Origin of the sequence: Streptomyces sp. NPDC050704 (assembly GCF_040654355.1) — a bacterium.
GTDB lineage: Bacteria > Actinomycetota > Actinomycetes > Streptomycetales > Streptomycetaceae > Streptomyces.
Genome location: NZ_JBFAHW010000002.1, coordinates 56,526 through 171,619 on the forward strand (window position 1 = coordinate 56,526; position 115,094 = coordinate 171,619).

Annotated in this window: 93 protein-coding genes, 1 other RNA gene, 2 pseudogenes and 1 riboswitch (1 of these 97 only partly in view); of the genes and pseudogenes, 41 read left to right on the forward strand and 55 right to left on the reverse strand. The window is 70.0% G+C overall.

Going from position 1 to position 115,094, the window contains the following annotated elements; translation table 11 throughout:
- Window positions 1–288: 288 nt before the first annotated feature.
- Entirely contained in the window at window positions 289–2,244 is a 1,956-nt protein-coding gene (locus tag AB0I18_RS01285; protein ID WP_363103374.1) for an MFS transporter, read from the forward strand.
- A gap of 45 nt (window positions 2,245–2,289) precedes the next feature.
- On the opposite strand, the gene AB0I18_RS01290 is transcribed toward AB0I18_RS01285, so the two are convergent.
- Window positions 2,290–2,835, reverse strand: coding sequence for a GNAT family N-acetyltransferase (locus tag AB0I18_RS01290; RefSeq protein ID WP_363103254.1), 546 nt, complete (start codon window positions 2,833–2,835; stop codon window positions 2,290–2,292).
- 177 nt (window positions 2,836–3,012) lie between these two features.
- On the opposite strand from AB0I18_RS01290, the gene AB0I18_RS01295 reads away from it, so the two are divergent.
- Both AB0I18_RS01295 and AB0I18_RS01300 read left to right on the forward strand, forming a co-directional pair.
- Entirely contained in the window at window positions 3,013–3,702 is a 690-nt protein-coding gene (locus AB0I18_RS01295; protein WP_363103255.1) for a hypothetical protein, read from the forward strand.
- 5 nt (window positions 3,703–3,707) lie between these two features.
- Window positions 3,708–4,340: a hypothetical protein gene (locus tag AB0I18_RS01300; protein WP_363103256.1), complete on the forward strand. Its 633-nt coding sequence runs from the start codon at window positions 3,708–3,710 to the stop codon at window positions 4,338–4,340.
- 134 nt (window positions 4,341–4,474) lie between these two features.
- Here the strand turns inward: AB0I18_RS01300 and AB0I18_RS01305 are convergent, their stop codons facing one another.
- Complete coding sequence (locus AB0I18_RS01305) at window positions 4,475–4,879, reverse strand: DUF1992 domain-containing protein (RefSeq protein ID WP_363103257.1); 405 nt, start codon at window positions 4,877–4,879, stop codon at window positions 4,475–4,477.
- A 171-nt stretch (window positions 4,880–5,050) separates the two neighbouring features.
- Here AB0I18_RS01305 and AB0I18_RS01310 point away from each other — a divergent pair, with 171 nt between their 5' ends.
- The gene (locus AB0I18_RS01310) at window positions 5,051–5,449 is read left to right on the forward strand and encodes a hypothetical protein (RefSeq protein ID WP_363103258.1); all 399 of its coding nucleotides are present in this window, start codon (window positions 5,051–5,053) and stop codon (window positions 5,447–5,449) included.
- Between the two features lie 19 nt (window positions 5,450–5,468).
- On the opposite strand, the gene AB0I18_RS01315 is transcribed toward AB0I18_RS01310, so the two are convergent.
- Window positions 5,469–6,140, reverse strand: a complete 672-nt coding sequence (locus AB0I18_RS01315) for an O-methyltransferase (protein WP_363103259.1) — start codon at window positions 6,138–6,140, stop codon at window positions 5,469–5,471.
- Window positions 6,141–6,421: 281 nt separating this feature from the next.
- Here AB0I18_RS01315 and AB0I18_RS01320 point away from each other — a divergent pair, with 281 nt between their 5' ends.
- Window positions 6,422–8,587, forward strand: coding sequence for a bifunctional glycosyltransferase 87/phosphatase PAP2 family protein (locus AB0I18_RS01320; RefSeq protein ID WP_363103260.1), 2,166 nt, complete (start codon window positions 6,422–6,424; stop codon window positions 8,585–8,587).
- On the opposite strand, the gene AB0I18_RS01325 is transcribed toward AB0I18_RS01320, so the two are convergent.
- Both AB0I18_RS01325 and AB0I18_RS01330 read right to left on the reverse strand, forming a co-directional pair.
- On the reverse strand, window positions 8,541–10,217 hold the full coding sequence (locus AB0I18_RS01325; protein WP_363103261.1) for a hypothetical protein: 1,677 nt from the start codon (window positions 10,215–10,217) through the stop codon (window positions 8,541–8,543). The two genes, AB0I18_RS01320 and AB0I18_RS01325, sit on opposite strands and share 47 nt — an antisense overlap.
- Window positions 10,218–10,382: 165 nt before the next feature.
- A complete protein-coding gene (locus AB0I18_RS01330) occupies window positions 10,383–11,627 on the reverse strand; it encodes a cytochrome P450 (protein WP_363103262.1) in 1,245 nt (414 codons plus the stop codon).
- A gap of 287 nt (window positions 11,628–11,914) precedes the next feature.
- On the opposite strand from AB0I18_RS01330, the gene AB0I18_RS01335 reads away from it, so the two are divergent.
- Complete coding sequence (locus tag AB0I18_RS01335; protein WP_363103263.1) at window positions 11,915–13,084, forward strand: steroid 3-ketoacyl-CoA thiolase; 1,170 nt, start codon at window positions 11,915–11,917, stop codon at window positions 13,082–13,084.
- Here AB0I18_RS01335 and AB0I18_RS01340 read toward each other — a convergent pair.
- Together AB0I18_RS01340 and AB0I18_RS01345 are read right to left on the reverse strand one after the other, a co-directional pair.
- The gene (locus tag AB0I18_RS01340) at window positions 13,068–13,343 is read right to left on the reverse strand and encodes a DUF397 domain-containing protein (RefSeq protein ID WP_363103264.1); all 276 of its coding nucleotides are present in this window, start codon (window positions 13,341–13,343) and stop codon (window positions 13,068–13,070) included. The genes AB0I18_RS01335 and AB0I18_RS01340 overlap by 17 nt on opposite strands.
- Entirely contained in the window at window positions 13,303–14,151 is an 849-nt protein-coding gene (locus AB0I18_RS01345; RefSeq protein WP_363103265.1) for a helix-turn-helix transcriptional regulator, read from the reverse strand. Before AB0I18_RS01345 ends, AB0I18_RS01340 begins: the two co-directional genes overlap by 41 nt.
- Window positions 14,152–14,304: 153 nt before the next feature.
- Here AB0I18_RS01345 and AB0I18_RS01350 point away from each other — a divergent pair, with 153 nt between their 5' ends.
- Window positions 14,305–14,664 carry an ATP-binding protein gene (locus AB0I18_RS01350; RefSeq protein ID WP_363103375.1) on the forward strand — a complete coding sequence of 120 codons (360 nt, stop codon included), beginning with the start codon at window positions 14,305–14,307 and terminating at the stop codon, window positions 14,662–14,664.
- A gap of 7 nt (window positions 14,665–14,671) precedes the next feature.
- Here the strand turns inward: AB0I18_RS01350 and AB0I18_RS01355 are convergent, their stop codons facing one another.
- Both AB0I18_RS01355 and AB0I18_RS01360 read right to left on the reverse strand, forming a co-directional pair.
- Window positions 14,672–15,088, reverse strand: coding sequence for a hypothetical protein (locus AB0I18_RS01355; RefSeq protein ID WP_363103266.1), 417 nt, complete (start codon window positions 15,086–15,088; stop codon window positions 14,672–14,674).
- A 46-nt stretch (window positions 15,089–15,134) separates the two neighbouring features.
- Complete coding sequence (locus tag AB0I18_RS01360) at window positions 15,135–16,097, reverse strand: winged helix-turn-helix domain-containing protein (RefSeq protein ID WP_363103267.1); 963 nt, start codon at window positions 16,095–16,097, stop codon at window positions 15,135–15,137.
- Between the two features lie 178 nt (window positions 16,098–16,275).
- Here AB0I18_RS01360 and AB0I18_RS01365 point away from each other — a divergent pair, with 178 nt between their 5' ends.
- Entirely contained in the window at window positions 16,276–18,024 is a 1,749-nt protein-coding gene (locus tag AB0I18_RS01365; protein ID WP_363103268.1) for a helix-turn-helix domain-containing protein, read from the forward strand.
- 66 nt (window positions 18,025–18,090) lie between these two features.
- Here AB0I18_RS01365 and AB0I18_RS01370 read toward each other — a convergent pair whose 3' ends face one another.
- From AB0I18_RS01370 to AB0I18_RS01400, 7 genes are all read right to left on the reverse strand, one after another.
- On the reverse strand, window positions 18,091–18,561 hold the full coding sequence (locus AB0I18_RS01370) for a hypothetical protein (protein WP_363103269.1): 471 nt from the start codon (window positions 18,559–18,561) through the stop codon (window positions 18,091–18,093).
- Between the two features lie 392 nt (window positions 18,562–18,953).
- Complete coding sequence (locus tag AB0I18_RS01375) at window positions 18,954–19,394, reverse strand: transglycosylase SLT domain-containing protein (protein WP_363103270.1); 441 nt, start codon at window positions 19,392–19,394, stop codon at window positions 18,954–18,956.
- 343 nt (window positions 19,395–19,737) lie between these two features.
- Window positions 19,738–20,592, reverse strand: coding sequence for an ECF transporter S component (locus AB0I18_RS01380; RefSeq protein ID WP_363103271.1), 855 nt, complete (start codon window positions 20,590–20,592; stop codon window positions 19,738–19,740).
- A complete protein-coding gene (locus AB0I18_RS01385; RefSeq protein ID WP_363103272.1) occupies window positions 20,589–22,466 on the reverse strand; it encodes an ATP-binding cassette domain-containing protein in 1,878 nt (625 codons plus the stop codon). The genes AB0I18_RS01380 and AB0I18_RS01385 overlap by 4 nt, the downstream gene beginning before the upstream one ends.
- Window positions 22,463–23,623, reverse strand: a complete 1,161-nt coding sequence (locus AB0I18_RS01390) for a CbiQ family ECF transporter T component (protein WP_363103376.1) — start codon at window positions 23,621–23,623, stop codon at window positions 22,463–22,465. Before AB0I18_RS01390 ends, AB0I18_RS01385 begins: the two co-directional genes overlap by 4 nt.
- Before the next feature lie 115 nt (window positions 23,624–23,738).
- On the reverse strand, window positions 23,739–24,491 hold the full coding sequence (locus tag AB0I18_RS01395) for an SCO2322 family protein (RefSeq protein ID WP_363103273.1): 753 nt from the start codon (window positions 24,489–24,491) through the stop codon (window positions 23,739–23,741).
- Window positions 24,488–25,741 (reverse strand): prenyltransferase/squalene oxidase repeat-containing protein, encoded by a 1,254-nt coding sequence (locus AB0I18_RS01400; RefSeq protein ID WP_363103377.1) that lies wholly within the window; start codon window positions 25,739–25,741, stop codon window positions 24,488–24,490. Before AB0I18_RS01400 ends, AB0I18_RS01395 begins: the two co-directional genes overlap by 4 nt.
- A 141-nt stretch (window positions 25,742–25,882) precedes the next feature.
- A riboswitch (cobalamin riboswitch) is annotated at window positions 25,883–25,964 on the reverse strand.
- Between the two features lie 88 nt (window positions 25,965–26,052).
- On the opposite strand from AB0I18_RS01400, the gene AB0I18_RS01405 reads away from it, so the two are divergent.
- Window positions 26,053–26,769 carry an aminoglycoside phosphotransferase family protein gene (locus tag AB0I18_RS01405; protein ID WP_363103274.1) on the forward strand — a complete coding sequence of 239 codons (717 nt, stop codon included), beginning with the start codon at window positions 26,053–26,055 and terminating at the stop codon, window positions 26,767–26,769.
- A gap of 7 nt (window positions 26,770–26,776) precedes the next feature.
- Here AB0I18_RS01405 and AB0I18_RS01410 read toward each other — a convergent pair whose 3' ends face one another.
- From AB0I18_RS01410 to AB0I18_RS01420, 3 genes are all read right to left on the reverse strand, one after another.
- A complete protein-coding gene (locus AB0I18_RS01410; RefSeq protein ID WP_363103275.1) occupies window positions 26,777–27,562 on the reverse strand; it encodes a hypothetical protein in 786 nt (261 codons plus the stop codon).
- A gap of 54 nt (window positions 27,563–27,616) precedes the next feature.
- The gene (locus AB0I18_RS01415; RefSeq protein ID WP_363103276.1) at window positions 27,617–28,798 is read right to left on the reverse strand and encodes a PP2C family protein-serine/threonine phosphatase; all 1,182 of its coding nucleotides are present in this window, start codon (window positions 28,796–28,798) and stop codon (window positions 27,617–27,619) included.
- A gap of 169 nt (window positions 28,799–28,967) precedes the next feature.
- Window positions 28,968–29,996, reverse strand: coding sequence for an MBL fold metallo-hydrolase (locus AB0I18_RS01420; protein ID WP_363103277.1), 1,029 nt, complete (start codon window positions 29,994–29,996; stop codon window positions 28,968–28,970).
- 184 nt (window positions 29,997–30,180) lie between these two features.
- On the opposite strand from AB0I18_RS01420, the gene AB0I18_RS01425 reads away from it, so the two are divergent.
- Together AB0I18_RS01425 and AB0I18_RS01430 are read left to right on the forward strand one after the other, a co-directional pair.
- Window positions 30,181–31,638: an aldehyde dehydrogenase gene (locus AB0I18_RS01425; RefSeq protein WP_363103278.1), complete on the forward strand. Its 1,458-nt coding sequence runs from the start codon at window positions 30,181–30,183 to the stop codon at window positions 31,636–31,638.
- Window positions 31,639–31,641: 3 nt separating this feature from the next.
- A complete protein-coding gene (locus tag AB0I18_RS01430; protein WP_363103279.1) occupies window positions 31,642–31,875 on the forward strand; it encodes a ferredoxin in 234 nt (77 codons plus the stop codon).
- Window positions 31,876–32,017: 142 nt separating this feature from the next.
- On the opposite strand, the gene AB0I18_RS01435 is transcribed toward AB0I18_RS01430, so the two are convergent.
- Together AB0I18_RS01435 and AB0I18_RS01440 are read right to left on the reverse strand one after the other, a co-directional pair.
- Window positions 32,018–32,179, reverse strand: a complete 162-nt coding sequence (locus AB0I18_RS01435) for a hypothetical protein (RefSeq protein ID WP_363103280.1) — start codon at window positions 32,177–32,179, stop codon at window positions 32,018–32,020.
- 91 nt (window positions 32,180–32,270) lie between these two features.
- Window positions 32,271–32,924 (reverse strand): TetR family transcriptional regulator, encoded by a 654-nt coding sequence (locus AB0I18_RS01440; protein WP_363103281.1) that lies wholly within the window; start codon window positions 32,922–32,924, stop codon window positions 32,271–32,273.
- A gap of 238 nt (window positions 32,925–33,162) precedes the next feature.
- Here AB0I18_RS01440 and AB0I18_RS01445 point away from each other — a divergent pair, with 238 nt between their 5' ends.
- The 3 genes from AB0I18_RS01445 to AB0I18_RS01455 are packed head-to-tail and all read left to right on the forward strand — an operon-like array spanning window position 33,163 to window position 36,694.
- Window positions 33,163–34,830 carry a glycosyltransferase gene (locus AB0I18_RS01445; RefSeq protein WP_363103378.1) on the forward strand — a complete coding sequence of 556 codons (1,668 nt, stop codon included), beginning with the start codon at window positions 33,163–33,165 and terminating at the stop codon, window positions 34,828–34,830.
- Window positions 34,824–35,624 (forward strand): class I SAM-dependent methyltransferase, encoded by an 801-nt coding sequence (locus tag AB0I18_RS01450; RefSeq protein WP_363103282.1) that lies wholly within the window; start codon window positions 34,824–34,826, stop codon window positions 35,622–35,624. Before AB0I18_RS01445 ends, AB0I18_RS01450 begins: the two co-directional genes overlap by 7 nt.
- Complete coding sequence (locus tag AB0I18_RS01455) at window positions 35,621–36,694, forward strand: prenyltransferase (RefSeq protein WP_363103283.1); 1,074 nt, start codon at window positions 35,621–35,623, stop codon at window positions 36,692–36,694. Before AB0I18_RS01450 ends, AB0I18_RS01455 begins: the two co-directional genes overlap by 4 nt.
- Window positions 36,695–36,733: 39 nt before the next feature.
- Here the strand turns inward: AB0I18_RS01455 and AB0I18_RS01460 are convergent, their stop codons facing one another.
- On the reverse strand, window positions 36,734–37,027 hold the full coding sequence (locus tag AB0I18_RS01460; protein ID WP_363103284.1) for a hypothetical protein: 294 nt from the start codon (window positions 37,025–37,027) through the stop codon (window positions 36,734–36,736).
- Window positions 37,028–37,258: 231 nt separating this feature from the next.
- Here AB0I18_RS01460 and AB0I18_RS01465 point away from each other — a divergent pair, with 231 nt between their 5' ends.
- From AB0I18_RS01465 to AB0I18_RS01475, 3 genes are read left to right on the forward strand one after another with little or no spacing between them, the layout of a single operon-like run.
- Entirely contained in the window at window positions 37,259–38,428 is a 1,170-nt protein-coding gene (locus AB0I18_RS01465) for a hypothetical protein (RefSeq protein ID WP_363103285.1), read from the forward strand.
- Window positions 38,425–39,996, forward strand: coding sequence for a VWA domain-containing protein (locus AB0I18_RS01470; RefSeq protein ID WP_363103286.1), 1,572 nt, complete (start codon window positions 38,425–38,427; stop codon window positions 39,994–39,996). The genes AB0I18_RS01465 and AB0I18_RS01470 overlap by 4 nt, the downstream gene beginning before the upstream one ends.
- A complete protein-coding gene (locus AB0I18_RS01475) occupies window positions 39,983–40,738 on the forward strand; it encodes a hypothetical protein (protein WP_363103287.1) in 756 nt (251 codons plus the stop codon). The genes AB0I18_RS01470 and AB0I18_RS01475 overlap by 14 nt, the downstream gene beginning before the upstream one ends.
- A 13-nt stretch (window positions 40,739–40,751) precedes the next feature.
- Here AB0I18_RS01475 and AB0I18_RS01480 read toward each other — a convergent pair whose 3' ends face one another.
- From AB0I18_RS01480 to AB0I18_RS01515, 8 genes are all read right to left on the reverse strand, one after another.
- Window positions 40,752–41,762 carry an LLM class F420-dependent oxidoreductase gene (locus AB0I18_RS01480; RefSeq protein ID WP_363103288.1) on the reverse strand — a complete coding sequence of 337 codons (1,011 nt, stop codon included), beginning with the start codon at window positions 41,760–41,762 and terminating at the stop codon, window positions 40,752–40,754.
- Window positions 41,763–41,888: 126 nt separating this feature from the next.
- A complete protein-coding gene (locus AB0I18_RS01485) occupies window positions 41,889–42,755 on the reverse strand; it encodes a hypothetical protein (RefSeq protein WP_363103289.1) in 867 nt (288 codons plus the stop codon).
- Window positions 42,756–42,914: 159 nt separating this feature from the next.
- The gene (locus AB0I18_RS01490) at window positions 42,915–43,913 is read right to left on the reverse strand and encodes an N-acetylmuramoyl-L-alanine amidase (RefSeq protein ID WP_363103290.1); all 999 of its coding nucleotides are present in this window, start codon (window positions 43,911–43,913) and stop codon (window positions 42,915–42,917) included.
- Window positions 43,914–44,067: 154 nt separating this feature from the next.
- Window positions 44,068–45,270, reverse strand: coding sequence for a sialidase family protein (locus tag AB0I18_RS01495; RefSeq protein WP_363103291.1), 1,203 nt, complete (start codon window positions 45,268–45,270; stop codon window positions 44,068–44,070).
- Complete coding sequence (locus AB0I18_RS01500) at window positions 45,258–45,749, reverse strand: RICIN domain-containing protein (RefSeq protein ID WP_363103292.1); 492 nt, start codon at window positions 45,747–45,749, stop codon at window positions 45,258–45,260. The genes AB0I18_RS01495 and AB0I18_RS01500 overlap by 13 nt, the downstream gene beginning before the upstream one ends.
- 216 nt (window positions 45,750–45,965) lie before the next feature.
- Window positions 45,966–46,955, reverse strand: coding sequence for an AraC family transcriptional regulator (locus AB0I18_RS01505; protein ID WP_363103379.1), 990 nt, complete (start codon window positions 46,953–46,955; stop codon window positions 45,966–45,968).
- A gap of 172 nt (window positions 46,956–47,127) precedes the next feature.
- Window positions 47,128–47,778 carry a class I SAM-dependent methyltransferase gene (locus AB0I18_RS01510; protein ID WP_363103293.1) on the reverse strand — a complete coding sequence of 217 codons (651 nt, stop codon included), beginning with the start codon at window positions 47,776–47,778 and terminating at the stop codon, window positions 47,128–47,130.
- Window positions 47,779–47,924: 146 nt separating this feature from the next.
- Window positions 47,925–49,673 (reverse strand): MFS transporter, encoded by a 1,749-nt coding sequence (locus tag AB0I18_RS01515; RefSeq protein WP_363103294.1) that lies wholly within the window; start codon window positions 49,671–49,673, stop codon window positions 47,925–47,927.
- 179 nt (window positions 49,674–49,852) lie between these two features.
- On the opposite strand from AB0I18_RS01515, the gene AB0I18_RS01520 reads away from it, so the two are divergent.
- The 3 genes from AB0I18_RS01520 (at window position 49,853) to AB0I18_RS01530 (ending at window position 55,011) form a co-directional block, all read left to right on the forward strand.
- Window positions 49,853–52,126 (forward strand): acyl-CoA dehydrogenase, encoded by a 2,274-nt coding sequence (locus tag AB0I18_RS01520; RefSeq protein WP_363103295.1) that lies wholly within the window; start codon window positions 49,853–49,855, stop codon window positions 52,124–52,126.
- A 34-nt stretch (window positions 52,127–52,160) separates the two neighbouring features.
- Entirely contained in the window at window positions 52,161–53,351 is a 1,191-nt protein-coding gene (locus AB0I18_RS01525; protein WP_363103296.1) for a lipid-transfer protein, read from the forward strand.
- A 208-nt stretch (window positions 53,352–53,559) separates the two neighbouring features.
- A complete protein-coding gene (locus AB0I18_RS01530; RefSeq protein WP_363103297.1) occupies window positions 53,560–55,011 on the forward strand; it encodes an MFS transporter in 1,452 nt (483 codons plus the stop codon).
- A gap of 31 nt (window positions 55,012–55,042) precedes the next feature.
- On the opposite strand, the gene AB0I18_RS01535 is transcribed toward AB0I18_RS01530, so the two are convergent.
- The 4 genes from AB0I18_RS01535 to AB0I18_RS01550 form a co-directional block, all read right to left on the reverse strand.
- A complete protein-coding gene (locus AB0I18_RS01535) occupies window positions 55,043–55,675 on the reverse strand; it encodes a response regulator transcription factor (protein WP_363103380.1) in 633 nt (210 codons plus the stop codon).
- A gap of 507 nt (window positions 55,676–56,182) precedes the next feature.
- The gene (locus AB0I18_RS01540) at window positions 56,183–57,538 is read right to left on the reverse strand and encodes a sensor histidine kinase (protein WP_363103298.1); all 1,356 of its coding nucleotides are present in this window, start codon (window positions 57,536–57,538) and stop codon (window positions 56,183–56,185) included.
- Between the two features lie 62 nt (window positions 57,539–57,600).
- Complete coding sequence (locus AB0I18_RS01545; RefSeq protein WP_363103299.1) at window positions 57,601–58,335, reverse strand: ABC transporter permease; 735 nt, start codon at window positions 58,333–58,335, stop codon at window positions 57,601–57,603.
- Window positions 58,335–59,234 carry an ABC transporter ATP-binding protein gene (locus tag AB0I18_RS01550; RefSeq protein WP_363103381.1) on the reverse strand — a complete coding sequence of 300 codons (900 nt, stop codon included), beginning with the start codon at window positions 59,232–59,234 and terminating at the stop codon, window positions 58,335–58,337. Before AB0I18_RS01550 ends, AB0I18_RS01545 begins: the two co-directional genes overlap by 1 nt.
- Before the next feature lie 390 nt (window positions 59,235–59,624).
- Between AB0I18_RS01550 and AB0I18_RS01555 the strand changes: the two genes are divergently transcribed.
- The 3 genes from AB0I18_RS01555 to AB0I18_RS01565 all read left to right on the forward strand — a co-directional run bounded on the left by AB0I18_RS01555 (window position 59,625) and on the right by AB0I18_RS01565 (window position 62,736).
- Window positions 59,625–60,563 carry a MaoC/PaaZ C-terminal domain-containing protein gene (locus AB0I18_RS01555; protein WP_363103300.1) on the forward strand — a complete coding sequence of 313 codons (939 nt, stop codon included), beginning with the start codon at window positions 59,625–59,627 and terminating at the stop codon, window positions 60,561–60,563.
- A gap of 36 nt (window positions 60,564–60,599) precedes the next feature.
- Complete coding sequence (locus AB0I18_RS01560) at window positions 60,600–61,685, forward strand: Zn-dependent alcohol dehydrogenase (protein ID WP_363103301.1); 1,086 nt, start codon at window positions 60,600–60,602, stop codon at window positions 61,683–61,685.
- A 97-nt stretch (window positions 61,686–61,782) separates the two neighbouring features.
- Window positions 61,783–62,736, forward strand: coding sequence for a 3-oxoacyl-ACP reductase (locus AB0I18_RS01565; protein ID WP_363103302.1), 954 nt, complete (start codon window positions 61,783–61,785; stop codon window positions 62,734–62,736).
- An 87-nt stretch (window positions 62,737–62,823) separates the two neighbouring features.
- Here AB0I18_RS01565 and AB0I18_RS01570 read toward each other — a convergent pair whose 3' ends face one another.
- Both AB0I18_RS01570 and AB0I18_RS01575 read right to left on the reverse strand, forming a co-directional pair.
- Window positions 62,824–63,000, reverse strand: a complete 177-nt coding sequence (locus tag AB0I18_RS01570) for a hypothetical protein (protein WP_363103303.1) — start codon at window positions 62,998–63,000, stop codon at window positions 62,824–62,826.
- Between the two features lie 846 nt (window positions 63,001–63,846).
- Window positions 63,847–65,022 (reverse strand): annotated as a pseudogene (locus AB0I18_RS01575) (hypothetical protein); the annotation flags it as partial.
- A gap of 268 nt (window positions 65,023–65,290) precedes the next feature.
- On the opposite strand from AB0I18_RS01575, the gene AB0I18_RS01580 reads away from it, so the two are divergent.
- The 4 genes from AB0I18_RS01580 to AB0I18_RS01595 all read left to right on the forward strand — a co-directional run bounded on the left by AB0I18_RS01580 (window position 65,291) and on the right by AB0I18_RS01595 (window position 69,427).
- A complete protein-coding gene (locus AB0I18_RS01580; RefSeq protein ID WP_363103304.1) occupies window positions 65,291–66,337 on the forward strand; it encodes an iron-siderophore ABC transporter substrate-binding protein in 1,047 nt (348 codons plus the stop codon).
- A 139-nt stretch (window positions 66,338–66,476) separates the two neighbouring features.
- Window positions 66,477–67,361: a Nif3-like dinuclear metal center hexameric protein gene (locus AB0I18_RS01585; protein WP_363103305.1), complete on the forward strand. Its 885-nt coding sequence runs from the start codon at window positions 66,477–66,479 to the stop codon at window positions 67,359–67,361.
- Window positions 67,358–68,101, forward strand: coding sequence for a C4-type zinc ribbon domain-containing protein (locus AB0I18_RS01590; protein ID WP_363103382.1), 744 nt, complete (start codon window positions 67,358–67,360; stop codon window positions 68,099–68,101). Before AB0I18_RS01585 ends, AB0I18_RS01590 begins: the two co-directional genes overlap by 4 nt.
- Window positions 68,102–68,113: 12 nt before the next feature.
- A complete protein-coding gene (locus tag AB0I18_RS01595) occupies window positions 68,114–69,427 on the forward strand; it encodes a bifunctional RNase H/acid phosphatase (protein WP_363103306.1) in 1,314 nt (437 codons plus the stop codon).
- Between the two features lie 86 nt (window positions 69,428–69,513).
- On the opposite strand, the gene eda is transcribed toward AB0I18_RS01595, so the two are convergent.
- The 4 genes from eda to AB0I18_RS01615 form a co-directional block, all read right to left on the reverse strand.
- Entirely contained in the window at window positions 69,514–70,170 is a 657-nt protein-coding gene (gene eda / locus AB0I18_RS01600) for a bifunctional 4-hydroxy-2-oxoglutarate aldolase/2-dehydro-3-deoxy-phosphogluconate aldolase (protein WP_363103307.1), read from the reverse strand.
- An 85-nt stretch (window positions 70,171–70,255) separates the two neighbouring features.
- Window positions 70,256–71,038 (reverse strand): peroxide stress protein YaaA, encoded by a 783-nt coding sequence (yaaA, locus tag AB0I18_RS01605; RefSeq protein ID WP_363103308.1) that lies wholly within the window; start codon window positions 71,036–71,038, stop codon window positions 70,256–70,258.
- A 12-nt stretch (window positions 71,039–71,050) separates the two neighbouring features.
- A complete protein-coding gene (locus tag AB0I18_RS01610; RefSeq protein ID WP_363103383.1) occupies window positions 71,051–71,701 on the reverse strand; it encodes a hypothetical protein in 651 nt (216 codons plus the stop codon).
- A 5-nt stretch (window positions 71,702–71,706) separates the two neighbouring features.
- Window positions 71,707–72,522 (reverse strand): MerR family transcriptional regulator, encoded by an 816-nt coding sequence (locus AB0I18_RS01615; protein ID WP_363103309.1) that lies wholly within the window; start codon window positions 72,520–72,522, stop codon window positions 71,707–71,709.
- A 185-nt stretch (window positions 72,523–72,707) separates the two neighbouring features.
- Between AB0I18_RS01615 and AB0I18_RS01620 the strand changes: the two genes are divergently transcribed.
- The 6 genes and pseudogenes from AB0I18_RS01620 to AB0I18_RS01645 all read left to right on the forward strand — a co-directional run bounded on the left by AB0I18_RS01620 (window position 72,708) and on the right by AB0I18_RS01645 (window position 80,441).
- Window positions 72,708–73,265: a Uma2 family endonuclease gene (locus AB0I18_RS01620; protein WP_363103384.1), complete on the forward strand. Its 558-nt coding sequence runs from the start codon at window positions 72,708–72,710 to the stop codon at window positions 73,263–73,265.
- Window positions 73,266–73,329: 64 nt separating this feature from the next.
- Window positions 73,330–74,169, forward strand: coding sequence for an AraC family transcriptional regulator (locus tag AB0I18_RS01625; RefSeq protein ID WP_363103310.1), 840 nt, complete (start codon window positions 73,330–73,332; stop codon window positions 74,167–74,169).
- A 19-nt stretch (window positions 74,170–74,188) separates the two neighbouring features.
- Window positions 74,189–74,971, forward strand: a pseudogene (locus AB0I18_RS01630) (DMT family transporter); the annotation flags it as partial.
- Window positions 74,972–75,098: 127 nt separating this feature from the next.
- Window positions 75,099–75,505, forward strand: an RNA gene (gene rnpB, locus AB0I18_RS01635) — RNase P RNA component class A.
- Between the two features lie 957 nt (window positions 75,506–76,462).
- Complete coding sequence (locus AB0I18_RS01640; protein ID WP_363103311.1) at window positions 76,463–76,915, forward strand: hypothetical protein; 453 nt, start codon at window positions 76,463–76,465, stop codon at window positions 76,913–76,915.
- Between the two features lie 160 nt (window positions 76,916–77,075).
- Window positions 77,076–80,441, forward strand: a complete 3,366-nt coding sequence (locus tag AB0I18_RS01645) for a type ISP restriction/modification enzyme (protein WP_363103312.1) — start codon at window positions 77,076–77,078, stop codon at window positions 80,439–80,441.
- A 222-nt stretch (window positions 80,442–80,663) separates the two neighbouring features.
- Here AB0I18_RS01645 and AB0I18_RS01650 read toward each other — a convergent pair whose 3' ends face one another.
- Window positions 80,664–80,885: a hypothetical protein gene (locus AB0I18_RS01650; protein WP_363103313.1), complete on the reverse strand. Its 222-nt coding sequence runs from the start codon at window positions 80,883–80,885 to the stop codon at window positions 80,664–80,666.
- Window positions 80,882–81,199 (reverse strand): hypothetical protein, encoded by a 318-nt coding sequence (locus AB0I18_RS01655; RefSeq protein ID WP_363103314.1) that lies wholly within the window; start codon window positions 81,197–81,199, stop codon window positions 80,882–80,884. Before AB0I18_RS01655 ends, AB0I18_RS01650 begins: the two co-directional genes overlap by 4 nt.
- Before the next feature lie 223 nt (window positions 81,200–81,422).
- On the opposite strand from AB0I18_RS01655, the gene AB0I18_RS01660 reads away from it, so the two are divergent.
- A complete protein-coding gene (locus AB0I18_RS01660; protein ID WP_363103315.1) occupies window positions 81,423–83,432 on the forward strand; it encodes an N-6 DNA methylase in 2,010 nt (669 codons plus the stop codon).
- 95 nt (window positions 83,433–83,527) lie between these two features.
- Here AB0I18_RS01660 and AB0I18_RS01665 read toward each other — a convergent pair whose 3' ends face one another.
- Entirely contained in the window at window positions 83,528–84,964 is a 1,437-nt protein-coding gene (locus tag AB0I18_RS01665) for a serine/threonine-protein kinase (protein WP_363103316.1), read from the reverse strand.
- Between the two features lie 211 nt (window positions 84,965–85,175).
- Between AB0I18_RS01665 and AB0I18_RS01670 the strand changes: the two genes are divergently transcribed.
- From AB0I18_RS01670 to AB0I18_RS01690, 5 genes are all read left to right on the forward strand, one after another.
- Window positions 85,176–86,846, forward strand: coding sequence for a PD-(D/E)XK nuclease family protein (locus AB0I18_RS01670; RefSeq protein ID WP_363103317.1), 1,671 nt, complete (start codon window positions 85,176–85,178; stop codon window positions 86,844–86,846).
- Window positions 86,843–88,003, forward strand: coding sequence for a hypothetical protein (locus AB0I18_RS01675; RefSeq protein WP_363103318.1), 1,161 nt, complete (start codon window positions 86,843–86,845; stop codon window positions 88,001–88,003). Before AB0I18_RS01670 ends, AB0I18_RS01675 begins: the two co-directional genes overlap by 4 nt.
- A complete protein-coding gene (locus AB0I18_RS01680; protein WP_363103319.1) occupies window positions 87,996–91,631 on the forward strand; it encodes a hypothetical protein in 3,636 nt (1,211 codons plus the stop codon). Before AB0I18_RS01675 ends, AB0I18_RS01680 begins: the two co-directional genes overlap by 8 nt.
- 41 nt (window positions 91,632–91,672) lie before the next feature.
- Window positions 91,673–94,711 carry a DUF3962 domain-containing protein gene (locus AB0I18_RS01685; protein WP_363103320.1) on the forward strand — a complete coding sequence of 1,013 codons (3,039 nt, stop codon included), beginning with the start codon at window positions 91,673–91,675 and terminating at the stop codon, window positions 94,709–94,711.
- Between the two features lie 100 nt (window positions 94,712–94,811).
- Window positions 94,812–96,464: an N-6 DNA methylase gene (locus AB0I18_RS01690; protein WP_363103321.1), complete on the forward strand. Its 1,653-nt coding sequence runs from the start codon at window positions 94,812–94,814 to the stop codon at window positions 96,462–96,464.
- A 28-nt stretch (window positions 96,465–96,492) separates the two neighbouring features.
- Here AB0I18_RS01690 and AB0I18_RS01695 read toward each other — a convergent pair whose 3' ends face one another.
- The 9 genes from AB0I18_RS01695 to AB0I18_RS01735 form a co-directional block, all read right to left on the reverse strand.
- Window positions 96,493–98,628: a UvrD-helicase domain-containing protein gene (locus tag AB0I18_RS01695; RefSeq protein WP_363103322.1), complete on the reverse strand. Its 2,136-nt coding sequence runs from the start codon at window positions 98,626–98,628 to the stop codon at window positions 96,493–96,495.
- A gap of 48 nt (window positions 98,629–98,676) precedes the next feature.
- Window positions 98,677–99,927 (reverse strand): restriction endonuclease, encoded by a 1,251-nt coding sequence (locus tag AB0I18_RS01700; RefSeq protein ID WP_363103323.1) that lies wholly within the window; start codon window positions 99,925–99,927, stop codon window positions 98,677–98,679.
- A complete protein-coding gene (locus AB0I18_RS01705; RefSeq protein ID WP_363103324.1) occupies window positions 99,924–101,762 on the reverse strand; it encodes a DUF4357 domain-containing protein in 1,839 nt (612 codons plus the stop codon). Before AB0I18_RS01705 ends, AB0I18_RS01700 begins: the two co-directional genes overlap by 4 nt.
- 104 nt (window positions 101,763–101,866) lie before the next feature.
- A complete protein-coding gene (locus tag AB0I18_RS01710; protein ID WP_363103325.1) occupies window positions 101,867–102,319 on the reverse strand; it encodes a PIN domain-containing protein in 453 nt (150 codons plus the stop codon).
- Complete coding sequence (locus tag AB0I18_RS01715; protein WP_363103326.1) at window positions 102,312–102,602, reverse strand: type II toxin-antitoxin system prevent-host-death family antitoxin; 291 nt, start codon at window positions 102,600–102,602, stop codon at window positions 102,312–102,314. Before AB0I18_RS01715 ends, AB0I18_RS01710 begins: the two co-directional genes overlap by 8 nt.
- Before the next feature lie 118 nt (window positions 102,603–102,720).
- Complete coding sequence (locus AB0I18_RS01720; protein WP_363103327.1) at window positions 102,721–104,358, reverse strand: hypothetical protein; 1,638 nt, start codon at window positions 104,356–104,358, stop codon at window positions 102,721–102,723.
- A 41-nt stretch (window positions 104,359–104,399) separates the two neighbouring features.
- Entirely contained in the window at window positions 104,400–104,807 is a 408-nt protein-coding gene (locus tag AB0I18_RS01725) for a hypothetical protein (protein WP_363103328.1), read from the reverse strand.
- Window positions 104,804–107,200 carry an AAA family ATPase gene (locus AB0I18_RS01730; RefSeq protein WP_363103329.1) on the reverse strand — a complete coding sequence of 799 codons (2,397 nt, stop codon included), beginning with the start codon at window positions 107,198–107,200 and terminating at the stop codon, window positions 104,804–104,806. The genes AB0I18_RS01725 and AB0I18_RS01730 overlap by 4 nt, the downstream gene beginning before the upstream one ends.
- Window positions 107,201–107,403: 203 nt before the next feature.
- Window positions 107,404–107,742, reverse strand: a complete 339-nt coding sequence (locus AB0I18_RS01735) for a hypothetical protein (RefSeq protein WP_363103330.1) — start codon at window positions 107,740–107,742, stop codon at window positions 107,404–107,406.
- A 455-nt stretch (window positions 107,743–108,197) separates the two neighbouring features.
- On the opposite strand from AB0I18_RS01735, the gene AB0I18_RS01740 reads away from it, so the two are divergent.
- Window positions 108,198–110,573, forward strand: coding sequence for a DUF2786 domain-containing protein (locus AB0I18_RS01740; protein ID WP_363103331.1), 2,376 nt, complete (start codon window positions 108,198–108,200; stop codon window positions 110,571–110,573).
- A gap of 32 nt (window positions 110,574–110,605) precedes the next feature.
- On the opposite strand, the gene AB0I18_RS01745 is transcribed toward AB0I18_RS01740, so the two are convergent.
- Together AB0I18_RS01745 and AB0I18_RS01750 are read right to left on the reverse strand one after the other, a co-directional pair.
- The gene (locus AB0I18_RS01745) at window positions 110,606–111,844 is read right to left on the reverse strand and encodes a PE-PGRS family protein (protein ID WP_363103332.1); all 1,239 of its coding nucleotides are present in this window, start codon (window positions 111,842–111,844) and stop codon (window positions 110,606–110,608) included.
- Window positions 111,837–113,951: an AAA family ATPase gene (locus AB0I18_RS01750; RefSeq protein WP_363103333.1), complete on the reverse strand. Its 2,115-nt coding sequence runs from the start codon at window positions 113,949–113,951 to the stop codon at window positions 111,837–111,839. Before AB0I18_RS01750 ends, AB0I18_RS01745 begins: the two co-directional genes overlap by 8 nt.
- 127 nt (window positions 113,952–114,078) lie before the next feature.
- Between AB0I18_RS01750 and AB0I18_RS01755 the strand changes: the two genes are divergently transcribed.
- Window positions 114,079–114,489 (forward strand): hypothetical protein, encoded by a 411-nt coding sequence (locus AB0I18_RS01755; protein ID WP_363103334.1) that lies wholly within the window; start codon window positions 114,079–114,081, stop codon window positions 114,487–114,489.
- Window positions 114,490–114,634: 145 nt separating this feature from the next.
- Here AB0I18_RS01755 and AB0I18_RS01760 read toward each other — a convergent pair whose 3' ends face one another.
- Window positions 114,635–115,094: the 3' portion of a hypothetical protein gene (locus AB0I18_RS01760; protein WP_363103335.1), read on the reverse strand. Its footprint extends 98 nt past the window's final position; only the last 460 of its 558 coding nucleotides appear in the window; its start codon lies beyond the right edge, outside the window; its stop codon occupies window positions 114,635–114,637.

Genomic DNA, 115,094 nt, shown 5'->3' on the forward strand with positions numbered 1-115,094 from the left:
CTCCAGCGATTATGCAGACCCCCTCCACACAATCTCCCGGTTACCCCCGGAATCCCGGGTTCCTCACAGGATTCAACAGGCCATAACCGGTCACACCGACCAGGATGGACCCAGCATGGAAGAGGAACGGGACCCTGGCGGCGGGAGGTCTTCATGGCCGAGGACGCGCACGGCACGAACGCACGGAAGACGGCTCGCGGCGCCAGGGACCACTCACGCGGCGCCACCGCCGGTCAGGAGCACGTGAAGGGCGGCGTCCTCGTCTCGATCGGCGCCCTGCTGCTCGGCATGCTGCTCGCCGCCCTGGACCAGACGATCGTGTCGACCGCGCTGCCGACCATCGTCAGCGACCTCGGTGGCATGGACCACCTGTCGTGGGTCGTCACGGCGTATCTGCTCGCCTCCACGGCCGCCACACCGCTCTGGGGCAAGCTCGGTGACCAGTACGGACGCAAGAAGCTGTTCCAGACGGCCATCGTGATCTTCCTCATCGGCTCCGCGCTCTGCGGTATGGCGCAGAACATGCCCCAGCTGATCGGTTTCCGCGCCCTCCAAGGGCTCGGCGGCGGCGGACTCATGGTGCTGTCGATGGCGATCGTCGGCGACCTCGTCCCACCGCGTGAACGCGGCAAGTACCAGGGCCTGTTCGGGGCCGTGTTCGGCGCCACCAGCGTCCTCGGCCCGCTGCTCGGCGGCCTGTTCACCGAGCACCTGAGCTGGCGCTGGGTCTTCTACGTCAACCTCCCCGTCGGCGTGGTCGCGCTCGCCGTCATCGCCGCCGTCCTGCGCATCCCGGTCCGCTCCCAGAAGCACACGATCGACTACCTCGGTACGTTCCTGATCGCGTCCGTCGCCACCTGCCTCGTCCTCGTCGCCTCGCTCGGCGGCAGCACCTGGGGCTGGGGCTCGCCGCAGATCATCGGCCTCGCGGTGCTGGGCGTCGCCCTGGCCGTGGTCTTCGTGGGCGTCGAACGCCGGGCCGCCGAACCCGTACTGCCCCTGAAGCTGTTCGGGATCCGCACCTTCACCCTCTCCGCCGTGATCAGCTTCATCGTCGGCTTCGCGATGTTCGGCGCGATGACGTATCTCCCGACGTTCCTCCAGGTCGTCCAGGGTGTCTCGCCGACCATGTCGGGCGTGCACATGCTGCCGATGGTGGCCGGACTGCTGCTTTCGTCGACCGTCTCCGGACAGATCGTCAGCCGTACGGGCCGCTGGAAGGTGTTCCCGATCGCGGGCACGGGGGTCACGGCTCTCGGGTTGCTGCTGCTCCACCAACTCGACGTGGACAGCCCGACGTTCGAGATGAGCGCGTACTTCCTGGTGTTCGGACTCGGTCTCGGCCTGGTCATGCAGGTCCTCGTCCTGATCGTGCAGAACGCCGTCTCGTACGAGGATCTCGGCGTCGCGACCTCCGGCGCCACCTTCTTCCGCTCCATCGGGGCCTCGTTCGGCGTGGCCATCTTCGGCACGCTCTTCGCGAGCCGCCTCGGCGACAAACTGACCGACGCGCTCAGTGGACAGCAGCTCCCGCCGAACCTCGGCACGGACGCGCTGAAGTCCGACCCGAAGATCATCTCCGAGCTTCCGGTCGCGCTGCGGCCGCCCGTCATCGAGGCGTACGCCACCTCCATCACGGACGTCTTCCTGTACGCGGCTCCGGTCGCCCTCGCCGGCTTCGTACTGGCCTGGTTCCTGCGCGAGGACAAGCTGCGGGGCTCGGTGACCGCGCCCGACGTCACACAGACGCTGGCCAGCAATCCCGTGGAACGCTCCTCGCACGACGAGGTGTGCCGCGCGCTGTCCGTGCTCGGCACGCGGGCCGGGCGGCGCGAGATCTACGAGAAGATCACCGCCCGCGCCGGGTACGACCTGCTGCCCGCCGCGAGCTGGCTCCTGCTGCGCATCAGGCGCTACGGCTGGGCCGAGCCCGGCGTTCTCGCCGAACACAGCGTCGTACCCCTGCACGTCATCATCGCGGCCGCCCGCCAGGTCGAGGAGCGCCGCCTGGCCGTACGCGAGGGCCTCGACCTCGTCCTCACCGACCAGGGCCGCGAGGTCGCCGAGAAGCTCGCCACGGCCCGCGAGGAGTCCCTGGCCGAGCTGCTCGGCGACTGGTGGGGCCCGGACCGGCCCACCGACCTCGTCCAGCTCATCAAGGAGCTGAACGCCGAGATGTGCGGCTCCGACGCGGAGCGGCCCCAGAACGGGACGCCACCGAGGGCGTACGGGAGCGCCGGTTAGCCAGGCGCGAGTCAGTTGGCCCCGGCCAGACAGACAGGCGGTCGGTCAGGCGGTCGGCATCCGGACGCCTGAGTCGCCTCCGTCGACCAGCCGCTTGGCGAACCAGTGCTCCGCGTACGGGCCGTCGTTGTACGCCTCGGTCTCCGCGTAACCGTGCCGCGCGTACAGCGCTCGCGCCTCCAGCAGGTCGCCGCGGGTGTCCAGGACCAGCCGCTCGGCGCCGAGGGCCCGGGCCGCCGACTCGGCCGCCGGGAGCAGGACGGCACCGCCGCCCCTGCCGCGCAGGTCCTCGCGTACGAAGACCCGCTTGAGCTCGCCCGTGGTCGCGTCGCGCAGCCGCACGCCCGCCATGCCGCCCGGTTCGCCGTCGTACCGGGCGATCAGCAGCACCCCGGCGGGCGGGGCGAACTCGGCCCCGGTGTCGGTCGCGATCTCGCGTTCCAGCTCGGCGGGGTCGGTGTCGTGCCCGCGGTGGAGCCGGTACCAGCGGTCGCTGACCTCCGTGTAGTACGCGCGCCAGAGCGCGGCCGCCGCGGGGGAGTCGAAGGGCTCGGGGGCGACGGTCCAGGGCGTCGGCGTGCGGGTGTTCATGAAGGGCATTGTCACGAGGTTCCGTACGCCGTCGGCAAGTCGATTACGAGGGAGTGACGAGGGAGCGGTCCGTAGGAGTGCGCCCCCGGTGATGCGGCCGGCGCCGTTTGGACGGCGTCGTGCGGGCAACCCGGCCGGTGAAACGGCCCACTGGGCCCACAACCCGGAAGGCATTCCATGTCCACAGGCGTGATCATCGTTCTGATCGTGGTCGCGGTGCTCATCATCGGTGCCGTGATCGCCAGGTTCGTGATGGCCCGCGGGACGGGCGGCGGGCGGGGCCTGAAGCGGCGCTTCGGGCCCGAGTACGACCGGACGGTCGCCCGGCACGACGGCGACACCAAGGCCGCCGAGCGCGAGCTCACGGACCGTGTGAAGCAGCACGGGACGCTGCGCAGGCAGCCGCTGGAGCCCGCGGCGCGGGAGCAGTACGCGGCCCGCTGGGCGGCGGCCCAGGAACGGTTCGTCGACTCGCCGCGCGAGGCCGTGGCCGAGGCGGACCAGATCCTCGGCGAGCTGGCCCGCACGCGCGGCTTCCCGGACGGCGGGCGTTACGACGAGCAGCTCGCCGCGCTCTCCGTGCACCACCCGCACCATGTCCAGGGCTACCGGCGCATCCACCGTGCCGCGCACGCGCCGACGACCGGCGGCGACGGGAACCACGCGGGTACGGAGGAGCTCCGGGAGGCCATGATCGAGGCCCGCGCGCTCTTCGACGACCTCGTGACCCCCGGGCGCGAGGACCGCGAGGGCGTCACCCGGCGCGAAGAGCCCGAGGCCGACCGAACCACCCGAACCGACGGCTCCCGCGGCCGAACGCACTCGCCGTGGGCGCTCACCAGGCGTCACCACGCGAAGGGGAGTTGAGACAGATGCCGGACAACACGGCCGGGCTGCCGCCGGAGCGGCGCGCACGCGAACGTGAACGCGAAGCGGCGACGGGCATGACGACGGGCGCCGAGGGCGGCACGGCTCGCGGGGGCGCGGGTCTGCAGGAGGGCACGCGGTCCCGTGAAGGCGGCGGCCCCACCACCGGCGGCCCCACCACCGGCGGTCCGGCCACCGGCGGTCCGGCCACCGGTGGAGCGGCCGGGCGCGAAGGCATGGCAGGCATGGCCGGTGACACGGGACCGGCGGGACGCGAGGGGACACAGGCTCCCGAAGGTGTCGCGGCCCGGGCCGGTACGGGTGGCCGGGACGCGGCGGACCGGGCGGGCGGCGCCGGCTCCGGCGGGCGGCTGCTGTCGCACAACGACGGAGACAAGTGGACCCTCCAACTGCAGCACGCGGTCGCCGGCTTCGTCGACGCGCCGCGGGACTCGGTGGAGGAGGCCGACAAGGTGCTCCAGGAGGTCACGTCGCGGTTCACCGACGCCGTCACCGAGCGGCGCCGCACCCTGCGGACGTCCTGGCAGACCGCAGGCGAGGACAAGAACGACACCGAGCAGCTCCGGCTGGTCCTGCGGGACTACCGGGAACTGGCGGAGCGACTGCTGCGGCTGTGAACTCGCTCGGCTGTGAACTCGCTCGGCCCGTAGGCGGTTTGTGCGGTGAGGCTGTGCAGTGAGGCCCTGTCCCGGGCCATGTGCCGGGACAGGGCCTCACCCGTTTCGTCGGCGGGCGTCGTCAGTGGACATCGTCAGTGGGCGCGGCGCTCGTGCCACTCGCGGACGATGTCCTCCACGTCGTACGGCTTGAGACCGAGCGGCGGGCCGGGCGGCGGCTTGAACATCATCTCGCGGATCTTCGCGTTGATCTCCGTGACGATCTGCCGCACCACGCGCTCCGAGGGCGCCTCGGCGGCTCGCGCCAGCGCGTCCTCGGCCTCCTTGCGCAGGGCGAGGGTGGGCGGCAGCACGGACATGCCCTCACGGGCCATCTTCTGCTTGATCCACCACAGTTCGTCGTACGACGTGTCGGAAAGGCTCGGCAACGGCTTGCCCGCGCCCGGGAGTTCGGCGAACTCCCCACGGGCTTCCGCCTCGCGGATCTGTTTGTCTATCCAGGACTCGAAGCTGACACCGGGAGGTTTGCGCTCGGTCATGTGTCCATTGTGCCGGACGGTACGTGACACTGCCGGGCGGTATGCGACAGCGCGGGACGGTGTGCGGCCTGGCGACTTATCATTCGGCGGCGATACCTGGTCGGGGCCTCAACAGCGCTCCGACGCGGGACAATTGGAAACGCGGGAACGCGCGGGAACGAAGGAGCGCACGTGCTCGAACTCACCATGGCCTCGGTGTCCGGGACGGACGCCGGCGCGACGGCCGGAATGCAGATGGCCGACGCGCCGAGCGAGCCGGGCGCCATGCTGCGAGTGGGGCGGGACCGGAATGTGTGCCGTCTCGCGACGCCCGACGACTGGCTGTTCGTCTCACGGGTGCACCTGGAGTTCCTGTGCGGGCCCGAAGGGGCCTGGCAGGTGACCTGGCTGCGCGGCTCGCACGACGACCCTTCGTCCGAGGTGCGGTTCACGCTGGTCGGCGCGGCGGCCCCGCAGACCCTGCCGTACGGGGGGACGGCGAAGCTGCCCCTGGGCGGTTCCGGTGAACTGATCATCCAGGACCGCACGGGGCCGCGGAGCGTGAACGTGGGGTTCTACCACGAGGTGTGAGCCGTACGGGTCCGAGGGCTCACGGAAGTACGCGGGCCAGTGCGAACCCGTCGTAGCCCTTCACGCCCACCGTCTGGATCGCCGTGGCGGTCACCTTGGGGTGCGCGGCGAAGAGTTCGAGGGCCGCGCGCGTGCCTCGGATGCTCGGGTCGTCGGTGGTGGCGTCGGTGACGCCGCCACCGCGGACGACGTTGTCGAGGATGATCAGGCTGCCGGGGCGGGTGAGTTTGAGGGCCCATTCCACGTAGTGCGGGTTGTTCACCTTGTCCGCGTCGATGAAGACCAGGTCGAACGGAGCGGGCTGCTCGTCGGCCAGCTTCGGCAGGGACTCCAGGGCCGGGCCCACCCGGACCTCGGTGATCTTGTCCAGGCCGGCGCGGGCGAGGTTGCGGCGGGCCACCTCGGCGTGCCGTTCGCTGTACTCCAGGGTGATCAGCCGGCCGTCCTGCGGCAGGGCGCGGGCCAGCCAGATGGTGCTGTAACCGCCGAGGGTGCCGATCTCCAGGATGCGGGTCGCGCCCTGGATCACGGCGAGCAGGTGGAGCAGCTTGCCCTGGTTCGGGGCGACGTTGATGTGCGGCAGCCCGGCGGCGTCGCTGTCGCGCAACGCCTCGGTCAGTGCGGCGTCCGGCGGGGCGAGGAGGTCGGTGAAATAGTCGTCCACGTCGTGCCAGAGCTGCGGCTCGGTCATGCGGTATACCTTTCGCCTGGCTAGTTAGATGCGCTAACTAGTTCCGTTGTCGAATATAGCCGGTTACAGGTGGTTGGGTGGGTGTATCCGGCCCACAGTGGAACCACATCGGCCTGACAACACCTCCATCCGGACAAAAGGCTGAAGGACGTCAGGTGAAGAGGGGGTTGCCTGCGTCTCACGTCGGGGGTAGTGCGAGCCTCTTAGGGTTCAAACAGGAAACAGACGCACGAGACCCACTGGGACACAGGGGGCGAACGGGGCGGGAGGGCCGACGGCGCGTGGCGAATGTGGAGCACGGTGGACGACCAGGGGATGCCTTCGGGGCGGCGGCGCCCGGGACGGCGAAGGCACGGCTGGGAGTGGTCCGCGCGGGCCTCTGGCTGGTCGCCGCCGTCCTGGCGGTACGGCAGGTCGCCGTCGTTCTGAGTACCCCCAAGGGGGAGCGGCTGACGGACCTGGAGACCTGGGTCGGCCCGAACGGCGTGCTGCATGTGAACGGGTCGCTGTACGACTCGACGCGCTTCACGGGCACCCCGTTCGGCGGACTCGTCCTCAAACCCCTCACCCGGGCGGCCGAACAGGCCCTCGGCTGGGGCTGGACCTTCGGCACGCTGCTGCTGGTGGTCGCCCTCGGCCTGGTCGCCGCACGCGCCCTGCCGCAGCCCGTGAGCCGCCGTACGGCCCTACTCGCGGCCCCCGTCGCGATCAGCCTGCTGATGCTGTCGCTGCCCGTGCGCAACACGCTGTACCTCGGCCAGACCAGCATCATCCCCGTGCTGCTGGTGCTCCTCGGCTGCTTCGCCGTGCGCGGGGAGCGGGCGAGCGGCGTACTGATCGGGCTCGCGGCGGCCCTGCAGCCCACCGTGCTCCTCTTCGCGCCGCTCCTGTGGTTCACCGGCCGGCGCCGGGCCGCCGTCTCCACCGGGATCACCTTCGCCGCCTGCACCGCGCTCGCGTGGGCGGCGATGGCGGACGACTCGTACACGTACTGGGTGCACCACCTGGCCGGCGTCGGGCTCGGCAGACCCGCCGACGACCTCACCAACCAGTCCCTGCACGGCGCGCTGCTGCGGCTCGGCCTCGAAGGACCGCTGGAGATCGCGCTCTTCCTGGCGCTGGGCGCGGCCGTCGCCGTCCTCGGCCTGCGCCGCGCCGTGCGCTACGCCCGCGACGGACAGCTGCTGCTCGCCGTCGCGATCACCGGCTGCGTCGCGGTCGCCGTCTCGCCCACCACCTGGCAGCACCAGCTGCTGTGGGTGCTGCTCGCGCTGGTCGGCCGGGTCGGCAAGAAGGCCGGCGACCGGTACGTATGGCCCGTCGCCGTCATCCTGGTGATGACCCTGCCGGCGAAGATGATGCTGCCGAACATGGCGGCGCTCTACCCGCTGCGCGACAACGTCGTCCTGCTCGCCGCCCTCGCCGCCGCGACCGCCGTCCCGTTCCTGTCCCGTACGTCGGAGTACTACCGGTCGCCCATCCCGACGCGGTACGCCGAGCCGGTGCCCACCCGCTGGAAGCACGTCCCGCTGCTCCCGTTCCTGCGCCGGGTCCTCACCCGCCCGAACCTGCTGCTCGAACTGCTGCTGATCCGGGTCGGCTACTCCGCGTACCAGCAGGTCAGGCTCGCCGCGACCGGCGGCAGCAACACCGAGGGCCGGGCCACCGCCGAGAAGCACGGCGACCAGATCTACTCGATCGAGCAGTTCTTCCACATCGACATCGAGCGCTGGGCCAACCACGCGGTGGTGAAGGCCGGCTGGCTGCAGGACTTCTTCGACTTCTACTACACGTCGTTCCACTTCGTCGTCCCGCTGACCGTCCTCGGCGTGCTCTACGCCCGCCGCCCCGCCGACTACCGCTGGGCCCGTGCGGCGCTCGGCTTCGCCACGCTGCTCGCGCTGGTCGGCTTCTGGCTCTACCCGCTGGCTCCGCCGCGCCTGATGCCGGGCCTCGGCTTCATCGACACCGTGCACGGCGTTCAGGACTTCTCCAAGCCGGACTACGGAACGCTGACCGCGCTGACGAACCAGTACGCGGCGATGCCGTCGCTGCACTTCGGCTGGTCCCTGTGGTGCGGGCTCGTCATCGCGATCCTCGCCCCGAAGTGGTGGATGAAGGTCCTGGGGCTGCTGCACCCGCTGTTCACGGTCTCGGCGATCGTCGCGACCGCCAACCACTGGGTGCTGGACGCGGCGGGCGGCGCGGCCGTCGTCGGCGCGGGTTTCGCGCTGACCTACCTGTTGCAGGGACCGCGACCCAGGCCACTCGCGAAACCGGCCGAAGCTGAAGCAGAAGCAGAAGCAGAAGCAGAAGTCGAAGCAGAAGCCGTAGCCCAAGCCGCAACCGGGACCGATCCCGAGACCGATCTCGATTCCGATTCCGATCCCGAAGCCAAGGTCAGCAGCGCGGAGACGGCCCAGGCGAAGGACCGTACCCCGAGCTGATCCGGTACTCGCCCGGCTCGGTCACCGTCAGCCGCGTGAACTCGCCCTGCTTCTCCAGGCAGCCGCCCTCGGCGTACAGCCAGGGCGAGAAGGCGACGCGCACGGTCACCGAGCCGGCCCGCGGGACCCGGACGATCACCTCGGCGCTGTCGGCATGGGTGACGGCGGCGGGCGGCGACACCAGCGGCACCGCGTCGCGCACCCGGTACACCCGCCAGTTCGCGTCCCGCCACACCGGCTCCAGCCACGCGGGCGCGCTCCTGACCAGGCGTGCCTCGTCTTCCGCGAACCCGTCCGGCTTCCCCGAGGGCAGTACGACGAAGCCGACCGCCCACCGGTCGAGCCAGGCCCGGTAGGTCGTCTCCGAGAACGTCCCGTCGTAGAAGAGCCGGCCCCGCTCCATGTCCAGCTGCCGGTTCCAGCCGCGGGCCAGGTTCACGTGCGGGGCCAGCGCGGTGGCCTCGCGGTGGTTGCGGGCCGGCACCACCTCGACCCGGGCGCGGTCGGCGTCGAGCCGGTCCAGCGCGCGTACGACACTGGCCGTGTCGGCGGCCCAGGCCGGTACCGCCGTCGACACCTCCAGGTCGTCGATCGTCTTCTTGCCCACCCACCCCACCGAGAAGACCAACGCCATGGTCAGAGCCACCCGTCTGTGCCGCGAGCGGCCCGGCACCGCGAGCAGCGCCGCCAGCAGCGCGGCGGGTGCGAAGAGCTCCGCGAGCCGTTCGACGTTCGTGCCCACCGGTGACGGGATCAGATACGTGAGGACCGTGCCGGCCGCGTACACGACGGCGCCCCACCGCAGCACCCGCCAGCCGCGCGGCGCGAGGGTCAGCACGACGACACCGATCAGGACCGGCGGCCAGATCCGGGCCGCGGGCATCAGCTGCTCGCCGGTGAACGGGAACAGCAGTGTCGTCACCCCCACCACCACGAACGGCGGCACGATGAGCGTGGCCGCCCGCGCCCGGTCCCGTACGAGGGCGTAACCCGCGCCCGCGACGACCAGGAACAGCCCTGCCACCGGGCTCGCCATGGCCGCGAGCGCCGCGTACGCCACCGCCAGCGGCAGGCGCCTCTCCCGCGTCAGCAGTACGCAGGCCGCGAGCCCGAGGGCGACGCCGAGCGCGAAGGTGGTACGCCCCGACGCGACGTTGCACCACAGCGCGAGCGAGGCGAGCAGCGCCGGGCCCAGCGGGCGGCGGATCCCGGTGCGGACGATGAGGACCGAGGCCAGCCAGGCGGCGAGCAGCCCGGCGGCGACCGTGACCGTGCGCACGCCGAAGGCGGCCATCAGGTAGGGCGAGATCAGGCTGTAGTTGGCGGTGTGCATTCCGCCGTACCAGAAGAGGCTGTACGCCGAACCGCCGTGCCGGGACGCGAAGTCGGCCCACGCCTCCTGGGCCGCGAGGTCCCCGCCGCCGGTGGCGAGGAACAGCCACCACACCACGTACAGCGGAGCCGTCGGGAGGGTGGCGAGGAGGGGAACGCGGTGACGCTCCCAAACCGGGCGGAGGCTCCGCTTCCGGGGTGTGGCCGCGTCCTCCCGACGGGTGAGGGACAGTTCGGCGGATACCACGGCTCGGCGTTTCCGTTCGAAGTCTTCGAGGATGTGGGTGGACTGTGCCACCTGTGAAGACGCGAAACGGGTCGGAAACGTTCACCGGACATCGAGACTTCGGGACCTCGGAGTTTCAGGCCTTCGGGTTCCTCGGATGTCGCCGGCCCGGGGGGAGGTCCCAGGGGGAGGCAGGGGCGGGCGTAGGCGGGATGCCCCTGCCTCCCGCGCACCGGGTCAACCGGCGCTGACCTGGAGTTCCTTCACGCCGTTGATCCAGGCCGAGCGCAGCCGGCGCGGGGCGCCGGTCAGCCGGAGGCCGGGCATCGCGTCGGCGACCGCGTTGAAGATGAGGTCGATCTCCAGGGTGGCCAGGGACTTGCCGAGGCAGAAGTGCGGGCCGCCGCCCCCGAAGCCGAGGTGCGGGTTGGGGTCGCGGGTGATGTCGAAGACCTCCGGGGTGTCGAAGACCGCCGGGTCGTTGTTGGCGGAGGAGTAGAAGATGCCGACGCGGTCGCCCTTCTTGATCAGCTTGTCGCCCAGTTCGGTGTCCTGGGTCGCCGTGCGCTGGAAGGAGACGACGGGTGTCGCCCAGCGGACGATCTCCTCGGCGGCGGTCGCCGGGCGCTCCCGCTTGTAGAGGTCCCACTGGTCGGGGTGGGTGAGGAAGGCGTGCATGCCGTGCGTGATGGCGTTGCGGGTCGTCTCGTTGCCGGCGACGGCCAGCATCAGTACGAAGAAGCCGAACTCGTCGGAGGCGAGGTTGCCCTCGTTCTCGGCGGCCACCAGGGTGCTGGCGATGTCCTTCGCCGGGCACTGCTTGCGGTCGGCGGACATGTTCATCGCGTAGGCGAGGATCTCGGTGGCCGCCTCCTGGCCGACCTCCTCGGTGATCGCGTACTCCGGGTCGTCGTACGCGATCATCTTGTTGGACCAGTCGAAGATCTTGGCCCGGTCGTCCTGCGGGATGCCGATCAGCTCGGCTATCGCCTGGAGGGGCAGTTCGCAGGCGACCTGCGTGACGAAGTCGAAGGAACCGCCGGGGCCCGCGTCGGCGAGGGCGGTCTCGACGATCCGGCCCGCGCGGCCGCGCAGGTTCTCCTCCAGGGCGCGGATGGCGCGCGGGGTGAAGCCGCGCTGGACGATCTGGCGGACCCGGGTGTGCTCGGGCGGGTCCATGTTGAGCAGGATCAGCCGCTGGGCGTCGATCGAGTCGCGCTCGATGTGCTCGTTGAAGCGGATGATCGCGGTGTTGAGGGTGGAGGAGTACAACTCGGGGTGCGTGGACACGTACTTGACGTCGGCGTGCCGCGTGACGGCCCAGTAGCCCTCGTCCTCGAAGCCGGCGAGATTGGGCGGCTGGGGGATCCAGCGGACCGGTTCGGCCTGGCGCAGCTCGGCGAACTCCGGGAGAGGTACGCGGTGGTGCAGCAGATCGGGGTCGGTGAAATCGAACCCGTCGGGCAGCGCTGGACAGGGCATCGGCAACTCCAGGTCTCGCAGCCAGGTCTCGCACCTGTTTTCTGACGGTCCATCAGAACCGGGAATTGCCGTGAAGGTAGTAACGGGTTCTAGAACTAGCAAGGGGTGCGGCAGGTCGAATTGCGTGCGGGATTCGTGCAGATCGCGACTTCGGGCGCTGCAAGACCCTTGCGGTGATGGAGGGCACGTCAGCAGACTGCTGGGAGAACTAGAACGCGTACTAGTTCTGCGTGGCGGGTGGGCCGGGACGCCCGCGCCGCGCGGGTGACCCGAGAAGAGGAACTCCCATGGCCGCGGAACCCGTGATCGTCGAAGCCGTACGCACCCCCATCGGCAAGCGCGGCGGCGCGCTCGCCAACCTGCACCCCGCCTACCTGCTGGGCGAGACCTACCGAGAACTCCTGGGCCGCACCGGTATCCACGCCGACTGCGTCGAGCAGATCGTCGGCGGCACGGTGACCCACGCCGGCGAGCAGTCCATGAACCCCGCGCGCACGGCCTGGCTCACCATGGGCCTGCCGTACGAGACGGCCGCGACGACCGTGGACTGCCAGTGCGGTTCCTCGCAGCAGGCCTCGCACATGGTCGCCAACATGGTCGCGGCGGGAGTGATCGATGTCGGGATCAGCTGCGGCATCGAGGCGATGTCACGCGTGCCGCTGGGCTCCGGGTCCAAGCACGGGCCCGGGAAGCCGTTCCCCGACGAGTGGAACGTGGACCTTCCCAACCAGTTCGAGGCGGCGGAGCGGATCGCCCGGCACCGGGGTCTGACGCGCGAGAACGTCGACTCGCTCGGCCTCATCTCCCAGGAACGGGCGGCCGTCGCCTGGTCCGAGGAGCGCTTCAAGCGTGAGACGTTCGCCGTGCAGGTGCCGACCACGGAGGACGAGCAGCGCGCCGGGCAGGGCATGTGGCGGCTCGTGGACCGGGACGAGGGGTTGCGCGACACGTCGATGGAGGCGCTGGCCCGGCTGAAGCCGGTGATGCCGACGGCGGTGCATACGGCGGGCAACTCGTCGCAGATCTCCGACGGGGCGTCGGCCATCATGTGGGCGTCGAAACGGATGGCCCGGGCGCTGAAGCTCCGCCCCCGAGCCCGGATCGTCGCCCAGGCGCTGGTCGGCTCGGACCCCCACTTCCACCTGGACGGGCCGATCGACGCGACGAAGGCCGTGCTGGGCAAGGCCGGCATGTCCCTGAAGGACATCGACCTCGTCGAGATCAACGAGGCGTTCGCGTCAGTGGTGTTGAGCTGGGCGCAGGTCTTCGAGCAGGACCTGGAGAAGGTGAACGTCAACGGGGGCGGGATCGCGCTCGGGCACCCGGTGGGGGCGACGGGGGCTCGGCTGATCACGACCGCGCTGCACGAACTGGAGCGCCGGGACAAGGAGTTCGCGCTGGTGACGATGTGCGCCGGTGGTGGGCTGGCCACCGGCACGATCATTCAGCGGCTGTAGTCCAGCCGACGAAGGTGGTGAATGCGGCGGGGTCGAAGGTGAGGATTGGCCCCGCCGGTTCTTTGGAGTCGCGTACGGCGATGGTGGCGCTGGGGGTTTCGGCGACCTCCAGGCACTCGCCGCCCTGGTCGCTGCTGTACGTCGACTTGCGCCAGGCCAGCGGGCCGAGCGGCGCGCACTCGATGCACTCGCCGCCCTGATCGCCGCTGTAGCTGGACTTACGCCACCGGGCCCCGGTCAGGATCGCGTTGCTCTCCATAGCGTTCCTCCATCGCGCGTCGGATCAGCGCCGCCGAGTCCCTGAGGGAGAGGGCGGCGGCCTGAAGATGATCGTAACGGAGCGAACAGTCCTTGACGGTGTCCGGATTGGCGGTCGGATGCCCACTGCCGTAGCCCTCGGTGTAGACGATGTCCGGATCGCTCGCGAAGCGGAAGAGTGTGAATGAGCCCGTCAGTCCCGCGTGGGCTCCGGCCGAGAACGGCAGCACTTGGACATTGATCCGGGGGTTGCCGTCGAACGACAACAGGTGGGCCAGTTGCCCGCGCATGGTCTCCGGGCCGCCGATCTCCTGATACAGCGCGGCCTCACTGATGACTGCCCACAAGATCGGCGGCTCGTTCTTCTCGAAGATGCGCTGGCGGGCCAGGCGTACGGCGGTGCGGTCGTCGAGATCGGTCTGGTTCAGCGAGCCGAGCACGGCACGCACGTACGCGCGGGTCTGGAGTAGGCCATGCACCAAGTGGGTGTGGAAGGTGCAGATCTCGACCGCCCGTGCCTCCAACTCCGCCACCTGTTGGAACCAGGCCGGGAGTTGACTGCGCATCACCAGTGTGACGAGCCGGGACAGCAGCCCTTCAGTCCCCAGCGCCGCGTCGGCCCGCTCGCTGAACTCCGGTGTCGGCAGCTTCCTGGCGGTCTCGATCTGGCCGACCAGGGAGCCGGTGTAGTTGACGATGTCGCCGAGCTGTTTCTGCGTAAGACCGGCGGCTTCCCGGTGGCGGCGCAGCTCGAACCCGTAGTAGTCGAGCGGCGATGCGCCCGGGTCGAGGACGTTGATGTGGGTCACGTACGGACCTCTCTCGCACGATGTGCAACTCGGCCCACTGCGGGACCAGTTGTATCCGTTCTGTAGCCGAGGGTAGTCATGCGAGGTCAGCCTTGTGGTGTGAACTACAACATTCCCCCCACCCTCGCGGGCCCCCGCACCACCCAGTACCGCATGCGCCTCACCGTCGGCGACCACTCGCCGCAGTACGTCCGCCGCATCGTCCGGTCGTACCTGCGCGAGTGGGAGATGGCCGAGTTGACCGACGCCGTGGAACTGGGTGTGACCGAGCTGCTCGCGAACGTCGTACGTCATGTCCCGGACCGGCGCTGTGTGTTCCTGCTGCTGAGGCAGGTGGCGGGGGTTCGGGTGGAGGTGACGGACGGGTGCCCCCGCCTTCCGTCCATTCCGGCCGAGTTGCCGCCGGAGGCGGAGGGGGGCCGCGGGCTCGTGCTGCTCGACGCGGTGGCTGACAAGTGGGGTGTCGATCCGGTGTCCGGCGGCGGGAAGTGCGTGTGGTTCGAGTGCCTCTAGTGCCGCATCAGGCAACGTTCGCCCTGGTGAGGAACCAAGCCAACACAGCCACGCCGATGGGCAACGCAACAAGGTAGCCGACGAGGCTACCGACGCCCGGATCAGCCAGCGCAGGAAAGGCCCAGTTCACTGCTGCAGCCACGAGCAGTCTCACCGTTGCCAGCGCAAGGAGAGCGGCGACAACAGCAAGCCGACGCGGCGGGCCCGCCCTGCGATACAACTCAGCCGCAGGCCCGATCGCGATCAGGCCCGTCACGAGGATGACGAGACCGGTGTCGGGCAGCCACCCGAACGGCCACCCCACCAGAGCGACCAACCCGGAGACAGCGAGGCCGACCAGTTCCAGCGCGACGGTGGCCACCACCGGGTGGTCCCACGAGGGGCGTCGGATCGAGCCGCTCCCACTGTCCTCTTCATCGGCCACGTCGTCAGAGTAGCCATCGGCAGGGCGAACGTTGCCTGATGCGGCACTAGTCAGGCCGGTCTGCGCTCAGCAGTGCCGAACCGAGCGGCGTCAGCGCATGCCGCACGGCGTTGCTCTGTCGGACGCTGGAGACCAGGCCCGCGCCGCGCAGGATGGCGGCGTGCTCGCTCGCCGAGGAGAGTGAGACCCCGGCCCGGTGCGCCAGTTCGGTGGTGGTGAGGTCGTCCCCGAGCGCCTGGAGCACCGCGGTGCGGGTGTGGCCGAGCAGCGGAGCCAGGCACTCGGCGGAGCGCGGGGCGCCATCGTCGGTCCGTGGCCGGGCCGGATAGACGAGTGTCGGCGGCAGTTCGGTGTCCGCGAGGGCGACCGGGCTGCGGGCGAAGTAGGACGGCACCAGGAGCAGCCCGCGCCCGTCCAGGTGCAGGTCGCGGTCGACCGGGTACGCGACTTCGAGCACCGGCGACCGCCATCGCATCGACGGGTCGTACGTCCGCAGCATCGCCTCCGCACCGCCGCGCCACAGCGCCTGGAGGCGCAGGGCGCGGTCGGTGTTCGCGCGGCGGCTGATGCGGGGCCAGTTGGGGCCGAGCGTCCCGTGGTGGTACATCCGCACGGAGCGGGCGAGCCGGCGTAGCGTCGCGGGTTCGCCGTCCGCCAGGGACCGGGTCCAGGACGGCAGCGGGTTGCGGCCGCCCAGGACGGTGAGCTCGGAGCGCAGCCGGGCGCGCGGCGTGGACATCAGCGCCTCCAGGCCGTGCTCCACTCCCGCCGCTCCGGCCGACGGCGTGAGGAAGTCCGGGAAGTACCCGCGCGGCGGTACGAGCGGAAGGAGCATCCCGAGCGGCCCCTGCCTGGCGCCGTGCCTTGTACGGCGGCAGGCGGCCAGGGCCGGATCGGGGCTCCTGTCCCGCAGGCGGTGCAGACTCAGGACGGTCTCCCAGAGTGGGTCGGCTCCGTCCGAGACTCGGGTTCGGACGAGGTCCGCGGCGGTGAAATGGACACGCAGCACGTTGTGATTCCCCCGATGGTCTTGAGCAGTCACCGATCCCCCGAACGGCGACATGGACGACGGTCTCGGTTGGGCGTGTCCCTGGCAAGCCGAATGCGTCCCGCTGGGACGGCGGGACGCCCAAAACCGCCCTGCCTGCTATCTTCTGCCGCTGTGGGACGGATACGGGAGCAAGCCAATGAGCGAGAGTCACCAACTGGCTGATCTTCTACAGGCGTTGAAGGAGCGAAGCGGTCGCAGTTACACCGCCCTCGCGAGCCGCACGGGCCTGAGCCGCTCTTCGGTACACCGTTACTGCCAGGGCCTGACCGTGCCTGCCAGCTTCGGCACGGTCGAGCGGATCGCGCGGGTGTGCGGGGCGGGGCAGGAAGAGCTGGACCGGCTGTACGCGGCGTGGACACGGGCGGAAGCGCAGGCGCGGGAGGCCGAGAGCGAGGCGGCGGCGGACCCGGAAGCCGCGGAACCGGCCACCAGACCGCCCGCCGCTCAAGACAGAACTCAAGACAGAACTCAAGACACCACCAGGACAACCCTGTTCGCCAGGTCAAGTCCCCGGCAGCGCTTGCGTACGCTCCTGATCGCAGTCATCGTCGCCGCTTCCGTCGTGAGCACTGTGACCTTCGACCGGCGGTCGGACCCGGGCGGCACGGGCGGTGGCGGTACTGGGAGCGCCGGTACTGCGAGCGGCGGCACAGCGGACGGGGCGTCCGGCCAGCGGATCGACGGCCCGTACTGGGCCCTGGCGCCCAAGCCGCTCGACCGCGAGTTCTTCGGTGTCACGATGAACACCAACACCGGTCTCATGCCAGGTTTCGGCGTCGGCGGTGTCCGTCTCTGGGAGAGCGAGACCCGCTGGTCCCAAATCGAGCCGGAGCAGGGCAAGTTCGACTGGGAGATCCTTGAGCGTTCGGTGAAGGGCGCCGAACGCAGGCACCTGCCCGTCCTGTTCGTCTTCGGTATCACTCCCGGCTGGGCGGCTCCCGGCGGCTCGAAGACGGCGTACCCGGAAGACTCGCGCGCCGGACCACCCGACGACCTGGCCGACTGGGACCGCTTCGTCGAGGCAGTCGCCACCCGCTACCGCTCCCGGATCGGGGCGTACGAACTCTGGGACAGCGTCGGCGCCACCACTCATTACGACGGGAGCATGTCCACCCTGGCCGAGATGGTGCGCAGGGCCGCGCGCATCATCAGGCGTGCCGACCCTGACGCGAAGGTGGTATGCCCTTCCTTCGGCAAGCTGTGGGAGCCCGAAGGCAGGGCGCTGCTCGAGAAGTTCGTACGTACCGGCGCGTACAAGTTCTGCGATGCCGCAGCGCTCAAACTGCACCCGCGCCGGGCCGACGGCCCACCCGAAGAGATGATCGAGGTCGCGGCAAAGGCCGACGACATCTTCCGCGAGAACGACGTGGGCCAGCGTGTGTGGAACACCGGCCCGGGTGCGGAGATCGACGACGGGGCCCGGCTGTCCGTCCGGCGCGCCAACGACTATGCCGTGCGCTTCTATCTGGTCGGCCTCTACATCCGTCTGTCGAGGGTCGACCGGATGTATTTCTACTCCTGGGGCAGCCGGGGTGTTCCGCTGGTCGTCCAGCCCGTGGGCGGCCGGCCCACGGAGGCAGGCCGCCGCATCGGGCGGTTGTACGGCTGGCTTGCGGACAGGCGGATCACCTCCTGCGGGAAGGGCAAGGGCGTGGGCCTGCCGGACGGCGTCTTCGAGTGCGTCTTCCGGGGCGGCCAGAGCCGTGATCCCGATGAGGCGGGCCCGTGGATGGCGGTCCGGTGGACCCAACGTGGCCGGGCAAGCGGCCGGTTGGGCGAGGGCGCCCATCTGCTGCGCCGGATGGACGGCAGCAGCGAGCGGGTGCGGGCGGGGGAGCGGGTGGAGTACGGGGAAACCCCGGTGCTCGTGGAATACGGGGGGTGAACGGCCGGGTGCCCGGCCCCCGTTGAAGGAGCCGGGCATCCGGATCAGCAGAGCTGCTGTTCTTCGTCAGCCCTTGGGGTTCTTGGTCCACTTGCCCTTCTTGCAAGTGTCATCGTCCCACCACCATGCGTCGTTCTTGCACACCACGACGCGGCCCTTGGTGATGTTGAAGTTGCCGCTGTACCCAGCGATCTTCTTCGTGATGCCCTTGCCCTTGCAGTCATCGTTGTAGTTCCAGACACGAGCATCGCCGTCGACGACCCCGCCCCACGCGTTCTTGAACTGCATGAAAGCGAAGGTGTCGTAGTCGTCGCGGCACCGCTGGTCGTTGACATACACCTTGACCTTGCCGGTCGAGCCCGGGCCCGCCCACTTCCAAGAGGCGTGTGCGTAGCCGAACTTGGCGTTGGCCTTGGAGTGTGCCCTCTTGGCGCGGTCCTCCTGGACGGAGTTGCCGCCCTGGGAGGAGGAGCCGTCCTGGGCGACCGCCGTCGCCATGCCGCCGGTCGTGAGCAGCACGGCAGTGCCGAATCCCACGAGAGCTTTCTTGGCCACCAACATGTTTCTCCCCGTTCTGCACCGAGCTGGTCGGGGCCGGTGCACCCCCTACTGACTCATCCAAGGTTGCTGAGACAGCCGGGGGTGAACCAGGTGTTTCGGGCGTACCCGAAACCGGGGGAGGCGGCGGTACTCCGGAACAGAGACCCGGGGACGCGGACCGCTTCACGTCGTTCGTGCTGTCGGCGCCGCAGGTGGTGCGGTTCTTCGACTCCGTACGCGGCTGAGGTTCAGTATCGACGTTCCGTATCGAGGTTCAGTACGGACTCGGTCGGGCGCATGGCGAAGGCGGCGGCCCGGGGATCGGGGGCCGCCGCCTTCGCGTACGGGGGGTGTCTCGGGCCGTGCCTCGCGGGCGTCGGCCGGCCGGGTCAGTACCAGCCGTTCGCCTGCCAGAAGGCCCAGGCCTCGACCGGGCTGCCGTAGCGGTCGTTCATGTAGTCCAGGCCCCACTCGATCTGGGTGGCGGCGCTGGTCTTCCAGTCGGAGCCGGCGGAGGCCATCTTCGACGCGGGCAGCGCCTGGACCAGGCCGTAGGCACCGGACGAGCTGTTCGTCGCGTCCACGTCCCAGCCGCTCTCGTGCTCGACGATCTTGCTGAACGCGGCGTACTGCGCGTCGTTCGGGATCATCTTCTGCGCGATCGCCTTGGCCGAGGCGTCGGAGGCCGCCGTGGGGCTCGCGGCCTGGGCGGGGGCCGCCGCCAGAACCATGCCGGCGGTGGCGGCGGCCACTGCCGCACCGGTGAGGGCCTTCTTGGGGGAGGCGACGCGACGGACGAGGGCGGAGACGGACCGGGTGGAGACGAACACTGAGAACCTTTTTCTTCGGGGATGGGGCGGTCGCTCGTACGCCGTGGAACGGGCCTGTGCTGCGAGCCCCGGCATACGTCGGCGCCGAGGCCCGGGTGGGCTCGTCGGCGCCTTGCGACTGCTCCAGAGAAACAGGATTGCGGGGCGTCCGCAATGACCCCTTTTGCTAGTCGTGGTCGTATCCGCCGGAAAAGGTCCTTCTGTGACGTGGCTCTCAATCCGCAGGTCAGGGGCCGTTACGACGCGGGCATGACAGAGGAAACGATCTACGATCACGCTTCGTAAGTGACCTAGGTCCTGTGGGGCGCCTCACCATGTGTGTAACAGGCAGTGGTTGACGGTTCTACGGGGTGCGGTCGGGCGGTGTGACGGGCGCCGCACCGCGCGGGGCCTCGAACGTGACCGGGGTCTCGAAGGCCGCCCGCCGCGTGGCCCGGCGCAGCGCCTTGAGGACGGTCGCGCCGAGCGTGAGCGTCAGGACGACGGTCACCACCGCCCGGCCCAGGTCCCAGCCGAGAGAGGTGGCCAGGCAGTAGGCGACGAAGCGGGCCAGGTTGGTGTCCACGCCGTCGTGCGGGTCGAAGGCGACGTTCGACGACAGTGCGGCCATGAAGGGCCAGCCGGCCAGGTTCATGAACGTGCCGTACGCGAAGGCGGCGAGGAAGCCGTACGAGGCGAGCATCAGCAGCTCGCCCCGACCGCGCAGCCGGTCGGGGCCCGGGAGCAGCCCCGCGCCCATCGTGAACCAGCCCATGGAGAGCATCTGGAACGGCATCCACGGCCCGACCCCGCCCGTGAGCAGCGCGGACGCGAACATCGTGACCGCCCCGAGCACGAACCCGAACCCCGGCCCGAGCACCCGCCCGCTCAGCACCATCAGGAAGAACATCGGCTCGATCCCCGCCGTCCCGGCCCCGATCGGCCGCAGCGCGGCACCGGTCGCGGCGAGCACGCCGAGCATGGCCACCGCCTTCGGACCGAGCCCGGACTCGGAGATCGTCGCCGCGACGACCCCGACCAGCAGCACGAGCAGCCCGGCGAAGAGCCAGGGCGCGTCCTTCGAGTGGGCCCCGGCCTGGGAGGTGGGCCCGCTGAAGAACGGCCAGGTGAGCGAGGCGAGACCGATGACGCTGACGAGGGCGAGAGTGGCGAGGGAGCGGGGGCCCAGGCGGATGGGGCGGGCTTGGGGCTGACTCACAGGTCCACTCCCTCTTGTCGCTCTTCCCGTCCGGGCGCGCGGAGCGCCTCGCGCACCTGGGCCACCGTGAGCCACTTCTGCGGGGCGAGGATCTTCGTGACCTGGGGTGCGAAGGAGGGGGAGGCGACGACGACCTCGGCGGTCGGGCCGTCGGCGACCGGCTCCCCGTCGGCGAGGATGACGACCCGGTGGGAGAGCTCGGCGGCCAGTTCGACGTCGTGGGTGGCCAGGACGATGGCGTGGCCCTCGGCCGCCAGCTTCCGGAGGATCGCGACCAGGCGGGACTTCGCCGCGTAGTCCAGGCCGCGGGTCGGTTCGTCGAGGAGGAGCAGGGGCGGGCGGGCCGTCAGGACGACGGCCAGGGCCAGGGCGAGCCGCTGGCCCTCGGAGAGGTCCCGCGGATGCGTGGCGTCGCCGATGCCCGGCAGCAGCCCGGACACCAGGGCCCGGCACGTGCCCGGCTCCGCGCCCGCGTCACCGTCGGCGGCCGCGCACTCGGCGGCCACCGTGTCCGCGTACAGCAGGTCGCGGGGCTCCTGCGGTACGAGGCCGACGCGGCGGATGAGATCGCGGGGCGCCGTCCGATGGGGCTCGACGCCACCGACCCGTACGGAACCCGCCGCGGGTGGGACGAGGCCGACGAGGGCGGAGAGCAGCGTGGACTTCCCGGCACCGTTGCGACCCATGAGGGCGACGGTCTCGCCGGGGACGACGGTGAGGGTGACCTGGCGGAGCACTTCGGTACGGCCCCGGCGGACGGAGAGGCCGTCAATGACCGCTGCTTGGTTGGGAGTTGGGGTGCCGGTGGAAGGACGCCTGCGGAAGAGCCGGGGGCGGCGGGCGGGTACGGCGGGCGTAACGCCGCGACCACCGGTGGCCGGGTCGCCGCCGGTGGTTGGGACGCTGGCGGTGGCTGGGGCGGCACCGGTGGTTGGGACGCTGGCGGTGGCTGGATCGGCGCCGGTGGTCGGGTCGGGCCCGGTGGCAGTCGCGGAGGTGTCTCCGGCCACCCGCGGGTCTGTTCCGGCCGCGCCCGTGTCGGCGACCTCGTACGCGGCCCCCTCCAGCCGTTCCCGCAACGCTCCGGCCCGCCGGCGCGCGTCCCGCACCGTCAGCGGCAGGGGCGACCACTCGGCGAGCCGGCCAAGGGCCACCACCGGCGGGTACACCGGGGACACGGCCATGACCTCGGACGGCGTGCCCAGCACCAGCGGGACGCCCGGCGCCGGGAGGAGGGCGACCTGGTCGGCGTACTGGATGACGCGTTCCAGGCGGTGCTCGGCCATCAGGACCGTCGTGCCCAGGTCGTGGACGAGGCGCTGGAGAACAGCGAGTACCTCCTCCGCGGCGGCCGGGTCGAGGGCCGAGGTCGGTTCGTCGAGGACCAGGACCCTGGGGTGCGGGGTGAGGACCGAGCCGATCGCGACGCGCTGCTGCTGGCCGCCGGAGAGCGTGGCGATGGGGCGGTCGCGGAGATCGGTGAGGCCGAGCAGGTCCAGGGTCTCCTCGACGCGACGGCGCATCACGTCCGGGGCGAGGCCCAACGACTCCATGCCGTAAGCGAGTTCGTCCTCGACCGTGTCCGTCACGAAGTGCGACAGCGGATCCTGGCCCACCGTGCCGACCACGTCGGCGAGTTCACGCGGCTTGTGCGTCCGGGTGTCCCGGCCTGCCACCGTCACCCGCCCGCGCAGCGTGCCGCCCGTGAAGTGCGGGACCAGCCCGCTCACCGCACCCAGGACCGTCGACTTCCCGACCCCGGACGGTCCGACTAGCAGCACCAACTCACCCTCGGGGACCGTGAGTTCGATCCCCTGGACGCTGGGTGCGGGGGCCCCGTCGTACGTCACGGAGACATCCTCGAAGCGGATCATGAGGGCTTGGGCTCCTTGGCGGCCGGGGTCTGGGCCGGGGCTGGTTTCGGGTTCGGTTTCGATTTCGGATTCGGGTTCGGGTTCGGTTTCGGGGCTACGAAGGAGGGGGCTAGGCCGAGCAGGATCGCCACCGCCGGCCACAGGGGGAGCGTCGGGGCGGTCAGGGGGACGACGCCGGGATGCAGCGCGGCCGAGTCGTACGACGCGTACAGGATCAGCAGCGCCGCGGCCGCCGCGCCGGACGCGGCGACCAGCCATGCGCGCACGCCCCACACGTCCGGCCGGTACCGCGTGCGCAGCGAGCGGCGGCCGCCCAGCCAGAGTCCGACGAGGGCCGCGGCCAGCCCGGCGAGCAGCACGGGCAGGCCGTAGCCGCCGCCTTCCGCGGTGAGCACGCCGTACGTTCCCGCGCAGACCCCGACCAGACCGCCGAGCGTGCACACCGCGGTGGTACGGCGGACGGCGGCGGGCACCTCGGCGCTGCGCCCGTACCCGCGTGCGTCCATCGCCGCCGCGAGCGCGACCGAGCGCTCCAACGCGCCCTCCAGGACCGGGAGTCCGACCTGGAGGAGACCGCGCAGGCCGCTGTCGGGACGGCCGCGCAGGCGGCGCGCGGCACGCAGCCGCTGGACGTCCGCGATCAGGTTCGGGGCGAAGGTCAGCGCGACGACGACGGCAACTCCCGCCTCGTACAAGGCTCCTGGGAGGGACTTGAGGAGGCGGGCCGGGTTCGCGAGGGCGTTCGCCGCGCCCACGCAGATGAGGAGCGTGGCGAGTTTCAGGCCGTCGTACAGGGCGAAGACGAGGCCTTCCGCGGTGACGCGGCCGCCGAGGCGGATGCCCTGGGCCCAGTCGGGGAGCGGGAGTTCGGGGAGGGTGATCAGGGTGTGGGTGCCGGGGATGGGGGAGCCGAGGAGGACGGCGAAGGCGAGACGGATGCCGAGGACGACGAGGGCCAGCTTGACGAAGGCGCCGTAGGAGCGGGCCCAGGGGGCTTCCGTACGGCGAGTGGCCACCACATAGCCCGCCACACCGATGAGGAGGGTGAGGAGGAGCGGGTTCGTGGTGCGGGAGGCGGCGGTGCCGAGACCGAGCGCCCAGAGCCACCAGGCGCCGGGGTGAAGGGCGTTGGAGCGGGTTGCCGGTGGGGCGGCCAGCCGCCGCTCGGCCTTGCGGGAGGGGCCGCCCGGAGCTTTGGGCACAGTGGCGGCGGCAGCAGCGGAAGGAGTGGCAGACCGGTCATCGCCGGTGGGAGTCATCGCGGCGGCCCCGTCAGCCGCGGCGCCGACGCGCCTGCCAGACCGCCGCCGCGCCCAGCACGGCCACTGCCGCCACCCCGACGACCAGTCCCGCGGACGGCCCACGATCCCCGGACCCACTCTCGCTGTCTGCACTCTCCGCACTGTCTGCACTGTCTGCACCGTCGGTGTCGTCTGCGCTGCCGGTCCGGGGTGAGGCCGTGGCCGGCGGCTCGTCGCCGCCGCCCGACACCGCCTCGCCGCACCCCGTGCGCGGGTACCCCGCGATGGCGCACAGCAGCGCGTTCGTGTCGTAGCGCAGGGGCTTCGCGACGGCGGCGAGGGCGTCCGCCACCGTCGCGTCGTCGGCGACGCGGGCGCAGGCGGTACGCGGACGGGGCGGCGTCGAGCCGGACGGCGCGTCGGCGGCCGTACCGAAGTCGAGGATCAGGCCGACCCGCTTCGAACCCTCCCGTGCCGGTGTCCTCGCGCAGATCGTCGCGAAGTCCGCCGAGCCGCGAGGCTTCGCCGCGTCCTTCGAGTCCTCGCTCACCGAGAACCGGAACCCCTGGACGTCACCGTCCGAGGGCCGGGCGGTCGACGGCCCCTGGGTCGCGTACACCCACGTGTCGGTGTCGGTGCCGGTGCCGGTGCCGGTGCCGGAGGCTCGGTCCCAGAAGGACCAGTAGCGGTAGCCGACCGCCTGGGCCTGCCCCGCCGCGGCCGTCGTGCCGAGCGCGGCGAGCAGGAGGCCCAGGACCAGCAGAGCCAGGCGGCGGCGGGTCACGGCTGCTGCTTCTTGTTGCGGCCGCTGATGAGGAACCCGACGCCGATGCCGCCGACCAGGCCGACCCCGACGATCCACCAGACGCTGACCCCGCCGTCGTCGCCGTCCTTCTTCTCCTCGGTCGCGGTGTTCTCGTCGCGCGGGTCGGAGGAGTAGTCGGCGCCCGCGGGACCCGTCGCACCGAGCTGCTTCACCAGGTCGGCGCCGCCGAAGTCACGCGGGTCCGTGCCGGTGGCGTGCGCCGCGAGGATCAGCTGCGCGTACGCGGCCGGGCCGCTCTTCGCCGCCCAGGTACGGGAGTTCTTCGCCAGCCAGGCCAGCGGCTTCTCGGCGTCGGCGGTCCGGCCCGCGGCGGCGAGCGCGACGACCGCGTCGGCGGTGTTGCCGTGGTCGGGCTGGTCCTCGGCCCCGGCGAGGGCGGACTTCAGATAGCCGTCCTTGGCGACCGCGCCCGCGAGGTACGCGGCGCCGTTGGCAGCCGCCTCCTGACGAGTGAAGGAGTCGCCGCCCACGCACGCGGTGTCCTTCGAGGTCTCCCCGGCCTCCGTCACCAGCCCCTTGCCGAGCGCGCCGAGCACCCCCGCCGCCGTGGCGTCGGCGTTCGCCGCGAGCCCGCCCTTCTTGCCGGGCTGGAAGGCGAACGCGCCGCCGCCGTCCTCGTCGCAGGGGACGGAGAGCCCGCGCAGGGCGTCGTACGGCGTCCGCTCCTGCGACGGCACGTCCTCCAGATCGGTACCCGCGGCCGTCAGGGCCCCGATCACGACGGAGGTGGAGTTGGTGTCGCTGGCTCCGCCGGGGGCGTATCCCCAGCCACCGTCCTCGTTCTGTACGGACTTCAGCCACTTCACGGCGGCGCCGGTCACGGAGTCGTGCCCGCCGAGCGCCTCCAGGGCCTGTACCGCTACGGCGGTGCTGTTCGTGTCGACCATCGTCTTGGCGTCGCACTTCGCGCTCGCGTCGGCGCGGTAGGGCGCGAAGGCACCGTTCGCGCACTGCTGCCCTGTGAGCCAGTCGACGGCATCGGCCGGGGGCTTCACGTCCAGGGTGTGGAGGGCGAGCAGGGTGAGCGACTGCCGCCAGACACCGTCGTACGTGGGGTCGGTGCTGCCGTACAGACCCGTGGCGATCGCCTGGGATGGGGACGTCGAAGGGGACGCGGAAGGGGACTCGTCGGCGAGGGCGGCCGGCGCGAACGCCGTACCGATCACGGCGGTTGCGGCCAGTACCGCGGCGCTGCGGCGAACAAACATGATCGGCGGGTGCCTCTCTGAGCTCATCGGCTCTCCTGCGGGGAGCCGGGCAGCCCAGAGTCCCGGGCGGCTCGGCTCCGTATGCCTCGACGGTGCCGGTCACCGGCGGTCCCGGTGACGCGAGCCGGTCACGTCCGCACGGGGCATTCCGGCTCACCGCCCGCCGTGAGGCCGGGGACGATTCACGGTTGCGGGTCAGCGCCGGATTTGCACCGGCTTCCCCCCGTACGACTGTGATGACGACCTGCTCACTGTACCGGCCCGTAGCCGGGACCCTCAGGCCTGCCGGTCGAGGCCGGTAACTTCGGCACATGGAGAGTCACAACAGCCACATACGGGTCGGCGAGCTGCTCGGATCGGGACGTACGGCGGATGTCTACGCGTTCGAAGAGGGCGGGGCGAACGAGGTGAACGGGACGTGGGTGCTCCGCCGCTACCGGGACGGTGGCTACGGGGACGCGCCCGCCGAGGCGGCCGTCATGGAGTACGTACGCCGCCACGGCTACCCCGTGCCACAGGTGCGGGCGGCGGTGCAGACGCCCACCGACCTGGTGATGGAGCGGCTGTCCGGGCCGACCATGCTGCGGGCGTTCCACGACGGCCTGGTCGGGCCCGAGGAAACCGGAGCCACGCTCGCCCGTCTGCTGCACGCCCTGCACGCCTTGCCGCCCCGGCTCTCCACCGACCCCGCTGCCCGGGTCCTCCACCTGGACCTGCATCCGGACAACGTGATGCTCACCCCGGCCGGCCCACGCGTGATCGACTGGGCCAACTCCGAGGAAGGCCCGCCCGGCCTGGACTGGGGCACCTCGGCCGTGATCCTCGCCCAAGTCGCGGTCGGCGACGATCCGTTGGCGAAACCGGCCGGCGCGATGCTGGCCGCCCTGCTCGCCGGCAACACACACAAGGTGACGGACGAGGGCCTCACCGAGGCACGCCGCCGACGAGCCGCCAACCCGACCATGTCGGCACGGGAGACCGAAGTCTTGGGTGACGCCGAGGAGTTGATACGGCGCTTGTTGGGCTAGGCGCCTGCTAGGCGCCTTCCGTGAGATCGAGGAGCGCCCGGGTGAGAGCGTCGGGCGGCTGCGCCTCGCGTACGAGGACCGTGGTCACCGCCCGCAGCGCGCGGGCGAGTTCGGGGCGGTCGAGGGAGCGTACGAGTGTCTCTTCCAGCGGTCCGGTGACGGCCGGAGGCAGCCGGTCCGCGCCCTTCGCGTAGGCGGAGGGGAGGCCGAGGCTCAGACAGGCCAGGGTCAGGACGTGATCGCGTACGGCACTGATCCAGTGCTCCGCCTGCCAGCGGGCGCCGCGTTCCAGGGAGATACGGGCGTGCAGGACGTGGTGCCAGGCGAGGCCGGTGAGGTGGTCGCGTTCGGAAGGTCCGGAGAGTTCGGAGGCGGAGGGGCCGGAAGCTCCGGAGAGTGTCGTACGGGGGTGGGTGGCGGGCTGGGTGGTGGCCTCGCCGAAGACGACCCGGAAGGCTCCCTCGCCGAGCGGGCCGAAGGATGCGGCGGGGGTGAACCCCAGGTCCACCTCCAGGAGTTCGGGGAGCAGGAACGCGCGGTAGACGGCCGGGCCCGCCCGCAGGTCGAAGTGGTGCAGGGCGCCGAGGGTGTCGTACACGTACGTGCTCCAGTCGGCGAGCACCTCCGTCACCGGGCCGGTGCCTGTTCCGAAGAAGAGGTCCACGTCGGACCAGCGGTCCTCGGCGTCGCGCGCGGCTGAACCGGTGAGGGCCGCGCCGGTGATCCGCTCGTCCGCCCGGGCCCGCTCCAGCAGTTGCTCCCGTACCTGTTGCCGCCGCTCCACCGTGAACATGAACAGGACCGTAATCCATGGAAGTTCACGGGAGCTCGCGGGAAGGACGGGAGCTCACGGCACCGCGTGCGGTACCGGGACCGTTGCGTTTGTGGGCTGGCAGAGGATGAGGGCGAGGTCGTCGGTGGGTGGGGCGCCGGTGTGGATGAGTAGGCGGGAGTAGAGGGTGTGGAGCGCCTCGTCGGGGAGTGGGTCGCGCAGGGCGTGGGCGGCCTCGGTGAGGAAGGGGAAAGGGGTGCCGTCGGGGGCGCGGGCCTCGGTGAGGCCGTCGGTGTAGAGGAGCAGGCGGTCGCCCGGCTGGAGGCGTACGCGGTACTGGTGCGGATCGGGGCGCAGGCCCAACGGGAGCGCGGGGACGGCCGGTTCGAGGAGTTCGACGCGGTGGCCGGAGCGCAGGGGTGCGGGATGGCCGCAGTTGACCAGGCGTACTTCACCGGGTGCGAACTCGGCGAGGACCGCGGTGACGAAGTCCTCGGCGCCCATCTCCGGCGCGAGACGTCTGTCCAGGCCGGTGGCCAGGGACGCCAGGTCCGGGACGGTGTAGGCGAGTTCACGGAACCCGGTGAGCGTGTCGGCGGTCAGCCGCACCGCGTCCAGGCCGTGTCCGCGTACGTCGCCGACGAGGACCCGCAGGCCGAACGGCGTCACCGCCACGTCGTACAGGTCGCCGCCGACCGTCGACTCGCGCGCGGCGCAGTGGTAGCGCGTGGAGATGTGCGTGCCGCCGAGGTTCTGGGAGAGGGGCCGCAGGATCGCCTCCTGCGTGATCCGGGCCACCTCGCGCACCTCGGCGAGCTTCGCCGTGAGGCGGTCCCGCTGCCGCGCCGCGTACACGGTCAGCGCACAGCCGAGCAGCAGCCCGCCGAACCGTACGGTGAACTCGGGCGCCAGGACCGTACCGCCGCTGATCCCCATCGTCACGCCGATGGCCACCGAGCAGCAGCAGACGAACACCGTGTGCCGCACGCCCAGCCGTAGGCAGGCCAGCAGCGGGCCGATGAGCAACAGGACGACAAAAGGGTGGACTTGGTCGAGGAACAGGGTGAGCGTGCCGACGAGCACGCAGACGGTCAAAGGGGCCAGGAGTCCGAGGGGCGGGATGACGTCGCGGGGGTGGGGGTGGAGATCACCGAGTCGCCGCCGGGGCAGCCGCAGTCCCAGCCCCGGTCCCAGTCTCAGCTTCCGACGCAGGCGCCCCCGCCGGCGCCCTGGCGGGTCCCTGTCGTCGCCGGTCATTCGGCCCCCACCTCTCTCCGTCACTGCACGACGGTCTCCGAATATCTCCTTCCTCACCCGCAGCGACGGGACGTTGATCACATCTTGGCGGAAGGTGCCCGGAAATGACGGGGAGGGATCGTGTTTGTGCTCGGGCGTCGGAGCGGCACGCCGCGTCCGCGCGATCGAGTCAAACGGCCACGTACGTCACCGGATCGCTCCCCGCCACCGCCTCCACCTGCCCCAGTTTCACCAGTCGGCGCAGGTGGGCCTCGGCCTCCGAGACCGCGATGTTCCTTGAGCCGTACGGGATTTGGTCCCAGGGGCGGTTCCACTCCATGAGCTCCGCGAGCTGCCAGGGAGTGAGCGGGGTGGTGAGGAGGGAGCGGAGGCCGGTGAGGCGGGCCTCGTGGTGCGTGAGCAACTCCCGTACGCGCGAAGGTGCGTCGGTGAACGCGTGCAGGTGGGCGGGCAGGACCTCGGCCGGGCCGAGACGGCCGATCCGCTCCAGGGAGTCGAGGTAGTCGCCGAGCGGGTCGGGGACCGTGTCGTCGTTCGGGTCCTGGTACAGGCCGATGTGCGGGGTGATCCTCGGGAGGAGGTGGTCGCCGGAGAACAGGCGCCCGTGGCCCGGCAGTTGGGCCGGGTGGGTCTCCTCCAGGTGGAGGCAGACGTGGCCGGGTGTGTGGCCCGGCGTCCAGATCGCGCGGAGCCGGCGGCCCGCGAGGTCGAGGAGTTCGCCGGGGACTATCTCCCGGTCGGGAAGCGCGGGGGAGAGGCCGGGGAGGTTCCGGGGGCGGCGGGCGTCGCGCATCGGCGCCACGTGTTCCTCGGGCGCTCCCGAGGTCGTCAGCTTGGCTGCCATGTAAGCCAACCAGCGCTCGGGTCGTGTGTCGCGAGTGCGCCGCACGATCGAGATGTCGGCGGCGTGCATGGCGATCCACGCGCCGGACGCCTCCCGGACCCTGGCCGACAGGCCGTGGTGGTCCGGATGGTGATGGGTGATCACCACTCCGTGGATCTCGCCCGCCGACGTCCCGCACGCCACCAGGCCCTCGGCCAGCGCGTCCCAGGACGCCGGATCGTCCCAGCCCGTGTCGATCAGTACGGGCCCGCGATCGGTGTCCACGACGTACACGAGTGTGTACCCGAGGGGGTTGTCCGGGATGGGGACCTCGACGGACCGTACGCCCCCGCCGTGGTCGGTGACCTGTGCCATGGGTTCCCCTGTCGCCGGCTTCCGGTCACTATAACTAGAACCGGTTCCAATGGGAGCCCAAGTCACCTGTCTGGTGAGGTCCGTGGACTCCTCCAAGTAGAACTGGTATCAGTTCCAGTGTCTGATGCACCGTCAGAGACGGTCCGAGACCGTCGGAGAACGTCCCCCGGAGAGGCAGTCGGCCATGACCGAGCTCGTGGAACACGGACAGCTGTTCATCGGCGGGGAGTTGGCCGCTCCCCTCGGCAACGACGTCATCGAGGTGATCTCCCCGCACACCGAAGAGGTCATCGGCCGGGTGCCGCACGCCTCGCGGGCGGACGTCGACCGCGCGGTGGCCGTCGCGCGGACCGCCTTCGACGAGGGCCCCTGGCCAAGGATGTCCCTCGACGAGCGGATCGAGGTCGTCACCCGGATCAAGGACGCGATCGCCGTACGCCACGAGGAGATCGCCCGCGTCATCTCCTCCGAGAACGGCTCCCCGTACTCCTGGAGCGTCCTCGCGCAGGCCCTCGGCGCGATGATGGTCTGGGACGCGGCGATCACGGTCGCACGCGACTTCACGTACGAGGAGACGCGCGACGGAGTGCTCGGGCGCATCCTCGTCCGGCGTGAGCCGGTGGGCGTCGTGGCGGCCGTGGCGCCGTGGAATGTCCCGCAGTTCGTGGCGGCGGCCAAGCTCGCGCCGGCGCTGCTGACCGGCTGCACAGTGGTGCTCAAGCCGTCGCCCGAGTCGCCGCTGGACGCCTACATACTCGGCGAGATCACGAAGGAGGCCGGGCTGCCGGAGGGCGTCCTGTCGATCCTGCCGGCGGACCGCGAGGTGAGCGAGTACCTCGTCGGGCATCCCGGGATCGACAAGATCTCCTTCACCGGCTCGGTGGCCGCGGGCCGACGGGTGATGGAGGTGGCGTCACGCAACCTCACGCGCGTGACACTGGAGTTGGGCGGCAAGTCGGCGGCCGTGGTGCTCCCGGACGCGGACATCGACACATCCGTCCCCGGGATCGTCTCGGCGGCCTGGATGAACAACGGCCAGGCGTGCGTCGCCCAGACCCGCATACTCCTGCCTCGCTCGCGCTACGACGAGTTCGCGGAGGCGTTCGCCTCGGCGGCGGGCGCGCTGGTGGTCGGCGACCCGCTGGACCCGGCGACCCAGGTCGGCCCCCTGGTGGCCAAGCGCCAGCAGCAGCGCAACCTCGACTACATCCGCATCGGCCAGGAGGAAGGCGCCAAAATCCTTACGGGCGGCGGCCGTCCACCCGGCCTGGACCACGGCTGGTACGTCGAGCCGACCCTCTTCGGCGACGTCGACAACTCCATGCGGATCGCCCGTGAGGAGATCTTCGGCCCGGTGATCTGCCTCCTGCCCTACGGCGACGAGGCGGAGGCGGTGAAGATCGCGAACGACTCCGACTACGGGCTGAGCGGCAGTGTCTGGACGGGGGACGTCGCCCACGGCATCGACATCGCCCGCCAGGTCCGTACCGGCACGTACTCCGTCAACACCTTCAGCCTCGACATGCTCGGCCCCTTCGGCGGCTACAAGAACTCCGGCCTGGGCCGCGAGTTCGGGCCCGAGGGCTACGGCGAATTCCTGGAGCACAAGATGATCCACCTCCCCGCCGGCTGGGAGGCGTGACGGATGGGCGACCGCTGGCACGTCGAGGTCGACCGCTCCCTCTGCATCGGCTCGGCCCAGTGCACCCACCTCGCCCCCACCGCCTTCCACCTCGACTCCGCGATGCAGTCCCACCCGGCGGCCCCCGAAACGGACGCCAACGAGAAGATCCTGGAGGCGGCGGAGGGCTGCCCGGTGGAGGCGATCATGATCACCCTGCTGGAGAGCGGGGAGGCGGTGTTCCCTCCGGAGGAGTGAGCTCGGAGGTGCAGCTGCGGAGGGCGGTGCAGGCTCAACCGATGACGGGCGGGATGTGCGGCCGGTTCCTCGTAGCCCGAGCAGGCCGTGTGGCCTGCTCGGCAGCGGTGGTGGATGGCCGAACGCCAGGGGCCCGCCTGGTTCAGTCCTGGCCCTCCGGCCGGTCCCTGGGGAACCCGGCGCGCTGGGCGCCGCCGACGATCACATCGTGTCCGTGGGCGCCCACGGACTTGCCGAGCGAGGCCGCACGCGCCGATACCAGGACGAACTCATCGTCGGTGAACTCCACTGTGATCATCGGCATACGCGGACGCTACCAGCGATGAAAGGGTGGCACCCTCACCGGTCAATCACCGGTTGACGTGCACGGTTGCCCGCCGAGGCGGTTGCCCGGGTCAGCCCTGCCCGCTCGGGTCCGTCAGGTCGATCAACCTGCACACCGTCTCGATATCGATCTTGACCTGGGCGATCGACGCGCGGCCGGAGAGCCAGGTGATGAGGGCCGAGTGCCAGGTGTGTTCGATGACTCGGACCGCCGAGAGCTGGGCGGGGGTGGGGTCGTCCAGGCCCATCGCGTCGAGGATGATCACTGTGGTCTGGCGGGAGACCTGGTCCACCTCGGGGCTGACGCTGCGGTCGGCGAACGTGAGGGCGCGGACCATCGCGTCGGCGAGATGCGGCTCACGCTGGAGCGCGCGGAAGGCCCGCATCAGGGTCTCCGCGACGCGCTCGGCGGCCGTCTCGCCCGCCGGCGGCTTCTTGCGGAGCGTCCCGTGCATGTGCGCGAGCTGGTCCTGCATCGTCGCGACCAGCAGATGAATCTTGGAGGGGAAATAGCGGTAGAGCGTGCCCAGGGCCACCTGGGACGACTCCGCGACCTCTCGCATCTGCACCGCGTCGAACCCGCCCCGGCTCGCCAGCTGCGCGCTCGCGTGCAGAATGCGCCGCCGCCGCGCCTCCTGGCGCTCGGTGAGCGGCGGGGTGGCGGGCTGCGCGGCCCGTACCGCCGGCCGCGCGGCCTTCGCCGCAGTGTTGGCTTCCGCAGGCATGGGTCCCGTTCCGTGACGTTCGTACAACCGAGGGCTCGATGGGGGCGGGTGGGGCGACAGCAGGGCAGGGTCCCGCCGTGGCGTGAATCACCCGATCCACGGCTCACAGCGGGACTACCGGCCGGTAGATTCAGTGCTCCCTGAACGATCAAGTCTGAAACTTGTTCTAGATTACCGTCCCGAAGTAATCTCGCGGGAACATGCTGGAAGAAGGGGGCCGAGAGTGACCCATGAGGCCATGGAGACCGGCTCCGAGGAGGGGTCGGCCGCCGACGGCGAGCGACCGCTGCGCATCGCTCTCCTCACCTATAAAGGGAACCCGTTCTGCGGCGGCCAGGGCGTCTACGTACGACACCTCTCGCGCGAGCTCGCCCGCCTCGGTCACCAGGTCGAGGTCATCGGTGCCCAGCCCTACCCCGTGCTCGACACCGGAGAGGGCCTCGACGGGCTCTCCCTCACCGAACTGCCCAGCCTCGACCTGTACCGCCACCCGGACCCCTTTCGGAACCCGGGGTTCGGCGAGTACCGCGACTGGATCGACGCCCTCGAAGTCGGCACGATGTGGACCGGCGGCTTCCCCGAGCCGCTGACGTTCTCCCTGCGCGCCCGGCGCCATCTGCGCGCCCGCCGCGGTGACTTCGACGTCGTGCACGACAACCAGACGCTCGGCTACGGGCTGTTGGGCGACATGGGCGCCCCGCTCGTCACCACCATCCACCACCCCATCACCGTCGACCGGCAGTTGGAACTGGACGTGGCGAAGGGCCGGCGGCAACGGCTGTCCGTACGGCGCTGGTACGGCTTCACCCGCATGCAGAAGCGGGTCGCCCCCCGCCTCCCGTCCGTCCTCACCGTCTCCGGCACGTCCCGCCAGGAGATCATCGACCACCTCGGCGTACGCGAGGACCGCATCCACGTCGTCCACATCGGCGCCGACACCGGCCTTTTCTCGCCGGATCCGTCCGTGCCGCGGATCCCGGGGCGGATCGTCACCACGTCCAGCGCGGACGTCCCCCTGAAGGGGCTCGTCTTCCTTGTCGAGGCGCTAGCCAAGGTCCGCACCGAGCACCCCGCCGCCCACCTCGTCGTCGTCGGCAAGCGCGCCGAGGACGGACCGGTCGCCCAAATCATCGAGCGGTACGGCCTCGAAGGCGCCGTCGAGTTCGTGAAGGGCATCTCGGACGCGGAACTCGTCGACCTCGTACGGTCCGCCGAAGTCGCCTGCGTCCCCTCCCTCTACGAGGGGTTCTCACTGCCCGCCGCCGAGGCGATGGCCACCGGCACGCCCCTTGTGGCCACCACCGGCGGCGCGATCCCGGAGGTCACGGGCCCCGACGGCGAGACCTGCCTGGCCGTCCCGCCCGGCGACCCGGGAGCGCTGGCCGTCGGCCTGAGCCGGCTCCTCGGCGACCCGGAGCTGCGCGTACGGCTCGGAGCCGCCGGGCGGCAGCGGGTGCTGGAACGCTTCACCTGGGCCAAGGCCGCCGAGGGAACGGTGGCCCGCTACCGCGAGGCGATCGCCATGAGCCGGTCAGCGGGCGGGGCAGAGGCGTCGGGCCGGTCTGCGGGCGAGTCGGAGGCGCCGGGCCGCTCCCTGGCCGCGGCCCCGGCCGCGGGCCAGTCTCCGGCCGCGGGCCACTCTCCGGCCGCGGGCTACTCTCCGGCCGCGGGCGGCAGGGAGGCGGCAGGCCGGTCTGCGGGCGGCACGGAGGCGCCGGGCCGGCGTGTGGGCGGGGCGGAGGCGTCGGGCCGGTCTGCGGGCGGGCCCCCGGCCGCGGTCCCGGGCCACTCTTCGGGCCCGGCCCATTCCCCGGCCCCAGGCCATTCCCCGGCCCCGAAAGACCTGGGCGACGCCCCGATACCTCCAGTTGACACCCCCCACCGTGAAAGCAGGGCCACGTGCTGACCGTCGACTTCTCCCGGTTCCCGCTCGCCCCGGGGGACCGGGTGCTGGACCTCGGATGCGGGGCCGGCCGACACGCCTTCGAGTGCTACCGGCGCGGCGCCCAGGTCGTCGCGCTGGACCAGAACGCCGAGGAGATCCGCGAGGTCGCCAAGTGGTTCGCCGCGATGAAGGAGGCGGGGGAGGCACCGGAGGGCGCCACCGCCACCGCCATGGAGGGTGACGCGCTCCAACTCCCCTTCCCCGACGAGTCGTTCGACGTCGTGATCATCTCCGAGGTGATGGAGCACATCCCGGACGACAAGGGCGTACTCGCGGAGATGGTCCGCGTCCTCAGGCCGGGCGGGCGGATAGCCATCACGGTCCCGCGCTACGGGCCGGAGAAGGTCTGCTGGGCGCTGTCCGACGCGTACCACGAGGTCGAGGGCGGCCACATCCGCATCTACAAGGCGGACGAACTGCTCGGCAAGATCCGCGAGGCCGGCCTGCGGCCGTACGGCAGCCATCACGCCCACGCCCTGCACAGCCCCTACTGGTGGCTGAAGTGCGCGTTCGGCGTCGACAACGACAAGGCGCTGCCGGTGCGGGCGTACCACAAGCTCCTGGTCTGGGACATCATGAAGAAGCCGCTCGCGACCCGGGTCGCCGAGCAGGCGCTGAACCCGCTGATCGGCAAGAGCTTCGTGGCGTACGCGACGAAACCGCACCTGCCCGCCACCGCGGGCGCGGGCCTGGTCGACACGGCAGCCGACGCCCACGTGGACGCCCCGGCGGATGCCCCGGTGGACGCTTCGTGACGACACCGCGTACCGAACACCTCGTCCTGACCGGGGTGCTCACCGCGGAAGAGGCCGCGCTGACCGTCCGGAGCATCCTGGCCGTGCAGCGCGCCGACGGCGCCATACCGTGGTTCCGCGGTCACCACCTCGACCCGTGGGACCACACCGAGGCCGCCATGGCCCTGGACGCGGCCGGCGAGCACGAGGCCGCCGGGCGGGCGTACGAGTGGCTGGCCCGGCACCAGAACCAGGACGGTTCCTGGTACGCGGCCTACGCCGACGGGGACGCCGACGACGTCACCGACCGCGGCCGTGAGTCCAACTTCTGCGCGTACGTGGCCGTCGGCGTCTGGCACCACTACCTGGCGACCGGCGACGACACCTTCCTGGACCGGATGTGGCCGACCGTGTACGCGGCCGTGGAGTACGTCCTGGAGCTCCAGCAGCCGGGCGGCCAGATCGGCTGGAAGCGCGAGGACGACGGGACGCCGGTCAACGACGCGCTGCTGACCGGGAGTTCGTCCGTCCACCACGCCCTGCGCTGCGCGCTCGCCATCGCCGAGCAGCGTGAAGAGCCGCAGCCCGACTGGGAGTTGGCGGTGGGCACGCTGCGGCACGCGATACGCCGGCACCCGGAGCGGTTCCTCGACAAGGACCGCTACTCGATGGACTGGTACTACCCGGTGCTCGGGGGCGCCCTGACGGGCACCGAGGCGAAGGAACGTATCGAGAAGGACTGGGACCGCTTCGTGGTCCCGGACCTCGGTGTACGGTGCGTCGTCCCCAACCCGTGGATCACGGGCGGCGAGTCCGCCGAACTCGCCCTGGCACTCTGGGTCGTGGGCGAGTCCGACCGGGCCCTGGAGATCCTCCAGTCGATCCAGCATCTGCGGGACACGGAGACCGGCCTGTACTGGACGGGCTACGTCTTCGAGGGCCGGGCGGCGGTCTGGCCCGAGGAGCTGACCGCCTGGACGGCCGGCTCCCTCCTCCTCGCCGTCGCCGCGCTGGGCGGCGACGAGGCGACATGCGCGGTGTTCAGCGGGGAGCGGCTACCGAGGGGCCTGGACGCGGACTGCTGTTCCTAGACCCTGTCGTCAGTGGCCCTGTTGTCGGTGGTCCTGCCGTCAGTGGCGGTGTACGCGGTTGGCGATCGCGTGTCCGATGAAGAGGTACACGACGGCGGCCAGGCCGTAGCCCGCGACAACCCGTGCCCACTGCTCGTCGAACGTGAACAGATCATGGGACCAGCCGGCCAGCCAGCGGGCCGCGTCCTGGATGAACTGGACGAAGTCGTTGCCCCGGTTGGCGTCCAGCAGGTACATCAGGATCCACAGACCGAGAATCAGGGCCATGACGTCGGCTACGACCGCGATGACCCTGCCGGCCGAGTTGCTACTGCTGCGATATCGAGGGGACATGCCCTGCGAGTAGCCCTTGAATCCCGGATGAAACCCGAGCCGGTACCGGCGTCACTCATTAACCCGTACTTCAGCCTCCGTTCGCCGTGACGCGGTCTGGCGGTAAGCGCGGTCACCGACGATCCTGCCTCACGGTAGGGGGAGATGCCTGTGACCGCGAACAGAGCCGAGAGACCCGTCAGATCCGTCGGAAGTGCTGTGGGGGAACCTCGGTTAGCCGTCAGCAGACCCGTGCGCGGCCGCCTGCGCCGAAGACTCGCCCTCGCTCTGCCCGTCCCCGTCATCGGGCTCGTCTCCCTCCTGGCCTCGGGGCATCTGCTGATGCCGCTCGACCAAGTCGTCACGATCGAGGCCAAGATGGCCTCCAAACGGGACTTCTTCGAGGACCCCGAAGTCCAAAGGCTCCTCCTGAAGCACGGCATCCGGGTGCACATCACGCGGATGGGGTCGCGGGAGATCGCCAACCAGGAGGTCGAGGGCTACGACGTCGTCTTCCCCTCCGGGCAGCCCGCCGCGGACCTGATCACCAGGGAGCGCGCGAAGGCCGGGCGCCCGGCCCTCACGTACCGCCCGTTCGTCAGCCCGATCGTGCTGGGCACCTACCGCGCGTACGCGGAGGCCCTGCGAGCCAACGACAAGACCGCGGACCTCCAGCAGGGCCAGGCGGTCGGCGGCGACCCGCTTTACTACACGCTCGACATGCGCGAGTTCCTGAAGCTGACCGAGGACAGCAAGCGCTGGGAAGACATCGGCATCAAGAACCATGGCGCACGCAACGGCAACAAGATCCTCGCCCAGACCTCGGACATCTGCCAGGCGAACTCCGCCGGCACCTATCTCGGTCTCGTCGCGTCCGTGGCGTACGAGAACGACGTCCCGAACGACCTCGAAGAGGCGGAGAAACGGGCTCGCGCGATCAAGCCCTGGCTCATCGAGCAGGGACTCCCGGCCTCCGAAAAGGCGGAGACGTACTTCTCTCCGGACGGGCCGGGCATCTCACCGATCTCCGTCATCTACGAGCACCAGTACCTGGCCCACCAGATCCGCCACCAGGCGGCGGAGGGCAAGCCGGACACCGAACGCGTCCTCCTCTACCCGGACGCCCGCTTCGTCACCGAGCCCCAGCTGGTCGCCCTCACCAAGGACGGCGAACGGCTCGGCGAACTGGTGTCGAAGGACCCCGAACTCCAGCAGCGAGCCGTCGAGTTGGGCTTCCGGCCGCGGGACGCGACCGCCGACTCGACCAGTGACCGGCTGGCGAAGTACCTGGAGGACCGCCACATCCAGGTGCCCGTCACCTCGGCCGACGACACCAAAGCCGTACTGCCCAGACTGTCCCTCCTGGAGCGGATGATCCAGATCATCGGCGACTGCCCGCCGCTCCAGAAGGAACCCGGGTGAGGCGCGGCCGGTGGATTCTGGCACTGTGCCTGGCCCTCACCCTCACCGCCACCGCCTGCTCCGACGGGGACGAGGACAGGACCACGCTACGGGTACTCGCAGGGCCCGACCTCGCCGTACTGGAGCCGCTCCTCGACGAGTTGAGGAGCGAGACGGGCGTCGAACTCGACCTGGACTATCAGGCCGACGCGGACACCGGTGACGCGTTGGCCTCCGGACAGGGCGGCGGACACGACCTCGCCTGGCTCTCCACCGACCGCTACTTCAGGCTGCGCCACAAGGACTCGGCCCGGCGGCAGCTGCGTACCCCGACCATGCTCTCGCCGGTCGTCGTCGGCCTGCGACCGGCTGTCGCGGGTGAACTCCGGGCCAAGTCGCCGGACGGACAGCTCAGTTGGGCCGACATCGCTGACGCCGCCGCCACCGGCACCGTACGCTTCGGGATGGCCGACCCCCGGCAGACGGGCAGCGGTCTGGCCGCGCTCGTCGGCGTCGCGACCGCCGCGGCGGGTACCGGCGGCGCGCTGCGCGAGACCGACGTCTCCTGCGACCGCCTGCGCGGCTTCCGCTCCGGCCAGCGGCTCACCGCGGAATCCACCCGCGAACTGCTCGACGCCTTCGTCGACGACCCCGGCCGGGCCAACGCGCTCATCACGTACGAGTCCGACCTGCTCGCCCTCAACTCCGGCGACCGCCTGAAGGAGAAACTGGAGATCGTGCGCCCCGAGGACGGCATGGTCCTCGCCGACTTCCCGCTGCTGCTCCTCGACCCGGCCCAGCGGACCGCGTACGACAAGGTCGTCGAGTGGCTCCAGCGGGACTCGACCCAGGAGAAGATCATGCGGACGACCCTGCGACGGCCGGTGAGCCCCTCGGTCCGCCGCGCCGGAGAGCTGCGCGCCGCGGTCGGGAACGCCCTCTACTTCCCCGACCAACCGGCCGTCGTCGACCGCCTGTTGGACGACTACGGCGATCCACGGCGACGCCTTCCGGGCCAGGTGGTCTTCCTGCTCGACTTCTCGGGGTCGATGCGCGGCGAGCGTATGGCGGCCCTGCGCGAGGCGTTCGCGGACCTCAGCGGCGCGGACTCCTCGGCGACGGGCAAGTTCGCGCGGTTCTACCAGGGCGAGCGGCTGACCGTCGTACGGTTCGGCGGCCGCGTACTGGAGGAGAAGACCATCACCGTCCGCGGGCCGAAGGAGCTGAGGACGCTCGCCGACGTCGTCGCGCGCGGCGGATTCGGCGACTCCACCGCCGTCTGGTCCGCCCTCGACCACGGCTACCGCACGGCCACCTCGGCGGTCGCCGACGAGCCCGAACAGGCCGTGTCCATCGTGCTGATGACGGACGGTGAGAACAACGCGGGCATCTCGTACGAGGAGTTCGTACGCCGCTACGAGGCGCGGCCGGCCGGGGCCCGTACCGCCGTCCACACCTACCCCGTGCACTTCGGCGAGGCCGACGCCGGTGCACTGCGGCGCGCGGCCGCGAAGACGGGCGGGCACATGGTGGACGCCCGGGGCTCATCCCTTTCCGAGGCGTTCAAGGAGATCCGTGGCTGTCGTTGACGCGCAGTGGTGGGGTCTGTGGTGGCCGTGGATGACGGTGTGGCTGATCACCGCGGCCGGTGCGGTGACGCTCGTCGTCGTGCTGGCGCGGCACGTCCGCGAGCGAGGACGGCGGGCCGCCGGGCGGGGGTCCGCGTACAGCATCTGCTTCTACCTCGACGAGAAGGCGGTGATGGACCTCTACCGGATCGGCAACTACAGCGCGGCACTCGAACAGGCCGTCGAGCACCGGACCAACGTCAACACGAACGTGGGCCTCTGGGGCAAACTGCTGCCCTGGACCATCAAGGCCAACAAGGCCGTCACACAGGAGAAGTTCAGCAGTTACGTCCAGAAGAGCGAGCCGATCTCCGTGATCGGCATGCTGATGGACGCGTTCGAGCGCGCCGACGTCATCGTCCACGCAGACCTGCGCTCCGGGAACGTCACCCCGAACCGCGCCCTCGCCGAGGCCCTCGGCCCGGAGGCCGGGCAGGGCGGCGTCGCGCTGAGCGACATAGAGGAGTTCGTGTCGGTCCGCGGCCGATTCGCCGTGGAGTCGGAGACGTCGGAGGAAATCGTGCTGCGCGCACAGTACGGCGACTCGGAGCAGCCCGCCTACGTCCGAGTCAGCTGCGCCGCCGGAGGCCTGCGCAACGAGAAGATCGACGGAACGTTCCCGGCACGCTGCCTGGGCAAGATGACCGGATGGCGCGTCAACAGCCGGGAGGTCACGCTGGAGGCGATCGCGATCTTCCGGTAGGGCCCCCAGGAGCTCAGGAGTTGAGCTCGGCCAGTACGCGCAGCGTATGCGGATCGGGTGATAGCACCAGCAGATCCGTGACCGGCCCCTTCCGCCACAACTCCAGCCGCTCCGCGATCCGTTCACGCGGGCCGACGAGGGAGATCTCGTCGGCGAAGGCGTCGGGGACGGCGAGTACGGCCTCCTCGCGGCGGCCCGCCAGGAACAGTTCCTGGATGCGGCGGGCCTCCTCCTCGAAGCCCATCCGCGCCATCAGGTCGGCGTGGAAGTTGCGGGCCGCGTGCCCCATGCCGCCGATGTAGAAGCCGAGCATCGCCTTCACCGGGAGCAGCCCTTCGGCGACGTCGTCGCAGACCCTGGCCTGGGCCATGGGCGCGACGAGGAAGCCGTCCGGAGCGGCGTCCAGGGAAGCCTCGTACACATCCGTCCTCATCGGCGACCAGTACAGCGGCAGCCAGCCGTCCGCGATACGGGTCGTCTGCGCGATGTTCTTCGGACCTTCGGCGCCGAGCAGGATGGGCAGTCGGGACCGGAGGGGATGCGTGATCGACTTGAGCGCCTTGCCGATACCGGTCCCGTCCGCACCCCGGTACGGGTGGGAGTGAAAGCGGCCGTCCAGCTCAACCGGGGCCTCGCGCCTGAGGACTTGGCGTACGACATCGACGTACTCCCGGGTCGCGGTGAGCGGCGACTTCGGGAACGGGCGCCCGTACCAGCCCTCGACGACCTGCGGCCCCGACAGTCCGAGGCCGAGCAGCACGCGCCCGCCCGAGAGGTGGTCGAGGGTGAGGGCGTGCATCGCGGTGGTGGTGGGGGAGCGGGCCGCCATCTGGGCAATGGCTGTGCCCAGCTTGATCGTTGAGGTCTGCGCGGCGATCCAGGTGAGGGGTGTGAAGACGTCGGAGCCCCAGGACTCGGCGGTCCACACCGAGTCGTAGCCGAGCCGCTCGGCCTCCTGGGCGAGTGGCACGTGGTCGGCGGAGGGGCCGCGGCCCCAGTAGCCGAGTGCGAGACCGAGCCGCATACAAGCCTCCTGACGTCCCGTCAGATCACCGCCGGATATCCGGGCGACTGGCGACTGTACGGGAACGGCCCCCCACCCGGAAGAGCTCCGGAAGTGAGGGGCCGTGGGAACGGGAACCAGGGGCCGTCAGCCGCGCTGGATACCGCTCGTGTCCTGAAGCACACCGCGGCGGCCGTCCTGCGTCTGCGCCACCAGGCTCGGGCCGCGCTGCTCGACGGCCAGGTACCAGGTGCCCGGCGCCAGTTCGGCGATCGGCGTCGGCGAACCGTCCTCCGCGAACAGCGGACGCGGCACCGGCACGGCGAACCAGAACGGCGAGAAGTCCCCGGCGGGCTGCTGCGCCTGCGGGGCCTGCGCCTGCTGGGGCTGCTGCGGCTGACCGGGCTGCGCGCCGAACGGCTGGCCGGTCTGCCCCGGCATACCCTGCTGCGGCTGACCACCGTACGGCTGCGGCTGACCCGGCTGCTGGGCACCCGGGTAACCGTAACCACCCTGCGGCTGACCGCCGTAGGGCTGGGGGGCGGCGGGCTTGGGGGCCGGGATGAGGGCGGCCTTGAGAGCCGGGACCAGGGGGGTGGCGATGGCGGCACCCGCGAGGACGAGGGTGGCGATGAGGGCGAGGATCAGACCCATGCCGGCGCTGACGCCGCTGTCCGAGGCGCTGGCGTTGTCCGTGCCACCGAGCGGGTCGAAGATGTTCCCGAGCGCGCTCCAGGCGGCGAAGACCGTGAAGGCGACGCCGAACTGACCGAGGTCGAGGCCGACGACCTTGGGGGCTTGCGGCAGGCCGTGCGCCACGATGATGAGCGCGGCGCCGATGATGCCCGCGAGGACGACGCCCATCAGGACCGGCCCGCTCTCCCAGGAGTTCGGGAATTCGGCGCTGTCCGGGGCCCCGTCGACGGAGTAGATGTCGAGGAACGACGCGATCAACAGCAGGACCGCTGCTCCGATCACCACGCCGTCGCCTCGAGTGAGGGAGCGGATATTCACTTCAGGTCGTCCTTCGTCAGTCGTCTCGTCATCGGTGGAGGCATCGCTGTCACCATGTCGCCGTCAGGCCGCGGTGTGAAGCGCGGGGAGTGGCCCCTCATCGTAGGAAGGACACTATCGTCCGCCCCGCACGGGTGTCCGCCCGGATGAACGCGCTGATCACGACTCGTGCAGGAAACTCACAATTCCCTCAGAGATTCCGTTTGCCGCCTTCTGCCGCCAGGCGCCGCTGGTCAGCAGCGCCTCGTCCTTGCTGTCGCGCATGTTGCCGCACTCGATGAACACCTTCGGAACCGTTGACAGATTGAGACCGCCGAGATCCTTCCGGACGTCGAGGCCGGTGCCGTCGCCGATGTAGTTCGAGGGCGCGCTGCCGGTGGCGCGTACGAAACTGCCGGCGATGCGCTCGCCGAGTTCGCGGGACGGGGCGACGATCGGCCGGGTGTCGGCGGCGCCCGCGCGCACCGAGCCGGGCAGGATCACATGGAAGCCGCGGTTGCCGTCCGCCGAACCGTCCGCGTGGACGGAGACCACGGCGTCCGCGTCCGCCTGGTTGCCGATCCGGGCCCGCTCGTCCACGCACGGCCCCCAGGCGCGGTCGCCGTCCTGCGTGAACTTCACCGTGGCGCCCTGCTCTTCGAGCAGCGTGCGTAGCCGCCGGGAGACGTCGAGGGTGAACTGAGCCTCCGTGTAACCGGCGTTGGTGGACGTACCGGTGGTGTCGCACTCCTTGGAGTTCGTCCCGATGTTCACCTTGCGGTTGATCTCGGACGTGTGCTGGAAGTTGCCGGGATTGTGCCCGGGGTCGATGACGACGACCTTGCCTTTGAGGGGGCCGGAGGCGGCGGGCCGAGAGGCCGACGGCGAGGAGGACGTACCGGATTCCTTGCCGTCGCTGCCGCTTCCGTTTCCGCCGCTGCCGTCGCTGCTGTCCTCGGCATCCGTCTTCGGAGCGGTCGGCGACGCGGGGGCGTTCGACAAGGGCGACTGCGCGCCCGCCCGGTCAGACCCGCCCCCACCGGGGTCCCCCGACGCCTGCCACATCAGCCATCCGCCCAGCGCCCCCACCACGAGCGCGGCACCGGCAACGGCCACCGGCCTGCGCAGGGTGCGGCGCGGCGGGCGGGAGGGATCGAAGTCAGGACCTACGTACGACACGCCTGCCACCTTACGGGGAGGCCCCGGGGTCCGCAGGCTCCGCACGCGGCACTCCCGACGATGCCGACGGCCGTACGCGACGAAGGCGGGCCGGAGCACTCCTCCCCGGGTGCTCCGGCCCGCCTTCGTCGTGTACGGCCGCCAGGCCGGACGTCTATGTGTCGGAGATGTCGAGCCTGCTCACCTTGATGGCCGACGTGTCGTGCTCCCAGACGACGAAGAACTTGCCGGGCGCGTACTCGTCGGCCATCGGGTACGTGTCCCAGCCCGCACCCGTACCGGCCGGTGTCGGGTCGTCCGAGGGGCCGTCGGCGAACAGCTTGGCGGCTCCCCAGGCCTGACCGGGGCTCTTGACCTTGTAGTTCAGGACCTTGCGGTAGGCACTGGCGTCGAGGGAGGTGTTGGCGATGGTCAGATACCGGCCGGCGCTGTCCGTGGTGAAGAACACCTTGGAGTCGTAGGAAGGCACGTTGCCGTCCAGGACGAAGTCGGTCCAGGTCTGGCCGCCGTCGGTGCTGGTGGCCGTCACCGCGGAGACCTTCGACACGGCGTAGCTGCTGCGGGCGACCATGACCAGCCTGTTCGGGTCGTCCTGCGAGACCGTGAGCTGCGGTTCGCCGCCGAGGTACTTGTTCGGGTCCGGCACGGCGGGGCGGGCGACCCACTTCTTGAGGTCCGTGGAGTACAGCACCCCGTTCGCCCTGCCCGACGCCCAGTACGGCATGACGTGCGCCCCGTCGGCCAGTTGGAGCGGACGTCCGGCGAAGGCGAGGTTCCCGAGGCCCTCGTCGGCGGTGGTGGCCGGGTCGTCGAGCGGCATGTCGACGGCGTAGTCCTCCCAGGTGTGCCCCTGGTCGGTGCTGCGCTTGACGACGATGTCGTCGATCGGCAGACCGTTGTCGTTGTTTCCGTCGCCGTCGGTCTCGCTGTCGTCCTTGACCGGGGTACGGCCGAGATACGCGAAGAGCTCGTCGCCCACCTGGTAGAGGGTGACGTAGTGCCAGAGGTACTCACTGGTCTCCCGCGCCAGCACCTTCGGGTGGGACCACTTCGCGCCGCCGTCGGTGGTGTACGAGTACCGGATGTACCCCTCGTCGACCCGGCCGGGCAGCGTGCCCTCCCGCCAGGCCACGACCGCGTTGTTCGAGCTGGTGCTGATGATGTCGGGGACGCGGGGGCCGTCGCCCTCGGTCTCCTGGTTCGTGTAGACCGTCCGCACGTCGGAGACCCCCGCGGCGGACGCGCTGTCGGGAGAGACGAGGAGGGCCGCGAGCAGGGCCGCGACGAGGGTGAGGAACGTCGTCAGGTAGAACGGCTTCGGCGCTCGCGAGGGCCCGTGTCCCGTTACCAGAGCCATTGCTGGTCCCTCCCCGAGCAGGTCCACTGCATGGCCTCGGTCCCGTTGGTCGTGGTGCTGTTGGGGATGGCCAGGCAGAGGGAGCTGTTGTCGTTCCGCAGCCGGTCGGTCCCGTCGTGGGCCCAGACCTGGTCGGTGTTGTCGCCGCACGGCCACTGGATGGCCTTGGCGCCCCCGGCCGTGCTCGAACCCCCGATGGCGAGGCACTTGCCGGTCGCCTGGTTGCGCACCCGGTAGCCGTTCGGCACGGGTTCGAGCGTCCAGTACTGGCTCGCGCTGGTGCTGCAGGTCCACTGGATCAGCACGACCCCGTTGTCCGGGTCGGCGTTGGGGACGGCGAGGCACTTTCCGGTGCCTTGGTTGTAGAGCCTGGCGTAGACGGGGGCCTCGGCCGTCACCGCGCTCTCGGCCGCCGACGCCGTGCCGGTCAGCGAGGAACCGGCCAGTACGGGCGTGGCCGCCAGGGCGGCAACCGTCATCGCGACGGAGGTTCTTCGCACTCCTGAGAGTCCGGGTATTCGGAGTGTTCTACCCATCAAGGGCCTTCTCTTCCGCGTTTCGACGCATTGGCAACGGTGGGCGAACGCCGCCTCGCCAGCATGTGGGACGACTCCTGAGGCTGTCGTTGACGGTGAGTCCACAGTTGCTTGACCTTGCGTCTACTCCCGTTACTCCCGTTACTCCCGTTACTCCCGTTACTCCCGTACGGACAGCGCCTGGTGCCGGTACTCCATGGGTGAGAGGCCGTAGGCGGTACGGAAAACGCGGGTGAAGGCCGAGCCGGGCGGGAGGCCCCAGCGTGCGGCGATGGTGTGGACGGGCGTGGCGCGCAACGCGGGATCGGCCAGATCGCGGCAGGCGCCCTCCAGCCGCCGGGCGCGGATCCAGGCCGCGACGGTTTCGCCCCGGCCCTGTTCCTGGAAGAGCCGGTGCAGGTAGCTGAGGGAGATGTGGTGCGCGGCGGCGATCACGGGCGGTGTCAGTTCCGGATCGTGCAGGTTCTGCCGGATGAACGCCCGTATGTGCGCGGTCATGGTCCGATGGCGGGTCTCCGGCGACAGGGCGTCCTCCGCGTCGAGCACCTGGGCGAACCAGGCCGCCAGGAGATCGATCAGAACCGACCCCAGCCGCGGTGCGTCGGACGGCCGGAGGGAGTCGGCCTGCTGGTCGAGGCCGGTGAGGAACCCCGTCAGCAGCGCGCCCGTTCCCTCCTGCCCCGACAGCCGTCTGCCCAGCAGCGCCCGAATCCGGTCGGGGGACAGGGGCAGCAGCGCCTTGGGGAAGTCCACGGCCACACCCGTGATCACGCGGCGGTCCCCGTCGTTCGGCGGTCGCACTTCGTACGGCTCCGAGGTGTCGGTCACCCACAGGTCGCGTGGGCCGTACACATCGGTCCGCCCGATGTGATCGAGCCCCAGCCCGCCGCCGAGCACCAGCGACAGGTGGTACATCTCGGGGTCGGACTGCCGCACCAGTTTCTCGGTCCGCCGGAACCGCGACGGCAGCACCGACACCGGCCACACCATCACAGGGCCCAACTCCATCAAGCGCTGTTCCGCCCAGAAGTCGGCGGCGTGGGCACTGGTGATGTGGCTCGGTGCGATCGCCCGGTGGACCAGCTCACTCCAGTAGTCGAACCTGTTCTCGACAGGTACGTCGTCGCTTCGGAAAACCGTCCCGATCATCCCGCCCCGCTTCTCCCCGACCACGGACGCGCCGCCGTCGAATTCCGCCCGTGCGGAGAGTACTTCAATCATCAAACGGTGGGTTCGGGCGCCGTGGGCGGCCGTCTCGGCCGGGACATCGCGGCCACGGGCGACAGGAGACGGGCGATCCCGACTCCGATCGTGGCTGCCGTCAGATCCCTGCCCCCGTCCGCCGCAGCACGCGCAGCGAATCCGTCACCGAGATCTCCGTGAAGGCGCCCGACTCCAGCGCCCGGAGATACACGCGGTACGGGGCCTGCCCCGTGAGCTCGTCCACCGGGTCGGGGAAGACGTCGTGGATGAGCAGGAGGCCGCCCTCGGCGACGTGCGGCGCCCAGCCCTCGTAGTCGCCGGTCGCGTGTTCGTCGGTGTGGCCGCCGTCGATGAAGACGAGGCCGAGGGGGGAGGTCCAGAACGCGGCCACCTGGGGCGAGCGGCCGACGATCGCGACCACGTGGTCCTCCAGGCCCGCCCGGTGGAGAGTACGGCGGAAGGTGGGGAGGGTGTCCATGCGGCCGAGTTCGGGGTCGACCGTCGTCGGGTCGTGGTACTCCCAGCCCGGCTGCTGCTCCTCGCTGCCGCGGTGGTGGTCGACCGTGATCGCCGTCACCCCGGCCTCGCGTGCCGCGTCGGCGAGCAGGATCGTCGAGCGGCCGCAGTACGTGCCGACCTCCAGGATCGGCAGCCCCAGCCGGCCGGCCTCGGCGGCGGCCTCGTACAGCGCGAGCCCTTCGCCCACGGGCATGAACCCCTTGGCCGCCTGGAACGCGGCGAGGATCTCCGGCTTGGGTGCCGCGGGCATGGGGTCCTCCAGCTGGTACGGGGGCTGTGGATGTACTCGTGCGGGGTCGTGCGGGGCTGTACGTGTCTGTGGGCGCCCCATGCTGCCGCAGACCCCCGCCGCGTGGGCGACGGGGGTCTGCGGATCACTCGAAGCGAGCCCGAGGGTCAGGCGGGAACCCCGGCGTTCTCGGCCGGCAGCGCGAGGTCCACATCCACCGGACGGTCGTCGCCCGCGTGCGTCGCCGACGAGGCGAGCGGTCCGTGGCCGGTGGCCTTGGCGGCCAGGACGTACGCGCCCCGGGCGGGCACGGCGAGCGCGTAGCTGCCGTCCGCCGCGGAGAGTGTCGCGCCCGCCTGGCGGCCGCGCGGGTCGATCAGCGTGACCTTCGCGCGGGAGACCGGCCCGCCCTCGGCGTCGACGACCCGGCCGCGGAAGCCGCCGAGCACCTCGTACGCCCGCTCCAGCGCCGCGTCCTCCTCGCTGTTGGCCCGCAGCTGCGGCGCGGTCGCCCGGCGCTGCCGCGGCAGGAACAGCGCGAAGACCAGGCCGACCGCGACCGCGCCCGCGGCGATCATGAAGGAGACGCGGAAGCCGTGCATGGTGGGTATCGCGACGCCGTTCACGTTGTTCGCCGTGTTCGCAAGGACCATGCCGATGACGGCGCTGGACACGGACGTACCGATCGAGCGCATCAGCGTGTTGAGGCCGTTGGCCGCGCCCGTCTCGGACGCGGGGACGGCGCCGACGATCAGCGCGGGGAGCGAGGAGTACGCGAGGCCGATGCCCGCGCCCAGGACGACCGCGATGACGACGGTCTGCCAGGCGGCGCTCATCAGGCCGAGGCCTGCGCCGTAGCCGATCGCGATGATCAGCATGCCGAGGATGAGGGTGACCTTCGGGCCGTACTTCGCCGAGATCCGGGCGTACACCGGCGCCGTGAACATCATCGTCAGGCCGAGGGGGGCCACGCACAGTCCCGCGACGACCATGGACTGGCCGAGGCCGTAACCGGTCGAGGTGGGCAGCTGGAGCAGCTGGGGCAGGACGAGTGAGACGGCGTAGAAGGCGACGCCGACCATGATCGAGGCGAGGTTGGTGAAGAGCACGGCGGGCCGGGCCGTGGTGCGCAGGTCGACCAGCGGAGCCTTCACCCGCAGCTCCATCACGCCCCACAGGAAGAGGACGACCGCCGCCGCGCCGAACAGGCCGAGCGTCGTGCCGGACGTCCAGCCCCAGTCACTGCCCTTGGTGATCGGCAGGAGGAAGAGGACGAGTCCTGCGGACAGACCGAGCGCGCCCCAGACGTCGAAGGTGCCCTCGGCGCGCATCGGGGACTCCGGTACGAAGAGGAGGGTGAGCAGGATCGAGAGGACGCCGAGGCCGGCGGAGCCGAAGAAGAGGGCGTGCCAGTCGGCGTGCTGCGCCACGAGCGCGGCGAGCGGCAGCGCGAGGCCGCCGCCGACGCCGATCGAGGAGCTCATCAGGGCCATCGCCGAGGGGAGCTTCTCGCGCGGCAGTCCGTCGCGCATCAGGCCGATGCCGAGGGGGATGGCGCCCATCGCGAAGCCCTGCAGGGCGCGGCCGACGATCATCACGAGCAGGTCACTGGTGAAACCGGCGATCAGCGAGCCCACGACCATCACGGCCAGGCTCGTGATCAGCATCCGCCGCTTGCCGAAGAGGTCACCGAGGCGCCCCATGATCGGCGTCGACACGGCGCCCGCGAGCAGGGTCGAGGTCATCACCCAGGTGGCGTTGCCGGGCGAGGTGCTCAGCAGCTCCGGCAGGTCCTTGATGACCGGCACGAGCAGGGTCTGCATCACCGCGACAACGATGCCCGCGAAGGCCAGTACCGGCACGATTCCGCTGCCGCTCGGCCTTCGCGTGCGCGGGTCCGTCGCTGTCCGGGTCATTACGTGCGGCCTCCAGAGGTGGGAGCGGGGTATGTGCATGGTGAACCCCGTGTGCCGAGGCAACTATTCCGTTGCTTCGAGCCCCTAACGAATTCTTGACCTCTTCATTACGTACGGGTCCGCATTCCCCTCGCATCTGACCTACCGTCAGATTGGAACGTGTTCTAGTCTGTCGCCGCATGGGGATCGGGATCACGCGGGAACAGCGGGACCTGGCCGAGGCCGTGCGCGGCTGGATCGCCCGGACGGTGCCACCTGAAGAGGTGCGCAAACTCCTCGACGCGCCGGGCGGCCAGGGCGGCAGACCCGCGTACTGGGACGCGCTCGCCGCGCAGGGGTTCCTGGGCGGGCACCTTCCGGAGGCGTACGGCGGCGGGGGCGGGACCTTCCTCGATCTCGCCGTCGTCCTGGAGGAGGCCGCGCGGGCGGCACTGCCGGGGCCGTACGCCGCGAACGCCCTCGCCTCTCTGGTGCTCGCGGAAGCGGGTGTGAGTGCGGGTGCGGGCGAGCTGGTCAGGGCGCTGGCCGGTGGGGAGCGGATCGGGGCGGTGGCCTTCGGGCCGGGGACCGGCACGCTGACCGCTGTCGCCGGAGCGGACGGCGTGGACGGTGCGGGCGACGCGGGCGGGTACGTGCTCGACGGAACGGCGCCGCCCGTTCTGTCCGGGGGCGACGCGGACCTGCTGATCCTGGAGGCATCCCTGGCGGACGGCCGGTCGCTGTGGGTGGCCGTGGATGCCGCGCACCTGTCCGTGCGCGTGCACGAGAGCGCCGACCCGACACGGGCCACGGCGGAGGTGGTGGCCACGGGGGTCCGCGTCCCGCCCGACCGGGTCCTCGACCTCGGCGACAACGGCTCCGGTCTCGTACGGGATCTCGCCGCCGCCGTGTTCGCCGCCGACGCGTGCGGGACCGCCGCCTGGGCGCTGGAGACGGCTGTCGCGTACGCGAAGGTACGGGAGCAGTTCGGGCGGCCGATCGGTCACTTCCAGGGGATCAAGCATCTGTGCGCCGACATGCTGGTGCGCGTCGAGCAGGCCCGGGCACTGGCGTGGGACGCGGCTCGCGCGGTCCAGGAGCCCGACGGAGTACGGGAGCCCGACGAAGGACGGGAGTTCGGGGTACGGGAGTTGGTGACCGCGCTGGCCGCCGGGGTCGCGCTCGACGCGGCCTTCTCGTGCGCCAAGGATTGCATTCAGGTGCTGGGCGGCATCGGGTTCACCTGGGAGCACGACGCGCACCTCTTCCTGCGACGGGCCCTGGTGGCCCGGCAGTTGCTCGGCGGCGGACATCTCCTACGGGCACTCGGTCCGGCGGAGAACGGGGCGAGGCGCGAGCTTCGTACGGAGCTTCCGGCGGAGGAGGCCTCGCGCTACCGGGGGTATCGGGTGGCGGCCCGCTCGGTCATAGCGCGGATAGCCGGGCGAGGGCTCGAACCAGCCGCCGTACGACGCGAGTTGGCGCCCACCGGATACGCCGCGCCGCATCTGCCACCGCCCTACGGACTCGGTGCCGGGCCCGTCCAGCAGCTCGCCGTGCAGGAGGAGCTGGCCGCCGCCGGAGTGCGGGTCGGTGAACTGGGGATCGCCACCTGGGTCGTACCGTCGCTCATCGCGTACGGCACCCGGGAACAGCAGGAGCGCTATCTGCTGCCGACGCTGCGTGGGGACGTGCTGTGGTGCCAGCTGTTCTCGGAGCCCGGGGCCGGGTCCGACCTGGCCTCGCTGCGGACGCGTGCCGAGCGGGCGACGGACGGGACCTGGCATGTCAACGGGCAGAAGGTGTGGACGAGTTCGGCCCGGTGGGCGGACTACGGGATCCTGCTCGCCCGGACGAACCCGGACGCTCCCAAGCACAAGGGGCTCACCTACTTCGTCGTCGACATGAAGAACACCGACGGCATCGAGATCCGGCCGCTGACCGAGATCACCGGCGAATCGCTGTTCAACGAGGTCTACTTCGACGACGTGGTGCTGCCTGCCGACGCCGTGGTCGGTTCCGTGGACGACGGCTGGCGGGTCGCCCGCAACACCCTCGGCAACGAACGCGTCCACATGGCCGACCAGTTGACCTTCGGCACCGGCCTGGAGGCACTCGTCGACCGGGCACGGACCGGCGGCCTCGACGACGCCGTACGGACCCGCATCGGGGCCCTGCTCGCGGAGGCGCACGCGCTGGGCTGCATCGGCCTGCGGACGACCATGCGGCAGGTCTCGGGTGCGGACCCGGGCGCCGGAGCCTCCGTACGCAAGCTCGTACAGACCGCCCACCAGCAGAAGGTCGCCGAGCTGGCACTCGAACTCCTCGGCCCCGACGGCGCGTTGCGCGAGGGCGCCGGAGAGCGGGCCGTACACGAATTCCTGCTCTCCCGGTGTCTGACCATCGCCGGCGGGACGACGCAGGTGCAGCTGAACGTGGTCGCCGAGCGCATCCTCGGCCTGCCCAGGGACTGAGGGACTGAGGGACTTACGGACTGAGAGGGAGCGGATGAAGGCGTACGTCGTCGGGGTCGGCATGACGAAGTTCGAGAAGCCCGAGACCCGGGAGTGGCAGTACTGGGACATGGTGAAGGAGGCGGGCACCAACGCCCTTGAGGACGCCGGGATTTCGTACGCCGACGTCGAGCAGGTACCGGTCGGCTACTGCTTCCAGGCATCCACCGCCGGGCAGCGGGCCGCGTACGAACTGGGCCTGACCGGTGTGCCCGTCTACAACGTCAACAACAACTGCGCGACCGGATCGACCGCGTTGATGCTGGCGCGGCAGTTCGTCGAGGGCGGGATCTCGGACTGCGTACTGGCACTCGGCTTCGAGAAGATGAAGCGGGGATCGCTGGGCGGAGGGGCCGACGGAGGCGACTTCGCGACCTCGCCCGTCGCCCGGCACTACGGTGTCATGGCCGCCCGGCACGGCTTCGAGATGACCCCGCCCACCGCACAGATCTTCGGCGGCGCGGCACGCGAGCACATGGAGCGGTACGGCACCACGGAGGCGCAGTTGGCCGCCGTCGGCGCCAAGAACCACCGCCACTCGGCGAACAGTCCGTACGCCCAGTTCCAGGACGTGTGGACGGTCGACGAGATCCTCGCCTCGAAGACGATCCACCGGCCGCTGACCAGACTCCAGTGCTCGCCCACCTCCGACGGGGCGGCCTCCGCCGTCGTCGTGTCCGAGCGGTTCGTGGAGCGGCACGGGCTGGGGGAGCGGGCCGTGGAGATCGTTGCGCAGGCGATGACCACGGACACGGAGGAGTCGTTCGCGTCCGGGTCGTGTATCGACGTCGTCGGGCAGCCGATGTCCCGGGCCGCCGCCCGGCAGGTGTACGAGAAGGCCGGGCTCGGGATCGAGGACGTCGACGTGGTCGAACTGCACGACTGCTTCTCCGTCAACGAACTGCTCACGTACGAGGCGCTCGGCATGTGCGAGCCGGGGGAGTCCGGGAAGCTCGTGGAGTCGGGGGCGACGACGTACGGCGGTCGGTGGGTGGTGAACCCCTCCGGAGGGCTGATCTCGAAGGGGCATCCCCTGGGGGCCACCGGGATCGCGCAGGTGGCCGAGCTGGTGTGGCAGCTGCGGGACGAGGCCGGGGCACGGCAGGTGGCACGCGCACGTGTCGGGCTCGCGCACAACATCGGTCTCGGCGGCGCGGCGGTGGTGACGCTGTTCAGGCGGGCGTGACGCTCCGCGGGAAGGGCGGTACTGGTGCTGCGGGCCGGGGTGGGCTGGTCGCGACTGATGCTGCGGGTCGGTGGGGGCTGGTCGCGCAGTTCCTCGCGCCCCTAAAGGGGCGCGGCACCGCAACGGAGGTCCGCGGTGGTCCTAGGTCTTGTGGTGGATCGTCCGTCCAGCGAAATCCCGATGTACGGGGCAGGGCGGCGCTGCGAGCATGACACCCATGCTCCGAGCCGCCGCTGAGATACCCGTGTCCCGTCGTTCCGCACCGCCCACCTGGGTGGTGGTCGCACTTGCCTGCGCGGGACAGTTCCTCGTCGTCCTCGATGTGTCCGTCGTCAACGTGGCGTTGCCGTCGATGCGCGCCGACCTGGGGCTGAGCGCCCCGGGCCTGCAGTGGGTCGTCAACGCGTACTCGATCGCCTTCGCCGGCTTCATGCTGCTCGGCGGGCGGGCCGGGGACCTGTACGGGCGCAAGCGGATGTTCCTCATCGGGCTCGCGCTCTTCACGCTCGCCTCCCTCGGCGGCGGGCTCGCCCAGGAGGAGTGGCAGTTGCTGGCCGCGCGGGCCGTGCAGGGGCTGGGGGCGGCGGTCCTCGCGCCCTCGACGCTGACGATCCTCACCTCGGCCGTGCCCGAAGGGGCGCCGCGCGCGCGTGCCATCGCGACCTGGACCGCGGTCGGCGCCGGCGGCGGCGCGGCGGGCGGACTCGTCGGCGGGCTGCTGGTCGACGGGCTGTCGTGGCGTTGGGTGCTGCTGATCAACGTGCCCATCGGCGCGGTGGTGCTGGCCGGCGCCCTGCGCTGGCTCGTCGACAGCCGGGCCGGTGACAGGCGGCGGCTCGACCTGCCGGGCGCGGTGCTTGTGACGGCCGGGCTCGCGACCCTCGCGTACGGGATCGTGCAGACCGAGGCCGAGGGGTGGACCTCGGCCGCCACGCTGGCGCCGCTGTCCGGCGGGGCCGCCCTGATCGCGCTCTTCCTGCTGGTCGAGGCGCGGACGAAGGCGCCGCTGATGCCGCTGAAGCTGTTCCGGCTGAGGGCGGTGTCCTCGGCGAACGTGGCGATGTTCCTGTGCGGGGCGGCGATGTTCTGCATGTGGTTCTTCATGACGCTGTACGCGCAGAACGTGCTCGGCTACTCGCCGCTGGAGGCCGGGCTCGCGCTCGCGCCGAGTTCCCTGGCGGTGGTGCTGGGCTCGAAGGCCGCGCCGCGGTTCATGGCGGTCGTGGGTGCGCGCGGTGTCGCGCTGACCGGGATGCTGGTGGCGGCCGTCGGGTTCGGCTGGCAGTCGACGCTGAGCGCCGACGGCTCGTATCTCACCGCGATCATGTTCCCCGGGATCCTGATGATGCTCGGCGCCGGGCTGAGCGCGACACCGCTCGCCGCGCTGGCCACGTCGGAGGCCGAGCCGGGGGACGCCGGACTGGTGTCCGGGCTGGTCAACACGTCGCGCACGATGGGCGGTTCGCTCGGTCTCGCGGTGATGTCGACGATCGCGGCGACCCGGACCGGCGCCGGGACGTCGGACGAGGCGCTGACCGAGGGGTACGCGCTGGTGTTCCGGACGGGGGCGGGGGTGCTGCTCGGGGGTGCGGTGCTGATGGCGGTGTGGTTGCCGCGGCGGGTGGGACCGCGGGCGAAGAGGACCGCCACGGGGTCCTGAAGGCCGGGGCGCCCGCCCTGCCGCCGAGGATCTACAACCACCCCTGCTGCCGGGCCTCCCGCATCGCCGCCATGCGGTTGCGGGTGCCCGTCTTGCCGATCGCCGAGGACAGGTAGTTGCGGACCGTCGACTCGGAGAGGTGCAGCTTCGTCGCGATGTCGGCGACCGTCGCACCGTCCACCGAGGCATTCAGTACGTCGCACTCACGGGCGGTGAGTGGATTGGGCCCGGCGCTCAGCGCGACCGCGGCGAGGGCCGGGTCGATGACGGTCTCGCCGGTCAGGACGCGGCGGATCGCCTCGGCCAGTTCCTCCACGGGCCCGTCCTTGACCAGGAACCCCGCGGCACCGGCCTCCATGGCCCGTCGCAGATACCCAGGACGTCCGAAAGTGGTGAGGATCAGCACCCGGCAGTCGGGTACTTCGTCCCGCAACCGGGCTGCGGCGTCCAGCCCGCTGACACCGGGCAACTCGATGTCCAGCAGGGCGACATCGGGCCGCGACTCCAGGGCCGCGCCCACGATGGCGTCCCCCGTTCCGATCTGCGCGACCACCTCGATGTCCGCCTCCAGCCCGAGGAGCAGCGCGAGGGCCCCCCGCATCATCCCCTGATCCTCGGCAAGGAGAACCCGGATGGACTTGGCGGGCCGATGGTCCCGCGGCATCTCGTTCACGAGCCAAGATTAGGGCGCGGGCGACGGAACGGACGTGCGGACGGCGCCGACAACGTGGACGTGCGCGGGACGGCGGGCGTGGCGGGATTGGCGGGCGTGCGCGGGATGGCGGGCTTGGCGGTCTCGGCAGGCGTAGCGGTCTCGGTGGGCTTGGCGAGCGTGGCGGGCTGGTGGTCTCGGAGGGCTTGGCGGGCGTGGTGGGCTTGGCGAGCCTGGCGGGCTTGGCGGCTTCGGAGGGTTCGGAGGGCTCGGCGAGCCTGGCGGGCTTGGCGGCTTCGGAGGGCTCGGCGGGCGTGGCGGTCTTGGTGGGCGTGGCGGGCGTAGGCAGCAGCGCCCGGACATGGCTGAGCGGCAACGTCGAACTCCGGCGGGCTCCGGCAGTCCCAAAGGGGCGCGGGGAACTGCGCGACCAGCCACGACGAACCCGCAGCCGACGCACCGGACTTCCACCGGAGCCCATAGACGTGGGGGGGAGGGGGGAGAGCCCCCGCCCCCCGCTCAGGCAGCCGTCCCCGGAGCAGAGGCTTTGGCCGAAGCGTCCGATGCGGCGGCCGCATCCGGCACCTCCGCCGACGAGGCAGCCGTCTCCGCAAACCCGACCGCCCCCACGGCAAACTCCCCCGCCCCCACCGGAGGTTCCCCCGACTCCACCGGAAGTTCCGCCGTCACCACGAACCCACCCCGCGCCCCGGCACCCGCTGTCAGTGAACCGCCCGCCGCCCCGAGCCGCTCCGTCAGCCCCTTCAGACCGGTGCCGCCGATGCCGCCGATGCCCGGGGGCGGAGGCGGGGCCGGCGAGTCGACCCGTACGCCATGGCCGTCGTCCGCGACGCGTGCGCGGACCCGTTCCGGCGAGCCGTCCACCGTGATCTCGCAGCGCGTCGCCCCGCTGTGGCGCACCACGTTGGTGACGGCCTCGCGGACGACCCAGCCCAACAGGGCCTCGGTCCTGGCGGGCAGCGGCGGCCCCGACTGCCGGACAACCGGTTCGATGCCGGCGGCCCCGAGCACCGAGCGGGCCCGGTCGAGTTCGGTGGCGAGACTGCCCTCGCGGTAACCCGTGACCGCTTCGCGGATCTCGGTGAGGGCCTGGCGGCCGACCGACTCGATGTCGCCGACCTGGACGAGTGCCGCGTCCAGGTCGCGATGGGCCAGGCGGCGGACCGCCTCCGACTTCACGACGATGACGGAGAGCGTGTGGCCGAGCAGGTCGTGCAGGTCACGGGAGAAGCGGAGGCGTTCCTTCTCGACGGCACGGTGGGCCAACTCCTCGCGGGCGGCGCGGAGTTCGCGGACGGCCTCGGAGAGGGAGAGGATCGCGGCCGTGACCATGGTGGAGAGGAAGGTGCCGTAGGCGATGTTCACGGCGTCCCAGCCGTCCCGCAGCCCGGCGATCACGCCCGCGAGCGCGCTCAGGCCGATGCCGGTCCTGCCGAGCCACCGGCCCCGGACGATCGCGCCCGCGGCCAGGCCGAGCAGCGGGAAGAGAAGGAGCCAGCTGCCGCCGTAGAGGACGGCGAGGACGCAGGTCACCGCGCCCATCGCGAGCAGGGCGCCCCGGGTGGAGCGGGCCTGGCGCGTCTCCTTCGTGAAGGCGCGGAACACCACATAGATGTAGAGGGTGTTGAAGGCGAACAGGCCGATCCCGCCGATCCAGGGGTTCTCGGTCTCGCCCCGGAAGAGGTTGGAGAAGGCGCCCATGCCCATCAGGAGCCAGGGCAGCAGAGCGAAGCCGTTGGGCGGTGGGCCCAGCTGCTCCGGGAGCTTCCCGGTCTTCCGCACGGCCTGCTGGTCGGCCAGGAACGCCTCCCGGTCGGCCTTCCACTGCGTTCGTGTGTCCTGCCACGCCGACATCTGGCAACTGACCCTTCGCAACCAGGACATGTTCCCTGCTCCCCGTCGGTAACGGATCTCGTTCAGGCGGTCCGGGCGGACTTGCGGTACGACACCACAGCGTACGAGCCGAAGGCGAGCAGCCAGAGGGTCAGCACCAGCACCGCCGCGAGAGCCGGCGCGTGCCCGTCGGCGACCGACGTGCCGAGCTGCGCGAACCGGTTCGTCGGGACGTAGGAGGACACGGACCGCAGCCACTCCGGGAAGAGGGAGAGCGGGAACCACAGGCCGCCGACCACCGAGAGACCCAGATTGCACACCATGTTCACCACCCCCGTGGCCTGCCCCGTCAGCCGGTACCCGTTGCCGAGGCCGAGCAGGGTGAACGGGATCGAGCCGAGCCACAGCAGCAGTGCGATCGCCGCCCACTTCCAGGCGTCCAGGCGTACGCCGTTGACCAGGCCGCCCGCCGCCAGGACCGCGAGAATCGCGGGCAGCACGGTCACCGCGCCCGTCAACGCCCGGCCGACCACGACCTGCCGCGGGCTCATCGGTGTGATCCGCAGCTGCCGCAGCCAGCCGATCGCCCGGTCCTCGGCGACCCCGCCGCCGGTGTTCAGGGCCGAACCCATCGCGCCGTAAGCCGCCATGCCGATCATGGAGGTGGTCTTCCAGCCGCTCTCGCTCTCGTCACCGAGGTTGGTGAACAGCAGATACATCATCACCGGCATCGCGACACCGCCGATCATGAAGCCGGTGTCGCGCAGCGTCCTGCGCACTTCGAGCCGCAGATAGTCGAGCGTCACATGGTTCACCATCACACCGTCTCCAGAGCCTTGTCGGAGGCGGAGGCGGAGGACGTCAGCGCGAGGAACGCGTCGTCCAGCGAGGCCGGCGCCACCTCCAGGCCGCGGATCGCGCCACGCTCGGCGAGCGCGACCACCGTCGCGTCCGAGTCCTCGGTCCGCAGCCGCGCCCGGTCCCCGCGCACCTCCACGGAGACCACGCCCGGCAGCAGCGTCAGCCCCTCCGTACCGGCGCCGGCCAGCTCGAAGGAGACGAGGCTGCCGCCCGCGGCCCGCTTGAGCTGCTCGCCGCTGCCGTCGGCGACGACCCGGCCGTGGTCGATGACGACGATCCGGTCGGCGTTGGCGTCCGCCTCCTCCAGGTAGTGGGTGGAGAAGAGGACGGTGTGGCCGCGCCGCGCGTACCCCCGCATCGAGTCCCAGAAGGCGTACCGCGCCTCCACGTCCAGCGCGGCGGTCGGCTCGTCGAGCACGATCAGCGAGGGGTTCCCGACGAGCGCGACCGCGAACCGCACCCGTTGCGTCTGACCCCCGGAGAGCCGGTCGACGCGCCGCCCGGCCAACTCGGCGATGCCCGCGAGCTCCAGCGCCTCGCGGACGGGCATCGGCGCCGGATACGTACCGCCCACGAAGCCGACCAGTTCGCCCACCGTCACCCGCGGCACCGGCCTGCTGTCCTGGAGCATGGCACCCACGCGGCCCGCCCGTACGGACTCTTCCGGGGCGGCGCCGAAGAGCCGTACGACACCCTCGTCGGGCTCGTTCAGGCCCAGCAGGAGCGAGATGGCGGTGGACTTGCCGGCGCCGTTGCGGCCGAGCAGCGCGACCGTCTCGCCGCGCGAGATCTCCAGGTCGACGCCGTCCACGGCCCGTACCGCGCCGAAGGTCTTGACCGCCCCGGTGAAGGACACGGCCTGCTGGGTCCCGGTTGTTGTCACCCTCGATGTCGCCCTCGATGTCGCCTTCGATACGGCTGTCTTGGTCATGGGTACGACGCTACGAATCCGGGGTGCCGGAGCGGCAGATGCGTATGTACGGACTCGGGCGGGACAAATGTCACGGCCCCGCCCGGCCGACCCTGTCTCTCTCTTATCTGACATGCCGTCAGGAGTCTTCACATGTGCCGGGGGCTGGGCTATACAGGGGTTCGCCGGATTGGAACGCGTTCTAGAACAGGCGGGTTCCGCGGCCCAGTGTCGACCTCGGTGCGGCCGACGGTGCGGACGGCCGCACCGGGGTCTTCCCTGTCAGCAGTCCGGCCAGCAGTCCGGTCAGGAGTCCCGCCAGGAGTCAGGAGCCCCATGCCCATCGACGTTGCCCAGGCCCTCGCGGCGGAGCCCCGGTCCGCCGAGATCGCCTGGGGTCACAAGGACGTCCAGCTCTACCACCTCGGCATCGGCGCGGCCGCCGACCCCGACAAGCACCACCCCGCCACCGACCCCGACGAACTGCGCTACACCCTGGAGTCCAGGCTGCACGTCCTGCCGAGCTTCGCGACCGTCGCTGGCGCGGGCTCACCGGGCGTGATCAACGGCCTCTCCATGCCCGGGGTCGACGTCAACCTCGCGCACGTCCTGCACGGCGGCCAGACCATCGGACTGCACCGCCCGATCCCCGTCGAGGGCAAGGCGGTCGCCACCTCGCGGATCGCGGCCGTGTACGACAAGGGCAAGGCCGCGATCCTCGTCATGCGCACCGAAGTCGCCGACGACGAGGGCCCGTTGTGGACCAACGACGCCCAGATCTTCGTACGCGGAGAAGGCGGCTTCGGCGGCGACCGCGGCCCCTCCACCCGTCCCGAGCCGCCGACGGGCGAGCCGGACCGGACGGTGGAGCGCCCGATCCGCGAGGACCAGGCGCTCCTCTACCGGCTCTCCGGCGACTGGAACCCGCTGCACGCCGACCCGGAGTTCGCCAAGCTCGCCGGGTTCGACCGGCCCATCCTGCACGGACTGTGCACGTACGGGATGACGCTGAAGGCGGTCGTGGACACGCTGCTCGGCGGCGACGTGAGCCGGGTCCGCTCGTACGCCACGCGCTTCGCCGGGGTCGTGTATCCGGGCGAGACGCTGCGGATCCGGATGTGGCAGCTGGACGGTGAGGGCGCCGAGGGCGGTAACGGCGGTATGGACGGAAAGGGCGGTAACGGCGGTAAGGGCGGCACGGTCCGTGTGACGGTGGGCGCCGCCGACCGGGACGACGCGCCGGTTCTCGCCGACACCGTCGTGGAGCACAACTGAGTGTCGTACGTACGTTCCTGAGGGGAGAGCCGCACCATGCGCGCAGCCGTACTGCACGAGATCGGCCAGGACAAGCTCGACATACTCGACGACGTCGAGGCGGTGGGCTTCGGGCCCGGCCGGGTGAGGGTCCGGGTGCGGGCCACCGGCCTGTGCCACTCGGACCTCTCGGCGATGGCCGGAGTCCTGCCGCAGCCCGCGCCGTTCGTGCCCGGGCACGAGGGCGCCGGCGAGATCCTGGAGGTGGGCGAGGGCGTCACGAACGTCAAGCCCGGTGACCGGGTCGTCGTCTGCTGGCTGCCGGCCTGCGGCGCCTGTCCCGCCTGCAAGCGCGGTCAGACCGAGCTGTGCCTCGCCGGGTTCATGAACGCCGGCACACCCAACTTCAAGCGCTCCGGCGGCAGTTCCTCCGACCTGTTCGGCTTCGCGGGCACCGGGACCTTCGCCGAGGAGGTCGTGGTCGACGCGGGCTGCGCGGTGCCGATCCCGGACGACGTGCCCTTCGACATCGCGGCCCTCATCGGCTGCGGCGTCACCACGGGACTCGGCGCCGCCCTCAACACCGCCGACGTGGAGGCCGGTTCGTCGGTCGCCGTCATCGGCTGCGGCGGCGTAGGCATCTCCGCGATCCAGGGCGCGCGGCTCAAGGGCGCCGCCGAGATCGTCGCCGTCGACCCCGTACGGTCGCGCCGTGACGCCGCGCTGAAGTTCGGCGCAACCAAGGCCGTCTCGCCCGACGAACTCGCCGACGCCAAGCAGACGTTGACGGCCGGCGAGGGCTTCGACTACGTCTTCGAGGTCGTCGGCCGCTCCGCCACCGCCCGCACCGCCTACGAGAACACCCGCCGCGGCGGCACGCTCGTCGTCGTCGGCGCCGGCGCCATGGACGACTTCCTCCAGCTCAACATGTTCGAGCTGTTCTTCGACGAGAAGCGGATCCTGCCGTCCATGTACGGCGGAGGGGATGTCCTGCGGTCGTACGAGCGGACCATCGCGCTGTGGCGCGCCGGGCGTATCGACCTGGAAGGGCTGATCACCCACCGGGTGCCGCTGAGCGAGATCAACGAGGCGCTCGACCAGATGCGTACGGGTGTGGCGCTGCGTACGTGCATCGAGATCTGATCGCCGACTGAGCACCGACCGATCGCTGACTGGCACCGATCGACCACCGACTGCTCACCGACCGACCACCAACTCCGGTATGGCTGAAGGGGCCTTGATGTCACTGCCACTTGAGGGGCGGTCCGCGATCGTCACGGGCGCGGGCCGCGGTCTTGGCCGGGCGGAGGCGCTGGAACTCGCCCGGCTCGGCGCCGCCGTCGTCGTCAACGACTTCGGGCAGCCCGGCCGGGACGGCTCCGGCGACGCGTCGGCCGGGCCCGCCGAGGAGGTTGCCGCCGAGATCCGTACGGCGGGCGGCCGCGCGGTCGCGCATACCGGTGATGTGGCCGATCACCAACAGGCCCGGGAACTCGTCGAGTTGGCGGTCGACGAGTTCGGGCAGCTGGACATCCTGGTCAACAACGCGGGCATCCTGCGCGACCGGATGGTCTTCTCGATGTCCGAGGAGGAGTGGGACTCGGTGATCCGGGTCCACCTGAAGGGCCACTTCAACACCACCCACTTCGCGTCCGCGCACTGGCGGGCACGCTCCAAGTCGGCGGGCGCGCCGGTGTACGGGCGGATCGTGAACACCTCGTCGGAGGCGTTCCTGGCGGGTTCCGCCGGACAGCCCAACTACGCCGCCGCGAAAGGCGGAATCGTCGGGCTGACGACGTCCACGGCACTGGCGCTCGCGAAGTACGGCGTCACGGCGAACGTGATCTGCCCGCGGGCCCGGACCCGTATGACGGCGGACGTCTTCGCGGGCTTCGAGGAGCCGGTGGGTCAGGGGTCCGAGGGCCGACTCGATCCGCTCGCACCCGAGCATGTCGCCCCGCTCGTCGGCTACTTGGCCTCACCGGCGGCTGAGCACGTCAACGGTCAGCTCCTCGTCGTGCACGGCGGCATGGTCGCGGTCGTCGAACGCCCGCGGGTGGCCGCCAAGTTCGACACCAAGCAGGACGCCTTCACGTACGACGAACTCGACGCGCTGCTCACCCCGCACTACGCGGACCGGCCGGCGGGGGAGACGTTCGCGGCGGCGGAGGTGCTGGGGCTCAAGCACGGGTGACTGCCGTCGGAGGTGGCGGGAAGCGGGAACGGCCCCGCCCGACGAGCGTCGGGCGGGGCCGTGTGACGAGCGGGCCTGAGGTGTTGGTCAGGCCGCCCTGTCGGTGCGCTCGGCCGGTTTACGGTGCCGGCCGCGAGGGGTCGCCTCGCCTTCCTGCGCGGAGTTCGGCCCCCGGTGCCGGCCGTGGCCACCGTCGGCGGAGGCCTGCGCCGCCGCCACCCGCGGGTCGGCGGCCGTCGTCTCCATGGTGTTCGTGTCGCTCATGTGGAAATTCACCCCGTCAACAAGATCCTTCGGTACAGCGCGGGCGAGTCTAACGGGCGGTTGTGCGGGCGCTGAGGGGTGGTTGTGGCTACTCGGTAGTCACTTTCAGGGGGATGGGAGGGGGGTCGTTTCGGCGGTCTCCGGGACGGCCCGGGGTGCCGCGGGAACCCTTGGATCGACGCGTGGCCCGGCGGCGGTTTCGGCAGCCGACCGGACGCTGAGACTGCGAAGAGCCGGAGGCGCCTCGGCGCTGATGCGCTCGATACGGAGTGGCTGGGTCACTTCGGGGCCGGGGCCGGGGTCGGAGTCTGGGCCGGGGTGGGGATGAGGGCCGGGACCGAGGTGGGGGTGGGGGGCGATGGCGCGAGCGGGTACCGGATCCGCTGGGCGAATGCTTTCAGCGGTTGCCCGCCCGGTGTCTTCGGCGACCGTCCGGCTCGCGCTTCCTGGGCCTGGCACCACATGACCGGTGCTCCCAGCAGCCGCATGCCCTGCGCCCCCACCGCTCGCGAGCCCCGGCCCCTCGCTGCCGACCCGGCCCGCGCCTTCGGCACTCACCCTTCCCGCACCACCGGCGGCCACCCACCCTGCACCACCGGCGGTCACTTGCCCCGGGCCGTCGGCGGCAGGCCGGCCCGTTCCATCTGCGGCTACTCGCCCCGAGCCATCGGCGGCTGCCCGCCCCGCATCACCGGCGGCCGGCCGCCCCGCACCATCTCCGGCCACCCGCCCCCCTCCAACTCCAACTCCAACTTCCGCCACCCACCCCCCACCACCGTTGCCGACAACCCGCCCCGCCCCGCCCCCGTCCCCGCGTGCCAACCGTCGTCCCGCGAAGGCGTTCGCGACCACTCGGCCCACGAGGGGAGCTTGTTGCAGGGGTACGGGACGGGGTGTCGCGGACTCCGGGGGATCCGTGACCGACGGCCCCCGCGGCGCTTCCCCCGACGCCTCGGCCGTCGTACCGTCCGGATCCCCCGGGTCCACGTCCCCCGCCCCCGTGGGTGCGGCCACCCGTGCCACGCCGCACGGCACCGCGTGCGTCGCGTACGGCAGATGGAGCACCCCGTCCCTGGTCCACATCCCGGAGCCCGCCAACCACCCGGCAGGCACCCGGAGTTGGTGGATCTGTCGATCGGTGGGACGCCACACGCCGAGCCAGCTGCCGGACGCGCCGTCGATGCGCAGCGCCACCGCGCAGCTCTCCGGTGTCAGCACCTGGCCAGGCTGGACCGCGAAGGGCGTCAGCAGGCAGCCCGGCAGATGCAGGGACTCCGGGAAGCGCACCGGCAGCGTGCTCCCCAACACCCCCCAGCCGAGCCGCTCCTGACCCGGCGACGGCGCGTCCGAGCGGATCAGGAGCAGCCCGCTGTCGGCGTCCGCCAGCAGCAGCCGGTCGTTGCTCTCCTCGGCGATCTGGAGGAGCGGCGACACCTCGCCGCCACGCTCCAGGTCGACCACCACCGTCTTGGTCCGGCCGTCCAACTCCCGGTCAAGCGCGAGCAGTCGGTCCTCGCCGCCCAGCCACGCCCCGCCCGAGCAGCGCCCCGGCACCTCCGCGAGATGCTCGGGCCCGAAGGCGCCGCCCGCCACCAGCCACACGGCGGTCGAACCCCGGCCCACGGCAAGGGCGTACGCATGCGAGCCGCCCGGAGCCGGCGGCAGCAGCCGCAACTCCGTTCCGCTGTCCGGGCATTCCACCGCGCCGAGCGGCACCTCACCCGTCCCAGGGCCGGTCGGGTACAGCAGCGAGAACGCGTGCCGTCCGTCGGCGAGCCGGTGGATGAGCACCCGGCCGTCCGCCATCGGCAGCACCTCCGTGCCGGGCTCCTCCGGCTGGTTGCCGGGCAGCGGCACGGCGTACGGCTCGGGGCCGTCCAGCGTCCAGCGCTCCGGGAACCAGGAATCGCCGTCCAGGGCCAGGCGCGCCGCGTAGGACCCGTCGGCGGTGATCACGCACCCTGCCCGCGCGGTCCACGGGTTCCCGTTCCCCTCCGCGGTATCGATGGCACAGGCCGTCATCGTTCGGTCACCTCCGAAGGTCGAAACTAGTTTTCGCACGCACAGACGTGGGACCGGGAGGCGGCCGCTTCACACATAAGGATGGTCAGGTCCCGATTCGCCTGAGGGAACGGGGGCTGGTGTGCTGGACGGGATCGAAGCGGTTTATGTTTAGGGTCACCTAAGTGCTGCCTGTGAGGGTGCCCCAGTGCCCCAGTGCCCCGTACCCCGCCGTGCAGTGCAGTGCAGTGCCGCACCGCCCGACCCCGAACGCTTGGAGTGTGTCCCGATGTCCCTTCGACGCAGAGGCCCCGCCGCCGTTGCCCTCGCGGTGGCCGCCGCGCTCTCACTCGCGGCCTGCGGGGCGAGCGACGGAGGCGACGGAAACTCGGCCTCCGGTAAGTCCGACAACGGCAGCGGCAGCAAGTCCGTGGCCCAGGGCGGCGACGACTTCTCGAAGGCCGCCGAGGAGACCGCCAAGATGGGGACCACCGCCAAGGCCGGCGAGTTCCCGCGCACGATCAAGCACGCGCGGGGCGAGACGGTACTCAAGGCGGAGCCCAAGCGTGTCGTGGTCCTCGACGTCGGCGAGCTCGACAACGTCGTCTCGCTGGGCGTCAAGCCCGTCGGCTGGGCCCCCACCGAGGGCTCCTCGGGCATCCCCTCGTACCTGAAGAAGGACGCGGGCAGCCCCAAGGACGTCGGCACGATCAACGCCCTCAACCTCGAAGCGATCGCGGGCCTGAAGCCCGACCTGATCCTCGGCAGTGAACTGCGCGCCGCCAAGCTCTACCCGCAGCTCTCCAAGATCGCCCCCACCGTGTTCTCCATCCGCCCGGGCTTCACCTGGAAGGAGAACTACCTCCTCAACGCGGCCGCGCTGGACAAAACGGCCGAGGCGAAGACCGAGCTCGCCGCGTACGAGACGAAGGCGAAGGCCCTCGGCACCGAACTGCGCGCCGACAAGCCGACCGTCACCATGCTCCGCTACATGCCGGGCATGATCCGCCTTTACGCGAAGGCCTCCTTCATCGGCACGATCCTCGACGACTCCGGCATCCCGCGGCCCAAGAACCAGCAGATCAACGACCTCGCGGCGGAGATCAGCCCGGAGAAGATCGACGACGCCGACGCCGACTGGATCTTCACCGGCGTCTACGGCGACGCCAAGAAGACCGAGCGCGCGAGCGCCGAGGACAACCCGCTCTGGAAGAAGCTCGGCGCAGTGCAGGACGGCCAGGCCAAGGACGTACCGGACGAGACCTGGTACCTCGGCCTCGGCGTGACGGCGGCCGACCAGGTCCTCGACGACCTCAAGGGCTACCTGGTCAAGTAGTACGGCCGGTACGGCCGGTACGGCGACCTGCGGGGCCGGCCGGTCAAGCGGCGCGGCCCGGCCCGGGCCGCCTGGTCACAGCAGGTCCGGTCGCCCTCGACTGGTGGGGCACGGACATAAGGCAGGTAGCCTTTTGTTCGTGCCCTGTCTGTCTGAAGTCATCACCGCGCTCGACGCCCTCTGGCCCTCCGAGAGGGCAGAGGACTGGGACGCGGTCGGGACGGTCTGCGGAGACCCCGACCAGGAGGTCTCCCGCGTCCTCTTCGCCGTCGACCCGGTCCGGGAGATCGTCGACGAGGCGGTCAAGCTCAACGCCGACCTGCTGGTCACCCACCACCCGCTCTACCTGCGCGGCACGACGACGGTGGCGGCCTCGACCTTCAAGGGCCGCGTGGTGCACACCCTCATCAAGAACGACATCGCCCTGCACGTCGCCCACACGAACGCCGACCGCGCCGACCCGGGCGTGAGCGACGCCCTCGCGGGCGCCCTCGACCTGCGCGTCGTACGGCCCCTCGTGCCGGACCCCACCGACGCCGAAGGCCGCCGGGGTCTTGGCCGCGTCTGCGAGCTGGACCACCCGCTCACCGTCCGCGAACTCGCCGCCCGCGCCGCCGAGCGGCTGCCCGCCACCGCGCAGGGCATCCGCGTCGCCGGCGACCCGGATGCCGTCGTACGGACCGTCGCCGTGAGCGGCGGCTCCGGCGACAGCCTCTTCGCCGACGTACGCGCCGCCGGCGTGGACGCCTTCCTCACCGCGGACCTGCGCCACCACCCGGCGTCGGAGTTCATGGCGGATCGCGAGCACGGTCCGGGCCGCGAGCACGGTCCGGACCGCGCACACAGTCCCCTCGCGCTGCTCGACGCGGCGCACTGGGCCACCGAGTGGCCCTGGTGCGAGCTGGCCGCCAGCCAGCTCGACGAGATTTCCGACCGTCGGGGATGGGGACTTCGCGTCCACGTCTCCAAGACGGTCACCGACCCGTGGACATCCCACTCCCCTTCACCTGGAGCCCCCAACTGAACGCCGCGCCCGCCGACCAGATCCGACTTCTCGACGTCCAGACCCTCGACGCCCGCCTGCAGCAGCTCGCGCACAAGCGCGACTCGCTGCCCGAGCACGCCGAGATCGAGTCGCTGACCAAGGACCTCACGCAGCTGCGCGACCTGCTCGTCGCCGCGCAGACCGAGGAGAGCGACTGCGGCCGCGAGCAGACCAAGGCCGAGCAGGATGTCGACCAGGTCCGCCAGCGTGCTTCCCGCGACCAGAAGCGCCTCGACTCCGGCGCCGTCTCCTCGCCCAAGGACCTGGAGAACCTCCAGCGCGAGATCGTCTCCCTCGCCAAGCGGCAGGGCGACCTGGAGGACGTAGTCCTGGAGGTCATGGAGCGCCGCGAGTCCGCGCAGGAGCGGGTCGCCGAACTGACCGAGCGGGTCTCCTCCGTCCAGTCGAAGATCGACGACGCGACGGCCCGCCGTGACGCGGCGGTCGAGTCCCTCGACAGCGAGGCCGCGACGGCGACGAAGGAGCGCGAGGTGATCGCCGGGGTCATCCCCGCCGACCTCCTCAAGCTCTACGACAAGCTGCGCGCGCAGCAGGGCGGCGTCGGTGCGGCCCGGCTGTACCAGCGGCGCTGCGAGGGCTGCCGCCTGGAGCTCAACATCACCGAGGTGAACGACGTGAAGGCCGCCTCGCCCGACACGGTGCTGCGGTGCGAGAACTGTCGCCGCATCCTCATCCGTACCTCCGAGTCCGGTCTGTAAGGGGCCCGCGGCTTGCGCGAGTTGATCGTCGAGGCCGACGGGGGCTCCCGGGGCAACCCGGGCCCCGCGGGCTACGGCGCCGTCGTCATCGACGCGGTGACCGGGGAGACACTGGCCGAGACGGCGGAGTACATCGGGGTCGCGACGAACAACGTCGCGGAGTACCGGGGCCTGGTGGCGGGCCTCCGCGCGGCCCGCGCGCTGGACCCCACGGCCACGATCCACGTCCGCATGGACTCCAAGCTCGTCGTCGAGCAGATGTCGGGCCGCTGGCAGATCAAACACCCCGGCATGCGCCCCCTGGCGGCCGAGGCCCGCTCCGTGTTCCCCGCCGGCCAGGTCACCTACGAGTGGATCCCGCGAGCCCAGAACAAGCACGCGGACCGCCTGGCCAACGAGGCGATGGACGCGGGAAAACGGGGCGAGCAGTGGTCGGCCTCCGGCTCCACGGCAGAGCTGGACGCGAGGCGCGCCGCGTCGGCAGCGCCCCGTAAGGGGCGCGGGGAACTGCGCGACCAGCCACGGCCGACCCGCGGCCTGACGGCGGCCGTCAGTTCCCGCGGCGCGCACAGCGATGACGTACGGGCCGCGCGGAACGTGGCGACAGGAGCGACGGCAGCGGCTGAGGCCGGGGCAAGGGCGACGACCGCGACCGGGATGGCAGCTGTACCACCCCCCGGAGGGACCGCATCCCCGGATCTCGGCACCCCCACCACCTTCGTGCTCCTGCGCCACGGCGAAACCCCGCTGACCCCCCAGAAGCGGTTCTCCGGAAGCGGCGGCAGCAACCCCGCACTGTCGGACGTGGGCCGCCACCAGGCCGAACGGGTCGCCGAGTCGCTCGCCGCCCGCGGAACCGTGCAGGACATCATCTCGTCCCCCCTCGCCCGCTGCCGCGAAACCGCGGAGATCGTCGCCGCCCGGCTGGGCCTCGACGTACGGATCGAGGACGGTCTGCGCGAGACGGACTTCGGAGCATGGGAAGGGCTGACGTTCGGCGAGGTGCGGGAACGGTATCCCGACGACATGAGCGCCTGGCTGAGTGCACCGGACGCCGAACCCACCGGCGGCGGCGAGAGCTTCGCGGCGGTGGAACGGCGCGTGTCCGCGGCCCGCGACAAGCTGCTCGCGTCCTACGCCGGCCGCACCGCCCTGCTCGTCTCCCACGTCACCCCCATCAAGACCCTCGTACGGCTGGCCCTGGGCGCCCCGCCAGAGGCCCTGTTCCGCATGGAACTGTCGGCGGCCTCGCTCTCGGCGGTGGCGTACTACGCGGACGGCAACGCGAGCGTGCGTCTGCTCAACGACACGGGGGCGCTGCGCTAGCTGGGCCGTTGACTGGCTTGGGTGGTGGGTTGGCCGCGGGTCGGTGGGGGCTGGTCGCGCAGTTCCCCGCGCCCCTCACGGGCGCCTCAGTGCGGGCCGGTTCCCATCGCTGCGGCCTCCCTCGCCAGTTTCTCCACCCTCGGCCAGTCCCGTGCCGTGACCGCGTCCGGGGGGAGCATCCAACTTCCGCCCACGCAACGGACGTTGGGCAGTGCCAGATAGTCCGGCGCGTTGCCGGGGCCGATGCCGCCGGTCGGGCAGAAGTGGGCCTGGGGGAGGGGGCCCGCCAGTGACTTGAGATACGCGGTACCGCCCGCCGCCTGTGCCGGGAAGAACTTCATCTCGCTCACGCCACGCTCCAGCAGCGCCACGACCTCCGACGTGGTGGAAACCCCCGGCAGGAACGGCACCCCGGACGCCTGCATGGCATCGAGCAGTGCGTCCGTCCAGCCGGGGCTCACCAGAAAACGCGCCCCGGCGGCCACGCACTCCGTCACCTGGGCCGGAGAGATGACCGTGCCCGCCCCGACCACCGCCCCGGGCACCCCGTCCGCGATCGCCCGCAGCGCGTCGAGCGCCACCGGCGTCCGCAGCGTCACCTCGATCGCCGGCAGCCCGCCCGCGACCAGCGCCCGCGCCAGCGGCACGGCGTCCGCGACATCCTCGACGACGACCACGGGAACGACGGGCGCGAGATCGAGTACGGACGAGCGCACCGAAGGCGAGGGAAGGGGCGAAGTCATACCCTCATCCTGCCGGTGGCGCACAGCCTGCGCAAAGCGCGTTGCGCATACTGCAACGCATGCATGTATGCGCTGCAGTATGTATTCAGTGGACCTCGCTCACCAGCACATCCAGCGTCCACGCCTTGCCCGCCCCACCCGGAGCGGCCACCTCCACCACGTACCCCAGCTCCCGCAGCGCCTCCACCAGCTCCGCCGGACCAGAGGGCACCGCACCCGACTCCATAAGGCTGCGTACGATGCGCCCCTTCGTCGCCTTGTTGAAGTGGCTGACCACCTTCCGCGTCGGCGCGTGCAGCACCCGCACGCTCGCCGTACGCTCCGCGACCTCCCCCTTCGGCTTCCACGCGGCCGCGTACGCGGCGGACCGCAGATCGAGTACGAGCCCACCCCCGGCCACCTCGGGAAGCACGGCGGCCATCGGCGCCCGCCAGTGCGCGCCCAGCGCCCCGAGTCCCGGCAGCCGCACACCCATCGAGCAGCGGTACGAGGGAATCCGGTCCGTCACCCGGACCGCACCCCACAGCCCCGAGAAGGCGAGCAGCGAGCGCGCCGCCCGCTTCTTCGCGCTCGCGTCGAGGGAGGCCAGGTCCAGGGCGTCGTACAGCACCCCCGTGTAGATCTGCCCGGCGGGCCGTGTCCCGGCGGTCCGCAACTCCGTGTTCTTGGCGATCTCGCCCCGCAGGCCCTCGCTCAGCCCGAGCACCTCGGCCGCCTTCTCCTCGTCGGCCGCGCACAGCTCGACCAGCTCGTCGAGGACCGCCCGGCGCGCCTCGGCGAGCCCCGGCAGCGACAGCGACTCCGGCTTCAGCGGCGCGCCCCGCCCGGAGGGTGCCTTTCCTTCGGAGGGCGGCAACAGCACGAGCACGGTGGTTCTCCTTCAGTACGTACGAGGGGCTCGCGCCAGCGTACGGGGTGCCGCCCGCCCCGCCCGGTCACGTATCTCGCGCACAAGGTCCTCCGGCTCGTCGGCGTGGAAGCGGATCAGGCGTACGTCCCTGGGGCGCCCCAGGAAGGTGAGGTGCCGTACGGGGGAGTCCAGTTCGATGGTGATCGTGGTCTGCGCGCCGATGTCCAGGTTGAGTTCGCCGTCGCGTCGCTCGTGTGTGGCGACCATCTCGCGGCGGACGGAGGCGATCGAGGCCAGGGGCACCCGCAGGTCGACGTGGACGGCCCGGCGGATGCGCAGAGTGGTGTCGTCCAGGACGTGCGGGCGGGTGACGGAGGCCGCGTGCAGGCCGACGACCAGGAGCAGGGTGTAGACGTCGAGGGCGAGCCACACCCGGTGCACGGCGGGATAGTTCCGCAGCAGCACCGTCATGCAGACACTTTCGAGGACACACACGAAACCGAACCCGAACATCATCGCGCCCTGACCCCGGGCGTACCCGAAGGCCCGCCCCCGACGGCTGCCGTGCGGGCGCCGAGCCACCCACCGGGCGATACTCGCCAGCAACCGCACCTCGTGGCCGACGACTCGCCGTACCGCTCTCGGCATCTTCGGCATCTTCGTCGTCTTCGTCTTCGCCATCTTCTTCATCGCGCCCTCTCCACGAGCAGTCGGATCGTGCGGTTGATCGCCGCGGCCTGAGCGGGCGAGAAGTCGTCGAGGAAGGCGCGCATGAAGCTGCCGCCGTGGTTCAAGTCGAGGCTGTGCAGGTCTAGTTGGCCGAGGCCCATGCCCTCCAGGGCCTCGTCCGGAAGGCAGTCGGCAAGGGTGCGGGCGGCCTCCTCGACGCGCGGGTCGGCCGGGTCGACGTCGACGAGCGCGTCGAGCAGGGCGTACGCCTCGTGCGTGCGCTCCAGGGCGCCCGGCGTGTCGGCGGCGGCACGCAGTGCGGTCAGCAGCCGCTCCCGGTCCTCCGGGGCCGAGACCGTCTCCAGCAGGGCGATCATCTCGCGGTCCCGCGCGGCCATCGCGGGTTCGGGATGCCGGGTCAAGTCACCGAAGATGGCGGCCAGTTCGGGAGATACGGGCCCTTCGGCGGGCAACCCGCCCCTGCCTCCGCTCCCGCTCCCGTCCTCGCCCCTGCCCAGGTCCAGCAGAGCGCGCAGCCGCAGCCGCCGCTCCTGGATCGCCGCCTCCTGCCGCGCCAGGTCGTCGTCGAGTTCCGCGAGCACCTCGGCGAGGTCGCGGCCGGCGTCGTCCGCCAGCACGTCCCGCACCTCGGCGAGGCCGAGCCCCAGCTCGGTCAGCCGCCGGATCCGGGCGAGCACGACGGCGTGCCGCAACCCGTAGTCGCGGTAGCCGTTGGAGCGCCGCTCGGGTTCGGGCAGCAGCCCGAGGTGGTGGTAGTGCCGCACGGTCCGCGTCGTGACGCCGACGGTCGAGGCGAGTTCTCCGATCCGCATGCCCTCAGTAGAAACGTTGACGTTGCGGCAGGGTCAAGCGACGCGTCCTCGGCGGCCGGCGGTTCCTGACGGCGCCGGTGATCGTGTCGCACGATCGGGGGAACCGTTCCCGATCTCATGGACGGTTGATCGCCCGAGGTCCCAGTCTGGCGAGCGATCGCGGAAGGAGACGTGACGTGACTGCCATGTCATACGAGGCTGAGGTCGTGTTGGAGGGCTTCCTGGCCCTGGACATGCCGGAGGGTCTCCGGGCCGAGCTCATTGAGGGGGAGATCGTGGTGAAGTCGACGCCGGACGGCAACCACGAGCACTGCGTCAGCGAGGTCCTAGAACAGGTCATCCTGCGGTCCAGCACAGATATGCAGTTCTCCGGGCACAAGGGCTTGAAGCTGGCGAGCGGGGAGCGCCTGCCGCAGGACCACGTGATCCCCGACATGACCTTGGTCCCAGCAGCGGTGCGGGGCTTCCGAGGTGCCGCCCCCTGGATGCCTTGCGAGGGCGTGTGCCTGGTCGGCGAGGTCACATCTACCAGGCCAGAGGTCGACCGCGAGGTCAAGCGCCGCTGTTACGCCCGTGGCGGCATCCCGTTCTACCTGCTCATCGATCGCGATGCCTCCTCGGTGACGCTGTTCAGCGACCCGGAGATGGACGACTACCGGAGGCACTGCACGGTTCACTTCGGCAAGTCCCTCGCCCTCCCCGAACCGTTCGCCTTCTACCTGGACACCACAGAATTGGTCTGAGCGTCTGAGCCCGAACCAGACGTGGACAGGCATAGAAGCGAGGCGCCCGGACGTTACAGGTGACATGCGAGGAGAGACAGCCACCGGCCGGGAACAGGCCGTCTGGACCAGAGCGACGCTCGGCCGGACCGGCCGCCCCCTCGACCTCCTGACCGCCCGCTTCGACCGCCACCGCTACGCCCCGCACGCCCACGACGAATTCACCATCGGCGTCTGCGTCGGCGGCTCCGAGATCATCGACTACCGCGGCGGCCGGATCCACGCGAACCCCGGCTCGATCGTGGTCCTCAGCCCGGGCGAGATGCACACGGGCGGCCCGGCCACGTCCGACGGCTACGCCTACCGCGCCCTGTACGCCGAGACGCCCCTGCTCACCGAGGGCACGTGGAGCGTCCCGCACTTCCGCGACCCCGTCCTCGACGACCCCGAACTGGCCTCCGCCCTACGCCTCACCCACACCGAACTCAGCGCCTGCCCCGACCCGTTGGAGGCGGAGTCCCGCATCCCGTGGCTGCTCACCGCCCTGGCCCGCCGCCACTCCACGGCCCGCCCGGTGTGCGACACGATCCCGGGCGCGGACCGCATAGCGGCGACGGTCCGCAACCGCCTGGCCGACGAACTACTCTCCCCACCCTCCCTCTCCGCCCTGGCAGCCGACCTGGACCTGTCCCGCTACCAACTGCTGCGCGCCTTCCGTACGAGCATGGGGATACCGCCGTACGCCTGGCTGGCCCAGCACCGGGTGAACCGTGCCAAGGGCCTGCTGGAGTCGGGCCACCGCCCCGCCGAGGCCGCCGCGCTGGTGGGCTTCGCGGACCAGGCGCACCTGACGCGCTGGTTCCGTCGGGTGCTGGGGGTGACCCCGGCGGCGTACCGCAACAGCGTTCAAGACGTACGCCCCTGACCCGCCCGAGACTGCGGGCATGACTGCACGCGGCTGGTTCCTGTTCTCCCTGATGGGAGTGGTCTGGGGCGTCCCCTACCTGATGATCAAAGTGACCATGGACGGCGGCCTCTCCCCGTCCTTCGTGGTCTTCACCCGATGCGCGCTCGGCGCGGCGCTGCTCCTGCCGTTCGCGATCCGACAGGGCAATCTGATCGGCGTGGTACGGGAGTACTGGCGCCCGATGCTGGCCTTCGCCTGCATCGAGATCATCGGCCCCTGGTGGACCCTGACCGACGCGGAACGCCACCTCTCCAGTTCCACAGCTGGCCTGCTGATCGCGGGCGTACCGATCGTGGGTGTGCTCCTGGCCCGCTATTTCGGCGACACGGAACGCCTGGGCGCCCGCCGCACGACCGGCCTGGCACTGGGCATGGGCGGCGTGGCGGTGCTCACGGCCCCCCACCTCACAGGAGGCAACGTCCGCTCGCTCTCGGAGATGCTGGTGACGGTGGTCGGCTACGCGACCGCGCCCCTGATCATCGCCCGCTACCTCAAGCCGGTCCCGACCCTCCAACTGATAGCCCCGTGCCTACTCCTCGCGGCACTGGTGTACGCCCCGGCAGCGACGCTGACCTGGCCGTCGGAAGTCCCGTCCCCCTCCGTCCTGGCCTCCCTCGCCGGCCTGGGCGTGATCTGCACGGCCCTCGCCTTCGTCATCTTCCTGGAACTGATCCGGGAGGCCGGCCCGACCCGGGCGGTGGTCTTCACGTACGTCAATCCGGCCGTGGCGGTGTCGGCGGGCGTGCTGTTCCTGAACGAGGAACTGACGGCGGGCGTGGTGGCGGCCTTCACGCTGATCCTCCTGGGCTCCTTCTTCGCGACGGCGGCTCCGACCGCTCCCGTTCCGGGCCGGGCCGCGGGCCCGGTACCATGGTCGACACGGCAGACGAGCCGGGCGGACGGCCGCGTGAAGACCCCTCCGGGGGACCTTCCCGAGGAACGTCCGGGCTCCACAGGGCAGGGTGGTGGCTAACGGCCACCCGGGGTGACCCGCGGGACAGTGCCACAGAAAACAAACCGCCAGGGACCTCGGTCCCAGGTAAGGGTGAAACGGTGGTGTAAGAGACCACCAGCGCCTGAGGTGACTCAGGCGGCTAGGTAAACCCCACCCGGAGCAAGGTCAAAAGGAGCCGCTGTAAAAGGCGCTCTGCGCGGACGTTCGAGGGCTGCCCGCCCAAGTCCGCGGGTAGACCGCACGAGGCCGACGGCAACGCCGGCCCTAGATGGATGGCCGTCTCCCCGACGACCGCGAGGTCCCGGGGCACAAAACCCGGCGTATAGCTCGGCTCGTCTGCCTTTAGGGCCCCGACCAGGTCATCTGGCCAGGTCGGGGCCCATGCCGTGTCAAGGGACTTCCCGCTTCTGCCTGGGAGTTCCCACGAGATCCCGCGGGAGTGTGCACGCTTTGTGCACCAGGCGGACGACGAACAACCGAAGCCCGACAGCGGACGTTGCGTGAGCGCGGCAGCCTGGCCCTCGGGGCGGCGGGCCGTGTGGCAGCGGACCACGGCGAGAAGAATCGCTGCCTCATGGAGCAGGCACGCGAGCGGCCGCCGCCAGGCCACGGCAGCGTTGCCCGCTGCTGTTGGCCCACCTCTGGTCACGAGCAACGGCCCATGCAACGAAGAGTCGGCTCTGGAACTTGTTCGGGGGATCTGGAGTACAGGGGCTAATTGGCACGGCTCATGGAACGGCTGTGCCCCATGGGGTGGGGATGCACACGGGCATGGTCATGCATTCCCAGCGGGAAGAACTTCAGGAACTCGCCCATGCTCAGTGCGGTGTCGCGGCGCGCGGACAACTCATTGCGATCGGAGTGTCCCAGAGCACGATCTTCCGAAGATGCCAACAAGGCGGTCGGTGGCAGCAGCCATTACCGAAGGTCGTCGCTCTGCACTCGGGGCCACTCTCCGCCGAACAGAGGTGCTGGGCGGCGTTGTGCTACGCCGCGGCCCATCCCTTGGCTCAGGGCATGCCTCTCGCTGCGAAGGCTCTGATCAGTGGAGAGACTGCTCTCGCCTTGCAGCGATGGCGTTCTTTAGCGGGGGCGGTCTCCGTCGCTGAGTTCGGTAGCTCGGGGAAGATCGACGTTCTCGTTCCGCATGACTGCTCCGTTCGCTCGTGCCAGTGGGTGCGCATCGTCCGGACCCGACGCTTCCCCACGCCTGTCGTCGGCGTCGAGGGAATCCCCATGACGCCGGTCGTACGGGCTGGTACCGAGGCGGTGCGGGTCGCAGTGAACAATGCACACGTGCGACATCTCCTGCACCGGCTTGTGGGCGATCTCGGAGTCGACCCGGACGTCTTGCGGTCGGAACTGAAGGCCGAAAGGCTGGCTCGACGTTCAGATGTCGCAGTGGTCATGCGCCATATCCAGGCCGGCACCCGGTCGTCGGCGCAGGCCGAGGCGCGATCCCTCATCCTGGATGCCGGGCTCCCGGAACCTCTGTGGAACTCGGTTCTCAGCTCGGCGTCGGATTTTCTGGGGATCCCGGATGCCTATTGGCCCGACCACGGGGTCGTTCTGGAGATTGACTCCGCGTCTCCTCAACGTCGTGTTCCCGAAGAGATCGGACTTCGTGTGGTGTGTGCGTCGCCCGATCAACTCCGTTACCGGCCGCGCATCGTACTGAGGGTCCTTCGCGCGGCTCTTGCCGCCGGTCCGCACGGTTCGGTAAGTCGGGTCGCCACCGACAGGGAATGACGCTGAATGACAACCCTGATTGGGCGTGCCTGCTTCCGCCGACGGGAAGCAGGCACCACCCGAACACCGTCACGTCCTCCCGTAGTTGACCGTATGTGTCGAACTGGCAACCGTTCGTTACGTAGCGGGGTGGAGTGTCAAGGGCGGGGGACTCATGGTCATGTCCGGGGTTGTCGGGGAACTGCCTGAATCATTCCTCGATGAGGTGGTCGGTGTCTTCGGCCGGAACGTTGCGGCAAAACTCAACGGGCCGGGTGGGCGTGAAGAGGCGTTGACGTATCCCGTGGAAGAACTGCTGAAGATGGTCGCTGCCCGATTTGGTGGATCTCTGACCGCATACGGTCAGACGTATATCAAGAAGGTGAAATCGCGTCCGGACTTCGCGATCGATTTGGACGGGCGAACAGTGGGGTATGTCGAACTGAAGGCGCCAGGAAAGGGAGTTGACCCGTCCGCATGGTCTGAGTCGTCACACGATCGAAAGCAGTGGGAGAAGATAAAGGCTTTCCCTAATCTCCTCTACACGGACGGCCGTAAATGGGGGCTTTATCAGGACGGGGTCCTTCGGGGGGGTGTCGCAGAACTGGCAGGCGATCTGGCCACAGCTGGCGACCGTCTTCGTCCCGCCGATTCGAGGCTCGGTGAGGTACTTGCCCTCTTTCTCGCCTGGGTTCCGCAGCGGCCTGAGAACCTAGCCGTCCTGGTTCGCCGGGTTGCCGGACTGTGCCGACTGTTGCGGGAGGAAGTGGTTGATCGGCTGGAGCGTGAGAAACGGGGTGAAGTCGGTATCGCTTTCACGGTTCTCGCCGAGGACTGGAAACATCTTCTATTCCCTGACGCGTCAGATTCAGTTTTCGCCGATCAGTACGCTCAGACCATCAGCTTCGCTCTTTTGCTGGCCCGCAGTGAGGGCGTTGTCTTCGACGGTGAACGGGTCGACAGTATCGCGCGAAAGCTGGGCAAGGAACACTCCCTCATGGGGAAGGCTCTGTCGATCCTCACCGACGAGCCGCTGCAAGACCTGCGCGGAGTTGTGGATGTCCTCGTACAGGTTGTCGGAGCCGTTGACTGGAATCAGTTGGACGACGGCAGTGGCGACAACTACCTGCTGTTCTACGAGCGTTTTTTGGAAGCGTACGACCCGCAGCTACGACAGGACACCGGCTCCTACTACACGCCCAATGAGGTCGTGCGGTTCATGGTCCGGTTCACGGATCAGATACTGCGACGTCGCCTCGGCTGCCGGAAAGGGTTTTCCAGTCCCGAAGTCACGGTGGTCGATCCGGCGATGGGAACGGGCACCTTTCTGCTCAACGTCATCGACCACGTTGCCCGGCTGGCCGAGCGACAAGATGGTCCCGGTGCACGCCAGGACGGCGTACGTGAGGTGGTACCGCGTCTTGTCGGCTTCGAGCAGCAGGCAGGGCCTTATGCGGTGGCCGAACTGCGTATGCATCGCACGCTGCACGGGACATACGAGACCGAGGTCGGTGATGACGCACTCGCCATGTACGTCGCGGACACGCTTGATGACCCCACCGTCGAGCATCATCTCGGTTTCCACTACGAGGCCATCGCGCAATCCCGGCGACGTGCCAACCAGGTCAAGCTCAACCGAGAAGTCATGGTGGTCATCGGTAACCCGCCATACAAGAAAGGTGCCAAGAGGCTTGGCCTCGGTCGATGGGTTGCGGAGGGAAACGCGAACGAGGGCACAGGCATCCTGAGGGACTTCCGGGACCCTGACTCGGGGCGTGTGGGATATGCGCTGGACAACCTCTATGTCTACTTCTGGCGTTGGGCTACGTGGAAAGTTTTCGACCTGCACCCTTCAGCTCCGCAGGGAATCGTTGCTTTCATTACCAACGCGGGATACCTGGACAGCCAAGGCTGCGCCGGAATGCGGCGCTACCTCAGGGCAACAACCGATGAGGGGTGGATCATTGGCCTCTCGCCGGAGGGTGCTTACTCTGATCCGCGTACACGGGTGTTCCAAGGAGTGAAGCGAGAAATCTGCATCGGCGTCTTTGTGCGCCATGGAAACGGAGACCCAAGTCGGCCCGCACGTGTGCACCGGCTCGACGTGCCGCCGGGAACAAGGGAAGAGAAGTTCGTCTGGCTGGATGGTCTGGACATCGGCGAGTTGGCTGAGGGTATGTCCGCAGGGAATGAGTGGCCGACCTGCTCGAGCGGCTGGACCGATCCGTTTCGTGTGGCAGCCAGTGATCAATGGCTGGCAATGCCCGATCTGAACGTCCTGTTCCCTTGGTCGACCACGGGAAATACGAACAACCGAAGTTGGCCCATCGCCCCGACACGCGAAGTCCTTCACAAGCGATGGAAGCGGCTTCTCATGGCACCGCAGAGCCGGCAGGCGAAGCTTCTTAAGGCCACAGAGGACAGGAAGCCGACCAAGCAGGAGCCTCCCCTTCCTGGTGGAGGATGGCGTCCGCCTCTGACGGATGAGGGAAGGGATTATCAAGCACCGCTCACGCCGTACGGCCGCATGACCTTCGACCGGCAGTGGCAGATTGCTGATCGCCGCGTCATCGACCGTCCCCGCCCTCCATTGTGGTACGTCCTCGGTCGACGCCAGATCTTCACCACCGAGCTGCACACGGAGGCGGGTAAACCTGGACCTGCGCTCGGGTTCACCTGTCTCCTGCCTGATGTCCACCACTTCAAGGGAAGCGAGGGAGGCCGTGTATTGCCGCTCTATCGCGACCCTCAGGGAAACGCGCCCAATGCCACCCCCGGGTTGCTGAGCTACCTGTCGGCTGCCATGGGCATGGAAGTGAGTGCGGAAGACCTGCTCGCCTACCTTGCCGGGGTTGCCGGGCAACCCGGGTACACGCGTCGTTTCACCGCCGAACTCGAATCCCGTGGTGTGCGCATACCGATCACAAAGGAACCAGACCTGTGGCGGGCTGTTGTGGAGGTCGGCCGTCGGGTTCTCTGGCTGCATACATACGGAGAACGCTGCGTGGACGAGGCTGCGGGAAGGGATCCCGGAGCGCCGCGGATGCCTGAGGAACAGCGGCCCAAGTGCCATGTCCCCATCGCCGTCCGGTCCGCAGACATGCCGGAGGCCATCCTCTTTGACGAGGTGAATCACCAGATCCACGTCGGCGGTGGAGTGATCGGCCCCGTTTCGCCTGAGGTGTGGAACTACCGTATCGGCGGGACTCAGGTCGTCGTCAGGTGGTTCAGTTTCCGTAAACGGGTGCCCGATGTGGAGTGGCAGACGCCGCTCAATGACATCGTCCAAGAAACCTGGCCGACTGACTATACCCGGCAGCTCCTGGATCTACTCAACGTTCTGGGGCTCCTCGTCGCGCTGGAACCGGATCAAGAACGTCTGCTCGCCGTAGTGGCCGATGGTGATCTCATTACCATGACGGACTTACAGGCTGCACAAGTGGTACCAGTCCCGCCGTCGGCCACGAAACCACCGCAGGTGCCCAAGCCATCACGGCCAATCCCGCGAGGAAGCGGCAGCCAGGAAACCCTCGACTTGGAAGCGTGAAATTCACCCCGTCGAAGCTCGCGAGCACGTGTGCAAGCGACGAAAAGAAGGCAGCGCTCTGTCAGCATGTCCGCGCGATGCTGCAACGGGTCAACGTCAGGAGACGTGACGGCGGGCGGGAAAGGAAGGCGCCGGCTGTCACGCCGACCACTGCGACGCACCAGAACTCCCGGCTCGCTCAGGGGCGACCCGAGGGATCCATCCCCTGCAGCATGCTGCCGCCTACCAACCTGCCTGCTGCTCCGCGCGCTCCTCGGGCTGGACGGCCCGTAGTGCGTCTCTGCGCTGCCGGGCGATGCCTGCTCCGAGCCGGGACGCGCGCACGCCGCTGTACGGCGAACTCCAGGTCAGGCTGACGTCGGTACCCGAGTCCGCTAGTACGTCCGTCAGCTCGGCGAGGCGATTGAAGATCCGGCCGCCCAGCGGCAGGGCTATGGCGATCACCGAGTCGACGGCCCCGGACCGGTCTCCGCCCGGTCGGTGATATCGAGGACGGTTCCCACCGCCCGGTCCAGGAGGGACTCCGTCGAGGTCACCTCCGGCAGGAACAGCTCGTCCTCGCCGACCGGCGACTCTTCCAGGATCATGCCATATGAAGACGGGAAGGTGGCGGCGGCGTAAAGCCATGTCGCCTTGTGGACGGCCTTCGGAATGGGGCCGTAGTCGTGTGTGGGGCGGCTCTCGTCGAGAGCGTGGGCGATGGTCGACACGGTGTCCTGGAAGGAGACCAGCCAGCGTTCGAGAGTGGACGAATCCACACTGTGCCCTATGAGGCAGGTTGATCACGTTGAGTACAGAATCAACCCTGGGTGGGGTACTTGGCCCTGAGTCAAGCGTTCCACTCAGCACACCGCTGAAGCCTGATCGGGTGGCTGAAACGATCCCCGTAGACTGAAAACTGAGTCAATCAATCCGCCATGAAGTATGCAGGGTTCGCCGTGTCTGGCGGCACGGTAGTGGGTCGGCTTCAGGAAGGGCAGCATGACGCAGCGTGATGAGCGGGTTCTGGTGACGCTCGCCGAGATCGCTCGGTTCGCCGGCGTAGGGCGCGCGGCGGTCAGCAATTGGCGGCGACGGTTCGAAGATTTTCCCGTCCCCGTCGGGGGAAGCGACGCCAGCCCGCAGTTCGCACTCGACACAGTCGAGGAGTGGCTGCTGGCCCATGGCAAGCTGCGCGCCTCCACCGGGGCTCTCGATCGGCTGTGGCCCCACATTGAGGCACTCGGTGACCGCGACCGCATGGGACTGGTCATCGCCGAGGCGGGTCTGCGGCTCGCCTCCCCCGCGGTATCGCCTCCCTGGCCGAATGGCGTGCCTCAACTGTCCCCCGGCGAACTCCGCTTGGTGGATGAAGTCATGCGGGCAGGACTGACCGTCAGCGGTGCTGAAGCCTTCCGTGTTCTGTTGGAGCGCTGGCTGAGCACCCATGTCCGGCAGATCACCACGACACCTGTCTCGCTCGCCGACCTCATGACGGCACTCGCCGATGAGGCCCGCGAGCGACGTCCAGTGCGGCGTGTGGCGGATCCGGCCTGTGGCACCGGCACCCTGCTGCTGGCAGCCGTTCGGCACTGGTCGGCGCGGGAGCCGCTGAGGCTGACGGGGCTTGACGTCGATCCCGTCCTTGGGCGGCTCGCGGCAGCCCGACTGGCCCTGGCCGCGGGTCACGAGCAGGTTGAGATCACGATTGCTGACACCTTGCGTGACGATCCCGACCCTGGTGCTCGCGCGGACATCATCCTGTGCAATCCGCCCGCCAATGAACGGGACTGGGGCCATGCCGAGCTGGCCACGGACCGCCGCTGGCTCTTCGGTCAGCCGCCCCGCACCGAGTCGGAACTCGCCTGGGTGCAGCATGTTGTGTCCGCTCTGGCTGAGGACGGGGTAGCGGTTGTCCTCCTGCCGCCCGCCGTGGCCTCCCGTCGGGCAGGCCGTCGGATTCGTGCCGGGCTGCTGCGCGCCGGATCGCTGCAAGCAGTGGTCGCGCTGCCGCCTGGTGCCGCACCGCCCTATGGGGTGGGGCTACACCTCTGGGTTCTTCGCGGGGAGGACGTGAGCCCGGGTGAAGGGCGCGTTCTGCTGGTCGACGCTGCGGACTGCCGTCACACACCGACCGAGGGCGGCACGCAAGTCGTCGACTGGGACGGGCTGCAGGAGCGGGTCTTTGCCGCCCTGCGGGGCGATGGCCCGCCCGGTGTCGTGACGGTGCCGGTGGTGGACCTCTTGGGGGAGGAGACGGACCTCACCCCTGCCCGCCACGTGCCACCCGCTGTTGCCGCGTCTGCCGTCGAACTGAGCAGGTCCTGGGCCCGTTTCGACCATGCGCTGGTTGCTGTGCGCGACGCCGGGCAGGCCTTGCGGCCCCTGGCTTCGGCGCACTCGCCTCAGGCGCGCGTAGCCGTAAGTGTGGGGGAGCTGGAGGCCGCCGACGCCGTCGCGCTGACGCAGGGCGGAGCTTTGTCTGAACGAGCGCTACATCGTGGTCCCCGCCCCGACCACGGGGTTCCGGTGCTCATGACCGCGCACTTGGGGGAGAGGCCGGGCGAACAATGGTGGATGGCCGCGGACGACGTTGAACGCGCGGAGCGGGAGAGGGAGTTGACCGTCACCAGCTTCGGGGACATCGTGGTCGTCACCACATTCGCCGAGTTCGATGCCTGGGTCGAGAGTTCGGCACCGACTGTGCTCGGTCCGCATCTGCAACGGTTGCGCGTGGATCCGGAGCGGCTCGACCCATGGTTCCTCGCGGCCTGCTTGCGAGTGCGCTTCAACGCGCGTCAGGCTGGTACGCACGCATCGGTCAGTTCACGGGTGGACGTACGACGCCTGAGGGCACTGCGGCTGCCGATCGACGAGCAGAGACGGTACGGAGCGATTCACCGGCAGTTGGTCGAGTTTGAGCGGGCCGCCGTGGAACTGTCCTCGGTGTCGGGGGCGTTGAGCGGGACACTGTCCGAGCTGCTGGCGGTGGGGCAGTTCGGCGCGGAGTGAGGGCAAGGTTCCGCCAGGGTGGGAGGTACCGGGGCTCCTGCCCGATGCCGCCGCGCGGACGCGTCGGCGTCCGTGGCCGTTTGCTGGGGCTCGGGTCAGCTCGGCGGCAGCCCGTCCAACAGTGCCTCCACGGCCGCGCGGTGACCCCACTCGGCGAATTCCTCGCCGGACTCCCGGGCCCGCCGTACTACTCGCTGCGGCGCCGAGGGCAGCAGAACGTGCAGGGGCTGGACGGCGGCTTCCCAGAGCGGGAAGGCACGGTCCGTGCTGTCCTCCTCCGGGACCATGCACTCCGCTACCCCGATCCGGGCCTCAAGCAACCGATCGTGCTCCGCCGTCCCGGCTTCGGCGCCGTCGAGATCGCGCGTCAGCGTCCGGTACCGTCCGCTCGCGCCTGGCCAGTCACCGGTGTGCCGAAGCCGGTCCGCGCACAGCAGGCGGGCTCGTACGACATCCGGATCGCAGGCTCCCCAGGGGCCACGGACCTCGTTGAGTATCGCGTCGAGTCGCTCCGCCTGCGGCCCCGCGTCACCGCGCACCAATTCCCGCTCCGCCTCGTCCAGTAGCGCCCGGAAGGCGGAGCGGTTCGGAATGCCGACGGCTCGACGGCGTACCACGGGCCGACGGCTGCGCTCCCGGCCGGCCGCCGGGGCGGGTGTAGCCGTGGAAGCGTCAGTGCACGTGCGGAAGGGCAACGTGGGGTCGGGGGCGAGCGCGGGGTCCGGTGCGGAGTCGCCGGGTCTGGGGACCAGGGGGGCGAGCGCCGCCGCGGCTCCGCCTGCCGAGGGACGAGACCTGGGGTCCTTGGCCAGCATGCGGGCCACCAGGTCGGCAAGGCCAGGAGGAAGTCCCGGGATACGGTCGTCGAGCCGGGGCGCCGGAGTGTCACAGTGGTGCTGCTCGATGATGTGTTCGGAGGCTCCGTTGAAGACCCTGTCACCCGCGACGAGGCGGAAGACCGTGCAGCCGACGCCGTAGATGTCGGCGGCCGGGGTGGGGTTGCGTTCTCCGAGGATGATCTCGGGGGCCTTGTAACCGAGGCTGCCTGGGGTGCGGCCCTCGGTATGCCGGGTGGCGTCGGGGTCGTCCGGTAGCGCGATGCCGAAGTCGACGAGAAATACGTCGCCGGAATCGGCGAGTATGACGTTATGCGGCTTTATATCGCGATGGACCACCCCTGCTGCGTGCACCCGCTCCAGAATCCGCAGCAACTGGACGACGATCGACGCGGTGGCTCCGAGAGTGGGCCGGTGCGATTCCAGAAAGTCGCGGAGGTTCTTGCCGTCGATGAACTCTGTTACGAGATAGGGCCGTCCGCCGAGGAAGTCGTAAGCGACGAGGTGTGGGATGCCGTGCCCGCCCAGTTGCTCGTGCATCTGCCGTTCGCGCTCGAAACGTTTGAGTTCGTTGGGGGTTAGCCGGCCGTAGTGATCCCCACGGCCGGGCGCGGAGTCGCGCGGCGGGCGGACCAGGAACTTCACGGCGACGATCTGGCCGGTTTTGAGATCCTCGGCCCGGTACACGGTTCCCATGCCGCCGCTCTTGGGTGCATGAGTGATCTTGAATCTTTCGGCGAACACCTGCCCACGCTCCATACCTCTGACCCTCCCGTGCCTCTCCGTAGTCGATTGCACACACTGTAGTGGAAACATGTCAGGCAACTTTATGTCGCTTGACTGTGTTCACACTCTACCGTCATGCTGGAGTAGTCCCGCTCAGCCGAGCCGTAAGGAGACGTCACTCGTGAGTACGTTTCAGAAGCCGCCCCAGGTGGATGGTGACGATCAACTGATCCGGATCGGCCTGCCGTTGCTGCGTCAGGAGCCGGATGCCTGCCCTGCCGGGCGTGCGCTGCGCGCCAGGCCGTTGTTGACGCAGCCGGATCGCAGCCGCCGCAAGCCGGTCGAGGACTTTCCCTTCGCTCCCTGGGGCAACTTCGTCGACTCGGTGGAGCATCACGGCAAGACCCTTGCCGAGGCCGCGGCGAACTCTGGGAACATGCGTCGCTGTTCCGAAGCGCACGTGCGCTGGGCCGCGGAGGCGGCAGGTACGTATCTCGCCGCCCGAGCCCGTGAACAGGGCGTTCGTGTGGCTTCCGGACACCCCGCCACCCGCCCCGTGCGGAAGCAGTGGGTCGGGGTGGATCGGCTGCGCGAACAGGACGGCCGCGGTGCCGATCGGTACGAACGCACCGCATGGGGGCGACAGTACGCCAGCGGGGACGGCTCCCTCCGGGAAATCTGGATTCCGTCCATTGACTCCGTCAAGCGCGACCGGCCGCTGCCGGAGATCGCCGCCGCCGCGTATGTCGCAGCGAGCGGCATCCCAGCTGACATGCCCTACGGCAAAAGGGCCCAACTGCCTGACAGGCACGGTGTGCTGCCGCAGCGGGTCCGGGTCGTCGGCGTCGGACTCGGCGACGGCAGCACTCAGGTGCTGGCCGACTGGGACGCGACGGAGGCAAAGCGTCAATTCGACGAGCACGCGAAGGAGCTGATGTCGAGCGCCGCCGACGGCCGCGAGGTGCGCCCCGGCCAGGACTGCGTCCGCTGCGAAGCCCTCAGTGGCTGCCGGGCCGTTCCACGCGTGCCCGGACTGCTGGGTACGTCGGCCCCACTCCGCCCTCGTAAGCGGCGGAGCGTGTCCGTCTCCGACCTGCGGGCCTACCGGGACTGCCCCGCCCGCTACTACCTCACGCGCGTACTGAAGCTCAGGGACGGCCGCACCGAGAACGCGGCGATCCGCCGGGGACGGGCTGTGGACGCCTGGCTGAATGAGCGTCATGCCGCCAACCCCGGAACGCCCTGCCGGCGTGTGCCGCTCCCCGAGTCCCTGCCTGGTCTGACCGCCGAGGAGCTACCCGCCGCTCTGGCCATGATCCGCCATCATCGGGGTCGCTGCCCCCTCGACGGACTGGCGGTGGACGAGACCGTCGAGCCGCAGCGTCGGCTTGCCGTGTACGACCCGCAGGCTGATGTCGTCGTCATCGCCGACTGCGACCTCGTGTACACCGACCGGGGCAGCACGGTCGTACGCGAGACGAAGACGGCCTCGCACCGCTTTGGAGAGCGGCAGGAACTGGTCCGGACCTATCCACAACTCGCCCTCGCCGTCCTCCTCATGGCATCCGGAGCGTTGAGCGGCGACCCACGCCGTTCCCGGATCGAGCTGGAGGTGCTGCGCGAGGACGGCGCGCGGCTGGAGGAGGTCGACCCTTTCGACGCCGTCACGCTCGATCAGTCCCGTCGCGTCATCACCGAACTCGCCGCCGGGTGGGCGGCCGACGAGACCTACGCCGCAGTCCCCGCCCGCGACTTCGACTGCGCCGACTGCGAGGCTCGCCGCTGGTGCACCTCGGCCCGGACCTCACGCAGCGACGGCGCCCGCCGCACCCCTGGGGAAGCTCCCCGATGACTCTCGACGACCCCGACACCGTCCCGCTTTCCGCAGAAGAATGGGCCGCCCATGACGGAGTACCCCTGCTGCGGACCCTCGCCGGCGCGCTCATCGTCCTTGAGGCCACCACCGGACTCGACTCCTTCACCCTGCCCTATCCACCCGAGGCACAGCGCGCCCTGGACCGGACGGTGCTTGCGTGTCTGCTGAGCGGGGAACTGCCCCCCGCCGGCCTCACCGAACTCGTCGACCGCTGCCGCGCCCTCCCGCTCGCCGAATGGCCGCTCGGCCTGCCCCCGGACGCGATCGGCCCCGAGGACCGGCTACTGGACGAGGAGTCCGGGCGCCCCACCGAGCTGTGCCACGAGTGGGCCTGGCGAACCCCGGACGCGGCGGTGGAGTTCCGGGACCGGCAGATCGTGCGGGCCGCGCTACGCGTGTGCCGGGAGTACAGCGACGAGGAAGCGTACACAGCCTTCCGCGGCCTGCTGGTGCGCCGGCCGGTCCTCACCCTATTCGAGATGCATGAATTGGACGGGGACATGGTGCTCGAACCCGTCCGAGGCCTGATCCGGCAGATCTACCGGCCGGTCTCCGACTCCTACCTCCACGACGGCGCCTACACCTGCTGCGAGCGCTGTCTCACCCTCCTCGTCCCTTCCCGGGACGGCGACTGGTGGTGCGAGCGGGACCGGTGCAGACGGCAGGGCCCGGCCCCGACCGGGCGCTGCATCCTCCGGGAGACGGCCGGTGAGGTCTGCCAACTGGAGCGCCCGCTGCGGCAGTTCGTCACCGGGCCAGGACGCGCTGAGGCCGACCTGGAACGCGACCTGCTGGCGCTCGGCCTCGACGTACGCATGTGGCCCGGCTACGACGCGTACGACCTGCTGGTGGAATTCCCCGACGGCCACCGCTGGGCTGTCGACGTCAAGGACTGGGCGCATCCCGTCTTCCTGGGCCGCTCAGCCCGCCCTGTCCCGCAGGATCCACCGTACGAAGAGGCGTTCTGGTCCGTGCCGGAACACCGCACGCTGGCCCGCCCCGGTTACGTCGCCACCTTCGAACGAGCCCGGCCCGCGCGGGCCCGAGACCTGCCACTGCTCACCGACACCGAACTCGTCGCACGGGCCCGCGCCCGCCTGCGCACCCTGAAAGGACACACAGATCGTGCGTGACAGGGACAGTTGGCACAAGCCGGTGAGTCGCGAACTGGCCCGGGTCTGGAGCGGATTGCCATCGGAGCTGGAAGGCGTGAAGCCCGTCCAGGTGTGTCAGGTCGAACTGGCCCTGCGGCTCATGGAACGCCTCGCCCTGGACGAACCTGCGGAGGGTGCCTACACACTGCTCGGCGGCTACCCCTTCGCCAAGGCGGCCGGTCTGGCCCGTACCCAAGAGCACGACACCATGCTCACCGCGGCCCGCCATCTGCTGTGGACGCTGCGCAGGGGCCGCGCCTGGCAACAGGTGCTCGACGCCTACCGCCGGGTTCCGGAGCGGCTGCGCGCCTACGACGTACCGTCGCCCGGATCCGGCGAGCCACCGCGTCCGCTGCGTCCCACCGTCGCCGCCGGCCGTATCGCGGTGTATGACGATGCCTTGGCGGGCCTGCCCGATTTCGTTCGCCGCCCGCTCTCCCTGGCCCCGGCCGGACGCAGCAACTTCCGCGAGCACCGCCGCGCCACGTCCGTCACCATCCCCGAACAGCTCCTTTTCGAGCGCCCGCCGGGCCACGATCTCGTGGCGGCCCGCCCCGGTGGATCGCAACCACTGACCATCACTCGCGCCGAACTCGCCGATACCGCACAGTGGATGGACGACATGGAGCGGGAGACCGGCGTCGAACGGCCCGGACGCTGGGCCGCCCGTCTGGCCGAGCTCCGGATCGCCCCGCGCGACGCCGACGGCCGCGGTTTCACCGACGGCGACAGGCTCCGCCTCGACGGGTTGCTGCATCTAGTCGGCATGGTCGGCGCGGGCAAGAGCACGCTGATGACGCTCGTCGCGGTCTGGGCGGCCCGAAGGAATCTGAGGACCACGCTCGTCGTGGGCGACGTGGCTGAACAGCTGCGCCTGTGTGAGCTGTTCACTCGCCTCGACCTGTCCGCCATACCCGTGCTCGGGCCGACGGCCCGCCAGACCCATGTGGAGCGCCTGCACCGCAGGCTCGCCTCGCGCGGTCTCCACAACCTCCTCGACCACGACGCGTACGGCTTCGACGAGTTGAGCACCGTGTGCGTGGTGGACGCCCTCCGAGGCACCGAGGCGGTCGAGCCGCTGCGCTACGCCGACGCGCCCTGCACCGCTCTCCACCCCGAGAAGCACAAGGCGGCGGGCTCGGAGCCCGAGCACGCTCTGCCCGGGGTATGGGATCCGGCGGTCCGGGCGGCCCCGGAATCGAAGCCGCGCCCCGAGGACGAACTGAAGGGCACCCCGCACGGTTGCCCGATCTGGGCCGAGTGCCCTCGCCACCGTGCCGCCCGTGACCAGGTCGACGCCCTGATCTGGGTCGCCAATCCGGCCAGCCTCGTCCAGAGCGCCGTACCCGCTCACCTCAACGACGAGCGGCTGCGCCACCTCGAACTCGCCTGCACCCGCAGCGACATCGTCTTCGTCGACGAGGCCGATGCCGTCCAGATGCGGCTCGATGAACTGTTCGCCCCGTCCGCGACGCTCGTGCGGCCCGACGTCGAGTCCTGGCTGGACCAGCTCCACACCCACAAGATCGAGGAGCTGTCGCGGTACGGCCGGCTGCCGCTGACCGACCGCGACGTGGAGCAGTGGAACGCCGCGCTCGCCGTCGTCACCGTCGCCACGGACCGGCTCTACCGGATGCTGATCTCCGACGAGGACCTGCGCGAGTGGGTGGACACCGAGTACTTCAGCCCTTGGGCGCTCCAGGAGAAGCTGCTCGCCGACTGGTTCGGTGAACTTCCAGGGCCGGACGCCTACCGGCCCGCCGACTCCGACGCTCCCGACGGCGTTGCCGACGAGCGAAATCTTTACGAAGGATACGAGGACGACGACGAGGACTCCGAACCGGAATCCCCGGTCCACGAGAACTCGCGTCGTACCGAACTGACTCGCCTCCTCGACGCCTTCCGTGACGACCCGCTGGGCGGACGCGCCCCGTACGGAACACTCACCGACGCCATGGTGGAAACGGTCCACGACCTGCTGCACACCCAGTCCCCGCCCCGCAGCCGGGAGCGAGTGGCCGCACTCCTGCGGGACCTCCTCGACGGCATTCCCGGCCTGCCGGGAGACGGCAACGCCAAGTGGTACGACCTCACCTGTCGCAGGCTGGAGTTCACCCTGCTGCTGTCCGCCCTGCACCAGCGCCTGGACCGTCTGACCTTCCTGTGGCCCCAGGTGGAAGCGGCCCTGCGGCTTGACAGCCAGGGCAAGGAACTCGCCCGCCGCGCCCCTCTGGACTACGCCCCGATCATCCCCGAGGCCCCCATGGGTAACGTCCTCGGCTTCCAGTACCTGCGCGATGAACGGGAGCGCGACGAGGACGGACGGATCAGCGGCACCCTGCGCTTCTTCCGCTGCGCGGGCGTCGGACGCGAGCTGCTGCACGCCTTTGCCGCGCTCGGCTCCGACCCGGCGACCGGTCGCCCCGGCCCGCACGTGGTCCTGATGTCCGGCACCAGCTGGGCCGGTGAATCCACCCGCGCCCATGTTCTGGCCCCCGTGGGCGCAGTACTCAAACCGTCCCAGCGATCCCTGGACGCCGTCGGACGCACCAAGTTCAGCACTCATTTCCTCTACGACGAGGACAACGGCAAACCGATGTTCCTGTCCGGTACGCAGCCCAAGGCCCGTATCGAACAGGCCCGCGCCATGGCCGCCAGGCTGGGCCGCCTCGGACCCGGCGGTTCCTCCAGCCCGCTCGATCTGGAACTCGCCCGGGTCACCGACGACTACCGCAAGCGCGCCATCCTGCTGGTCGGCAGTTACAAAGAGGCGTACGCCGTCGCCGACACGCTGCGCCGCGAGGACCGCTGGCACGACGGTGTCCGCGTCCTCATCCCCGACGCCGCTGACCTCGACCTGGCGCTCGACGGCACCGACATGTCCTACGCCGCGACCCTGCGCCGGGGAGATCTCGCCATGTTCGCGGAGGACCCGACAGCCGAAGTGCTGGTCACGCCGCTCATGGCGGTGGAACGCGGCCACAACATTCTCAACGCCCAGTCCACCGCGGCTTTCGGCACCGCGCTATTCCTCGCCCGGCCGCACCCTCGCCCCGACGACCTCACCTTGGCGATCTACGCCGTCAACGACTGGGTGTGCCGCTTCGTGCGCGACCAGCAGCGCGACGACCACCGCCAGGGCCCGGTCACCTTCAGCGAACTGGTCGCCGAGGCGCACGACCTCGACCAAGCGGGTCGCAACCTGCGTACCGAGGGCCGTCAAGAGTGGCGACGCCTGCTGAAACGCCGCTACATCTACTCGCGACTGGCCCCGTGGGAGAAGCGTGCCTTTGCCTGGGACCAGCTCGTCACCATGTGGCAGGTCATCGGCCGTCTCGTACGCGGTGGTGTGCCTGCCCGGGTGGTCTTCGTCGACGCCGCCTTCGCCCCGAAGCTTGCCCATGCCCTCGCCCCCGCGACGACGAATGCGACCCTGCCCGCCGCCGACGGCCTGCTCAGGACGCTGGGCACCGCCCTGGCCCCCTACCTCTCTCCGAACGCGGATCCGTCCGCCTTCCCCGACCCCGCAGATCCTGTGGTCGCCCGGCTCCTGTACGAGCCGTTCCACAACGCCCTGCGCACCCTCGACCACCACGTACGCCGCTGAAAGCACTCCGTACGCAGCCGACTCCCCAGGAGTGATACGCCATGCCCGCCGCGACCTACCGCAACGTTCAGACTGCTTCCTGGCTCCCGGTGCACCGGGAAGCCTCCATCACCGCCGGCTACCGGGTCCTGCCCTTCCCGGAGCAGTGGCGCGAAGCGATTCTCACCCTCTGCAACGCGGGTCTCGAACCGGACGCCGAGCCCTGGCGCACGGTGCCGACCCGCCGACTGGAGCAAGTACTCCAGGCGTTCGCCCCGGACGTGCTGGTGATGCCCCGCCCGTTCCACGACCGCGGCGACGAGCCGGCCCGCTGGCTGTACGTCGCCGAGGACGTCCCCGACCCGTTGCCGCCGAACGTCCTCACCCCGTTGCTGAACCGCTGGCTCGGCGAACTCCGTCCCGAACGCGAGCACCGCGAACTGCTCAAGAGTGTCCGCGCCCAGCTCGCCGTACACCCGCCCGCATGGGAGCCGGTGCGGCGGGAACTCCTCACGGGCGGCCTCACCAGCGGCGGCACCGCAGCACCCCAGGCGCACCAGTTCACGCTCACCACGGACTGGCTGGCCCGGCGGATCCTCGACCTCGGCCCCTACCCGTACGACGCGGGATCCCTGCACTTCCGGGCGATGCCCCGTGGTCCCAAGGACAAGGGCTCCGAGCTCGTCTCGCAACCGCTGCCGTACGAGCCGGGCAAGCCCGCGGGCACCTGGTGGTTCTCGGTGGTCCTCAACATCACCCTGCACACCGTGCCGTTCGACCCGCTGCCCCGCTTCCATCTGCACTGGTCGATCCGGCGCTGGGCGACGCGCGTCGGCGCCAAGTCCGGCCGCCTGCACCTACCGTACGGCAGCCGTACGACCGTCCTGCTGCGCCCGCGCGTTGCCGTCCTGCCCGGTGTCCCGCTCAGCGAGCGGTTCGCCGTCGCGCAGCTGGAGCGGCGTTTCGACAAGGAGAAGGAAGCCTTCGCGGATGGCTGGGTGGATGGTGGCCCCGCGCGGCTGCTCGCGGACATCGCCTTCGGCGAGCCGTTCCCGGACGCGGACGCGATCCTCACCGACCCCGAGGGCTGGCTGCGACGCGACGCCCGCGCCGGGATCGTGTACCGCACGGCCATGGGCTCCCACGCGGTGAAGGCCGGCCTGATGCCGAACCAGTGCTCCCAGCTCACCGAGTGGGCCCAGCAGGCCATCCCCGAGGAGCTGCGCCCCGCCCCCCGGCTCACGCACACCGCGCTTGCCGGTGCGAAACCCCTCAACGCCCCGCCCAGGAGCGTCAAGAAGGAGGAGAAGGAGCAGGAGGCGGCACGGCGGACGGCCGAGCGCCGGGCCGCCGTGGCCCATGCCGTCGCGGCCCGCGGTGACGTGTCGGACGGCCTTCCGGTCCTTGAGGCCCGGCTGCTGTGGCAGACCGCCGAGATGCGTTCGACGGCGGTTGCGGCACTCGTGCAGCGGCTCGGACTCAAGGGCGACGGCGGTACGCCCACTGAGGACGCCCACCGGGAGGCCACCCCCGCGACCCCGGTCGTGCTGGAGTGGCAGGCCTCCGAGCTCACCGTACGGCTGCGCTGCTACCGGCCCGTCCGGGACGGCGCCGACAGCGCTGACGGGGCTGTCGCGCTCACCGATGGTCTGGTCATCCCGGAGCGAGCCCGGCGCACCAGGGACATCGTCACGGCGGCTGTGCACGCGCGCCGAACCGAGACCGCCGAGTGGCTGCGCCGGGACCGCACCGACGGGACACCGGCTCTGGCGCTCGTGGAGATCGACCGCCCCGAGGACTTCGCGACCCGCGACCACGACCCCAAGTTCGCCCTCCGGCTCGGCTGCGCGGACGCCGGCTTCGTGACCCAGTTCATGGCTGTTCCCAAACAGGTCAAGGGCTACAACGCGGTCGGCAACCAGCACCACCGTGCCTTGATGGCCTGGGACGACGGCCTGCGCCAGCTCGGCGCGCGCGTACACCCCGAACACGGTCTGGAGAAGGGCCTCCCCGAGGGGATGCGCTACGCGGCCGTGTGGATGGTGCGCAAGAACCGTACCACCCGCACCCGTTGGGCAGCCGACGTCCCGGTGGCGGTGCTGGTCACCCCGCATGCCCAGGGCAGTGGCCTGGCCCGGGTACAGGGCTGGGACCCAGACGCGGACGACGGCGCCGGTGCCTGGGTGCCGTACCCGGCGATGCTGTTGAAGCTGACCCGGCTGGCCGAGGTCCGGCCCCTCGTCCCGGCGCCGCGCGAAGCCGAGGACGCGCAGCAGGCCGGAGGGAAGCGGCGTAGCTGGCGCGCGGACCGTGAGGAGCAGCGTCGTGTGGCCGAGGAGTGGCTGCAGAAGGTACGGGCCTCACTGCGCCGGGAGCCGACGCTGCTGTTCGTGGACGCGCAGAACGCGCGCTCGCACTGGACCTGGCTCCAGGACGGTCGTACGGCGCCGGACCGGATCCGCGACGGGCACGCCGAAGCGCGCCACCTGGACGCCGATCTGCGACTGCTGCGGGTGCGGTCGTCGACGAACCGCGAAACCCCCCAGTGGTGGGGTGTCAACCCGAAGGAAGGGCCCAACGGGATGCCCTCCAACTTGTGGCTGCCCGAAGGTGAAGGCTCGGGCCGGATCTTCTACTCCACCACTCCCAAGCCAGTGCAGTTCAAGAGTTCGGCCGTCGAGGCCGACAAGCTGGCCCCGCGCCCGATCCGGATGGGCAAGCGCAAGGGACAGCCGACCATCGACACGGGCGAAGTCGGCTGGATGCCCGCTCTCCTCGAAGTCGCCGTCCTCGGCTGTCACGAGGAGGACGGCGACGCCCCCCAGGCACTGGCCCTCACCGCCCACCTGCTGCGCCAGCCGCCCGACTACCCTGAGGCGCTGGCTCTGCCGCTGCCTCTCCACCTCGCGGGCCTCGGACAGCAGTATGTGCTGCCGACGCGCGGGAAGGAGGAGGCTCCGGCGGATGACGACGTAGCTCCGGCCACGGATCCCGATCCGGCGAAGTACCCTGCCCCCGGCCTGGAGGAGGAACCCGAGGCACGGGAGCGCGGAGCCGAGGACGAACAGCTGCTTCTCTTCGCGGAGTCGTTCCAGGAGTAGCGAGGGAAATCGGTACACAGGTAGGAATTGAAGAAATCGTTAACGCCGTCAACGAATTCATGCGTTGATGGCGTGATCGATCCTGTGTACGGTTGCCTGCATGACGGACACCCCCGCCTCGCCGGCAGGCCCGCTGGTCACCGGCTCCGAGATCGCCCGGCTGGCGGGCGTCACCCGCGCCGCAGTCTCGAACTGGCGGCGACGCTACGACGACTTCCCGACGCCGGCCGGTGGCGGTGCCAACAGTCCGCTGTTCGACCTGACCGAGGTGCAGGTCTGGCTGGACAGGCAGCGCAAGGGGCAGGACGTCTCGCTGGACGTGCAGCTGTGGCAGGAACTGCGCGGAGTCTCCGGTGACGACATGGTGGGCGGGCTCGCCGATGTAGCCCACCTCCTCGCCGAGGGGAAGGCGTCTGCCGAGCTACCGGCGGACGTCGTCCGGCTTGCGACGGATCTGGCCGAGAGCGGCGGGGCGGCCGAGGTGGTGAGCGCCCTCGCAGAGCGCTTCACCGACTCCGTGCGCCGCGCAGGATCGGACCAGGTCACCTCGCCGCGTATCGTCCGTGCCGTACGCCATTTCGTCGGTGAGGTGGAGCCCGAAGCAACTCTCTTCGACCCGGCCTGCGGCATCGGCACCCTGCTGCTCGCCGTCGGTCCGGAGCGTGGGCCCACACGTCGAGGGCAGGAGTCCGACGCTCGCAGTGCTCGGTTCGCGCAATTGCGGGCCGTCCTCACCGGACGTACCGATGTGGTCGTCGCCACCGGGGACTCGCTGCGCGACGACCGATGGGCGGAGCTGAGAGCCGACCTTGTCGTCTGCGATCCGCCGGTCGGTGAACCCGACTGGGGGCGCGAGGACCTGCTGCTCGACTCGCGCTGGGAGTTCGGCATTCCTTCGCGCGCCGAAGGCGAACTCGCCTGGTTGCAGCATGCCTACGCGCACACCGCGCCCGGCGGCCGCGTTCTCTTGGTCATGCCCGCTTCGGTCGCCTACCGCAAGGCGGGCCGCCGCATCCGCGCCGAGCTTGTACGACGGGGCATCCTCACCCAGGTGACAGCTCTTCCGTCTGGCACCGCGGCTTCGCATGCACTTCCGGTTCATTTGTGGCACCTGCGCCGCCCGCGGGCCCTGGGTGATGCCGTCACTGTCGTCCGCATGGTCGATCTGACGGCAGGCGATCCGGACGGCTCCCTGGAACCGGGCCGAGACCAGCTGGCGGATGTTCCTCTGATCGATCTGCTCGACGACACTGTGGACCTCACGCCTGGTCGTCACGTCGAGGAGTCCCATCGCGATTACGTTGTTGAATACCAGGCTTTGTGCCGGGAGTTGAACGAGCAGGTGCGGCTGTTGGCCGAGCTGCTGCCGAGGCTGGCCGCAGGCACCGGTCCCAGTTCCCTCGACGGACCTACCGTCAGTGTCGCCGACCTCGCCCGCGCCGGGCTCGTCGAGTACGGAGATCCGGAACCGGTCTCGGTCAGCGATCAGCTCGACACCGACTATCTTCAGGGCTTCCTGCGCAGCGTGGCCAACACACGACGCTCCACGAGCGCAAGTGGCACCTTTCGCCTCGACGGAAAGGGGGCTCGCATCCCGCAGATGGATATCACCGGGCAACGCCGGTACGGTGCGGTCTTCCGCGCTCTCCAGGAGTTCGAGGAACGATCCCGGAGGGTGGCGGAGCTGAGCCGGGAGGTAGCTAGTCTGGCTAGAGACGGTCTCGGCAACGGGGCGCTCACGCCCGACAGCTGACTGGCCATCACATCGTCTGCCTGATCGATTACTTCGGCTGCGGTACGAACGAACTGACGGTCCCGCTCCACGAAACCGCCAACGCCTCCCGCGACCGTGTGCATGCGACGAACAGCAGACAACGCTCCCGAAGCAGATCCGAATCATGCTGCAGCGCGTCCACGGAGACAGGCGTCACCTCACGAGCGAACGGCACCGCTCCTGCCGTCACCCCCAGGACGGCGACGCAGCGGAACTCCAGCCCCTTCATGGCATGCATGGTGGCGAGCCGCACCCCATCCACGGCCGGTCCCGGGTTGTCCCTGACCCGGACCACGGGCACCTCAGCCGCGGCCAGCTTGTCGTACGCCTTGTCCAGCAACACGTTGAAACGGGCGCACACGCCGATCTCCGAAGGGCGGATGCCCTGGGCTATCCAGCCCTCGACGCGCTCGACGAGAGCCGTGACCTCCGCCTGCTCGGAGCTATACCCGTCCGCGTGGGGCCTCCGGCCGTGCAACAGAGAGCGGTAACCGGCCAGGCTGTCACTGCCGTCACCGCCCAGGTCGTCGATCGACACCGGGCTGAGGATGCCCGTCGACCAGACAAGGATCTCCTCAGTGGAGCGGTAGTTGATGCGCAGGCGGTGGGTGCGGCCGGTCACCGAAATGCCCAGGGAGCCGAGAGAAACCTTGGAGTCGTAGATCCGCTGGTGCGGGTCGCCCGTGATGAACAGATCGTCGCTGCCGGATGCCACCGCACCGCGCAGGACGCGCCACTGTGCGGGGTGCAGGTCCTGGGCCTCGTCGACCACGACGTGGTCGTGGGTGGGCCCCGAACCGGCCAGGAGGTCGGCCGCTCGCGCGCACACTTTCAGGTGTGTAGTGGCCTTCTGGCCACGCAGCATCGACTCGAACAGCTCGATGGCGGACCACAGTTCGTCGCGTCGGGCGGACGGCAGTGCGCTCCCGCGACCGCGTCGCCAGGCGGTCCGGTAGGTCTCAGGGGTGCGCAGGTCCTGAGCCAGGATGACGTGCCGGTATTCCTGAGCCAGGAACTGCTCCGACCACGGCAGCCCCAGCTTCTTGACGACCCGCTGCCATAGCTGCCGTTCCTCCCGGTCGTTCACGGGGGAGGGGGGCTTGCCGTCGACGCGGGTTACGACGCCGTGCGCGTAGGCATTGACCGTGGTCATGTCGACGCGGCCGAGCAGCGCCTCGTCGCCGTCCAGGAGCAGGGACAGGTTCTCGCGCAGTGACGCGGCAAGGGCGTTCGTGTACGTGGTGAGGAGTACCCGGGTGTCGGGCGAGCGCGTGAGGAGATGCTTGACGCGGTGCAGGGCCGCAACCGTCTTGCCTGTGCCCGGACCGCCCGTGATCTGAACCGGGCCGCCGTACGACACCCGGTAGGCGACCCTGCGCTGTGAGGGATGCAGGAACACGCGCCAGGCCGTGAACGGCTTCTCCAGAATATCCGCCAGCTCTTCGGGGCCGGTGACCAAAGTGATGCGGCTCGCGGTGTTGGCGATGGCGACGGCGAGGCTCTCGTCCGGATCGGGGCCCGCGTCGACCGGACGGCGTACGGCGACGACGTCCCGGTACACCTCGTCGGGGCTGAACCCCTCGGAGAGGAAGTGCAGTACCTCGAACTGGTCCTCAGGCAGCAGTGTCTCGAAAGCGTTCAGCTGCACCTTGTCGACGATGGTCCGCACCGCGCGTAACACCTGTTCGTCGATGCCGAGTTCGTGCAGCACCTTGTCCGAGTACTTTGAGAAGAGCAGAGAGGTGGCGGCCGCGGCAGCTTTCTCCAGGGCCGGAGTCAGCTGCTCGATGGCGATCACGTTGCGGACTTCGAGCGCCCGCGTCGCGGAGTTCATCGTGTACAGCCGCTTGGCCGCCCAGGTGTACGCGTCGTCGTGCCGTACGACGTTGACGAGCAGGAACACATCGCTGCCGTCATCCGGCGCGAGGACGACACCGCGCCAGAAGTCGTTGATGCGGATGGTCCGCATGCGTGGGTCCTGAGCGTTCTGCACGGACTCCAGGTGGAGACCCTTGTCCGCCTGGAGTTCGGGCACGGTGAGCAGCTGGAACTTCTGCATCGCCTTGCGTACGCCGGCCTTGACGGGTTTCTCCAGGATGTCGTAGCTCTCCCAGAAGCTGTTGGCGAACGCGAGCTGCGGCACGAGGTGAACTCCCCACCCTGGATGGACACTCCGACACTCCGCAGTCGATCACATGCCTGGGACGCCCGCCAACCGTTGGGCAACCGATCCGATGTCGGCGAGCAGGCCGGCTGGATCCTGGTCCAGGTCGAGGGCGTGCTGATGGATGACGATGCCCGCGTGCCGCACCTGGTGGGCGGCGTGCGAAGCGTTGCCCTTCGCGTAGACCAGGTGCCCTTCGCGCAGGCCGAGAGCCGTGCAGTACGCCAGCATCTGGTACAGGTCGGCGTCCGGATAGCCGTCCCGCTTCTCCGCCTTGTACTTGGCGTCCACCACGGCGCACGGCGTTCCGTCCGCGCCGTACAGCACGAAGTCGGGCTTCATCCGGATCTCGGCAGCGGTGTCGAGGTGATGCGGATCCTGGAGACGGGCCGTGTGACCGGTGCCCCGGAACGCCTCCCGCAGCGCCACTGTCACGAAGTCCTCGAAGAGTTTGTTCATGTCGAACAGGAACCCTTCAACCCGGAGTCCGCCGGGCGCGTGCTCGGCGGAGGCTCCGTCCAGGACGGCACGGGCGAGGTGCAGGGCGTGGTGGTAGCGGGAGTTGAGACGGGTGGGTTGCCAACCCGGGAGTGGCTGTCCGCGCACGATCGTGGTGACGTCGGCCAGGCGGACGCGCTGGTGCAGCAGCCTGCGACGCACCTCGCGCGGGACACCCGGTAGACGCAGCAGACGCCCGACGGCGGCCCGCAGAATGCGGTTCTCCGCGATGTCGGTGGTGAACTCGTCGTACGCCACTTCCACCGGCAGCGTCATGCCGAAGCGGCGCCGTATCTGCTCGGCTTCCCGGATCCGTCCGCGTACGACGAGGGAGGTCTCCTCCGTCGCCCGGTATCCCTGCAGCAGACCTTGCCGCACGGCCCGGTCCACCTGCCGCTCCACGGCGTGGGCGAGTGCGGGCAGCACCTCACGGTGCTCGGCCACCGACACCTGCCCGTCACGCCAGGCACCCTTCGGGTCAAGACTGTGACCGAGTAGGAAGAAGAGCCGGGCGATGGGCACCTTCGGTGTGATGCGGACGGTGACCGGCTTGCTGAAGCCCGGCACCGCGACGGCCACGGCACCGACCTTGCTGCCGGCCCGCAGCGACCAGCAGCCGGCTGCGTACGGATCGGGGGCGGCGTCCACGATGCGCGCAGTGGTGAGGGCCCGACCGATGGCGTCAGCCAGAGGCACGGAGACCGCCGGTGCGTGTTCGACGAGATGCACGGACTCGACGGCCGGCACGGTCGCCGAAACGGGCTCGGTGCCGACGGTCACCCCAGTGACTCCCGAACCAGCGACTGCCGCAGCGCTGCCAGCCCGTATCGCTTGTCGATGTCCACGCCCTCTCCGTAGTGGTGCTCCTCCAACAGGGGCAGGATCTTCGTCCGCCAGGTCCGCTCAAGGCCACCCTCTCGGTACACGCCCTTCTTCATCAAGTACGAGGGTCCGATGCGGAAGTCGGCGTCGTCGATTCGGGAGTTGAGCGCATCGAGCAGATCGGCGGGCTCGGTGTCCTTGCCCTCCTTGGCCAGCCAGCGGCGCAGCAGCCCGCTCGTCGGCTCCGTGCGCGGGGACAGTTCGACGAAGGCGAAGCGGCGACGCATCGCCGCGTCCACCAGCGCGATGGACCGGTCGGCGGTGTTCATCGTGCCGATCACGAACAGGTTCGGCGGCAGCGCGAAATCATCGCCGGAGTACGGGAGTTGCAGAGACTTGTTCCGGTATTCGAGGAGGAAGTACAACTCGCCGAAGACCTTGGCCAGATTGGCGCGGTTGATCTCGTCGATGATCAGGAAGTGCGGGATGTGCCGGTTGCCCTCGCGGCCCGCGAGAGCAGCCAGGTCGCGCAGGGGGCCCGCGGTGATCCGGAAGGCGACCTCCTTGGTCTTCGAGTCCTCCTTCGGCCGGAACCCCTCGACGAAGTCCTCGTACGCGTACGAGGGATGAAACTGGATGAGTTTCACCTGCTCGGGCCCGCCGCCCAGGAACTCGGCGAGTTTCAGGGCCAGATACGTCTTACCGGTACCCGGCGGACCGTACAGCACCAACTGCCGCTCGTCCGCGAGCAGATCGCGCACCTCGCGTAGCCATTCCGTGTCGTGAACCAGGAGCTCGGCAGCCAGCTCGTCCGTGGGGTCCGGCAGCTCCAGCTCGCGGCGGGCGACCAGGGCGGGGATCTCCACACTCGGATCACGCTCTATGTCCTGGGCCTCTTCCGCCAGCTCCTCGTCGCTCAGGCCGAGCCCTTCGACGAGGGCCTGGACCGAGGAGAGGTCGACAACGTCGTGCTGGATCGACAGCTTCTGCTGAAGCTCCTCCGGAAGATCGTCGTACGGATATCCGGTCGGCTGCCAGTCCACCGGCCGGCGCAGGTTGGACCGCCGGTCCTCGGACTCCGTCTGCTCCGCCTCGCCGGTGATCTCACCGACGTACAGCTGTCCGCCGGAGATGGTGCACACCGTGTCGCCGGGCTTCATCCGGGAGAGGAAGGCGTGCAGCTCCTCGACAAGCTGCTGTTTCTGCCCGTATGTGGCCGTCGACTCGTAGTCCTCCTGGACGAAGGTGCGCAGGTCGTCCTTGCTGGTGCCCTGTCGCACGCCCTGCCGGAGCCGGGAAGCGGCGAGGGAGACGCGGCCCTCCGGAAGCCAGAGACGCTGGACCAGGTCCATCCCCGTGACGTTCGAACCACGGATGAGCCAGGGGCGGTTGGGGCCCGCCCATACCCCCGACATGTAGTCGGACAGCGGTGCTCCGTCCTCGGTCCGCCACTCCTCCCACCCGTTGCGCGGGGCGCCGACCAGCAGCACGGCGGCGAAGGAGGGCGAGCCGCACACCACATCCTCGGTCAGTTCCAGCCAGCCCGGCCAGCGCGTGGAAGCAACGAGTACGCCCTGTGCCTTGAGCTCCGTGCGCCGCTTGGACGGGCTCTTGAAGTGTGTGGCGAGCGACGGCATCACATGATCGCGTGCGGGTGATCCGGCCCGCACGAGGAACTTCCTGCTCCCGTTCGTCCCGGTCTCGTCCAGCAGCACGCCACGCGCCCGGTCGATCCCGTCCCCGTTCGGCAGCCGCAGCCGGAACTCCGGGTACTCCGCGTGCTCGTCAACCATTGTCCCTGCTCCCCCTCGACAGAAGATCCCTTGCAACAGTAGGGGCCCGCACTGACAACAGTCCCGAACCGTACGGGCAGTCGCCGGCTACGACCCCAGAAGCGTCACAGATCGTCAGGGAGCAGCCGGAAGGCAGGCTGACCGGTGAGCGGCCGCATCATGCGGAAGTGGCTGTCCGTGGTGAACATGTCCGCGGTCTGGAAGGCCGACGCAAGGGCGACATTCATCGCGTCGACGAGCCCCACTCCCTCCCCGCCGTCCGCGTCCGCGTACCCCCGCATCACGGCCATGGCGCTCCGGAGGTGCGGTGCGGTATCGAGGATCTCGAACCTGCGGGCCTCCGCCTGTCCAGCGATGAAGTCGAGCGCGTTCATGGCCGCCGCGGGGCCGATCCGCGAGGTCAGCAGATAGTCGAGCTCGGTGAGCACCATCGAGGACACCACGAGGTGGCCTGTGCGGGCGAGGGCTTCCCGGTGGGCCGCGTGGCGGGGGTCCTTGGGGGTGAACAACCGATACAGAGCGTTGGTATCGGCGATTGCGACCGGAATGTCAGTCATCGGTCACCGCGTCGTCGGTGGCTGTGCCCATGCCTCGCAGCGCCGCCTCGATCTCGTCGTCGTCCAGTACAGGGCCGCCCAGGTCCGGAAGATCCAGCTCGCCCATGGGGTCGGTCCGGAACGGGTAGGCGGGCCGGCCCGTCAGCGCACCGCGGGGCACGATGTCCCCTATGGGCACCCCGTCCTTGGTGATGGTCACTGTCTCACCGGCCGCCACACGGGCCAGGACCCGCGATGTCTGCTGGTTGAGCTCCCTCAGCGGGACCTCCGCGTTGTCACTCATGCCTCCACCGTACTACTCGTTCTACATGGCGGCGAGCGTGTGCCCTTTGCCTGCGTCGCCGCTGAGCGTGTACGGACCTGATGGTCCTGAGCGTGGGTGTTGGCGTCGGCCTTCCACCTCAGGTCAGGGTGTTGGTGAGGTGCGGACCGATGTAGCCGATGAGGATCCCGTGGTCGGTGCAGGCCCCGTCGTAGTAGTGCAGGCGGGGCGCGACTGTGTTGCCACCACCTATACGCAGGTGGGCGCCCATGAAAAGCCTGCCGTCCGAATGCACACCGTCGGGAACGGGGAATGTGCGCGTTTTGCGCCAGGCGCCGTTCGTCTTCACCGTCTTCGACTCGTCCCGTACGACCTTGCGGGGTGAGATGACGTGAGCCCCCTCGGGTGCGTCGGCGCACCACTGCTTGAAGTCGCAGTTCGCCTTTCCGGTCGCGACCGCGTCGGCGAAGTCCTGGAGTGCCAACAGGGCGTCCCAGGCCATACGGACCCATGACGAGCCGTATGCCTGATCGTCGAGTTCCAGGGCGTACTTGTGACGTCCCGTGAAGTGCACCCGCGGCATGGCCTTGACTTGATCCAGGATCTCGGCGAAGGACGTGGGTGCGTTCGCAGAGAGATCTACCGGCGCGTACGCCTGTTCGGCAGCGCCCAGCTCAAGCAGTCGCTTCTGTAGTTCTCGGACCTGCGCCCTGGCCTTGTGGAATTCCTTGTACTGCTCGTCGTAGTCGACGACGAGTTGGGTCTCGTTGAGCTCCGTCTGGCGGAGTTCGTGCTTGAGATCGCGGATCTCGTCGGCCCTGACGCGCTGCTCGCGCCCCGCCTCCTCAAGGATCTCCAGCAACACGTCGTTCTCGTCGCGCAGTCGCTCCAGGTCGGAGTTGCCCATGCCGTCCCGGGCCCGCGTCCGCATGACGGGTACGGAGTCCAGTGCGTCAGGCAGTGGCAGGCGGGTGGCCAGGCCCTGCGGGAGCTGTGCCAGGATGCGGCGGGCCTGCTGCGGTCTCTCTGTGATCATGCGTTTGGACATCACGCGGTGCCGCTGACCGTCGGCCGGCCAGGCGGGGTCGACTCCGGGCAGGTAGGTGCGGATGCCGCCGTTGTAGACGCGGTGGTATTCCAGCGCCCGGTTGAGGGTCGACTCGGCGCTCGGTGTGAGGATGTAGAGGATGGCCAGCCCTGCCAGGGGACGGACGAGGGGGTCGACCGTCCCCTCCAACCAGGCGTCGAAATCCACACCGTACGGTGTGCTCGCCATGACGACGGGGAGACGTCGGTTGGCGTCGCACAGTTCGTCGATGACGGATTCGACGTCCTCGGTCTCGATGACCTGAGGCATGGCGGTCACGTCTGCCCGGCCATCGCGTGCGTCGAGCACGTCGAGCAGGCTCTTGGCCAACCGAGGCGTCTTGGCGGGTACGGGGATGGCGTCGGGGTCGTCAGGCAGGTGTTCGACGTCGAGTTGTACCCAGGTGGGTTCGTCGGTGATCTGCCGCGTCACCACGGTGGTTTGCCATGTACCGCCGGGCGCGGTTTCCCGGAGCCGCCAACGGCCGTAGGTGCCGGTGGCGGCGGTGACCGAGTCGTGGTCGAGGGTGACCCCGTGGGCTATCTCGTTGCGGCCTTCGACGAAGGCATCGATGTTGTAGGTCTTCGGCGGTTGGGTGAGCCAGGCACGCAACTGCTCGTCGACCAGCGCTCCGGTCCTCACGTAGTCGGCTTGGCTGGTGACCACCATGCGGTAGCGGCGGGCGTCCATCGTGTGGCTCCTGACGTTCGTGGGAGAGGCGTGTCGGGGGCTCAGGTTGTGCCGGCGGACAGGACACGCAGCAGTTCGCTCACGTCCTGGTGCCAGGCCCGCACCTCGGCGGGTGTGGGCGGCAGTTCATACGTGTGGTGATGGCACGCGGCGCTGAGGGCGGACCATACGGCGTACCACTGGCGGGCGACGGAGGGGGCGACGTACCACTGCAGGCAGAGCAGCCGCGTGCGACCGCTGCTGCGGGTCATGCGAGGGCTGACCATCTGCCAGTAGGCGTCGAGAGTTTCGTCAAGGGCAAGACGGAGCAACATCGCCGCGGCGCGTGCTCGGACACCGGGAGTGAGAGTGGTATCACCCGGTGGGTTGAGCAGGTGGTCGGCGGCGGTGACCAGAGCGTTCGTGGAGAGACCCGCCCTGGGTGCGGAGGAGTGGGTGAGACCGGTCACCGGGCCTGCACCGCCTTGGCGAGCCGCTCCGTACGCCTGACCAGATCACGGTGGTCGCCGACAGGCTTGGTCGGGGCCTGGTGGGAGGCCTGGTTCAGTTGCCGGATCAAGTCCCGTGCAGAGGTGCCGTGATCGCGTGCGATCGCGTTCAGTACGTCGACCGGTCCTGCCCCCTCCATGCCCATCGCGATCGCGGCGAGGCCGGTGAGGGGCCCGGGCTGTGTGACCTTCTCTTGAATCCTGCTCTGCTCCAGCCCCGCGTCACGGAGGGTGCGCCGGGCGATGACCTGGTACGCGGCTTCCACTGCGAGGCGGCACATCGGGGGCAGCACCCGGTCGGCCACCTCCGGCGGCAGGTGCGGGTCGAGGGCTACGGCCCTCGCGTCCTTCAGTGCCTGGCTCACCGGGTCACTGACGGGGACGACTTCGACGACGGAGTCGATCTGCCGGGAGACCGCCATGACCGTGGCTCGCAGACCGAGCCGGTTGATGGCCTCCTTGAGCCGGGCGTCGTGGGTGAAGACGACGACCTGCCGGTGTTGGGCGTACAGATCGAGGACCTTGGCGAGGCCGTCCACCTTCTCCGGGTCCATGGACTGCACCGGGTCGTCGATGATCACGAAACCGAACGGGCTGTCCTGGTGAGTGGCGCGCGGAATGAACAAGGAGAGGGCGAGCGAGTGCAGCTCGCCCTGGCTCATGACGCCGAACGCGGGCGCGTCGGCCTCGTCCACGGAGACGGGAAGACTGACCTGCCGCTGCGGACCGACGCCGGTGAGCCCGATCGCGCCCAGCGAGACACTGCTGCGCTCGCACAACAACCGCCAGATCTCCCCGGACTGGTCGGCGAACGGCTTGAACCGGACCTCCCGCAACTCGTCGGTGAGCACGCGCAGCCAGGCGCGTACTGCCTTGATCTGCTTGGCGACGGGATTCGCCGCCTGCGCGGCTTCCGTCTGCCCAAGCCACGTGGACAGCCGTGCCGCTACAGGCTGCCAGCGCCCGTCCTGCGCCGTGATGCGACGGACGGCGTCATCGCGCACTTGAAGACAAGCCTCACCGAGGACGGCCGTGGCGCGTTCCGCCCGGTCCGCCAACTCGCGCGGCTCGCGTACGGCGCGACAGGCCGTCAGATCACGCCACAGCGCGGCGAGTGAGGGTTCGTCGGCCTGGAGCCAGCCAGGAGGGGGCTGCACCAGGTCGTGCACCTCCTGTACTGCGGACGCCAGTTCGCGGTGGGCGGCCTCGGCGTCGGCGGCCTCCGCCTGGAGTCTTTCGACCTGCGCGCGGGTCCGCTCGGCCCAGGCACGGTCCAGAAGGTCCGTGCTGCCGCAGACCGGGCAGTCCGAGATGTCGGGGTGGCGGCGGCGATGTTCCAGCGCCGCATCGAGCAGTTTGATCAGCTGCCGGGCGTCCTCGGCGGAGCCGTGACGGGCATCGTCGGCCACGGCGGCCGCCGAGCGCAGCCGGGCCACGGCCTTGGTGACCGTCTGCCGGTCCGGATCCTCCAGAGCGGCCAGCCGACGCAGCCGGGACAGGTGCACTTCGTCAGCGACACTGTGACCCTTCAGCAGAGCCCGGACGAGGTCGAGGTCGGGGCTGCGGCCGGAGAGGGCCGCGACCGCTTCCGCGGCGCGCGGGTCGTCCACCGCCGACAGCTCCTGAATCACCGTGGCGGTGAGGGTCTTGGCGGCGTTCTCGGTCTCGGCCAGGGTCTTGGCCCGAGCTTTGGCCGCCATGTCGGTGTCACTGAGGAGTTCGAGGCCGAGAATCCGGGAGATCTCGTCGTGCAGGGTGGTGAGCGGCCCGTTGATGACCGCACCGAGCTGGGTGTAAGGGAGGAACGGTCGATACAGCGACAGTTGTTCGGCGTCGACCACGTCGTGCAGGTCTTCACCGGTGGGCTGTCCGGCTTGTTCCACGACGATACGGGAGTCCTCAAGCCCTTCGCCGTGCCAGACCCGGCGTACGGTCACGGGCTCCTTGCCACCGTCACTGCCGGCGTCGAAACAGAGTTCGACAGCGACCTCGGGCGAGGAGTGCTCGTGCAGGTTGCGCCAGCCCTTCTTCCACACCTGAGTGCGCCCCTGCCAGCGGAAGTTGTCACCCGTCATGGCCATTTCCGCGGCCTCGGCGAAACTCGACTTACCGGAGCCGTTGCGGCCCTCCACCAGCGTCAGTCCGGGGCCGGGATGCAGCTGGACGGTGGCGGCGGGCCCGATGCCGCGCCAGCCGGCGGCGGTGATGGACCGCATGTACACGGTTCCGGAATGGCCACCGCTCCGTGCCTGTGCGGCAGGCAGCAGATCGCGCAGCTGAGCCTGCTCCTCCGCGGACAGACCGGATTCGGGCAGACGGGCGAGGAGTAGATCACGGAGGGCGGTGTCGTTCATGGCTCGGCTTCCTCGGGTGCGCTGGAGGCTGCGGCAGGTGTGCCCGAGGTGTCGCCAGGGGACGGTGTGCCGTTGTCAGTACGAGCATGACGTTGCCCTGTTAGCACTGTCAACGTGTTTACGTGAATCAGTCTCGATCAATGATGTGTACATTCGTTCTAGGTGCTTCGCCCGCCGGGTCCGTCTTCAGGGCGCGTGAGGTGTCAGCGCCGGGAGGTCTCGACCTTGAACATCGCGTGGTCCATGCCGTCGGCGAACTCCAAGACACCCCGTTGGGTATCCGGCACCATGAGTACGGTCGTGCCTCGGACGAACTCACCTGGGCGGGGATGCGGTTCGATCAGGAGGTTCTCCTTCACGAGACCGAGTTCTGCGCAGTCCCCGCCAATCTCCTGGTCGACCTTCTTCGTCTCGCCGTCCTTGAGATGGCGACGGGCAGGGTCTGCCCTTTCTTCAGGATGCGGACATCGTCCGGTGACGGGCGCGAAAGTGCCACGGCCGTGGCCGACGAGATTGCGGTTGCGGCCGAGGGGCCTGTCCACGGTCTCCGTTCGGCGAACCGCCGCCGCACCCCGCCAGCAGGGTTGGGCCGACCGTGACACAGGCTGTCGCGAGGAAGACGTGCTTGCGAGAGACTGCTCTTCATCCCACCATGACGACGATTCCTTCCGGTGTGCCTCCTACCAGCTTCCGCCCGCAGGGCGCGTACCGCAGGTCGGCGGTAGGTCGCCGACGGCTCGGCGCACTTCGGAAAGCTGGTACAGGCTGAACGCGGAGTCGGCTGGGCCGTCAACAGGTCCGACTGCCGACGAGTCCCGGCTCATTGGCGCTGGGCCGAAAAGGGTCTGTCCGGACCGTTGTTGAACCTGATGTGATCTTGCGTGAAGCCCATGACGAACCGCTTACACCTGCCGTGATCCGGCCGCTGTCGAGGCTTCTAGGATGTGAACTCGTTTTCGATCGCGGGGTGCGGGCGGCGGCCTCGTGCGATTGGCCCATGGGGAGGGCGTCGAACGTCATGGTGGAGCAGAGCACAGCCCATGCACCAGCTTCAGTTTCGGACTTCGACTCGGCCCGGAAGCTCTGGTTGTGGGCGCGGATCACCGAGCTGAGCGAGGCGCTGAGTGACTTCGGTCCGCAGTTGCATGCGCTGATCCCTGCGGACCTGGGTGACCGGCGGCTGGTGAACGCCGTGGTCCTGTGTCGCGTTGCGGCAGACGAGGCACGCGTCCAGCCCGTCGCGGACACCGTCGCCTGGCTGGAGCTGCTGATCCCGCACGGCCATCGCCACGACCTGGCCGATGCCGTGCGCCGGCTGCGCTCCGCTCTCACCGTGGCCGAGGACCCGGCGCTGTGGTCCTGGCACGCGCAAGAGTGGGAGGAACTCGTCCTCGCGCTCTGGAGGAGTGACCGGGCCAGGGCTGTCGAGCCTGGCCGGACCGACGACGAGCTGGTCTCGCGGTGGGGCGTGCGGACGGCCGACAGCCCGCACCCCGAATGGGCACAGTACGAGAACGGGCTGTCGTTCACGCCGTTGACCGAACATCTCGCGGACGAGGCCGAAGAACCCCTGAGTCTGCTCGCGCAGGCGGTCCTGTCGCAGCCGCATGTCGTCGAAGCGATCCAGAACTCCCTGGCCGTGTACGAGGGTGGCCTTCAGGGCGCCGGACACCTCGCGCTCATCGCCGAACAGGAGATCTGTGCCGCGGAGTTGGGCGCATGGTGCGACAAGCATGCGGGCGGCGCGTCCCAAGCGACGGAAGACTTTCTGACAGAGCTGTACGAGTCCGTCGAGACCTACTCCGCCGAGGTCCTCGAACCGTTGATCCACTCGCTCTCGGCCTACGAGCGAACCTTGTTCCGCACTTCCATGTCCCCCGAGCGGCGTGACAGGAACGCGTACTTGACCGAATTCCTCGACTGCGTGGCAAACCCTTCGGCAAGCGCGTGGACGGACGGAGTGCTAGACCCCGGTGTCGCGGAGGAAGCTGCCGAACGCCAGGCGCGAGGGGAGCTCACCTGGCACTCCATGCGTGGCTCCGTACCGGTCTGGTACCACATCGTCACCTCCCCCCAGGAGCGGGCGGCCGCGCTGGCCTTCTCCGGAACGGCCTCGTCGTCCGCGATCCGCGTGGACGTCGATGCCGTCCTGGCTCGTCAGGGGACCCTGTTCGAGGGGCTGGGACTGGACGGACCGGAGGACTGGTACCCCGAGCCCGGTATCGAGCTGCGGTACTCCCAGCACAGCGCCACCGACCTGTGCGAACTCCTGACCCTCGCCGAACTCGGCCACGCCCGCCTGGAGTTCGTGATCCAGGGCGGGGACGAGAGGTTCGTACTGCTCCGGTCGCTGCAGGCCGAGATCCGGGACGCCGACGCCTCGGCCTGGTGCCAGGGCGCGCTGTACGGCCTGCGGAAACTGGTACCTGACGTCGATGACCTGGCGGACGTCATCGCGTCCGAAGAGCCCACGGACCAGCAGGACGACGAATGGGAAGACGGCTGGGACGACGAAGAGGAGGACGAGCAGGGGCAGCCGGACCCCACCTCCACCGCGAGCGGCTCGGACACCCCCGAGGCGACGGCGCAGCCCAAGTCCGCCCGGCTGTCCGATGAGTTGCTGGCCAAGGTGAAGGCCATCCTGCGCCTGGCCGAGAATCCGGCGGCCACGAAGGCCGAGGCGGAGGCCTTCTTGCAGAAGGCGACGGCCATGATGGCCAAGTACGGCATCGAGCAGGCCATGCTTCGCGGCGACGACCCCGCCGTGCGCGAGAAGCCGGCGGATCGTGTGGTCGAGGTTGTCGCCCCCTGGATGGGCGAGTGCAAGCGACTCCTGTCCGCCATCGCCTTCGCGATGCGCTGCCACCCCATCTATCCAGGGGGCAAGGCGAACAAGCACCGGGTCCACTTGTTCGGATTCCCCTCGGACCTGCACTCCGTCGAAGTCCTCTATGCGAGCCTGCGCCTGCAGATGCTGCAAGGCGCCGAACGGGCAGACGCGCGGCACCGGCCGACGGGGGAGCTCCCGCGGGCCTACAAGCGTTCCTGGATGCTCGGCTTCATCCGGGCTGTGGCCCTGCGGATCGGAGAAGCCGAACGTGCTGCGCGTGAGGACAGTGAGCGCGACCGTGCAGAGGCCGCTGCGACGAACCCCTCCGTGCAGGGCCGCAGTGTGGCACTCGTCCTGGCCGACCGGACCACCGAAGTCGAGACCGAGGTCGCCTCCCGCTACCCGAAGCTGGGCAAGGTACGGCGTACGCGCTTCACCGGCAGCGGATACCGGCAGGGGCACGTGGACGGGCAGCAGGCCGACATCGGGGCCCTCGCGCTGGACGACGATGAGAGCGATGATCTGAGCGAGCTCATTGCCTGATCGTTCTGGTGGCAGCGGGGCCTACTTGGGACTCAGAGCAGCGCTGACCGCATCCATGTGATCGCTTCTTCGGGAGGCGCATGGGTGTCGATGCCGAGGACGTCGATGATTCCGAGTCCGCCCCGCGGGCCGTCGACCTGGAGGCTGCGGTGGGCGTATCCACCAGGCTGGGGATGGATGATCACTGCCCTCGGGGCGTCGCCGGGGGCGTAGCCGACGCTGTAGGTGAGGAGTTGGTGGGTGTCGGCGGCACTGATGCTGTGGCGGTCGTAGCGCTTGTACTTCGCGTCCACCGGCAGCAGTGTGCGTTGGGCCGTGTCACGCCGGGGAAGGCTGAGCAGGAGATCGGGTCGGAAGGTCGAGGTGCTGCCGAGGTCTCCACGTACGGTGATCGCCACCCGGCCACTGCTGGCAACGGCGTGCCCGCCGTGCAGAGCACCGGCCTCGGTTGCCAGGCGGCGAACGACCGCTTCCCAGAGCGCGGGCATGGTCAGCAGCAGTCCGTCCGCCGTGGTGCCGCTGTCGGTGAGAAGGTCCGTCACGCCTCCGCCGCGCAACAGCAGGCGGGCCCAGGTGTGGGCGGCACGGTAGCGGGCGTTCAGGCATGTGTAGTGGGTGCGGTCCAGAGTGCGCAGCGCCGCGGCCGGGGTAGGGGCGCACGGAAAGGCGCCGGCGATTCCGTGGAGGTCGCGGGCCAGGTCGGAGCTGGCGGTCAGACTGAGCGCAGCCTTCAACGCGCTCCCCAGGACGCGGTTGTCCCAGATGTCCGGCTCCCGGTCGAAGGTACGGACGTGTAGCTGGTCCAGTTGCCCGTAGCGGCGGGTGGCCTGGGCGGTGGCGTCCAGGTGTCCCCGGAGCACCGGTTCGAGACTCTCGCGGCGTACGTAGTCCCGGCGCAGCCCCTCCCGCAGCAGCTTCTCGCACTCCCCGAGAAGGGCGGCGGCCACCAGGTCGGCGTAGCCGTCCGGGCCGGTGGCCCAACGTCTGGCGGTCGCCGGGACAGGCGTGCCGAGGGCGTAGGCGAGCCAGCTCATGAGCTGCTCTCCCGGGATGGCGAACTTGGGCTCGACGATCAGGCGGACACGGTCCAGGACCAGGATCCCGACGGTCCCGTCGGCTTTTAGCCGCCACCCGGTGCGGTCCGGGGACAGTGTGAGGCAGCCGCGTGCCTGGAGGGCACCCAGGCGGTCGACGTCCCGGGGGGTGAGTTGTTCGAAGCCGAGTTGGGCGGACTCGTACTCGCCGAGCCGGACCTCGGTGCGGTCAGGCATCGGGGCCCGGTGCGCCGCTGGTGAACTCGGTCGCCAGCGCGTCGGCAAGGTCCTGCGAGGACATGAGGACGGGGCGTCCGGTGTCCGCGTCGACGAGGCCGCCGAGGACGCGGTGCAGCAGGTCGGCCCGGCCGAGACAGTAGTCCTCCAGGAGCGGGATCACCTCGTGGTGGAAGGCGGCGGCCAGATCCTCTTCGGTGGCGATCGGCTCACCGTCGCGCAGCAAATAGGCGTGCCCGATCTGGTGGTCGGCGTCGAGATGGCTGGTGATGCGGGTGTTGAGGGACTCGAAGAATGCGGCCAGGTCGAGAGGGCCGACGGTTCCCGAGACCGCGTCCGGGTCGGGGCCGACGGGCAGGAAGGCGAAGCGGCGGCGGACCGCGGCGTCCAGGTGGCTGATGCTCCGGTCCGCGGTGTTCATCGTGCCGATGATCCGGACGTTCGTCGGCACGGAGAAGCGCCGCTTGCTGACGGGCAGGACGGCCGGCAGATTCCGTTTGTCGAGTTCGAGGAGCGTGATCAACTCGCCGAAGATTCGCGGCAGGTCACCGCGGTTGATCTCATCGATGATCAGAAGGAACGTCTGCTCGGGGTGGGCGGCAGCCCGGCTGCACAGGGTGTGGAACAGACCGTCCGCGAGGGCGAGGGTGAGTCCGGGGCCCGTGGCGCTCAGGTCCGGTTTGAAGCCCTCGACGAAGTCCTCGTATCCGTACGAGGGGTGGAAGGTGACCAGGTGGATACGGTCGCCGTGCAGCATCTCGGCCTGTGCCTCGGCACGTTGGCGGGCGTCGGCTCCGAGCACGTCGGCGCGGCCGGCCAGGGCGAGGGCGGCACCGAGCGCGAGCCGTGTCTTGCCCGTACCGGGCGGCCCGTGCAGGATCACCTGCCCTTTGCGCTCCAGGGCGTCCAGTACGGCCTGAACGTCCTCGGGCAGCGCGACAGGCACGCCCGCCTGAGCCCTGCCCGTGTCCGGGCTGGAGTCGGCCTGGTGTGCGGTGAACTTGGCGAAGAGGGCCGGGTCGACCTTCGCGAAGGTGGACCGCCACCCGTGCTGGGGCTTCGACAGTTTCTGCGCGTGGGAGATGTCCCAGGCCACCGGAACGACATGCTGGAACTCCGGGCGGTCCAGTCCGAATTGGTAGCTCCCATCGACTGTGCCGGTGGCCAGGACTTCCTCCATCCCGCGGTTGGCGACGACCCGGTCTCCTGCCTCCAGGTCCCGGAAGGACAGCAGCCGACGGGCGAGGGTCAGGCTGCCGCCACTGCTGCGGGGCCAGTGCGCATCCAGGGCCTGCTTGAGTTCCGTGTCGCTCTGGTACTGGCCGAGATCGCCGAGCTCGTCCCACCCGACGCAGATGAACCCGCCGTCCCGGCATTCCTCCCACAGACGGCCGCGCTCGCCGGGAGCGATCTTCCAGATGGTGCGCTGCCGGGGACGCGGGTCGAAGTGCTTGTACAGGAAGCGCATCGCCTCCTGCCCCGTCCAGCCTTCGAACTCGGCACGCTCGCCCACGAGTTCCCGCAGCTGACGGTTTCTGCGCCAGGCAGGTGCGTCGGCGTCCACCGCGCCACCCAGCAGGGTGACGAACCTACGCATATGCTCGGCCGCGTAGATGGGCAGGAAATGCTGGGGGAAGTAGGTCGCGAGTGACTTCGTCACCAACGTCGGCCCGAATCGCAGCACTTCGAGGTCGTCCACGGCCTCGAAGTCTCCAGACCCGACGGCGTCGAAGGCACGGACGAACTGTCCGCGCAGCTCCGCCCAGGCGTCCTGCGGATCCATCCCGCGCAGGGGAGCGGCCAGCCGCCACTCGCCGGATACGTGGTGGTACATGATGTGCTTCGCGGCGCTGCCGCCCTTGATACTGCCCAGGTGCGGAGTGTCGAACTCCATGAGTCGGCAGTACGCCGGCCCCGATCCGGACGGCGCGACCTGCCCGAGGGCGTAGCGCTCAAGCGGCAGCTCCGCCCACTCATCCAGCGGAAACAGGGACAGCACCTGCTTGCGCTCGTCCTCGGCAGTCGACTCGATCTCCGCCACGGCACCCCGGTCGAACTCGGCTGCCGCCGCGCGCACATCCACCCCACCCGTCATGAAGGTCATCATGCCGGAAACGGTGGCAATGTCCCCTGCGGAAACCGAGGTTGAGTGACTTCCTGCGGGCGGCCTGCGCGGGTGACACTATGGCGGGCCACGGCGAATCCGTTCCTGGGGCAGAGCGGGCGCCACGGCGATGGGGGAGACCGTGGAGGACTGGATCTACATCCTCAACCCGAACAAGGACACCCTGGACGGGGAGCCTTCCGACAAGGAGACTATCCGCCGTCTCGCCCGCGAAGACCCTGGACGCGACTTCTGGCTCAGCCGACGCAACCGCATGAACCCCGGCGACCGCCTGTGGTTCTTCTTCAGCCACCCGGAGTCGGCGGTAGCCGCGGTGGCCGAGGTCGACAGGGAGCCCCGGGAGGTCCCCGACGACCCGGACTTCCCGTACCGGGTCGATGTGACCTTGCTCCCCGTGGCCACGGACGCGCTGTACAGCGATCCGGTGGGCCGGGACGAGCTGGAACTCGGCCAGGTGCGGTCGGTGCAGAAGGTCAAGCCGGGGGCGTTGCCGATTTTGCTGGCGCGGGCAGGTCTGTGAGACGGACGTCCGGGGCGGACCGCTTGGAGGGCGGCCCACGCGCCGGTCCACGGAATTGAAGAGTGCCTGAGTGTGCTTCGTGAGGACGGTGCACGGGCAGTGGTTGCCCGCCCGTCCACTGACGCGGGCGCCTTGCGGGAAGCGGCTACCAGGGCTCCAGTCGCTGCTCCGTCGGGTTCGAGCGGGGCAGCAGTGTTTCGCGGGCACGTGAGTTCAAGGCCATGAGGTGGCCCGTCGTACGGTCGAGGCAGTAGACGAAGGCCCTGGCCTCGTCGGCGAAGGCCGCTGCCGGACGGCTGATACCGGCTTCCGTGATCACGATCAGCCGCTTGGGTACGTCCTCGCCGGACGCCGCGGCCAGGCCGTTCAGCCGCTGAACCTCGGAAGTCGACAGATTCTTGGCGCGGTTGTGCCACGCGATGTGGAACGCCTCGGACCGTATGGGGAGTTCGGCGTCACCTTCCTCCAAGTCCCCGAAGCCGAAGGCCGTGAGCTGGTCGAGGACCGCGTCGGTGATCTCACGAGGGCTGGGAGACCTCCGTGCGGTCCTGGGCGTGGAATCCTCGATGAGTTCGCCGGGGCCGGCGTCGGAGCCCTCCCGGTCG

Excerpts from the sequence above, each read along its gene's own strand:
- AB0I18_RS01715 (WP_363103326.1), bottom strand. The coding sequence starts at position 102,602 with ATGAGTGACAACGCGGAGGTCCCGCTGAGGGAGCTCAACCAGCAGACA.
- AB0I18_RS01525 (WP_363103296.1), top strand. The coding sequence starts at position 52,161 with ATGAAGGCGTACGTCGTCGGGGTCGGCATGACGAAGTTCGAGAAGCCC.
- AB0I18_RS01335 (WP_363103263.1), top strand. The coding sequence starts at position 11,915 with ATGGCCGCGGAACCCGTGATCGTCGAAGCCGTACGCACCCCCATCGGC.
- AB0I18_RS01690 (WP_363103321.1), top strand. The coding sequence starts at position 94,812 with ATGACGGACACCCCCGCCTCGCCGGCAGGCCCGCTGGTCACCGGCTCC.
- AB0I18_RS01530 (WP_363103297.1), top strand. The coding sequence starts at position 53,560 with ATGACACCCATGCTCCGAGCCGCCGCTGAGATACCCGTGTCCCGTCGT.
- AB0I18_RS01350 (WP_363103375.1), top strand. The coding sequence starts at position 14,305 with ATGCGCCTCACCGTCGGCGACCACTCGCCGCAGTACGTCCGCCGCATC.
- AB0I18_RS01400 (WP_363103377.1), bottom strand. The coding sequence starts at position 25,741 with ATGTTTGTTCGCCGCAGCGCCGCGGTACTGGCCGCAACCGCCGTGATC.
- AB0I18_RS01755 (WP_363103334.1), top strand. The coding sequence starts at position 114,079 with ATGGGGGAGACCGTGGAGGACTGGATCTACATCCTCAACCCGAACAAG.
- AB0I18_RS01300 (WP_363103256.1), top strand. The coding sequence starts at position 3,708 with ATGCCGGACAACACGGCCGGGCTGCCGCCGGAGCGGCGCGCACGCGAA.
- AB0I18_RS01540 (WP_363103298.1), bottom strand. The coding sequence starts at position 57,538 with ATGTCGGCGTGGCAGGACACACGAACGCAGTGGAAGGCCGACCGGGAG.
- AB0I18_RS01665 (WP_363103316.1), bottom strand. The coding sequence starts at position 84,964 with ATGGGAACCGTGTACCGGGCCGAGGATCTCAAAACCGGCCAGATCGTC.
- AB0I18_RS01330 (WP_363103262.1), bottom strand. The coding sequence starts at position 11,627 with ATGCCCTGTCCAGCGCTGCCCGACGGGTTCGATTTCACCGACCCCGAT.
- AB0I18_RS01445 (WP_363103378.1), top strand. The coding sequence starts at position 33,163 with ATGGAGACCGGCTCCGAGGAGGGGTCGGCCGCCGACGGCGAGCGACCG.
- AB0I18_RS01405 (WP_363103274.1), top strand. The coding sequence starts at position 26,053 with ATGGAGAGTCACAACAGCCACATACGGGTCGGCGAGCTGCTCGGATCG.
- AB0I18_RS01580 (WP_363103304.1), top strand. The coding sequence starts at position 65,291 with ATGTCCCTTCGACGCAGAGGCCCCGCCGCCGTTGCCCTCGCGGTGGCC.
- AB0I18_RS01710 (WP_363103325.1), bottom strand. The coding sequence starts at position 102,319 with ATGACTGACATTCCGGTCGCAATCGCCGATACCAACGCTCTGTATCGG.
- AB0I18_RS01645 (WP_363103312.1), top strand. The coding sequence starts at position 77,076 with ATGTCCGGGGTTGTCGGGGAACTGCCTGAATCATTCCTCGATGAGGTG.
- AB0I18_RS01305 (WP_363103257.1), bottom strand. The coding sequence starts at position 4,879 with ATGACCGAGCGCAAACCTCCCGGTGTCAGCTTCGAGTCCTGGATAGAC.
- AB0I18_RS01315 (WP_363103259.1), bottom strand. The coding sequence starts at position 6,140 with ATGACCGAGCCGCAGCTCTGGCACGACGTGGACGACTATTTCACCGAC.
- AB0I18_RS01410 (WP_363103275.1), bottom strand. The coding sequence starts at position 27,562 with ATGTTCACGGTGGAGCGGCGGCAACAGGTACGGGAGCAACTGCTGGAG.
- AB0I18_RS01620 (WP_363103384.1), top strand. The coding sequence starts at position 72,708 with ATGTCATACGAGGCTGAGGTCGTGTTGGAGGGCTTCCTGGCCCTGGAC.
- AB0I18_RS01555 (WP_363103300.1), top strand. The coding sequence starts at position 59,625 with ATGCCCATCGACGTTGCCCAGGCCCTCGCGGCGGAGCCCCGGTCCGCC.
- AB0I18_RS01520 (WP_363103295.1), top strand. The coding sequence starts at position 49,853 with ATGGGGATCGGGATCACGCGGGAACAGCGGGACCTGGCCGAGGCCGTG.
- AB0I18_RS01545 (WP_363103299.1), bottom strand. The coding sequence starts at position 58,335 with ATGGTGAACCATGTGACGCTCGACTATCTGCGGCTCGAAGTGCGCAGG.
- AB0I18_RS01745 (WP_363103332.1), bottom strand. The coding sequence starts at position 111,844 with ATGCCTGACCGCACCGAGGTCCGGCTCGGCGAGTACGAGTCCGCCCAA.
- AB0I18_RS01660 (WP_363103315.1), top strand. The coding sequence starts at position 81,423 with ATGACGCAGCGTGATGAGCGGGTTCTGGTGACGCTCGCCGAGATCGCT.
- AB0I18_RS01720 (WP_363103327.1), bottom strand. The coding sequence starts at position 104,358 with ATGGACGCCCGCCGCTACCGCATGGTGGTCACCAGCCAAGCCGACTAC.
- AB0I18_RS01425 (WP_363103278.1), top strand. The coding sequence starts at position 30,181 with ATGACCGAGCTCGTGGAACACGGACAGCTGTTCATCGGCGGGGAGTTG.
- AB0I18_RS01340 (WP_363103264.1), bottom strand. The coding sequence starts at position 13,343 with ATGGAGAGCAACGCGATCCTGACCGGGGCCCGGTGGCGTAAGTCCAGC.
- AB0I18_RS01570 (WP_363103303.1), bottom strand. The coding sequence starts at position 63,000 with ATGAGCGACACGAACACCATGGAGACGACGGCCGCCGACCCGCGGGTG.
- AB0I18_RS01740 (WP_363103331.1), top strand. The coding sequence starts at position 108,198 with ATGGGGAGGGCGTCGAACGTCATGGTGGAGCAGAGCACAGCCCATGCA.
- AB0I18_RS01415 (WP_363103276.1), bottom strand. The coding sequence starts at position 28,798 with ATGACCGGCGACGACAGGGACCCGCCAGGGCGCCGGCGGGGGCGCCTG.
- AB0I18_RS01685 (WP_363103320.1), top strand. The coding sequence starts at position 91,673 with ATGCCCGCCGCGACCTACCGCAACGTTCAGACTGCTTCCTGGCTCCCG.
- AB0I18_RS01285 (WP_363103374.1), top strand. The coding sequence starts at position 289 with ATGCTGCTCGCCGCCCTGGACCAGACGATCGTGTCGACCGCGCTGCCG.
- AB0I18_RS01385 (WP_363103272.1), bottom strand. The coding sequence starts at position 22,466 with ATGATCCGCTTCGAGGATGTCTCCGTGACGTACGACGGGGCCCCCGCA.
- AB0I18_RS01730 (WP_363103329.1), bottom strand. The coding sequence starts at position 107,200 with ATGAACGACACCGCCCTCCGTGATCTACTCCTCGCCCGTCTGCCCGAA.
- AB0I18_RS01495 (WP_363103291.1), bottom strand. The coding sequence starts at position 45,270 with ATGGCTCTGGTAACGGGACACGGGCCCTCGCGAGCGCCGAAGCCGTTC.
- AB0I18_RS01290 (WP_363103254.1), bottom strand. The coding sequence starts at position 2,835 with ATGAACACCCGCACGCCGACGCCCTGGACCGTCGCCCCCGAGCCCTTC.
- AB0I18_RS01430 (WP_363103279.1), top strand. The coding sequence starts at position 31,642 with ATGGGCGACCGCTGGCACGTCGAGGTCGACCGCTCCCTCTGCATCGGC.
- AB0I18_RS01615 (WP_363103309.1), bottom strand. The coding sequence starts at position 72,522 with ATGCGGATCGGAGAACTCGCCTCGACCGTCGGCGTCACGACGCGGACC.
- AB0I18_RS01560 (WP_363103301.1), top strand. The coding sequence starts at position 60,600 with ATGCGCGCAGCCGTACTGCACGAGATCGGCCAGGACAAGCTCGACATA.
- AB0I18_RS01295 (WP_363103255.1), top strand. The coding sequence starts at position 3,013 with ATGTCCACAGGCGTGATCATCGTTCTGATCGTGGTCGCGGTGCTCATC.
- AB0I18_RS01420 (WP_363103277.1), bottom strand. The coding sequence starts at position 29,996 with ATGGCACAGGTCACCGACCACGGCGGGGGCGTACGGTCCGTCGAGGTC.
- AB0I18_RS01625 (WP_363103310.1), top strand. The coding sequence starts at position 73,330 with ATGCGAGGAGAGACAGCCACCGGCCGGGAACAGGCCGTCTGGACCAGA.
- AB0I18_RS01510 (WP_363103293.1), bottom strand. The coding sequence starts at position 47,778 with ATGCCCGCGGCACCCAAGCCGGAGATCCTCGCCGCGTTCCAGGCGGCC.
- AB0I18_RS01440 (WP_363103281.1), bottom strand. The coding sequence starts at position 32,924 with ATGCCTGCGGAAGCCAACACTGCGGCGAAGGCCGCGCGGCCGGCGGTA.
- eda (WP_363103307.1), bottom strand. The coding sequence starts at position 70,170 with ATGACTTCGCCCCTTCCCTCGCCTTCGGTGCGCTCGTCCGTACTCGAT.
- AB0I18_RS01675 (WP_363103318.1), top strand. The coding sequence starts at position 86,843 with ATGACTCTCGACGACCCCGACACCGTCCCGCTTTCCGCAGAAGAATGG.
- AB0I18_RS01610 (WP_363103383.1), bottom strand. The coding sequence starts at position 71,701 with ATGGCGAAGACGAAGACGACGAAGATGCCGAAGATGCCGAGAGCGGTA.
- AB0I18_RS01515 (WP_363103294.1), bottom strand. The coding sequence starts at position 49,673 with ATGACCCGGACAGCGACGGACCCGCGCACGCGAAGGCCGAGCGGCAGC.
- AB0I18_RS01365 (WP_363103268.1), top strand. The coding sequence starts at position 16,276 with ATGAGCGAGAGTCACCAACTGGCTGATCTTCTACAGGCGTTGAAGGAG.
- AB0I18_RS01535 (WP_363103380.1), bottom strand. The coding sequence starts at position 55,675 with ATGCCGCGGGACCATCGGCCCGCCAAGTCCATCCGGGTTCTCCTTGCC.
- AB0I18_RS01460 (WP_363103284.1), bottom strand. The coding sequence starts at position 37,027 with ATGTCCCCTCGATATCGCAGCAGTAGCAACTCGGCCGGCAGGGTCATC.
- AB0I18_RS01505 (WP_363103379.1), bottom strand. The coding sequence starts at position 46,955 with ATGATCGGGACGGTTTTCCGAAGCGACGACGTACCTGTCGAGAACAGG.
- AB0I18_RS01500 (WP_363103292.1), bottom strand. The coding sequence starts at position 45,749 with ATGACGGTTGCCGCCCTGGCGGCCACGCCCGTACTGGCCGGTTCCTCG.
- AB0I18_RS01435 (WP_363103280.1), bottom strand. The coding sequence starts at position 32,179 with ATGCCGATGATCACAGTGGAGTTCACCGACGATGAGTTCGTCCTGGTA.
- AB0I18_RS01480 (WP_363103288.1), bottom strand. The coding sequence starts at position 41,762 with ATGCGGCTCGGTCTCGCACTCGGCTACTGGGGCCGCGGCCCCTCCGCC.
- AB0I18_RS01705 (WP_363103324.1), bottom strand. The coding sequence starts at position 101,762 with ATGGTTGACGAGCACGCGGAGTACCCGGAGTTCCGGCTGCGGCTGCCG.
- AB0I18_RS01565 (WP_363103302.1), top strand. The coding sequence starts at position 61,783 with ATGTCACTGCCACTTGAGGGGCGGTCCGCGATCGTCACGGGCGCGGGC.
- AB0I18_RS01750 (WP_363103333.1), bottom strand. The coding sequence starts at position 113,951 with ATGATGACCTTCATGACGGGTGGGGTGGATGTGCGCGCGGCGGCAGCC.